Consider the following 115,343-nt stretch of genomic DNA (forward strand, 5'->3'; position numbering starts at 1 on the left):
AATTAATTTACATGTAATTCGAAAACTTTACCCATTTTCATATCTGATCTATCATTCACATAGACTCAGAAAAGGACAAAAAATGAAATTAAAAAAAATCGCTATAGTCGCGGCCATGGAACAGGAAGCTCAAGCTATTTGCCCTGCACCGCAACATGAAAACCTTGGAAAATTTCCTATTCTCGCTGGAACCCTAAAAAGTACCACCAGCTATCGCTGCATTGTTTCCGGCATCGGGATTGCCCGTGCTACCGAGGCTGTAGAACTGCTTTGCACTGAAAAACCGGATTTAATCCTAAGTATCGGTGTTTCCGGAGGATTGGCTGCCGGACTCGAAGCTGGAACACTTGTAACGGCTACAAGCATTCACTCCGATATTGCAGAACTTGATTCATGGTTTGAGAGCGACGAGGATGCAAAACTACGCAGTGAATTGATTCCCAGCTGTGGGGAGACTCAATGTGGAAAGCTGATTACTGCCAAGGAAGCGGTGCTCACCCCGCAAGACAAATTGTTCATGCATGAGCGAACCGGAGCATTAGCCGTGGATATGGAATCCATAGCAGTAGCGCAGACTGCAAAAAAGAACGGAATCCCCTTCGGTTGCATCCGTGCCATCAGCGATGACTCAAAGAGGGGTATTCCGCAGGAGTCCCTTACCGGAGTGGATGAAACAGGCAAGACCCAACTCGGCCCGATCCTCAAGGCCATCATGAAACGCCCCGGCTTGATTTGCGAGCTGATCCCCATGGGCAGGGATTATTCAAAGGCCTTGAAGGGGCTGGGAAAAATTTTCAAATAAAAAAGGCCCGTTGAAGAAAACTTCAACGGGCCTTTTTTGATTGTTCTAAACTATTTTACACTTACACCTTTCAGGGCAAGCATAGCTCCTTTAATAGGACGCCTTACGGAATCAGCAACCGCTGTGGGTTCAAAACCGCAGTGAACCATGCAGTTTGCGCAGCGGGGATCGTTGCCCACGCCGAACTTATCCCAATCGGTCTGTTCCATAAGTTCCTTATAGGAAGAAACAAACCCGTCTTCGAGCAGGTAGCAGGGACGCTGCCAGCCATGCACTGAACGACAGGGGTTACCCCACGGAGAGCACTTATAGTCCGGCTGGTTACCGGCGAGAAAGTCGAGATAAAAGCTGCTGTGGCTGAAATCCCAATTCTTATTCTTACCGATGGTGAAAATTTCACGGAAAAGCTTTTCACTCTGCGGGCGAGTCAGGAAAGCATCCTGATCTTCTGCTGCCTCGTAGCTGAAGGCAGAGGAAAGGGTCATGCCGTCCACGTTAAGGTCCATGAGAAAATCAAAGAACTCAGCAGCCTTTTCAGCAGTCTGCCCACCGAAAAGAGTGGTGTTTGTGTTTACCCGGAAGCCCTTGGATTTAAGCAATTTGATGGCACGTACTGCAGAATCAAAAACCCCCTGCTTGCAAACGACCTTGTCGTGAACTTCAGCAGGACCGTCCAAATGGAGGTTGAAGGTCAGGTACGGGCTGGGCTTGAACTCGTGGATGCGCTCAGGCATGAGGATACCGTTAGTGCAGAGGTATACGAATTTCTTACGCTTAATCAGCTCACTGACGATAGTCGGAATCTCAGGGTGCAGCAACGGCTCACCACCGGGAATGGAAACAATGGGTGCACCGCACTCTTCAACAGCATCAATGCATTCCTGAACGGAAAGACGCTTGTTGAGAATTTCCGGCGGCTGGTTAACCTTACCGCAACCTTTACAGCGCAGGTTGCACTGAAAGAGGGGTTCGAGCATGAGCACCAGCGGGTAATGCTTGTTGCCTTTAAGAGTCTGAGTGAGAATGTATTTACCGAGTCTTGCTACTTGAATTGCAGGAATTGCCAAGGTCTTAACCTCATTTCCGCCGCATGGGGGCGGGTTGTATTATTCAGCTGTCTTTTGGCCCTCACAGACTTTGACCAGCTTTTTACAGGAATCAACTTTTAATAATTTTGCATCAAAGCATTTGCTTTGCAGGGCCTTGTCATAATGAACGCAGGCTTCCTCAACTTCGTCGTCTTCCAGCAACGCAGTTGCAAGGCCAAGACGATTCATGGCGAAGTCCGGCGCGACATTAACGGCCTTTTCGTAATATTCTAAGGCATTGTCCATATCACCGATGCTGATGGGCGCGGACGGAGCTTTCAAGTAAAGCTCGCCCAGAAAACGATCCGGGCCTCCGTGATCAACTTCCGGAGAAAGCTTGGACGCTGCGATTGCTTCTTGCTCCATACGGGGCACAAGGTCAAGGCCCTTCATGGGAGCAAGCTGAGCCTCTTTAGCAATTAAATAAGCCAAAAGATAGTGCCCCAGACCGGATTGAGTATTTTTAGCCAGATATTTTTCCAATTTTGCCTGTGATGATTTCGCATAATCGGCACTTTTAACCGCTCCGCTTTCCAGCAACCATGCAGAACAGGCCGCTCCCTGCAGGATATCTTTATCCTTGAGGGAATTAGACAGCACTTCCGCCTGCGCCCGCGAACATGGTTTCCAAAGCACCACCCCGTCAGCTTCATATTCAAAAAGAGGCAGGTCATACTTCGCGGAACAACCGCAAATAAACATCACCAACAATAGAGGAAAAAGATGCAGCCCTTTCATTATTCCAAATCCTTGTCAGCAGGATTGAAACCGGAAGTCTGCAGCAGCTTGAGCAGATCCTTTGCAACCGGGTCCTTGTCCATATCGAAAAGTGTTGCCTGCAAACGGAAAGCGTCATCAGTGGTCTTGCCGAACCAGACTACCGGACTGTTGGGCAATTCCGGGGAAGTATAAATAACCTTAGTCCCGGAATAGCGGTCTGAATCCTTGATCACAGAATACTGCACCGCATCAAGCACCACGCCGGATATTTTCCCTTTATTAACCTTACGGAGCATGCGCAAGGCCTTGTGCGTACCTTCCACGGTAAATTCTCCACCCTTTTTCCCGCCGAAGAGAACTTCAAGTGACTTTGGAGTATAAAGCATGGAGCCGTAAACGGTGCCCTGAACTGCTTCCGGGGAATCAGATCCATTGGCAGGAACGATCAAACGCCAGATATCCTTCGCCATCCCCTGCGGCAGTGTCGATGCTACAGGGGTCATGGAAAATTTCGCTGAATAAGTTTTAAAGAAAGTCAGCCCGCAGATGGACCAAGCCGGCTTATTCTTGCCGAGGTAATCAAGGGCCGCGTTCAGGTCGTTGTAATAAACACCCTTCACTTTCTCACCCAATTTTGCGGAAAGGTATTTAGCCAGTTCATCCATAACCGGCTGCGCTTCGGCAGTGGTTCCCGGCTGACCGGGCTGAATAATAGCGAAATCAAATCTTCCAGCAAAAGCAACAGAACTCAGCCCAAGACCCAGAACAAATACAAGTATGATAATTCGTCTGAACATAGAATTACTTTCCTTTAATCCTTTCAATCAGTCTGAACACGGCAGGTAAGACCACCATGCAACCAACAAGACAGGTAGCGGAACCGGTAACCATGATCCCGCCCAGCGAAGCAAGGCCGCGGTGGTGGGCCAGAAGCAGCCCCCCGAACCCGATCATGGTTGTACAAAAACTAAGTCCCACCGCCACCGGAGTACTGGTGTGGTATAAGCGTTCTCCTTTGGAAAGCTCCTTCCAGCGGGCCAGAAAATGAACCCCGCCGTCAACACCGATGGCGATAAGTACAGGAATAGCAAAGAAATTGGCTAAATTAAAGCTCAGTCCGGTCATTCCCATGATCTCCAGTAGCCAGAAAATGCCGGCAAAAAGCGGGACAAGGGTCAGCAATACGTAACTGATGCTGAAAGAACTGAGGAACAGGATAACTGAAACCAGAATAATGGTCAGTCCGGCAGCCTCAAGGAATGTCTCCCGCATGAGCAAGGATGATTCAAGAACCACCACCGGAACCCCGGTAACTTCAGGGTCGATCTTACGCAGGTCAGCTACGAATCCGGTCAGCTTATCGAAATCCCAAACATTCTCCACCGGAGAAATCTTGACCATGAAACTGCCGTCCTTACCCACGTAGAGGGACCGCAAATGCTCGGGTAAATCATCTGGGGTAACGGACTGCACTTCCAGAATTTCCTTGAGCCAAGCAAAAGAGCTGGAAAGTTCACTGACCAAGCGGGCCTGCAGCGGAGTCAGATTAACCGCATCCGCGGGGTTCTTCTGCAGGATTTCAAGGCAGGAATCTGCCCGGTCAATGATTTCACCAACCTTATCCAACTCATCCTTTGCACCGGCAGAAAAAAGTTTTTCCTCCAGCCCTTCAAGGGATTCAATCAGATTTTCAAGAGAGGTTACAACCTCTGAAGGCACAAGATGCGAGTTACGGGCATCAAGATTGATTCCCTGCAAGACTTCGGCTTCACCGCGCAGGATATCTGCTTTTTCTTTTTGCCCTTCAGGCAGGAAATCCAGAATGGATTCAATACGTCCTACGGAAGAGACCTGCTTAAGTTCCCCAATCAATGATTTGACAGATTCAAGGTCCGGGCGGGTCATTACTGCGAACCATGTGGATTCATCGGAATCGTCGATCAACACGTGTTCATATTCAACGGACTCCAGCCCCTTGGCCTGCAACTCCAACAGGTTGTAATTGAATCCGGCCTTCTGAAAACCGGGGAAAGCCAGCGCGGTAAGCAGGCCGAAAACGAGCAGTACTGTTACCGGGCGGGAAATGACCTTTTCCATGAACGGCAAGGTAGCCATACGCGGACGGGAGGACGGAAACCAGTTGCGCCTGCCCGCGATGAGCATTGCAGACGGCAGCACGGTAAGCATGGCGATCAGACAGAATATGATCCCCGTTCCACCCACAAGGCCCAGTTCGGCAAGGCCGACAAATTCCTGGCCCAGCACGGCATAAAAAGCACAGACCGAAGTCAAGCCGCCCAGCAAAACTCCGGGGCCGGTATGGACAAGAGCTTCTTCCACCGCCTCATCCGGGGACATGCCGGAATCGGAGGCCTCTACATAGCGCATGACAATGTGGATACCGAAATCCACCCCGATACCGACCAGCACAAGAGCAAAGACAATGGATAACAGGTTCAGGCTGCCCAAGGTGACCAGCGTAAAACCAAAAGTCCAAGCCATAGCGCAGAACAGCGACCCCATAACCAGCATGGGCCGCAACCAGCCATGGAGAATAAACATAAAAAGCAGGCCGACCACAATTACCGAGATGATGGCCGCAATGGTCATATCCTGATCCGTGGTGTGCATTTCGTCAGCAGAAAGCACAGGACGTCCGGTCAACCCGGCTTCAACTTCCGGATATTCTGCACGCACTGTCTCCAGCGAAGAACGCACGAAATGCAAGGAAGGCCCGATCACATCCATGACCCGGAAATCCTTCTTGGGCAGAATGCGCATTATCAGCAGCTTATCGTTGCGAGTAAAGAAATACTGGATTCCAGCCTTATCCAGATCAAAGACCGGAGCATTCATAGTTTCAAGAGTAGGCCCGGAAACAAGGGAGGACTGCATCTCACCCACAAGGTTATCCAGAGCACCGATGAACGGACCAAACATTTCCGGATTGGCACTACCGCCCTTTTCGCCCCCCTTCTCTCCATCAAGCAGCCCTGCGGTCATATCCAGAAAACGGGAAAGCCCCGGAGCTTCTAACCATTCCTTACCGAGCGGACCAAAATCACGTGCAAGGCTCACAAACTGGCGCAACTCGTCCGGGGAAGCAAACATGAGCACTCCCGGCCCCATGTCACGGGCGGACATGGCATAATGCACTTCCTTAACCAGATCGGGACGTTTCTTAAGCTTTGTAGCAAGGGTCGAGGCGAACTGCGCGGCTTTAGTTTTACCAGCTTCAGTTCCCCCTGTCTTAATGACCACGAACATATATTCCTGATCACCGAAATTCCTGATCTGCTCAAGATTGCGTTTTTGAAAGGGAAGTTCGTGGGAAATGAGGTTATCCTGGTCGCTGTCCAGCTTGAGCCAGAGAGCGGAAGAACCAGCACAGACCGCAGCCAGCAAAACAGCACAGATTACAATGGCAACGGGTGCCTTGCGGACCAGCTTCCAGATGGAGCGGATCAATTTCTCTAAGAAATTATAAAAAATATTCATTAAATTGTGCCCGCTGCGGATGGACCAACAGGGGTCTTTTTTTAGGCGTGGCAGATAATTAAAGGAGGCAAATCATCGTACATTGTACAATTTGCCTCCCATAATATCCACGAATTTCGGTTTTCCGTATAGAAATGGTAAGTCTAATTACGAAGTTTTAGCAGTACGGATACCGAGATCCTTAACGGTTTTCCATGCAGAGCCGGTAATTTTGTGCGCTTCCTTAAGCACATCATCCATGGCAGCGAGGAATTTATCAACATCCTCATCGTTAATCATCAGCGGAGGCAGGATCTTAACGGTATCAAGACCATGCCCGGCAACCTGACTAAGAATGTTATGTTTTTCGAGCAGCGGCATGGTGATCATCTGGCAGAAAAGATCATCATTCATTTTGTGCAGCAGCTTCCAGCTGGCTTTGAGGGCCATAGATTTCGGCTCACCGAACTGCATGCCGACCATGAGTCCTTTGGCACGGACTTCTGTCAGCATCTCGTACTTATCGGCAAGTTTCTGCAAACCTTCTTCAATGCGTGCCCCCATCTTGGCAGCATTTTCCACCAGATTTTCCTTTTCAAGAATCTCAAAGGTTGCCAGCCCTGCAGCCATGGCCAGATCGTTCTGCCCGAAGGTATTGGAGTGGGCAAAGCAACGCTCCATGGAATCAAAAATCTTACCGTGAATCTCACGGGTGGTGAGAATAGCGCCAACGGGGATGTAGCCCCCGGAAAGAGCCTTGGAAATAACCAAGATATCCGGCTGCACGCCCCAATGGTCTACTGCGAACATCTTCCCGGTACGGCCCATGCCGCACTGAACTTCATCGGCGATCATGTAAGTACCATACTTGTCGCAAAGTTCGCGTATACCCTCAAGGTAGCCGTCTTCAGGTACGAAGACGCCCTTACCCTGCACGGTTTCAAAAATAAATGCGCCCACATCACCGCCTTTGAGCGCTTCTTCCAAAGCCTCAAGGTCGTTAAACGGCACAGGCACACAATCAGGCAGGAGCGGCTCATTACGGTCGCGGAATTCGCGGTTGGCGTTCACAGAAAGTGATCCGAGAGTCAACCCATGGAATGCGTGATGACAGTGGACCAACTTGTGTTTACCGCTGGCCTGACGTGCGAATTTAAGCGCCCCTTCAACCCCTTCAGTACCGGAATTGGTAAAAAAGACGGCTTCAAGGTCACCGGGAGCAAGCTCAGCCAGTTTTTCAGCCAGCATGCCGGACATGACCCCGAGGTCCATCTGCACGATGCTGGCGGTTTTCTCATCCATAACTTCCTTAAGGACGTCGGCAACATAAGGATGGTTACGCCCGATGTTGTAGACACCGAACCCGGACAGGAAATCAAGAACCTTAACGCCCTTTGCATCGGTCAGGTACGCGCCCTCGGAAGAAACGTAATTGCGGTCATAACCGATAACTTCCAGAACCCGCACAAACTGGGGGTTTACATATTTGCGGTGCAGCTCGTAAGCTTCCGCCATTCTTTCTCTATATTTATTAACTATCTCAGAACTCATTTTATCAGGCTCCAATTTATTCCAAATATTAACTGCAGAATTATTTTGGGGGAAAATACTCCCCTTCACCCTTGTGGTCAATGGGTTATCCCTAGGTTAAGACCAAAACAAGCTTATTGCCAAACGAAACGATGAAATGTAATATAAATAAGTTAAACCGAAAACAAAACGGCGACACTTGCCGTGAATTATATGGAGGCCGAAATGGTTGAAGTTATCAGGGCTAAAACAGCCGGATTCTGCATGGGCGTTGACCTCGCCCTCAATAAACTTGATTCGCTCATTGAAAAAGACGAAGACAGGAAAATATATATTTTAGGGCCGATTATCCACAACCCTCAGGTTCTTGAAGATTACGAGAAGCAAGGCGTTGTTACCGCCAAGACCCCGGAAGAAGTACCTGACGGTGCCTACGTGGTAATCCGTGCCCACGGCATTCCCAAAGCAGTGGAAGAAGACCTGCGCAAACGCGGAGTGAACGTTATTGACGCCACCTGCCCAAAAGTAAAAAAAGCACAGCTGCTCATCCAGCGCAACACCGAGGACGACCGCGTACTGCTCCTCTACGGCGAAGACAGCCACCCGGAAGTAAAAGGCCTGCTCAGCTACGGCCCTGCTGGCCCACATCTTTTTGATTCCCTTGAAGAGCTTCAGGCCATTAATCTGGACCCGAATCAAAAATACTGCCTCGCAGCCCAAACAACTCAGGACCGCGCGGTTTACGAAGACTGCATCAACTACCTTGAAAGCAAAGGTATTGATTTCGTGACCCTGAAAACCATCTGTGACGCCACCCGCCAGCGTCAGGATGAAGCCATCAAACTTTCCGGCGAAGTAGACCACATGATCGTTGTGGGCGGCCGTATTTCCGGCAACACCCGTCGCCTTGTGCAGGTTGTTGAGACCGCAGGCACCAAATGTACCCACGTTGAAATTGCTGACGAACTTCCCCTTGAAGGCCTCAGGGATATGAAAAAAATCGGCCTCACCGCCGGGGCTTCCACTCCTAAGCGTCTGGTGGACTCCATCCAGCAGATTCTGGAAGACCTGTAAGATTATTAAAGAGCACAAAAAAGGCCCGCAGTTCATTGAGAACTGCGGGCCTTTTTCTTTTTATTACATTTTATATATCACTACCCTGCTCAACCACAGCCTGATTCCATTCATATTTCTTAAAACTCTGTTTAAAGAAGAGTGAATAGAGTACCGGGCATAGGATCAGGGTCAGCACAGTGGCAAACATCAGTCCGGACATAATGCAGTTGGCCATTGGCCTCCACATCTCCCCACCCTGCAATGAGAGCGGCACCATACCGATGATTGTAGTGGTGGCGGTCATGATGATCGGTCTTGCGCGTTCAAGGGAGGCCAGCACAATGGAGTTATCCAGAGTCAGCCCCCGTCCGCGCAGAATTTCAATACGGTCAATGAGCATAATCGCGTTGTTGACGATAATACCCAGGAGACTGATCATTCCCAGCATGGGCATGAATCCGAAGGGCGAGTTGGTCAAAATCATCCCCGGAGTAATACCGCACATCATGGGCGGCAGGGTCAGTAGAATGATTAGCGGACGGCGGAAGGAGTTGAACTGGAAGATCAGCACCAGTACCAGAAGCCCCATTGCAAGGGGCATATTGGCATTGATTGCTTCCTGACTTTCCTGACTCTTCTCAAACTCACCGCCGTAGGCCACGGAATATCCAACAGGCCAATTTTCGGACTGCATCATCTTTTCAATTTGAGGACGCACAGCATTAAGGGTCAACATGGCAAAATAACCATCATAGAGGTCGGCCTTAACGGTCATGGTCCTTGTCTGATCTCTGCGGCGAATGTCCGAGGGCTGCCAGACCAGTTCCGATGATGCGATCTGGCTCAGCGGTACATTCTTCTGATCCTGATAGGAATAAACATTCAGACTTTCCAGTTTATCCAGACGGTCACGAAAATCACCCTCGCTACGCAGCATAATGGGGATATTGGTGTCCCCGTCGCGGTAGGTTGAAGCCTGATAACCGCTCATGCTGGATTGCAGGCTGAGTGCCACGTCAGAACTGGTCAGGCCTGCCTGACGGGCCTTATCCTGATCCACATTCACTTCCATTTTCTTGGTCCACTGGCCCCAGTCGTCCCAGACACGGGCTACGCCGGGAGTCTTCTCCACAATAGCGGCAATCTTGTCCCGCAGATGGTAAAGGGTTTTCTGGTCCGGCCCGGAAATACGAATCTGCACCGGAGCCCCTACCGGGGGACCGTTCATCAGTTTCTTGAGACTGAAATCAGCATCAGGAAACTCAGATTTAAGTTCCTTACGGGTTCGTTCAATAACCTCATCAGTAGCCTCAACGCTCTTGGTATTGACCACGAATGTAGCGAGGTTGTCGTTGCGCTGTTCAAGGTTGAGCGGCAGGTACCAGCGCGGTCCGCCGTGCCCGATAAATGTTCCAACACTATCAACTCCCTTGTCAGCAAGCAGGAACTGCTCCAGCCTGCCGACCTCATCCGCTGTAGCGGTAATGTCAGTTCCGAAAGGCTGCCAGAAATCAATAGTAAACTGAGCGCGTTCGTTTGGCGGAAAGAACATCTTGGGTACAAACTGGAATCCCCAGAATGCGGCCATGCAACCGATAAGAACCACAGCGAGAAAGCTGGGACGGTGTCTGAGGCAGAATAGCAGCATGGATCGGTAGATACGATACATACGGCTGGAAAATGTCTGGATGACCACTTTGGGTTTAAGCACGTAGTAGCAAAGCATGGGCACCATGGACATGGACAGCCCCCATGAACAAAGCAAAGTCAGGCTGACCACGATAAACAGAGAAAAGCAGTATTCCCCAGTGGTGTTTTCGGCCAGCGGAATGGGCAGGAAGGCAAAAACAGTGGTCAGGGAAGCAGCCAGAAGTGGCATCCACAACTCGGAAACAGCACCAACCACGGCCTTCAACCGTTCTTCCCCGGCAGCTAAACGTACTAGAATAGCCTCGGAAACAACAACCCCGTTATCAACCAGAATACCAAGGGCGATAATCAGCGAAGCAATGGAGATTCGCTGCAAGCCCACATCGAAAATAGGCATAAGCGAAAGACAACCGAGCATAGCCATGGGTACAAGCGACCCGGCAACAAGTCCGGTGCGGAACCCGGCGAAAACAAGAATGACGATAACAACGAATACAAATGATTCAAGAAGGTTGATCATGAAGTCGGTAACAGCCGTATCAACATAATCCGGCTGGTAAACGACTACATTGTATTCCATACCGTGGTAAAGTTCCTTGGAAAGCTTTTCCAGCTTGGCGGTAACCAGTTCCCCTACTTCCATGATGTTGTTGCCGTCAGCCATGGAGATAGCCAGCATGATGCACGGTTCTCCGTCATAACGGGCCATAACCCCTGGGGGATCGGCAAAACCACGGGTAATCTCGGTCACATCGGAAAGCTTGAGCGAGGACTTCATACCCTCAACACGCAGGGACATGTTCCTGATGTCGTCAACAGACTTAAATTCCCCGGTAGGCTCAATATAAATACGCTCCGGTCCGACTTTAGCCGAACCACTGGGGCGGATCATATTCTGCTGACTGAGCATCTGGGCCAAGGCAAAAGGCGTGATTCCAGCTGCAGCCATGCGGGAGTTGGAAAAATCAACAAAGACACGCTCATCCTGCAATCCCCAACGGTCAACCTTCCCGACACTTGGAATGGAAAGCAATTCATCGCGGGTGTAGTCGGCAACGTCTTTGAGTTCACGGTAGGTAAAGCCGTCCCCGGTCAGGGCAACCACAATACCGAAAACATCACCGAACTCATCGTTGACTACCGGCTCATAAGCCTCCGCAGGCAGTGTCTTCTTGGCATCAAGAACCTTGTTACGCAGACGCTGCCAGATTGGGGTCATATTTTTCTGGTTATCCTGAAACTCGACCTCAATAATGGAAAGTCCGGTCATGGATTGGGACTTAACGTTCTTGATAACATCAATTTCCCTGATCTTTTCTTCAAGTTTATCCGTGACCAGTTCTTCCACCCTCTGCGGGGAAGCACCGGGAAAAACAGTACTGATAACAGCTGTACGGATGGTAAAATCAGGGTCTTCGGATTTCGGGATACTGAAAAATGTAGAAACACCGGCAAACGCGATCAACACAAACAGGGCAATGGAAGTCCTGTTGTTTTCAATGCACCATCTGGCAAGATTCACGACAGCCCCCCGACATTGCGCACCTTCAGACCATCCTTAAGTGAGTGCACACCACGGGTAACCACAGTTTCCCCAGACTTGAGACCATTCTTGATCAGCACGCCCTTGGAAGAAATATTTCCGATTTCAACGTCACGACGCTTGACCACAGAACCGTTCTCCACAACCCAGACATGCTTGCTGCCGTCAGGATTACCAACAATGGCTGAGGGAGCCACGAAAACATTGGAATTTACAGAACGGCCTGCAAAGCGGACATTACCGGACATGCCGCTGCGCACCAGCTGCTTGGAATTATCAAGATAGACTTTGACCGGGAAGGATGCACCTTCATTGGTTCCAATCCCCACTTCCATGATCACACCCTGCATGACCTTACCGGGCAGAGCGTCGAAGGTAACCTGTACTTTCTCACCTTCGTTCACGGTTGCAATCAGGGTATCAGGCAGGGAAATGGACATCTTCATCTGCTTACCGGCATTGAAGCCGACCACTTTCTGACCGGACTGCACGTTCTGATGAACATTAACAGCAACAGCACCGACCCAGCCGTCAAAAGGAGCCTTAAGCACGGTGTAGCGAAGACGTTTGCGGGCAATATCAAGCTGCTTGGCAGAAGCATTCAACTGGGCCTGATAAGACTTGAAATCCGCTTCAGCCTGATCAAGCTCGGACTTGGAAACAACTTTACGCTTATAAAGCTGCTCAATACGATCAACATCGGCCTTGGCACGAACGTAGTTAGCACGGACCTGCTCAAGATTGGATTCCGCCTGACGAACCTCAAGCTCGTAATCGGCAGGATCTAGGCGGGCAATAACTTCACCCGACCGAAACTTGCGTCCAATCTGGTCACCGGGGAAGGAAGTAATCTTTCCGCCAACACGGAAGGAGAGGTCGGACTGCAAGGCATCCTCGGCAGTACCGGAAAATACCCACTGCCTGCCGGAAGCACCTTCGCCAACCTGCATGGTTTTTACCGGGCGCAGCACTTCCTGCACCGGAGACGGCTTTTCCTTACAACCCGTCAAGGCAAAACCAAGAACCAATATTGAAACAACTATTAATCTTCTCATTTTAACATCCTCCTAGCAGCAGATAAAAGCCACTACTCTTCTGGACAGGATTTCTATAAGTTCTTCAATTCGTTCCGGAGTCATTTCAGCCCAGCCCACACGGTCAGTGAAAGCCTTGGACTTAACAAACTTGAGCACGATACCAATCAACGCAGTACTCACTGCCATAATCTCAGTATTTGAAGAGTCGTCAGGCATGGCAACCTGAATCACTGCATTCATGGATTGAATAGAAGGCTCAAAAAACTCTTCATCCAACAAAGGGTAAACTTCGCTTGGAGCGGCCATTTCCCGGTTAATCAACATGATGCCCCAGATAGTAATCGGGTCGCTGAGCACTCCCAACATCTGGGAACGGAAAAACCAGGCAACCAGTTCTTCCTTGGAAATTTCATTGGATTTGAAACGGTCAATCTGCTCCTGAACAACACTAAGGCTGGGCATGATCTCTTCACGAAAGCGGATAATTTCACGGATGACCGCTTCATACAGTCCCTGTTTGCCGCCAAAATGGTAACCTACTGTAGCCAGATTGACTTCAGCCTCGGAAGCAAGACTGCGCATGCTCACACCGTTGAAACCATTCATGGCAAACAGCTTTAAGCCCACTTCAAGAAGTTTTTGGCGAGTCTCTTCGCCACGAGCCTTATTTGTTTTTCCTTTGGGATGTTGCGTCATAATATTTGAGCCTCTCTACAGAGTTTTAATTCTTTACGAAGACAAAAATAATCATCAATCGACACAAAGTCAAACGTTTGTTTAAATAATTTGTTTAAAAAAAACGTTTAAAACTTTTGTTTATTAACTTTGCAATTAATTAGAAGAACTTAAACAGCCAATTAGTATCAAGGCTTTCCATTCATCTAAAAATAACCTAGAAATCTGACAATTAAAGCCTCAAACGACCCAACAGACAGGAAATCAGCATGAAAGCACTACTGGTAATAGATATGCAGAGAGCGTTGTTTGCTGCGGGAAACCGTCATGATGCAGCTGGAGTAATCGGCAGAATCAACTCACTTATAGCGAAAGCGCGGGAGAGATCCCTCTCGGTAATATTTATTCGTCATAACAGCGAAGAAGATGGATTGAAGCTCAACTCCGAAGGCTGGCAGATTCTGAACGAACTTGATTTCCGACCCACGGATACAACCGTTGAAAAGACCAACTGTGACTCTTTCTGCAATACTGAACTTGAAAAAAAACTAACCCGAATTAATGCGGATGAACTGATCATAACCGGATGCTGCACAGACTTCTGCATCGACACCACTGTCCGACAAGCCGCAAGCATGGGCTATAAAACAATTGTCGCCTCAGACGCGCACACCACAGCGGACAAACCCTATCTTGATGCTGAAACAATCATAAAGCACCACAACTTTGTCTGGTCGGGACTATACGCGCCCATATTGGTAAAAGTTGAAGCAACAGGCACAATCCTTGACGAGCTATAAATAAAAAAATCCCGCCAAAACAAGTTCAGCGGGACTTAATATTTGTTAAAATAAATCAGGTTAGCTAAGTCTAGTAGCCTCCAAAACATGCTCAATAGTCTTGAGCTTGTTCAGGGAACGGTGCAGGTGACCGAGGTCGGTGACTTCCACGGTAAACTCCAGAACGGAACTGCCGTCTAGATCGGACTTAAATTCACCGGAATCAATGTTCACGTCCATCTCAGTAAGCACGGTACATATTTTCGCCAGCATTCCCTTGTGGTTGCGGCACCGGATACGAATCTGGGCCGGATGCTGGGACTCTTCCTGCCCTCCGGTCCAAGACACGTTAAGCAGGCGCTCTTCTTCGAGATTTTTGATGTTCGGGCAGGTTGCTGAATGGATGACCACCCCACGTCCACGGCTGATATAACCGATGATCGGTTCGCCCGGAAGAGGTGTACAGCAACCAGCAAAGCGAATCAGAACGTTATCCACACCTTCAATATCAATGGAGCTGGCCGCACTCTTGGCCTTATCCTCTTCAGTTTCAGGCTGGTGCTGCTCCTGCTTGGGTGCTTCTTCCTCAACACCCTCAATTTCATTCATAACCGCATGCAGACGGCCCAGTACCTTGCGTGGGGTTATCCGCGAGTATCCGATATTTGAAAGCAGGTCGTCAACATGGCCGAAATTGAATTCATCAGCCAGCATGACGAAATAACCGTCTTTCATGGCTTTGGCCACATTGATATTCATGCGCCGGCCTTCCTTCTCAAGCAGCTCCTTAGCGAGGATGATGGAACGAGTCCGCTCCTCGGTGCGGATGTAATGCTTGATACGGGTCCGGGCCTTGGCTGTTTTTACAAACTTGAGCCAGTCTCGGCTGGGCTTGCGCTTCTTATCGGTAAAAACCTCAATGGTATCCCCGTTCTTAAGCACAGAGTTGAGCGGAACCATGCGCCCGTTGACCTTGGCTCCGGTACAATGGTTTCCGACCTCGGTATGAATTGAATAAGCAAAATCGACCGGAGTTGCGCCGTCGGGAAGTTCTTTGATCTCCCCTGCCGGGGTGAAAACATAAACCTCATCGTTAAAAAGATCGAAACGCAGTGAAGCCATGAACTCGCGGGGGTCTTCAAGCTCCCGCTGCCAGTCCATGATCTGACGCAGCCATGAGAATCTTTCAGCATCACGGTTCTGCTTGGAATCGCTTCTGCCGGACTCCTTATACTGCCAGTGCGCGGCAACACCGTACTCAGCCACCTGCTGCATCTCTTCGGTCCTGATCTGGATCTCGATGCGCTCACCTTCCGGCCCGATAACCGTGGTGTGCAGGGACTGATACATGTTGGCCTTGGGGATAGAAATATAATCCTTGAACTTGCCGGAAACGGGCTTCCAGATGGAGTGAACCAGACCGAGCACGGAATAACAGTCTTTTACTGACTCAACGATTACCCGGAAAGCAATGATGTCATGGACCTGATCAAGGCTCAGGTTCTGACGCTGCATCTTCTTATGGATGCTGTATTTATGCTTGGTCCGCCCGTAAATTGTTCCCTCAATTTTGTTGTCGTCAAGAATGCCGGTCAGCAGACCGATTACATTATCAACATACTCCTTACCGATTGTATGCTGACGCTCCAGACCATCGGTAATGTCCTGATATACATCAGGCTTGAGGTAAAAAAGGCAGAGGTCTTCGAGATCGCGCTTGACCATATACAGCCCGAGCCTGTTGGCAAGGGGGGAATAAATATCCATGGTTTCCTGCGCGATGAGCAGCTGCTTGTAATTCTTCTGAAAATCAAGGGTGCGCATGTTATGCAAACGGTCGGCCAGCTTCACCATGAGCACGCGGATATCCTCCGCCATGGCCAAAATCATCTTACGGATGTTTTCTGCTTTAGCGATAGCCTTGGATTCAAAATCCATCATGCTGATCTTGGTCACACCGTCAACAATATCCGCCACTTCCTCACCGAAGAGATCAGCAATCTCATCAATGGTGGTATCGGTATCTTCAACAGTATCGTGCAACAAGCCAGCAGCTACAGTAGGTTCATCAAGACGCATGTCCGCCAGAATCTTGGCAACATGCAGCGGATGGGCAAGATAAGGTTCACCGGAAAGACGTACCTGCCCTTCATGGGCACGGGCGGAAAAGACATAAGCCCTCTGGATCAGGTCCAGATCAGGATCATCAATATAGGAACTGACAACGTCAGTGATTTCGTTAATGCGTATCATAATTACTGCTGTAAACTCGGTTTCTTCTGTAACGGTGCGGGAATCCACCACTCATTGGCATTATAGTCCAATCCTGCGGGTTCCACCTTCAATCCCTTGATCCTGCTGCTGAAAATGGGCAGAGCCATGGGAACATAAAGAAAGCAGTATGGCTGCTCTTCATGCATTATTTCCTGAATGCGGTCATAAATGACCTTGCGCTCGGACTGATCAAGTGTGGACCGTCCACGATCCAGCAATTCATCGAGCTCACTATTTTTATATTTGGTAAAATTCAGTCCGCCGGGAACGGCCTTGGATGAATGCCATACAGAATAAATATCCGGGTCCTGTAAAATGTTCCACCCTAAGATAGTGGCATCAAAACGGCCTTTGTCAATAAATTCCTTGATAAATGCCGCCCATTCAACAGTCCTGATCTTAACATCGATCCCGATCCCCTTTAGACGGTTCTGAATAATTGTTGCGGACTTAATACGCAAGGAATTTCCCTGATTAGTGATAAGAGTGAAGGAAAACGGCTTACCCTCACGGTCAAGGATGCCGTCACCATCAGTATCAAGCCAACCTGCTTCCTTAAGCAATTCCTTGGCCTTTTCCGGCTTGTATCCATAAGGCTTGAGCTTATCATTATACACCCATGTTCCCGGCTTGTACGGTCCCATGGCCGGGTAGCCCTGCCCCAGCAGAACGCCTTTAACGATTTCTTCTTTATCTATAGCGTAGTTGATGGCTCTGCGGACCCGCACATCATTGAAAAAAGGGCTTTCCATGTTGAACCCCATATAAGCGTAGGAAAAAGAAAGATATTTGAATTTCTGAAAATCTCTTTCCCAATTTCCACCCTTGGTCTGAAACAGGTACTGCTGCGGGGTCAAGCTCATATCATCAAGGCTGCCACTCTTTAGCTCCATGAATTGGGTGGAAAGATCGGGAATGATCCGATAAACTCTTTCGTCAATGTAAGGACGGCCTTCGAAATAATCATCATTGGCCTCCAGCACCAGCCTGCGTCCGGGAATCCATTCCTTAAGTTTGTATGGTCCCGAGCCAACAGGATTGCGCCTGTATTTGGTAGTATTCAAATTTTCATTCTCAAGTATGTGCTTGGGCAAAATGGAAAGAGCCCAAGTAATCAAAGAACGGGCGAAAACTTTATCGTAACGGACCTCAAAGGTATATTTGTCAATCAACTTGAATTCTTTGACATTCAAAAAATCCCCCGCATAAGCGGTCGGGGTCTTTGGATCAATCATCATCTTGTAGGTAAACTCAACATCTTCAGCAGTAAGCGGCACTCCGTCAGTCCAGCGAATGTCTTTGCGAAGCTTGAAGCGAAGCAATTTACCTTCTTCCAGAACTTCGTATGACTCTGCGGCTTCCGGAACCAGTTCAATATCCTTATTGTACTTTAAAGGAGAGACATAGAGCTTTGCCTGAATAGCAGAACTTGCTGAATCGGAAGAGAGTAACGGAATAAGGCACATGGGTTCGGCCAATGTCGGCTCGCGGAACCTACCGCCACGGACCGGATTCGAAACGTCAATATTTTCAACAGCCGAGACAGACGCATCCTGCTTCGGCGCTTTATCATTCCCATCCTGACCACAGGCAGGAAATAGAGCCAGACAAGCCATTATCATCATGGCGAAAATCAATTTGTTCATGTTAACCTTATTTTTTAGAATAAAAATCTTCCATTAAGCCAACTACATTGATAATATATTCAGTATGGACTATTGTGGAATAAAAGCCAAGTAACCGACCGTTACAGATTGACCTGAACCGCTTTTTACTTTACGCATTCAGCGAAAGCGAACTTAATGCAATTATTTTGTATAACATTACTTTTATTCCATATAAGATATAATTAACTAAGGAAAGTTACAGTTCTGGGGAAAACGTAATCATGTCTCAAAATGAAGAAGCTGTAGTAAAATCAATTCTCAAATCATTCGTCTCAGACACCGTCCCGGAGTATATTCTGGACGGGGCGCGCACTATCGTGAATTCTGATGGGGTCCAGAAGCTCGACCTGAAAAAGCGCGAAAGGTACTGGGATATTGACGCAACTATCCAAGGCGACGATTTTCAAAACTACTCACCTGAGTTAGGTCTCAACCTTGCAGAGGAAAGCATCAACCATTATTGCAACTGCCCGGAATCCTTTTCCGGCGTATGTAAACATGTTGCTGCTGCCGCACTTAAACTGCTCCTCTCTATTGATTCAGAAGAAGAGGAAGCCGAAAGCAAAAAACAAACCGACTGGCGCCAGAATTTCCGTTCATTCTTTGCAACCGAACTGGAACCGGAAGCGGGCAAGCATTACATCATCTACCGCATGTATCCTGAACCGGAAAGATTGCAGGTGGCCTTTTTCCGTGCCCGCCAGAACAAATCCGGCCTTTCTCAGGTACAGAACGAAATTGAACTACAAAATGTAATTGAAAAGCCTGAGTGGAGCGAAACTTCACCAAGCCTTCCACATGTTGCAGAACAGATAGGCCACTACCTTGATTACCGCGGACACCGCGTAGAAATCCCCGCCGGGTTGCACGCATGGTTCTTCACCGCCATCAAGGACGAATATTACATGTTCCTGCGCGATACTGATATTCCCATCCGTATTGAAAGCAGAACCATGCAGCTCAAACTTTCCCCGGAACTTTCCGAGGAAGGCCTATCTTTCGACATCCTGCTCTCGGATGAAGGCAAACCGCCCTTCTCCATCATGGATGACGATGAAGTATTTTTCTACGGAAGATTACCCCTTTGGGTATACTGGAAACAGGGGTTCTACCCGGTCCAGACCACTCTTGCGCCTAAACTGGTGCAGGAAATGCGCATCCAGAATCCGGTTATCCCTCCCGGGGATATTCCGGAATTCCTTGACCGCGTATGGACCCAGATTCCGGTTTCCGACCTGCACGACCATGAGGAATTCCTCGAGAAAATGCAGCCGTTCTTTGTACCGGCTACCTTCAACCCCAAGCTTTACCTCAATGAGGAAGGTTCACTGCTGACCATCAGGGTCGACAATACCTACGATACCGAGCACGGGGAAATCTCCATGGGCGAGCCCAACCCGGATCTGCAGACCGGAAGTTACAAGGACGGAGAAAAATCCTACCTTGTACGCCGTGCGCAGGACGAAGAGGCTCAGCTTTTCGCGGAACTTCGCGACATGGGTTTCCAGCCGCGTAACAACTCCATCTGGTTCATGGAACAGGAAGCTGCCATCACCTTCCTGCTGGACCACTATCCGCAGCTGGTTGAAGCCTACCGTATCTACGGTGAAAAGAACCTGACCCGTTACAAGGTAAGGCTCACCTCACCGCAGATTGTTGCCGAAGTTGAAACCGACGAAGACAACAAGTGGTTCAATCTCGACATCAATGTCGAATACGATGACCAGCGCGTGCCCATTGATAAAATCTGGGAAGCGTGGAGTCAGGGTAAACGTTACGTTCAGCTCAAGGACGGCTCTTATACCAGCCTGCCCGAATCATGGCTCAAGAAGCTCAGCCACAAGCTCAAGGCTCTTGGCTACGATCCGGAACAACCTCCGCGCCAGCAGTTTGAACAGTATGAAACTCCCGTGCTGGATAAGATCATTGAGGACCTTCCCGACGCCAAGACTGACGAACATTTCGTGAAGCTGCGCGAGAAGATCCACAATTTCGACGAAATCAAGATGATCAATCAGCCCAAGGCGCTGAATGCAACCCTGCGCCCATATCAGGTACAGGGTCTCAGCTACCTGAACTTCCTGCGCGACTACAAGTTCGGCGGTATCCTTGCAGATGAAATGGGTCTCGGTAAAACCATTCAGACCCTGTCCTTCATCCTTTCCCTGCACGAGCGGGGCATTACCGGACCGAACCTGATTATCGTGCCGACTTCAGTTATGCCTAACTGGGAACGTGAAGCGCAGAAATTCTGCCCGCACCTTCCCCTGCTGACCATTTACGGCTCAAGACGTGAGGACCTATTCAAGAAAATCCCGGACTCCACAATCGTAATCACCACTTACGCATTGCTCCGTCGAGACCTTGAAGAGCTACTCAAACACGAATATACATCCGTGATTCTTGACGAAGCCCAGAACATCAAGAACCCGAACACTATCACCGCCAAGTCGGTACGTAAGCTCAAGAGTGACATGCGCCTCTGCCTTTCCGGTACGCCCATTGAGAACAACCTCTTTGAACTTTGGTCCCTGTTTGAGTTCCTTATGCCCGGCTTTCTCAGCTCACAGCATTCTTTCCAGAGAGGTATCGTCAAACCCATCAAAGATGGTGATGAGGACACTCTTAATTACCTGCGCACAAGGGTGAAACCGTTTATCCTGCGCCGAACAAAGTCCGAAGTGGCCAAAGACCTGCCGCCCAAGATCGAGACCGTCCATTACTGCGATCTCATCGAAGAACAGCGCGAGCTATACAACGCCCTTGCCAAGCGCCTCAAAGATCAGGTGCTCAAGGATGTGGACGAGAAAGGCATGGCCAAGAGCCAGATGTCCATTCTCGACGCATTGCTCAAGCTGCGCCAGATCTGCTGCCACCCGCGTCTGCTCAAGCTGGATATGCCTGGACTGTCCACCAACCTTCCTTCCGGTAAATTCGATGCCTTCAAAGACCTCATCTTTGATATTGTCGAAGGCGGACACAAAGTGCTGGTATTCTCCCAGTTCGTACAGATGCTGCATGTGATCCGTTCATGGCTGACCATTAAGGATATCCCCTTCGCCTATCTCGACGGCTCCAGTAAAGACCGTTTCGAGCAGGTGGACCGCTTTAACGACAGTCCGGATATCCCCATCTTCCTGATTTCCCTGAAAGCGGGTGGTACCGGTCTTAACCTGACCTCCGCCGACTACGTTATCCATTACGACCCGTGGTGGAACCCGGCAGTGGAAAATCAGGCAACTGACCGAACCCACCGTATCGGCCAGAAGCGTCAGGTATTTGCCTATAAGATGATCTGCCAGAACACCGTTGAAGAAAAGATTCTCGGCCTGCAGGAAATGAAGAAGAGCGTAGCGGATGCCATTATTCCGGGCCAGTCCGCACTCAAGTCGCTTACCCGTGACGACCTTGAAATGTTGTTCGAAATTTAATGCAGCTGTAACAATCAAATAAATTCTCATGATTAAGTAAGCCCGGAATCAGTCATTGGTTTCGGGCTTTCATATTCAGGAGTAAAACAAATGAACAACGCTGAAAAAATGAATCTCATAGCATTCACGGACACTTCGTTGCCCTACCGAAATTTCCAATTACACTCTAAAATTGAAATCAAATTCTGCTCTGATTTAGATGTTTTTTTCCACGAAGCACTAAGCAATGAATTTTCCGGAATGATTCTTGAGATGAAAAAAGTCATGAGCACCCCGGTCAGCGACCGCGATAAAATCTTCACCCTAGCTGCCAATCAACCGCTCATGCGTGCCCGAATTCATAAAAATATTGCGATATTTGTGGATGACCCGGATCGATTTCTTACAGATTGCGTTCAAAAAAATGAGGCCCTAATCCGCCACCATGAACGCGTTGATGTAAACCTTGAAGCCAGAATCAGCCGTGAAGACGACTACGCCATGGCATCGGAATTCAGTGCAAAAATCATCAACATCTCTGAAACAGGCTGCTACCTAATAACCAGCACGGACTTTTCTGAGAGCCATCTCATCAATATAAAATTAAATATACTGAGCAACAAACTTCCTATTTGCGGTGGACTGCGGTGGAAAACCATTCCTAAAAGTGATGTTTACGGCTACGGCATCCAGTTTATGAAAATCCAACCAGACCAAAGTGTTGAGCTTTTAAATCGCGTTATTACCCCGAAATTAAGCAAAAAAAAGGCAACGGAAGTTAATAGTATTTAGTTTTAAAACATAAAAAAGATACCGCACTTTCTCTTGCAAAATATTCATCTTTGATGTTGACAAAACTTCATTCTACGTTTTAATTGAAAATGAATCTCAACTTCATGAATTAAATTTAAGCGGAGGGCAAAATGTTCATTCCCGATTCAATGTGCGGTTGTGGAACAGAGATCAAACTCAATAATCGTGATGCGATCAAGATTTCCCTGTTTGACGTACAATTTACCCAAAAAGCAATGATCCTGATCGGTATGGGAATCAAGAAGCTGGCTGCAAAGCATGGTCTCCCCGAAGGTATCATCAAAGAACACATGAAGGGCAACCTGTTCATTGCTCCACCGTCAGAGAATCTTTACTTCCTCTTCCATGTACCGGAAATTGATGCGGACATGCATATAACAATTCCACCATGCCATTTTAAATTTATAGGTTAAATCCGGCGATCACAATTTTCGCGGGAGGGAATCTGGCCAGACTTTCCATCTGATCGTGTAAGGAAAGTCCGTCTCCGGCACCTGCTCCGGCCTGCAGGTGAACAGATTCCTCCCGTGATTATATTTACTACTGACAAGCGAGCTTCTGAGGGGGGGCTTCCAAATGCCAGAACAGACTAATTCGGTAATTATCTATACGGATAATCCCGAAAAATATACGCAATCAAACCTTTCAGCTTACGTAAAGATGGAATTCTGCTCCTGCCCGGATAAATTCTGCAAATCACTTATTGAGAAGCAATATTCCGGGATGATTCTCAACGTAAACAAGGTAATGAGCACTCCATGCTGCGATAGGAACAAAATATTATCTCTATCTTCCGGTGTTCCTACTATACGAAGCCTTGAAAAGGGGAGTAATCCTTTATTTATCGATGATCATGAAAATTTCATTTGTGACTGCCTGACCCGAAAATGCAATGAATCAGGTTGTTCCTGCCCGGTAAATGTCCAGATTCCGATTGAGATAAGCCTCGAGAATGATCCGGCAATGGCACAAAGTGTAATAGGGACTATCCACTATATTTCGGAAACCGGTTGCACATTTCACACTCAAGTAGACCTTACAGATAATTTATACCTGCACCTGAAAATTTCATCACTGAGCAATAAACTTCCAATCCTGACCGGGATTTCTCAAAACCAAAAAACTAAAGACTGCTGCTGCGGCTATGAAGTTAAATTCCTCGACATCAAGGATGACCAGCAGCAGGAAATAAAGGCTTGGTATGAAAACAATATAATTTAAGTGTAGATCGGAACAGTCAAAAATAGACAGACAGCAGCAGGCTGTGCGATAGTTCTATTTATGATAAATAACCTCGGGCATAAAATATCCAGCCTGACCACTATTATGTTTTTCGCAGGACTTATGGCTGCAACGGGCTGTTCTTTCTTTTACAAACCCATTGAGCAGGCCAAACACTATGCCCTGCAACAACAGTATGATGCCGCGGTGGATGAACTGAGTGATCTTATTGATTCCGGCGCACCGGAAGAAGAAAAGGCACAGGCCTTTATGCTTCGTGGCAAGGCATATACATCACTTAAAGAATATCGCTACGCCTACCGCGATCTGCAGGTAGCATGGAAACTGTCCTGCCATATTTATCAAAACTCCCCCGCTACACAGCCGTCAGATATAGATACACAAAAAGAACCGGCCACAGAAAATGCTACCCAAGAAGCAGCTCCAGCACAATTCAGCCCGGCCTTAGCCTGTATTGAACAGCTCCCGCAGCTTATCGACGCCCTCAAACCATTCACCAGTGAATTCGGAGCCATTATGGCCACACAGGAAGCATCTGCCATTGTAAAGCAAATGTTTCCTGAAATACCGAGATAAAAATTTTCCGTTCTCAAAAAGATTGGCGGACCGGGTACCCGGTCCGCCAATCTTAATTTATCTGAGATTTAACTTAGCTTCCTACTTTAATTTCTTCCCATCGTGCCAGGCGCGCCCCACACAATCGCCAACATCCCAATAACGGTTGTCAGGCATGGTCAAAGTGAAAGGATTGACCTTTTTAATATCTGGAACATCATCGGTAAGCACTTCTTCGTCACACCAAGTGGCGACAACCTCACCAACAAAAAGCGTGTCATTGGGCAGTTCCATGGAATCGTATACCTTGCACTCAATAGCCACCGGACATTTGCTGATTACCGGAGCATTCTCCAAAACACCAGGCTCAACGTCGAAAAGTCCGGACTTATCAAGTTTTGAACCAGAAACAAGGCCTACAAAATCAGTAACTTCAACCATATCCACAGACGGAATATTCACGCTGAATTCACCACTGGACTTGATAGCCAGATTTGAAAAATGACGCTTGCCCACGGAAATCATCATCAGGGAGGGGTTGTAATTAACCCGTGAAACCCATGCCAGTGCCATGAAATTGTTACGCCCTTCATACCTTGAGCCCAGAATTGTCTGGGGCATAGGCAGAGTGAAACCCTGAATTCCTATATCTTTCTTAGCCATTTGAACTCCTCTGTAAAAAATCAGCAGGGCCTAACAATTCCATAAATATTAATCGAATGCCACTGTAATTTACAAAAATAACAACAAGGACAAAGCCATCACCGCCATACCGGCGACCAGCCCGTAGATAGACAAATGATGCTCACCGTATTCTTCTGCTGCAGGCAACAGCTCATCCAACGAGATAAAAACCATAATCCCGGCAACTCCGGCAAAAATTATCCCGAATACGGTCTCGGACATAAATGGCATAAGCAGCAGGTAGCCGACCAACGCACCGATAGGTTCTGCCAATCCGGACAGAAAGGAATAAATAAAAGCTTTCTTCTTGTCGCCTGTAGCATAGTAAATAGGTACGGAAACCGCGATGCCCTCAGGAATGTTATGAATCGCAATGGCTACGGCAATGGCGATACCAAGGCTGGGATCACTGAGCGCGGCAGTAAATGTTGCCAACCCTTCGGGAAAGTTATGAATACCGATTGCCAGAGCAGCCATGGTCCCCATGCGGAACAATTTGCGTTTGCCCTCGGCGCTTTCAAGCCCGTTTGATCGTTCACCTGTTCCAGCCTGCGCAAGGCTCTCCGGATTCATTTCCTCGATACGATGCATCTCATGCGGGTTCTCGTAGGACGGAACCAGCTTATCAATCAGGGCAATAAGCGCGATACCACCGAAAAAGGCGACCACTGCGGCCCATGTTCCCGCAACCTCACCCATGTCAGCCTGTAAGGCTTCCTTAGCCTTGACCATAATTTCCATAAAGGAAACGTAGATCATTACCCCGGCGGAGAACCCCAGAGATACTGACAAAAACTTAGGGTTGGTCCGTTTAGCAAAGAAAGCCAGAGCGGAACCGATCCCGGTCGAGAGTCCGGCAAAAGCTGTCAGCCCAAAAGCGAATAAAACATTTTCTGCGAACATATCCTGCCTCTACTTTTTCAGGTTGAAACGACAGAGCAAAGGAGCCTCAATTATCAAAATTTTGCGCGGTCCCAACTTGGAGTCTGGATTAGCTTTAATGATTGGATCAAGGTTGGCCTGATTGGAAATATCCACCTTATTGACCCCACTGTTCCTTGTCGCATGACAAAGCCAGACATGCCCTTTGTCATCAGGAACGATCAGCCCGACGTGATAATGAAGAAGCTTATAGTTCTTAAATTTTATGGGCTTATTCATGGAGAAAAGATAAACATGGCCCGGGGTCATCTGCTTGATGACATCGGCCCACGCCGCACGGTCACTGAGTTCAAAACCGCGTAGACTCATGCCGTTGTTCTCTTCAATTACCGCAGTCTGGCCGAAAGGAAGCATGGGCCTGCGCTTCAAGCCCTCAGTCAGGTTAAGGATAAGATCGTAGCCGAAATCCCAGTCCTCACCGTAAGGAGAGTCAGGCCCACTGTCCGCAAAGCGGTCAACGGTCGTATCGGCAAGGTTGAAGTTGCGGGCTAAATAGTAACGCGTAGCTGCCACAGTAAACCCACTGCAATTAAGCCCCGGTTCCTTAAGGTATACTCCCGGCTCAGCAAAAAAAGTAAAGTCGCCAAAACGGTTGATGGCGGCATCTCCCCGGTAAGGAATACCCTCAAAATACCCAAGCACATCAACCGGACTTGAACACTTCACGGGAGCAGGCCCCAGACCGCGAGGATCGGGAATACTGGTCTTGGCACACCCGGATACAAACGAAACAAGTAAAATAAGCAACGATATATAAACTTTCCTACAAGACATTTAGACCTCTTTCTCTAGCTCTTCCGGTTCCGAAGCAAGACACCTGAACCGCTCAATATTTTTACGTCCGCCAAGCACACCGACAATGTCCCCTTGCTCAAACTGAAAGGAACCGTCCGGATTCTGGATAAAATGATCATTACGCAGCACTCCGGCCACAGAAACCCCGGTCACTGTTCGGATTTTACTGCCCGCTAGGGATCTACCGGCAATTTCGGCTTCTTCATCTATCTCAACCCAACTCAAATTGAGAGACTCAGCTGCCTTGCTCAGGCGTGAAAGCTGGGCAGACTTGGGGTAATTCTGTTCTACATCAGTGGTATACCTCTCCCGGCGCATGGAATCCATTACATTCTGAATCTCCACCGCAGGAAGACAGAAATTGAACAGGGTCTGGCGAACCATCTCCAATCCAGTCTCAAACTCAGGCATGATGATATGGTGCACGCCCAATTCATTAAGTATGTCCAAATGCTCAGGGTTGCGGGACAAAGCCACAATCGGACATTGAGGCGCCAAGTGATGCACCTTCTCCAACACGGAAGCGGACCCTCGCACCGAAGGTATAGTCATGAGGACCATCCGGGCATGGGAAACCCGGGCCGCCTCAAGCACGACTTCCTGTCCGGCGTCACCGTAAATAACCGCCCTTCCGGCATCAGCAGCCAGTTCGACCTTATTGGCGTTAAGTTCCACTACCACATGTGGAATATCAATTTCGCGCAAAGACTCCGCTACATATGAGCCAAAACGCCCGTAACCGAGAATAACCACATGGCCGTCCAGTTCACTTTCCGGCAGGTTGACGGTCTGTAATGGGTCAGTCTTGCGACGACTCTGGAGCATGGAATAAAGCGGACCGGTGCACGATGCCATAATCGGAGTGAGCAGCATGGTCACAATCCCTACACCCATAAAAAGCGGGAAATACTCTCTGGGAAAGGAACCGGACTCGGTCCCCTGCTGCAAAAGTAGAAAAGAAAGCTCACCAACCTGAAACATCCCAAAACCTAACGCTATTGGGATCACGTTACGGTAATTAAAAACACGGGCCACGGCACCAAAGATAAACCCTTTACCAGCAAGTATGGCAAGGGCGAGAATCAAAATAGTCCCGATATGTTCCCAAAGATAAAATGGATCAATGAGCATGCCCACGGAAGCGAAAAAGATAAGACTAAAAATATCGCGCAAAGGCAATATGTCGCTCAAAGCCTGATAGGCATAGCGGGATTCACTAAGCACCATCCCGGCCACAAAAGCGCCAAAGGCAAAGGACAAGCCGAGCGTATGGGTAGCGTAACCGATACCCAATCCGATGGCACTGCAGGAAAGCATGAACATTTCCCGGGAATTCCATCCGGCAACAATCCGCATAAACCTCGGAATAATCCTCGTCCCGAGCACAAACATGGACACAAGGAAAAGCACAGTCTTGATCCCGGCAAACCCTAAGGCCTGTAAGCCAAAAGATTCCGAACCAAGCTGGGGCATGATAATCAGCATGGGCACAATGGCTATATCCTGCACCACCAACATTCCGAGCATAACCCTGCTGGAAAGGGTTCCAACCAGTCCTTTGCTTTCAAGGGTCTTGAGCACAACCATGGTACTGGAAAGGGCAATAAAGGCCCCGAACCAAATGGAAAGGTGTGAATCCCAGCCCATAAGTTGTCCGGTTCCCCAACCGAAAGCCATGGTCAGGATTATCTGTAGCGGCGTACCGATCAAAGCTACATGGCGTACCGGTTTGAGCTCCTTAATGGAAAACTCGATACCCAAGGTGAACAAAAGCAGGGCAACCCCGATTTCAGCCAGCAATTCAATCTCGTGCACGCCGGAAACAGTAATTCCGCCAGTATGCGGACCGACCAGTACCCCGGCAACAATATAGCCCAGCAAAAGGGGCTGACGGAGCATGCGGGCCACAAAACCGCCCAACATACCCGCTACAATGAGAATGACCAAATCAGAAGCAATTCCCACAGCTACTCCTCAAGATGTTCTGCGCAGTACACGCAATACCTGCTTTCCGGCAGAGCCAGTAACCTGGCGAGGGGGATATCCTCGCCGCACTCTTCACATTCACCAAAGAATGAATCCTTTTCCAGACGATTCAGCGCATCTTCAAGATTCAAAATGCGCTGCCGGGACTGGCTGATAGATGACTTGTTAATGCCTTGATTAAGCATGGTATCAAGGCGGGAAAGCCTGCCTATTGCCGCATCCGGCTTAACCGGGTCCACGGTTTCTTCAAGCTCTTTTACCTGCTTGGTCAGGTTTTCAATTTCAGTTTGAATTTTATTTTTAAGTTCTTCTTTTTGTTTATCATTCATATTTATCTCCATTAAGCTTCCAATCTTAACCGCGCCCAGAGCAGCTTGCAAGATGTATCAAGCAAAAAAGAAGCCCCCTTTGTTATTACAAAGAGGGCTTCCGGGTTTTATGACTGCTTATTTACTTGTCAGGCTGGATGTCCTCAATAACTCTATTCAGCTCAGAAGCCATTCCGGAAACTTCCTGAACAGCTTTGGCGGACTCACTCATAACCTGCGAGGTCTCAAGGGAAATCCTGCTGATATCTTCAGTAGCCCTGTTGATTTCCTCACTGGTGGCGGACTGCTGTTCCGCAGCAGTAGCAATGGCCCGGACCTGATCCGAGGCATTGACGACAAGCTTAACGATTTCAGCCAGAGTCAGTCCGGATTCATTAGCAAGTTCACTGCTCCGCTGTGCTGAATCCGCAGCATCCTCGGTGGCAGAGATATTCTTTTTAGTCATATTCTGAATCTTGGAGATGGCATTGCCGACTTCGCCGGTAGCGGACATGGTATTTTCAGCCAGCTTGCGGACTTCGTCAGCAACAACCGCAAATCCGCGTCCGGCCTCTCCGGCCCGCGCAGCCTCAATAGCGGCATTCAAGGCCAGCAGGTTTGTCTGATCCGCTATATCATTGATCACGCCAAGAACATTACCAATTTCCTTGGCTTCAACCCCGAGCTGCTCCATGGATTCTTTCAATGAATCAGCTTGAGAACGAACACCATCCGCAGATTCTATCATCTGCTGCACCAGCTGCGAACCGTTCTGAGCCTTGTCACGGGCAGTATCTGCATCTTCAGCGGCAAGCCCTGCATTCTGGGCAACCTCAAGCACGGTGGCATTCATTTCTTCCATAGCGGTGGAGGTTTCAGCCACCCGGTCACGCTGCTCCTGAGCACCCCGGTTGGACTGCTCGATCTGGGCGGAAAGCTCTTCAGCCGCACTGGAAAGTGACTGCGAAATCTGCTCCGCATCAGCAGCGGCAACGGTGATACGCTCGTTCTGCTTCTCAATTTCAAGGGCCTGCTGCCTGATTTCAGTCATATCAACAATTACAGTCAACGCCCCGAGCATGTTTCCATCCATGTCATGGAAAGGAGTGGCAGAAGCGAATAAATGTCTGCCATTACCCTTATGAGTGGTGAATTCAAATTCCTTTTCAATTTTGCTGTTTGTTGCAATCGCTTCGTGGGACATGGTCTTTCTGGAGGAATCATTAAAGAAAAAATCTCCAGCTTCAATACCCTTCACTGCATCAGGAGAACGGTCACTTTCAATTAGAGTGCAAATTTCCTGATTAACCCAGAGCATCTTGTTCTCAGGATCGACAATGGCGCATGGAACGGTCAACCCGTTTAGAACACCTTCAGAAAAACCGAGCTTATTCTTGAGTTCGGCAACCATGGTATTAATCTTATCGGCGAGATTTTCGAATTCATACCGATAAGTTCCCTTCAACTCAGCCCTAAGGTTGCCTTCTGCAATTTCAGTTGAGAATGCAAGGATACTGTCAACAGGCTTGATGACAAGCGTTTTGAGAATAAAGACCATGATTCCGCTAAGCAACAGAATGACGACAAGCCCACCTTCAAGCAGAACAGTACGCTGGTGATTGGCAGCCGCAGTCAGATCATCCTCGTAGGCACTAACCACGATGGACCAACCTGTTCCGGGCATGGTTTTAAAAACCATGTACTTTTGACGTCCTTCCCAATCATAGGCCACTCCACCATTCTTTTCCGAAAGAACAGTCCGAACAAAATCATATTTGGAAAGATCTTTAAGGTACAAGTCCTTATTCATGGCATGGGCAATGATACGCCCCTTGTTATCCAGCATAAAACTGTAGCCATCCTGACCAATTCGGAACGGATCAATGAAGCTGCTGGTATATCTTTCCCATTTAGGGAAAACACCGATACCGCCGACAACTTTGCCGGAATTATCGCGCACAGCATGGGCAATAGCGAAAATTAAAATTCCACCGCCACTTTTGGAAACAAGGATATTATCCTGAATGTAGAATTCAGTACCGGAAAGAATCTTTTTAACGTATCCGCGGGAAGAACGGTCCGCACCGGCCATATTTTTTCCCTTGGCATTATACCCGGCAACAACCTTACCGTTTCTATCAAAGAGAAAGGCAGCCCAATAGTCACTGGAGGAATTAATCAACGATTTAAGCAACCCGTCGATGGGACCGGTATCGCCAAGTTCAAGGGCTTCTTTGGCAGGTTCCCCCTTAGCCATGATCCTGACTACATCGGAAGTCTGGCCCATATAAAGATCGAGGGCTTTTGCTGACTGATTAACCATGGTCTGCATGGCATTCTTCTGTTCTTTAAATACAGCTTGATACGTGCTGCCTGAAACCCACCAGACCCCGATGGAGATGGTTAATGCAATAAGGACAAAAACAATGACAGCGACAACGGAATTAATACTCTTAACCTTCATAAGCAGTCTTCCCATTTAAATCGTTACTGAACCCACCACCTACACCGACAAAAAAGTTACACAAACATTAACACATATGTGACAAATTAGACAATCGGGAATCGATTAGAAAATTGTTACATATAAGCTATCGGCAAGTTTTGCAGAAAAGTTAACAGTCGCACTCCACCATTGCCTGAGAGCGTTTTTTCTGCCACAAGTGGAAAGCGCAAAAGCAAATAGCAACCAAAGAGGTAATAAAAATGAGCAACGAACCTGATAAGATCATATATTCCATGGTCCGGGTAAGTAAGTATTACGACAAGAAACCCATTCTTAAAGATATCTCCCTTTCATATTTCTATGGGGCAAAAATTGGTGTTCTGGGCCTTAACGGTTCCGGTAAAAGTTCGCTCCTGAAAATTCTGGCCGGAGTTGATGACAGCTTTGAAGGTGAAACCCATATTTCCCCCGGCTTCACCATCGGTTACCTTGAGCAGGAACCGCTGGTAGATGAAACCCGCACTGTTCGTGAAGTTGTTGAAGAAGGCGCTGCGGACGTAGTGGCCCTCGTAAATGAATTCAACGAGATCAACGCCCAGTTTGCTGAACCCATGGAGCCGGAAGAAATGGACGCCCTGCTTGAGCGTCAGGCCAAGGTTCAGGAACAGATGGACAACTGCGGAGCGTGGGACCTCGACTCCCGCCTTGAGATGGCAATGGATGCCCTGCGCTGCCCCCCCGGAGACACTCCGGTTTCCGTAATCTCCGGTGGTGAAAAACGCCGCGTGGCCCTTTGCCGCCTGCTTCTTCAGGAACCGGACATCCTGCTGCTTGACGAACCTACCAACCACCTTGACGCAGAATCCGTTGCATGGCTGGAAAGACACCTCCAGAATTACGCCGGAACCATTATCGCCGTAACCCACGACCGTTACTTTCTCGACAATGTCGCCGGATGGATTCTGGAACTGGACCGCGGCCGGGGTATCCCTTGGAAAGGCAACTACTCTTCCTGGCTGGAGCAAAAGGAAAAACGTCTGGCTAACGAAGCCAAGTCCGACGAGAAGCGCCGCAAGACCCTCGCCCGCGAGCTGGAATGGATCCGCATGTCCCCCAAGGGCAGACGTTCCAAGAGTAAGGCCCGTATCAGCGCGTACGAATCCCTTGCCAACCAGCAGAGCGACGAATACTCACGCGACCTGGAACTCTACATCCCGCCGGGACCGCGCCTCGGTAAGCAGGTTATCGAACTTAAAGGTGTGCGCAAGCAGGCCGGAGAGAAGCTGCTCCTCGAAGATACCAGTTTCATGATCCCTGCCGGTGCCATCGTCGGTATCATCGGCCCCAACGGCGCCGGTAAAACCACCATGTTCAAAATGATCAGCGGACAAGAGCAGCCTGATGAAGGTGAAGTTGTCATCGGTGAAACCGTACAGGTCACCCACGTTGACCAGCACCGCGACGCCCTTGATCCTGAGAAATCCGTCTACGACGTAATCTCCGGCGGAAACGAATTCGTCAAACTCGGCGACCGGGAAATCAATGCCCGTGCCTATGTTGGTAAGTTCAACCTCACCGGCTCCGAACAGCAGAAAAAATGCAAAGTTCTTTCCGGTGGTGAACGTAACCGCGTCCACCTTGCACTCATGCTTCAGGAAGGCGGCAACGTACTTCTTCTTGACGAACCGACCAACGACCTTGATGTAAACACCATGCGTGCGCTGGAAGAAGGTCTGAACAACTTCGGTGGCTGCGTGCTGGTTATTTCTCACGACCGCTGGTTCCTTGACCGCATCGCCACCCACATCCTCGCCTTTGAAGGAGATTCTTCCGTATACTACTACGAAGGATCATACTCCGAATACGAAGAAGACCGCAAAAAAAGATTGGGCAAAGACGCTGACCAGCCTCACCGCATCAAATACAGAAAACTTACCAGATAAAATAAAAAGGGGAAGAGCACCGCTCTTCCCCTTTCTTCATTGTCATAAACTCAACCTATTTGCGTCTGTTTAACAATCTTGAACCTCGCCGGAGAGACCAGATCCCGCCCACACTTCTTGGCCCGGTATAGCTGTTCATCTGCTTCTTGAATCAAATTTTTAAAATCTTCATGACCGCGTAGCTCCGCCACCCCGATACTGACTGACACGGCTAAATAGGCTTCACCAACCTGAAACATCTGCTCACGGATACTGGAACGAAGCCTCTCGGCCACCTTTATCCCGTCATGCACTCCTGAATGAGGAAGAATTACCAAAAACTCTTCTCCCCCAAGACGACCGAAATGATCTACTTCCCGAAGGACTTCGCTGCAGCGCTTAGCTGTTTCCTTGAGAACCTCATCACCTACATAGTGCCCGTACTCGTCGTTGACCCTCTTGAAATGGTCAATATCCATCATCAGCACTGACAACTTATTATCAAAACGGCGTGCAGACTTAAAAAGACAATCCCCGGCCTCAAGAACCTTGCGGCGACTGTATACTCCAGTAAGCTCATCGACAGCTACCAGCTTTTTCAAGTCTTCCATCGCTGCATACTCCCGGCGCGAAGACCTGCCGAAAGAGTAAAGAAAAAAAGCACCGAAGGCATTGGCTAAAAACAGGTAAATTGTAGAATTTACAAAAGTTCCTGAATGAACAGGAAGAACAACTGATAAAGCAGTCAGATAAATCACAGATCCGCAAACAGCCGCAATGAATGGTGGAATGATGCGTAACGGCAAAAGGATATAGTAAGCCAAAACAATAAAAACAGTTACGGGCACACTAAGCGAACCGATATCTGTAAATTTAACCATCAATTCCAATGATTCAGCTGCCAGAAGTGAAAACATACACAAAGCCATGAAAAGGTATTGCACCTTTAGTCGGGCTTTGTCGGTTAAAAGCAGGATAAATGCTAATACGCCCAAAAGACATGCGCACACTCTCCCCACCAAAATAGTATGAAATTCAGACCCAAAACCAAGATCAGCGTAATCGCTATAACCACCCGCAAGGTATGTAACTATAGTAACGAAATACAAAAAAAGAAATCTGAACCTGACTGAAGTCCACTTCTCATTTTGAAACGATTCTTCAAGGGCGGAATCTTTAAATTCGCCCATAAAATTTATTTTATTCACATCCTCCCCTCAAGCTAAAAAAGAGGGCAAGATGTAACTGCGTGCTAAGCTTAAGTCAAGTTTGGTTCTATCTCCCTACACAGGAGACAACAAAGGAAGTATTGATACAATATGTACAATCTTTTTTACAGTATACGTTAGCCTGACAATACAACAAATCAATATTTCAATGCAGAGATCAGTCCGTTTTTTATAACAAAAAGAAGCATCACCTCATGACCAACTGCATCTGTAACACACGTAGACCATTCCTCAAGGAGTTCATTTTCATTAATTTCATAGCGGGCATTCTCCCACTGATAGCGGGAAACTGTTTTCATTTTATTGAAATATTTACCCAGAGACGGATCACAGCCATTCGGCAAGCCGCAACAAGCCCGCCACAAGGAAAGACTCCCGGCAACAATGTTCCAATCCAATCCGGGAGGAAGTTCCGCAACCTGTGCGGCAGCCTGCATTGGAATATTGACTTTCCCTGCATCTGAAAACACATGCCTTATTTCTGGCTTCCCTTCCAGAATGAACTGAATACTACCCAGCTTAAACGGAGAGACATGGCCGAAATAAACAGCGCGAAAACTTCCGCCTTCAAGTTCAAAATCCAACTCCAGCTGAGGGATTTGCCCCCGCTCCTGCAAAAGGTCCATGCCTTTAAACTTGAGCAACCCGAAATCAGACGGAACCGTCAGATCCGAGACATCATTCTGTGTGCCAAGCAACAAAGATAAAAGGTGAAGTGCGGGTTTCTCAAAACTAAAGGAAGAAATTTCATTTACTGACATCAGGATACCTTTAATCGTGTTGTTCGCATACACCTGTAATACCGATTTTACTCAAGCCCTCATTCAAAATACGGGAATAGAAGCGCCCCTGCTCATCTTTTCGGAATGCTACAAACAACTCATTCACACCAAAGGCTCTGGGTTCTATCTGGACAGTATCACTAAGCTTTCCAACTTCGTTATCAGTTACAGCCAAATAACTGTAGACCAAAGGATCGACCACGGCACAATCGACCCTGCCCTTGATGACTTTCATTATGTTATTTTTATCAGAAGGGGCAAAATCTGCATTGATAGTACCGTTGGCAACAGCCTCATCCAATTCAGGAGTATTTACGTACCCGGCCACAAACCCCACCCGAAGTCCGGCCAGATCATCAACCGTTCCCCAGCGAATCGGTTTACTTTTACGTTCCAGGAGGCTTATTGGACTACAGCCGTAACTTTTTGAAAAAATATATTTTTCGGCCCTTTCATTGGAATAGTATTCCGGGAAGTAGCCCACTACCCGAAAATCAGCTTCCACCATACGCATTGATCTTTTCCAAGGCAGGAACAGAATCTTTAATTCGTACCCCATAGCCTCAAAGGCTTTCCGAATAATTCTGGCACTGGTTCCGTTTTCAGGAAGACGCTGCCCAACATATGGAGGCCACTCAAGAGAACTGAGATAGACAACGTTATCGGCACTGGCGCTACCAACACTGAGACCCAGCAGGAGCATTGTTATGGCAATTAAAATTTTGAAACGGCCGACAAACATATATGAACTCCAGATTTGATTTAGATAAATATGTACCTTTTCAGTTAGTTGGGCAAGGACAAATAGTAAAAAAGAAATGCGGCACAAGGTGCCGCATTTCAATCTAACCACAACCGGATATTTATGTGAACAGGAGGAGATTGCCAGTCACTTTCCACATCACGAAAGAACTACTGCTTCAGTCCATTGTTTGAACCGGACACATACCGGAAAATCAACAGCAGACTCTACACTCCAAAGTACTACAGCCAGAGTGGACAACCTGATATATGCGACTGTCGACATCAGTGTCTTTGCAGCCGCCTTCCCGCAAATCGGAAAACAGGATTGTGACCATTCGGGCCTCTCAAAAGAAGCCCCGTTACCTCCTCCCGGTTAACTCATCGAAAATGATGTCTTATTATAAGATAAGTCTTTTTTACTGTTTGTCAGCCTCACATGCGCTCGAAACCATCACCGGGCTCCAATGCCGGAATATTAGTATCATCTCTCCGTAAAACAGGTGAGAAGTGAGAGCCATCGTCAGGGACAATAAAGAATTGCATTGTATCCTGAAGCTTTACCGCCTGCGCAGATAACTCTTCCGATGTAGAAGACAGCTCTTCCGCAAAAGCAGCATTACGCTGAATGACCTCGTCGAGCTGAGTAATAGCCTTTGAAATCTGCTGACCACCCTCATATTGCTCACGGCTGGCCGCAGCAACTTCACCGACAAGCTCCTCGTTGCGGTTGATGTCCGTAATCATAGAATCCAATACCTGTTTAGCGCGTTCAGCAACCTGCAGACTCGATCCAGTCAACTCCCGAATCTCCCCGGCAGCTACGCCGCTTCTTTCCGCAAGCTTGCGTACTTCTGAAGCGACCACGGCAAATCCTTTGCCGTGCTCCCCCGCTCTGGCGGCCTCAATAGCGGCATTCAGGGCCAGAAGGTTGGTCTGGCGAGCGATTTCCTCAATTATGGAAGTTTTCTCGGCAATATCCTGCATTGCAACCACAGTCTGAGAAACAGCCTGCCCGCCATTCACAGCTTCACGGGCAGTTTTAACTGCTATTTCCCGGGTCTCTTCGGCGAGTTCTGTATTCTTTGAAATATTGCCGGTCATCTGGGCGATGGAAGCAGATACTTCCTCCACCGAAGCAGCCTGTTCAGTAGCCCCCGCGGAAAGGTGCTGGGCGGAAGCGGAAACCTCCTCACTGCCTGCGGCAACCTGCTCCGCAGCAGATTTCACACCGACAACAACTCCGCGCAAGGATGAGATCATACTTCCCAGTGAACGCATCAGCTTACCAATCTCATTGGGTGAATCACTTGTAACGGAATCAGTAAGATCTCCCGAAGCCATCTTCCCGGCCACATGCATTCCGCCGCTGACAGGAGTAATGACCAGCCTGCGCACCGAGAAATACACAATGCCGCACACGACCAGAATAATCATTCCCCCTACAGCAATCAGAACATTACGTTGCATGACGGCTGCTGAAGCCAGATCACTCTCATAGGCTGTGAGCATTACCAGCCAACCTGTCTTGGGATCAGTCTTGAAAATCATGGCCTTACTGCGGCCCTGCCAATCATAAAACTCTTTCCCATTTTGCGCAGAAAGGGCCCTCTTCATAAAATCGTACTTACTCAAATCTTTCATAATCAATTTAGGCACAGGATGATAAAGAACCTGCCCTCTGGCATCAGTAACCACACCGTACCCTTCAGTGCCAACAACAACAGGACGTACAAAACGATCGGTAAATTTCAGCCAGTCACCAAAAACCGCAATACCACCCAGAACGCGCCCTTGAGCATCCTTAACTGCTGAGCTGGCTCCGAAAAGCAAACTCTTGTCAGTTTTGGACCTAAAAACAGACTCGGTTATATAGGTGTCTTCACCTTTCAATATGGCTTTTACGTAATCACGCGAACTGATATCAAGTCCGTCAAGAAAACTACCCTTACTATCTATTCCCGATAAAACTTTACCATTGCGATCAAAGGCCAATACAGCCCAGATCACTTCATTGTTGCGCATGGTCTCCTTAAACAACTTTCCAACATCAGAAGATTTATTCTCCAACAAATCCTTTACTGCCTCCTGTTCGGCAAGGCTTTTAACCACCGCCACAGTATCAGTAACAAACAGATCAAGGGAGGAAGCTATAATGGCCGCCTGACTGCTGGCTGACTCCATCGAGTTATCAAGAACCATTTTGTAGGAAGAATTCTGAACATAAAAAACAAGACCACCAATTCCAGCCAAAATTGGTATGATAATTGGTAACAGGATCACTCTTAATAAACTTTTTGATACCCAGCTCATGCTAATGCTCTCCATTTAAAATCACAGAAATGACATAACTACTCACTGTGAGTTCAAAAATAACTCCAGCCAACTCTATCCTAACTGCGAGTTCCAGTCCAACACAAAAACAGACACCACTGAATCTATAGATAATAATCCACCAAATTTTGACGCCAAAAAAGCCCGCAAGCTCAAAAGCTTACGGGCTGGAAATACAATTTTCACCTAACTAAGCATCAACCATCATTTCAGCGCATTTCATAGCTGCCTTGAAACTATCGAGAGATGCTTTGCCTGTTCCGGTTATGTCATAGCCTGTGCCATGGTCCGGCGAGGTGCGCGGAAACGGCAACCCGAGAGTGATGTTTACCGCTTCGCTGAAGTGCAGCAGTTTAAGCGGTGCCAAGCCCTGATCATGGTACATAGCCAGCACTGCGCTATAGTCACCCTGAGCTGCAAAATAAAAAACAGTATCACCCGGAAACGGTCCTTCCACATCAAACCCCTTAGCCCGTGCTTCGGCAATGGCAGGTTCGATGACCGTGATCTCTTCATCACCGATACGCCCGGATTCCCCGGCATGGGGATTCAGCCCGCAAACAGCTATTGGCTTAGTAAGTCCCAATGATTTAACCAGACCGTCGGTGAGTTCGATACAACGTAGAATACGCTCCTTGGTGACCAGTCCTTCAATATCCACAAAACGGGGATGGGTGGTAACAAGGCTGACCTTAAGCTTCGGGCCGCCCAGATGCATGCAGACATTCTCCCGCCCTACGCCGGAACGGGTTGCCAAGAATTCAGTATGACCCGGAAAATCAAACCCGGCCAGTTGCAGCATGGCCTTATTCAAAGGACAGGTAACCAACCCGGACAGCACTTTCCTGTTCAGCAAGTCCATGGCTGTTTCCATGGCTTCCCCGGCGCAACGGCCACCCTCAGGATCGGCCTGACCGACTTTCAGTTCAAAATCGTCCAATACTTTCGGGCAGTACAGGTAGTAGCCCGGTTCTGCATCAATAATCTGTTCCGGATCATCCAGCACAGTATAAAATTTTTCCAGTCCCAACCTTTCCAAATGATAAACCAGACCGTTCTCCGGTCCAATCATCAAATAAGCACGGTCAGCCGGACGCTCAGCTAGCAGACGGCAAGCCAGTTCAGGTCCCAATCCATTAGGATCACCAAGAGTAATACATATATTTTTTTTCATAATAATTTGCCTCCGGCGGCTGGGGAAGGGAAACTTTTGGGAAAAGTTTTCCTTCCCCAGACCCCATCCCTTCAAAACTTTTCAGTTTGCTTCGCATATAGCTCACAGACCGACTTTCAAAAAAAACAACCGCAATATCTTGATACATATTGCGGCCTTGTATTTAGCAACAATTCACGCGCGAAGCGACGAAGCCCCGACAAAAAATTTTGGGATTCTTAAACCTTTTTTTCAATAGGGTTTAAGGCCCCGGCAGGGCCGCCGGAGGCAAACTACTCCTGCTTTGGTCTTAAAGCAATAGCTCCGAGGGGCGGCAGAGTCAGTTCCAGATAATATGGGAAAGCGCCCAGATCTCCGGCCTTGCGGGCCTCAACCTTGCCGACATTGCCCACGTTGGAACCGCCATAAATTTCAGCATCGGAATTGAAAATTTCCTCCCAGTTTCCATCCTGCGGACAACCGAGACAATAATTGGAACGCACCACCGGGGTAAAATTGAACACCCAGAGCACGGGACTCTCCCCTTCACTCTTGCGCAGAAAACTTATGGTCGAGGACTTGTAATCGTTGAAATCCACCCACTCGAAACCGGCCCAATCAGTGTCGTGCTTGTACATGGCCGGATTCTCGTGCATAACCCGGTTCAAGTCGATAACTGTGTTGCGCAATCCCTGATGGGACGGGAAACCGAGCAAAGTCCAATCAAGCTCCTTACGGCAATTCCATTCATTCCACTGCCCGAACTCACAGCCCATAAAGAGCAGATTCTTGCCCGGATGCGCCCATTGATAACTGAAAAGCAGCCTCAGATTGGCCATCTGCTGCCACATGTCGCCGGGCATTTTGGAAAGTAGTGCACCTTTGCCATGCACCACCTCGTCGTGTGAGAGGGGCAGGAAAAAGTTCTCGCTGAAAGCATAGATCATGGAAAAGGTCAGATTGTTGTGATGATACGAACGGTGGATGGGACTCTTTTCCATATAATCAAGGGTGTCGTTCATCCACCCCATATTCCACTTGAAAGTGAAACCGAGGCCGCCGGTGTAAACCGGACGGGACACACCGGGCCATGAGGTTGATTCCTCGGCAATCATCATGGCACCGGGGAATTGCTCGTGAACTACAGCATTTAACTTCTTCAGCAGCTCAATGGCCTCGATATTCTCATTGCCGCCATGCTCGTTGGGAATCCACTCCCCATCACGCCGGGAATAATCTAGGTAAAGCATGGAGGCCACGGCATCTATGCGCAGCCCGTCAATATGAAATTCCTTGAGCCAATAGAGAGCATTGGCCAGCAGAAAGTTGCAGACCTCATGACGACCAAAATTAAAAATGTATGTTCCCCAGTCCGGATGTTCCCCCTTGCGGGCGTCAGCATGCTCGTACAAGGCAGTTCCATCAAAGCGGCCCAGTCCCCAGTCATCCTTGGGGAAATGCCCCGGAACCCAATCAAGGATTACTCCCAATCCGGCCTGATGGCACTGGTCTATAAAATAACGCAGGTCATCCGGGGTTCCGTGCCGCGATGTAGGCGAATAGTAATGAGTGGTCTGGTATCCCCACGACTCATCAAGGGGATGCTCGGCAATGGGCATCAGTTCGATATGGGTGAAGCCCATATCCTTGGCGTAGGGAATCAACTCATCTGTAAGCTGGCGGTAGGAACGGTAATCCCAGCCTTCCCTGCGCCACGATCCAAGATGGACTTCGTAAACAGATATAGGCTGGTCCAATGGCAGACCTGTCTGGCGCCGATCTGACATCCAATTTTCATCCTGCCATTCGTAATTATCAAGCCCCCAGGTAACAGCCGCATGGCCGGGACGCATTTCAGTGCGAAAAGCAAGCGGGTCAGTCTTGGTCACCTCATGACCATCACTCTGGATCACATGATATTTATACATCTGACCGGGCTTCACACCGGGAATGAATCCGGCCCAGATACCGGAAACGCCCACAGGCATGAGCTTGTTGACCCGGTTGTCCCAGCCGTTAAAATCACCGGTAACAAAAATTTCACGGGCATTAGGTGCCCAGACCGCAAAACGGTACCCTTCCTGACCTTCCTGCAGGTCAAAATGCGCTCCGAGTATACGGTATAAATCCCAGTGTTCCCCTTTACCGAACAGGAAAAGATCAAAAGGGGCTATGTAGACAGGTAAAGTTTCTGGCATCAGGGCTCAATCCTCTGGTTTGCAGCAGTTATCCGTAAATTCAACAGCCGGTATAAATTTTTGAATCCGTGGGGTATGGCCTTACAATCTGGCTCCCAGCTCGCGATATAATTTTATATATTCACCTGCAGAGCGATCCCATGTGAACTCCTTGAGCATGGCCCGCTTCACCATTTTCTGCCACTCTTTACGGTCATGCCAGGCTTCCACGGCCTGCATAACCGCTTCATAAAACTGGTCTGCATCCGGTTTCTCAAAGGTAAATCCAGTGGCATCAGTCGCCGGATACGGAGTAATGGTATCACGCAATCCGCCCACGGCTGTGGCAACTGGGGGAGTGCCGAAACGCAGGGCATAAATCTGGGTCAGGCCGCAGGGTTCATAGCGTGAAGGCATGAGAAAAATATCAGACCCGGCTTGAATTCCGTGGGCAAGATCTTCGGTATAGCCCACCTGCACGCAAAACTGCCCGTGATATTCCTCCATAAATTCCAGCAACTGCGCTTCATACCCAAGATCTCCCTCACCGAGAACAATCACACCTACATCCTTCTCCATCAGCCTAGGCAGGATGTCAATAAGCAGATCAATGCCCTTCTGCCCCCGTAAACGGCCGATAAAACCAAGGACTGGCTTATCTTCCAACTGATCGGACATGTAAAAATCACGCAGCATACTTCTCTTACATTCCTGCTTACCGCGGATATCTTCTGCGCTGTAACAACAGGGCAGGAACTTATCGTTGCCGGGGTCCCATATGGAATAGTCAGCCCCGTTGAGAATACCGTGCAGCTTGTGGGATTGGTTATTCAGAAACCCTTCCAGACCGCAACCGAATTCAGGGCCCAAAATTTCATTTGCATAAGAAGGGCTGACTGTAGTCACCGCATCGCTGTAGGCAATACTCGCTTTGAGCATGTTCAAGTCACCGTAAAACTCGGCACCGTGCATGGTCCATGCTTCGGCAGGAAGGTCGGACTCATGAAAAAGCCTCTCGGAAAAACGGCCCTGAAAGGCAAGGTTGTGGATGGTAGTCACAGTCTTTGTGTTCTTCCAGAAAGAATCCGTTAACCGCTCAAAATACAAATAGGGCGGCACCAATGCGGACTGCCAGTCATGTGAGTGAATTACCGCCGGGGGCGACGGAAGCAAGCGTGCCCACTTGAGCACGGCTTTACAGAAAAATATAAACCGTTCGCAATTGTCGAAGTAATCGCCGTAATGGGTGTTGTAATAGTGACGGCGATCAAAAAATTCACCACGGGAAACAAAGTATACGGAAATACCATCGTAATCAGTCTGGTAAATCTCCGCAGTGGTGTCCGGCCAAGGGTAGCCAACATGCAGATCGGAATAGACCAACCGCAACTTATGGCCGTCTAAATTCATGCGCCCGTAAAAGGGGGTGATTACAGCGGTTTTGGCCCCTTTGGCATGGATTGCCGGGGGCAAAGCGCCCATAACATCTCCCAGCCCCCCGGTCTTTGAAAAGGGATACATTTCAGATGTAACATAAAGAACGTCGTGCACTGGTCAGACTCCCTTCATTTTCAGCTTATTATTTTTTATTGCCCACAGCAGCATGATCCTGCAAACGGATCAGCTTGGAAGAAAAATCACTAAGGATATCGAGATGGTCGAAAACAAGATCCGGCAAATTGTCCAGCTTGAAAAAGCCCGCCCCTCCGGCATCGTCCCCGGCCTGCAAAGCCGAAGCATCGCTTGTCACCGCGCTATAGGTAACGCTGATGGTGTGCTGGCGATCGTCACGGCAGGGCATGGAATAGACCCCAACCACCCCGGTCAGAACCACCTCCAGTCCGGTCTCTTCCTTTGCCTCGCGTACGGCGGCATGTTCAAGAGTTTCCCCGTAATCAACGAATCCTCCGGGTAAAGCCCAGCCCAGAGGAGGATTGTTACGCTCAATAAGCACAACTCCGAGGATAGGATCATAAATTACAACATCAACAGTGGGGACAGGATTACGGTAAAGTACAACATCTTTTCCGCAATGGGGACACGGTTTTGATCCGAGCATTAAAAACAGCCTTTCTTTAATCTACTACAAATATATTAACTTTTATACATAAGAAACAAATGACTATCAGTTCCTATAAATACCCCGAATGGAATTTCATTACAAGAGAATCCACATTTTTTTCTTAAAGTCCACCTTTGTAACATCACCCGTTCGGTTCAAAATATTTTACCTACCCACTTCAACTGCGCCAACCGCAGTAAAACAGCGTTTCAGAACCGTATCGGCGCTCAAGAGGACTCTTAGAGACCAAGACAATATTAATAGCCATCTCCCGTAACAATGAAAAAGGCCCCGTTGGTAAAATCCAACGAGGCCCGTTTCAGCATTTTCTCAGCAAAAGAATGAAGGTAATATCTATACAGCAACGGGCGTGCCAAAATTCAAAACAGACCACACTTCCAACTTAAGTATTCGAAATAAATGAACAAGACCACAAAAACCACATAACCGACCAACCCACCAAACAGTACAAAAACTTTTACCCATCTACAAAACAACACTCGAATCCGGGATCGGGGGTAAAATATTTTTTACCGCCTTTTCATTTTCAAATCTCGATTGTTTGCGCCTGAACAGCTGCCGTGATAATCAACAGTATCCCTACTGAAGCAAATCCCTGTAACAGGGTATCCTTCCAACTATCTAAACAGAGGACAAAACAATGCGCACACGAGCTATTATTCTTGCTGTGACCATGCTTCTAGTTGCTGCGGTTCCGGCTATAGCCTCCAACCAGTGGCCTGATGACCTGCCCTCCCAAATAGGTAAATGTCAAAAACTGCCTCCTTCAGCGGTCATCGGAGGCCTTCCGCGCCTGCTTGCCTACTTCACGCCACAAGGCATGACATACGGAATCAAAACTGATGACGGCAAAACTTTCAATCTGTACTCCCAACCACTCGGCAGTAAAGCTTCCGTGCCAATACAATCAGGAATATCCCTTAATCAGGTGAAAAGAATTCTGGAAACAAAATGTTCAGAATAACCACACAACACTTCTCAAAGCTATCCAGCAAAATGAAAAAGGCCCCGTCGGAAGTTCCGTCGGGGCCAATTTCAGCATTTTGTTCAGCAAAAGTTTGAAGGTAATATTTATCTAGCAACCGCCGTGCCAAAGCTTTTAACAACCACACAAACTCAAACAAGACACTGAAATACAATACTTAAATCAAAAAGCACTACAAATCGAAGACACTCCATATTGGTACAAGTTTTTTTACCTGACAGAAAGCTAAGCCTAAAATTGGAGATCGGGGGTAAAATATTTTTTACCGGACTTAATCCCCATAACGAACAGTCCAAATAAATATTCCCATCTGCCCAATATCAAAAGGGGCAGTGCATAAAATTTCATTACCCACCAATTTCACCCTGAAATGAAAAAGGCCCCGTCGGTCAATTCCGACGAGGCCTATTTCAGCATTTTGTTCAGCAAAAGTTTGAAGGTAATATTTATCTAGCAACCGCCGTGCCAAAGCTTTAAACAGCCTCACAAACTCAAACAAGACACTGAAATACAATACTTAAATCAAAAAATACTACAAATCGAAGACACTCCATATTGGTACAAGTTTTTTTACCTGACAAAAAGCTAAGCCTAAAATTGGAGATCGGGGGTAAAATATTTTTTACCGGACTTAATCCCCGTAACGAACAGTGCAAATAAATATTCCCATCTGCCCAATATCAAAAGGGGCAGTGCATAAAATTTCATTACCCACCAATTTCACCCTGAAATGAAAAAGGCCCCGTCGGTCAATTCCGACGAGGCCTATTTCAGCATTATGTTCAGCAAAAGTTTGAAGGTAATATTTATCTAGCAACCGCCGTGCCAAAACTTTAAACAGCCACACAAACTCAAGTAACACACTGAAATACAATACTTAAATCAAAAAGAACTACAAATCGAAGACACCCCATATTGGTACAAGTTTTTTTACCTGACAGAAAGCTAAGCCTAAAATTGGGGATCGGGGGTAAAATATTTTTTACCACTCAAATAAAAAAAGACCTGTCCTTAAAAAAGAACAGGCCTACAAAAATCTATTTAAAATAAAATCTAATCCACAATCACAAATCCGGCACTTGTCAGCTGGTCACGCGTGACCACGCCATAGCGGAACACTTTAATTTTATTGTCTGCAAGGGGTTCCACAACAGTTGAGGGTTCGCCGCCTTTAGGACCGGGTTCAGGGGTATATACACCCTCCACCATAATGGTCAGCTCTTCATCCAACTCTTCAGCAACACCGGTCCCGGGCTTACCACTCATGTTCGCACTAGTCGCAATTAGCGGAGTACGGGCTTTAAGGCACAGCTCTGCTGCACGGGGGTGCTCGGTCCAACGCACAGAAGTATATCCCCGGGAATCCTTAACTGCTGAAGGAAGCTCTTCCCGGGCCTTGACCAAAATTGAAAGCGGGCCGGGCCAGAATTGTCTGGTCAGCTTGAGCAATTCGAAGGAAACAGATTCAGTGACAAGATCAAGCTGATCAATACTGCCGATAATCAAAGGTAACGGCTTGGACACCGGACGCCCCTTAATACGGGCGACACGATTCGCAGCCCTTTCATCCATGGCATCCGCGCCAATGGCAAAAAGGGTTTCCGTAGGATAAACCAGTACCCCACCGGTTCTGATAATATTTACAGCTTCCTGCTCACTCATACCTGTTTTACTCCAAAAAAACGCATTACAGCACACGGAGCGATTATTAATACCAACTTTGTGCCTTATGTCCAGTATCTTTTACAGTGCCAAGAATATCATTATTGATAAACTACACTAGAGACAGCAGAAGCTGCATGACTTTATCATCCGTTTGGCATAATACAAGAACCTGTCAGTATATGAATAAATGGAGATGACAAATGGTTGCTGCTACTCACAATTTAGAAGCTGAAAAGGTTGAATCCTTTCTTTCTGCAGTCAGGAATTCAGTCCCCCTCTGGGTCATGGGAACTGAAGAATTTTCCCACCAAAACGGATTAATCAACGTTTTTCAACACCTTTCATCCGGCAATCCCATGTTTGCGAACGTTAGCGCCGGACTTTCCCTGCTGGCATGGCAACAAAACCCGCTTGACCGCTCTGCTGCAGTGAAGTGCATGGGTTTAAACGACACTTCATGCTCCGTTGGGCTGATAAAAATATTACAGATACTGATAAACACCCCGGTATCAGAAATCCCCCTCCAAGACCTCGACAATCTCCTACAAGCCGGGGACCATGCCCTGATCATCCGCCACCTTTTCCCACTGCTGCGGGGACAGGACGGCTTAAGCTGGTTGACTCACTCCTGGGACACCCTCCTGCGCATGGGCAATGCGGAACTCCCGCGCACAGCTCTTGAGCTGGTCAACTGGAGCGAAGACTTAATCCAACTTAAACAGAGACTTAAAGCACAGTATAATTTTTTATACAGCTCAACAGAAGAGACTTTGCGGAATCTGGAGGAACTGGACCACGACATCTGGTCCCTGTGGCTTGATTATATGCGCAGTGAACTGCTGCTCCGAGCCGGACAGACAGATGAAGGCACAGCAATGCTGGCAGAACTCTGGAAAAGCAATATCTGGAACTTAAACTGGGGGCAAAAACTCCATAGCTTGCTCAACCCGGTCGACACCTCAGACGCCCTTGTGAACTCAGAGGAAGTCGCAATCCTGCTCTATTCATGGAACAACGGGCAGTTGATTGAAAACACACTGAAGAATGTAGCAGCATCAAAGATCGGCAATGCTCGGGTATTCGCCTTGAATAACGGTTCTGACGACAGCACCGGACAGGTGGTCAATGACTCGCAATACCTTTTCCGCAAGGATTGCTACAAGCCGATCCATCTACAGGTAAATGTAGGTGCTCCGGCAGCACGAAACTGGCTTCTGGCAGAACCGAAAGTACGCAAGGCCAAATGGGCCGTGTTTCTGGATGATGATGTGGAACTGGAACCTAACTGGTTGGAAGAACTACTGGCAACCGCACAAAATTACGGCAATCCCGGAGCTGTGGGCTGCAGAATAACGTCCACCGGAACACCAAGATCATTACAGTCGGCGGACTACCATCTCTTTCCCCCGGGAAACGGGACTTCACAAATTGAAGGGCTGACCGAACGAATCATGGTCTTTGACAGCTGCCGAAACGGTTTTGATTACGGGCAGTTTTCATACACCCGTCCGGCAATGCACGTCTCCGGCTGCTGCCACATGTTGAATATGGAAGCGATCCACCAGTGCGGTGATTTCGATGTACGTTTCAACCCGACTCAATTCGATGACCTCGAACGGGACCTGCGTGCAGCCCTTAGCGGCTATGAGCATATTTATGCCGGCCAACTGCGCATCGGCCATATCCAGCACTCAAGCCTTGCCAAGGCAAGTAATGTACGTTCCATGGCTCAGGTCTTCGGAAACAAGATAAAACTGGAAAGCAAATACAGCGAGCATGACCTGAACGTCCTCTTTGGAAAGGATCTGGCCATGCTCTGGCAGGATGCTGAACGCAAATGGACGGAGCTGGCAGAACACCTTAGCATCAAATAGCTGAAAAGGTGCTTTATCAGCTATCTAGCAAGCCATTCGGCAGTAAGCTTTTCCATCTCTTCTGGTGAAAAAGAAGGATTGTCGTACATGCCTTTGGCAAAACGCTGAGAAAATCCATGATAAAGAATCAGTGCTGCGGCAACGGAGACGTTGAAGCTCTGGATCATGCCCTGCATGGGAATGTAGACTTCATCGGGTACCAGTTCCGCAAGTTCCGGGGCAGTTCCGCTGTGTTCATTGCTCAGGATCACAGCAGAAGGCTTGCTGAAGTCAAAATCCATAAGCGGCTTTGCGGTTTCGGAAAATCCGGTCCTAACTACCTGATATCCCTGTTCACGCAATCCACCGACCATCTTTACCGGATCAGTATGCTTGGTGCGTTCAACCCATTTCTTGCCGGATGCGGAAGATTTTTTTGCAAGTTCGGGCCACTGTGATACAGTATAGTATAAATGTATGCCGTAAATGCCGAAGGCGTCACAGCTCCTGAGGATGGCCGAAACATTGTGGGGATCCCAGACATTATCGATAATGAGGGTAAAATCCTTCTGGCGTTTTGCCAGGACTTCCCTGACCCTTGCTTCTCTTTGAGGTGTTCTCTGTCTTTCCATGGCGTACTGGGTACCCAACCTTTTGCAAGTTTGCAAGGGCTGGACCTGAAGCAAGTTTAAGCGCAACAAAAAGCAGAATATTAACAAGTACATTTGATTGATTTAAAAAAAATGATATGTAATGATTTCAGAGGATATTTATTTTCACGGAGGCTTTAATGCGTGCGCTGATTGCAGAGGATGAATTTGTAGGGCGAAAACTGCTCTCGACCTTTCTGGCCCCACTTTTCGTGATTGATGTCGCGGTAAATGGTCAGGAGGCGGTTGAAGCATACAAACTGGCCTATGAAGAAGGAGATCCATACAGTTTAATACTTATGGATATCATGATGCCAAAACAGGACGGACTTTCCGCCCTTGAGGAAATAAGAAGCTTTGAAAAAGAAAAGGGGATAACCCGGTACTGCAAAGTCGTCATGACTACGGCACTGGACGATCCCAAAACAGTAATCCGATCTTTCCACGATGTTGAGGCCTCCGCATTCATCGTCAAACCAGTGGAAAGGGAAAAGCTCTATGAAGAGCTTAAAAAAATCGGGCTGATGAATAAATAGATATTTCCGGCAGATGGAGCACAACTGATGAGTGAAGACGATTCTCTTATTGAAGAATTCTTTTCCGAAGTAAATGACAAGTACTATCCACAAGTACTTGAAGGAATCGACCTCCTTGATGAACAACGCATTGAGGAAGGCATCGAGGTGCTCTCACGCCCGTTGCATACGATCAAAGGTGTCACCGGATTCATGTCCGGTTTCGAACCGGCATCCACTTTTACCCACAAGGTTGAAGATTACCTGAAAAAAATGCAGGCCGGAGAAGTTGAGCATGATCTCATGCAGATTGCGCTCGCCATTGAATCCGTCAATACAATCTTCATGCTTATCGAACAGCTGCGTGAATCCGGCAGTTTTGACCAAGCTCTCACCGATGATATTGAAACCCGACTATCCGGAGAGGGGCAGAAAGCAGGAGCAGCAGACGAATCAGGCATCAATCCCATTGAGGTGGAGAAACTTCCCGATGCATCGATATTTAACCTCAAAGTCACCAGAATATACAGCTCCGAACAATTGAAAATGGTAGAAGAAAGCATGCAATCAATTGACGGCGAAAACAGGGTTCTTTTCGATTTCGGAATCACCATGTCCGTCGGCTCAGCATTTTTCGAATTGATAGCCTCATATTCCGAAAGTTGTGATATAGGCATTACCGGCATGAACAGCCACTGCACGAGTACTTTTTATTCATGGGGCTTCCAGCGCTACCTCACGGTATTTGAAAGCAGGGAAAGCTTCTTGGATAACACTGGAGTTTGAGGAAAATGAAGGACAGTATTTCCAGTTGCATTAGCCAGCTTCAAGAATCAATCATCAGCCTTGAACACGGTTCCGGTGATATTAATGATATTTTGCAGGCACTGGGGCTTGATAATGCCCAGATGAGGTCGGCTCAGATTATCGCCCTGATGGATATGCTGAGTGACGGCATAACTCCTATCACTCCGGACCTGATTACCTCCCTGCTTGATATTGCCGAAGCACAAAAAAAATTCTTCTACTGCATAGGCGGCCTGCTCGATCAGGGCGGCGCTCCGATTGAATCGAAGAAAGAAACAGAACCAGCTTGTGACATTACGTCCACCGAAGCGCTCGCCAGTGCTCCCGACAAGTATGAAGAAGAAATGATGGCCGAGATGCTGGCCATGACCGGAGAAACTCCCGCCGAAGACGAAGGCTGGGAGAAAATTGACGGTCAGACAGAATCTCCACCTGTTGAAGCAGAAGCGAAACAACCGGAACTGCCAACCGAACAGGATAAAACAATTGAACCAGAGCCGGTTGCCGCAGCCGCAAAACAAATTACAGAGGAAGAGCAAAGCACCAAAGTTCCAGCCCCACCTGCAAAGAAAAAAGACGCGCAAGCTATTTCATCCATCCGAGTATCCACCCAGCAGCTGGATTCATTGATTGAACTGGTGGGCAAACTAATGGTTACCTACGCTGTCATCGCCCAAACCAAGACAGACAACATTTCTAAAATATCATCCAGTCTTTCCGAACTGGATAAAGTCATCCGCAACCTGCAATCGGAAGTAGATGAAATCAGGCTGGTGCCTCTGAAACAAATTTTCATGCCCATGCACAGGCTGGTTAAATCAACATCCCAGAAGCTCGACAAACGCATCAAATTCACCATTACCGGTGAAGAGCTGGCCCTTGATAAAACTATTGTGGAATGCCTTAACGAACCACTGGTCCACCTGCTGCGTAACGCCCTTGACCATGGCGTTGAATCCACCGAAGACCGTCAGATGTGCGGCAAGGACGAAATGGGTAATGTCCACCTGAACGCTTACCGCAAAGGCGAATTCGCTTACATTGAAATTTCCGATGACGGTAAGGGTCTGGATGCCGATATTTTACTCAGCAAAGCCCTTGAACGCGGCATAGCCGATCCTGATAAGGAATACGCCAAGGAAGAAATTTACGAATTCATCCTCCAGTCCGGATTCTCCACTGCCAGTGCAGTCACAGATATTTCCGGGCGCGGTGTAGGCATGGACGCGGTGGTTACTGCCATCCAAAACACCTTGGACGGCAAGATATCCATCACCAGTGAACTGGGCGAAGGCTCTACCTTTACCATCGCAATTCCCTTAAGCCGCTCAGTGAATGAAGGCATTGTGGATGCCCTTGTAACCACTGTAGGACCGGAAACATTCATCTTTCCCAGCCGGGAAGTACTTGAAGTTTACGAGCCGGTGGAAAACGAATTCACCGACCTGCCTGACGGCCGTGAGACCGTTTCCGTGCGAGGCAAAGTCCGTCCTCTGATCCGCATGTACAAGGTTTTTGACCTCCCAGCGCCAACCGATGATGTTATCCCAAAGGTTATTTTGGTAAAACTGGGCGATACTGTTGCCGCAATTATGGTTGATGAAGTCCTGCGGCAGCAAAAAGCCGTGGTTACCGGATTCACCCTGCCCGTGAATTCCATCTATAAACTCCCCATTCTCGGCTTCGGCATGATGGGTGAACACGATGCCCTTGTGGTGGATACGGAAACCCTAATTGCTTCACACATGGACACCTCAGATTAGCAACAAACCACAAAGCACAATTTTCCAAGCCCACAGGAAAAACTTTTCTCTGTGGGCTTTGTCTGCTATGCATGCGAGTTCACGAGAAAGACAACTTACAGCGCAGGAATTTACCAGATGAAAAAAGCCATCCTTTTTGCAGCACACGGATCAAAAAACAGAGCCGCCAGTTCAGCTATGGGCAATATTTTGAAGATGGCTAAAGAGGCCCATCCGGACATCCCTGTTTACAGTGCTTTCACTTCAGGGCATGTGCTCAAAAAGCTTCGCGAAAAGGGCCAGAAACTGCCTACAGTGAAGCAGAATTTGGAAAATTTATCAGTTGAAGGATTTACCCATGTTGTAGTCCAGTCCCTGCATGTCATTCCCGGCACTGAATTCACCAACATCACCAGATTACTGGGCAGGGTCGAAAAAGGCGAAATTGAATTTGAAAAAGCAGTAGTGGGCGAACCGCTGCTGACCAATGATCAGGAAATCGATGAAATATCCGACATCATCCTCAACCTGCTGGAAGAGCGTGATCCGCAAAATGAAGCTTTGATACTCGTTGCCCATGGTTCCAAATATTCCGACAGCGGAAACTCCCTCTACGATAAATTCAAGGAAGTGCTGGAAGCAAAAGATGAGAACGCCTACCTCGGCAAACTAAATGCTGAAGGCGGCATCGAAGAAATCAGTGATCGCATCAAAGAATCCGGGATAAAAAAAGCTTACTTGCTGCCCCTGCTCTTCGGAGCCGGGAACCATGTAAAAAAAGATATGGCCGGAGAACAGAAAGACTCATGGATGAACATCGTCGCTTCCCGCGGTATTGAAACTGTACCAGTGGCAAAAGGAATAGGTGAATTTGATGTTTTCGCCCAGCGATGGATGGATAAACTCGAGAAGGCCATCAAACAACTGGAAGAATAATCAACACACTAAAAAATTTGCTGCTTGATTGTCCCCCGCACCGCATATACATTATGCTGGTGCGGTTAATTTTTTTAAAGACTGAAAACAATGGATAAAAAACTCATTGTGCACAAGCATGACGGCAAAGTCATGGAGCTTGCACCCGCAGCAGGGCTGAACATGGCCCAAAACCTTTTCCTGAACGGAGCCTTCCAAGGAGTGCCCCTCTGTTCGGGCATGGGACGTTGCGGCCTGTGTAAAGTGCGCTATGAATCCGAACCGCCTGAGCCACGCAAGGAAGAACAGCAAAAACTTTCTAGCGCAGAGATAAAATCCGGCTGGCGGCTTTCCTGCCTGCATCCGGCGAACGCAGCAACAATTTTCCTGCCCGAACCTGAGCGGGTAGTCCCGCGAGTCTCAGACAAATTTACCAACGAACTTCCAGAGAATCTGGGATTAGCCGTTGACCTCGGCACAACCGGGATGCACTGGGCTTTCACCATTGATGGCGAAACCGTAAAGTCGGGACAGGAACTGAATCCGCAAATCGGTCTTGGCAGCGAAGTCATGTCCCGGCTGGCTTTTGCAGCAAAACCGGAGCAACGCAAAACTCTGTCCAAGCTTGTCACCGAACGGCTGCAGACAATCATTGCCGAGACAGTCCCGATAGAAAAGCTGGTGGTTTCCGGCAACCCGTCCATGACCTCCATCCTCGCCCAGGATGAGGTAGAAGGCTTAAGCCGTGCGCCCTACTCCCTGCCGGACAAGGGCGGTAAACGGGTAAAGCTTGACGCAAAGCTTCCTGAAGCGTACATCCCGCCACATCTGGCTCCATTTGTTGGAGCGGATATAACTGCCGGGATTGTGGCCCTGAATTTTACCGATGCAAAAGCGCAGCCGCCATATCTCTTCGCTGATCTCGGCACCAACGGCGAATTCGTGCTCTGCCTTTCCGAGGACGAATACATTGTCTGCTCCGTTCCCATGGGTCCGGCCCTTGAAGGTGTGGGCATAAGCAACGGACGCACAGCAGGTCCGGGAGCGGTAAACGCTTTCAATATGACCCCGCTGGGACTCACACCGGCAGTCATCACAGCAGACAAACCGGAACAAGACCAAAAACCGGGTATCACCGGAACAGGCTACCTCTCGCTCTGTTCCCAACTGCTCAAATCCGGTGTGCTGACCCGTGAAGGACAATTCGGCCCGGGCAACACTCCCTTTGCCGCAAAACTGGCAGGCAAATTAACAGAAATAAACGGGACTCCGGTCCTTGATCTGGGATACGAAGGACTGACCCTTCCAGCCCCGGATGTGGAAGAAATTTTAAAAGTAAAAGCGGCCTTCAATCTCGCCATGTCCGCCCTGCTGAAAGAAGCCGGGCTGGCACCTTCCGATCTAAAAGAACTGATCCTCGGCGGGGCCATGGGCCAGCATGTAAATATAAATGATCTGGTGGCAACCGGATTCATCCCTGCTGAAAGCGCGACAATTACCCGCGCTGCAGGAAACACCTCCCTCAAGGGAGCAATAATTTTAACACACAATCAAGAAGCAAGGGATTTCGCCTCCAGCCTGCCCGCACGCTCCAAAGTTCTGGAGCTCGCCGGAAGCAGCGATTTCGGCCAGAAATACCTTGAGAGGATGATTTTCAAATATGTCTATTAAAGTAAGTTCACTTTTCCCCCTGCCGACCAAGGATGTATCCAAGGAATTGGATAAATACATAAAGATTTTACAAAAAACAGTCCCCCTTAAAGCCAAACACAGCAAGGAACTTAAATACGCTATCCGCGATCTTTCCCGCGACCTGACCGGGGAACGTTCCAACCTGTCCAACGACTACATGGGGGATCCGCGCAGCCTGAACGCCTACCTGCGTTACTTCCTTCCGTGGAACCTGTACCGCTTGGCAAGGCTGTTTCAGGGACTGGATATAAAACTGCCCGACAACGGCGTAGTCGTTGACCTCGGAGCCGGACCGCTTACCGTTGCTCAGGCCCTGTGGATTGCAAGGCCCGACCTGCGCGAAAAGAAGCTGACCTTCATTAACGTGGACCGCACTCCCAAGCCCATGCGCGAAGGCAACCGCCTCTTCGAAGCCATGACTGACGGGAAATCCCCGTGGCGCATGGTTAACGTCAAAGGTGGTTCCACTTCCAAAATTCGCGAAAAAGCGCACCTGCTGGTTACTGCTAACATGGTTAACGAAGCTTCTGCGGGCACCCGCATACCGCTTCCTGTCTGGGCAGAAAAATTCTGCCTGTCCATGGTTCACAAGCTGGCCCCGGAAGGACGCATCCTGATAATCGAACCGGGTATCCGCCGTTCCGGCCGTGTGCTCTCCGTTATCCGCGAAGAGTTCGTGAACGCAGGCTTCCCCATTCTCGGCCCCTGTACCCATACCGAAGAATGTCCCATGAACGGTGAACATGGTAAGGCATGGTGTCATTTCAACTACGATTCCGAGCACGCTCCCTCATGGTTGCAGAAACTTTCAGCGGAGTGCCGTCTTGAAAAGGATAACGTCAGCCTGAGCTTCCTCTACGTGGGACTGCATAAGGAAGAAGTGGAAACCCCGCGCGAAGGCGAAATGCTCATCCGCGCAATTTCCGAATCCTTCAGGCTTGATGAAGGCGGTTTCGGCCAGTATGGCTGTGCTGCTCAGGGGCAGATTCTGCTTTCCGCACAGGGCGGAGCAAAAACCTTGTATCCCGGTGGACTTATCGGTATGCCCATTCCTGAAGAGGAAAAACGGGACGAAAAATCCGGTGCACTCATCGTGCCCCTGCCCATGCGCGAAAGCGACAGACGCAAGCGCGAAGAGAGAGCTGAAAAGCCGCAACCGAAAAAGGATTTTCGCAAAGACAGAAGATAAAGAAATGCCTCCGGCGGCTTAAACCCTTTTTGAAAAAAGAGTTTAAGCATCCCAAAAACTTTCATTTGGGCTTCGCCATTATTAACGCAAAATATAGCGATATATAACCTCATGGAATTTATTGATCTTGGATTAATCCCCCACGGGGAAGCTGAAAGAATTCAACTGGAACGTTTGAAACAGGTGATGGAAGAAACTGCTGAAGATGCTCTATATTTGTTGGAGCATCCTCCAGTGGTTACTTTGGGCCGTCAGGGCGGACTGGAAAACCTGCTCATTAGTGAGGAAGCCCTCAAGCAAATGGGAGCAGAGGTAGTCCAAACTGCGCGGGGCGGTAACATTACCTGCCACTATCCCGGACAAATGGTTGTCTACCCGGTCATGCGCATTGAAAAACGGCGTGGCGGCATCAAGAAATTCTTCCATGACATGGAAGAGACTGCCATCCGCACCGCAGCTCGATTCGGTGTGGAAGCGGCAAGGAGCGAAGGCAGACCTGGAGTCTGGGTCGGTCCCGGCAAGCTCTGTTCCATCGGCATCGGTGTAAAAAAATGGATCACCTACCACGGACTATCTTTCAATGTTTCCAGTGACATGAAACTTTTCGACGCCATCACCCTCTGCGGGCTGCACGGCGCACACCCCACTTCCCTTTCAAGAGAAGCGGGCAAAGAAATTTCTACCGAGGAAGTAAAAAATGTCTTCAGAGAAGAATTCGGAAAAGTATTTACGGATACCGCCGTGGCTGCGGGTTAAGCTGCCCACCGGAAGGACTTTTAACGACACCAGCAAGATGCTGGAGGACCTGAACCTGAACACGGTCTGCCAGTCCGCAAAATGCCCCAACTGCTGGGAATGCTTTTCGCGCAAGGTGGCAACCTTCCTGATCATGGGCAACAACTGTACCCGTGACTGTGCCTTCTGTAACATCTGTCCCGGTCAGATCGAACCGCTTGATGCGGACGAACCACGCCGCGTGGCAGAGGCTGTTACGCGTCTGGGCCTAAAATACGCAGTCATCACTTCTGTGACCCGCGATGATCTTGATGACGGTGGTGCAGCCCACTTTGCGGAAACCATTGAACGCATCCGCGCCGAGCATCCCGAATGTAAGGTTGAAGTACTCATCCCGGATTTTCAGGGCAACCTTGATGCGCTCAAAGCAGTCATCGCCGCCAAGCCGGATGTCATCAACCACAACGTGGAGACCCCGCCCGGGCTCTACGATGCAATCCGCCCGCAGGCCGATTACCAGCAGAGCCTTGAGCTTATCAAACGGGTCAAACAACTCAGCGACATCCACGCCAAATCCGGTCTCATGGTCGGCCTCGGTGAAACTGACGAGCAGGTCTATAAAGTCATCGACGACCTCGCAGCCATCAATTGTGACATAATCACTATCGGCCAGTACATGCGCCCTTCAAAAGCGCATCCGGCTGTAAAACGATACGTGGAACCGTCAGTGTTCGATGAGTACGCCGAATACGGCAAGAAGCTCGGTGTGCCGCACATGTTCTGTGCACCCCTTGTCCGCAGTTCGTTCAACGCTGCTGAGGCTTTTGACAAGCTATAAAACAAATTATTTCATACTATTAACCATTACGGAACTTTCGTTACGGAAGTTCCGTATTTTTTTGGGCTCATTCACTCCAAAATCAATCTCAAAAATAACACAATCTATTATTCCTACTCCTACCCACAACAAAATAAGCACCATCCACCACTTTATACAGCTTAAATATACCAATCAAAACAACACCTTTCCATCCTCATCTTGCCGTATTATAAATGTCTGCAACCCCCAAATAGATATTGTTATTTTCTTTACAAAAAAAACAAAAACACGATATCCATAAGACAAAGACCAGATATACTTAAATAAACAAAACAAGGTGCAATATGATCCCGAAAATTCTCTTTGTCGACGATGATAGGAATATTCTGGACAGCTTCAGAGCTACAATGCACGGCCTACGCAGGGAATGGAAAAGTCGCTTTGCCTCCACCGGACAGGAAGCACTGGAACAGCTCAGTAAGGCTGAATTTGATATTGTCATTACCGACATGAAAATGCCGGACATGGACGGTTGCAAACTGCTACGCAACGTTGCCGACATGCAGCCGGACACCATCCGCATAACGCTTTCCGGACACTCGGATATGCAGTCATTGCTGAAATCAGCAAAGCACACCCATCAATTCCTGAGCAAACCCTGCAACACCGACGTTCTGATCGGAACCATCCGCAGAATGATGGACCTGCGTCCGGTGCTCACTGATCACAAGGTCAGGGGAATTGTCACCGGACTTGATACCCTGCCAGTATTGCCTGATTTATATATTGAGATAACCCATGAATTGAATAAGCCGGAACCGAATCTGCAAAAACTCGGCGAACTTGTAAAAAAAGATCCGGGCATATCCACAACACTCCTTAAGGTGGTCAACTCCTCTTTCTTCGGCTTTTACGGTTCTGTTTCCTGCCCTGCCCGGGCCACCATACTGCTTGGCACTGACGTTCTTAAGGGATTGATCTTAGGGGTTAATTTTCTTCAGGAGCTGAATACTGATATTCTCGGACCATACTCCATAGAAAAACTCTGGGAGCACTGCCTGCAGACAGGTTACCTTGCCAAGGAAATATGCTCCTTGATGGATAAAGACGAAAAAACCGTTACCGACTGCTTCGTGGGAGGATTACTCCATGACATAGGAAAGTTCGTCTTCATAACTGAGATGAATAAAAAATATCAGGAAGTGCTGGAACATGTCCGCGAATTCGGCGGTCCGGTAATTGATGTGGAAAAAAAGATTCTTGGAGTCAGCCATGCGGAAGTTGGTGCATATCTGCTGGGATTGTGGGGATTCAACGAGGAAATCGTAAAGATGGTTTACTACCACCATTCACTGGATAATTGCGCTGAGACCTTCACTCCTACCCATGCAATTCACGCCGCTGACGTACTGCAACACGAACTTATCCCCCACACTAAGGGCTATGTTTTTTCAGAATTTAATGCAGATAAGCTGGCATCGGCAGGACTTTTAAAGCATATTAACGACTGGCGCGCTGCATGCAACAACCTGCTGGAGATCAACGATGAAGAAAAATAGAATACTCTTTGTAGATGATGAGCAGAATATATTGGATACATATCGAGCACTGCTACGCAAACGGTTCAAGGTAGACGTTGCACTGGGGCCGGAAGAAGGGATTGAAAAAGTAAAGTCCTCCGGGCCTTATGCAATTGTTATTTCCGACCTGAAAATGCCAAAAATGGACGGAATCACCTTTCTTACAAAAGTAAAGCAGCTTTCCCCAGATACTGTCCGGGTAATGCTCACCGGCCATGCAGACCTTGAAGCAGCCATTTCAGCTGTCAACGAAGGCTCGGTATTTCGTTTCCTGACCAAACCGAGCTCCATTGACGAAATGATCCGTACACTGGAAGCAGCCATGAAACAGTACTCGTTGGTCATGGCTGAACGGGAACTTTTGCGCGGCACACTACGGGGAAGCATCAAAGTCCTCACCGACATTCTGGCACTGGTCAACCCGGAAGCCTTCGGACGCAGCGAAAGAGTCCGCCGCCTTGCCGGATATGTAGGGCAAAACCTGAACTTAAAACAAACTCTATACCTCGATCTGGCAGCAATGCTCGGGCAGTTGGGATGCGTGACCCTGCCGGACACTATTCTCCAAAAAGTTTTTACAGGTGAAGAACTGACCGCCGAGGAAAAACAAGGCTATGACATGCATCCGGCAGTTACCGCGGGCATGCTTTCTCAAATTCCACGCATGGAAACAGTCTCCGAAATCATCCAGCACCAAAATGACAGGTTGGATGAGAATCCAACCATGCCTATTGAATCAAGAGTCTTGAAGGCCTGCCTTGATTACGATTCCCTGATCCAGCAAAAAATCGACAAGATGGATGTAATCGGAATTCTGCGCGGCATGGACGGAATATACGATGCCAAAGTTCTGGATGTCCTTGAGAAAGGAACAGCCGGGGAAGACGGCTATGTGCGCCGTGAAATTGAGCTTGAAGAGCTCAAGGCGGGCATGATTCTGGATGAAGGACTATGGAGCGAAGATGAAGTGCATCTTGTGGCCGAAGGTACCGAGATGACGGAAACAGCAATCATCAGGATCAATAACTTCAGCAGGGCCAAGAAACTCCCCCCCAGAATACGGGTACTGGTTCCGCTCAAGTATATTGACTAGGTTGAACATTAACCACCCTAACCGATCCACCCGACAAAAGGAGGGAAAATGAGCTTACGAAAATCCAGTTCCATTTTCTTTGCAGCCATCTCCCTACTTGCAATGTGCATGTTTTCCGGCACGGCATCAGCTTCAGATCTTGATCAGATAAAACAAAGAGGAGTCCTTCGCCATCTGGGTATCCCCTACGCAAATTTTGTAACCGGACATGGAACAGGGTTAAGTGTGGAGGTAATAAAACTCTTTGCCGCACATCTGGGGGTCAAATATGAATTTGTAGCATCTGACTGGTCCACTCTTTTTGGTGACCTGACCGGAACAATGGTCAAGCCTAAGGGAAACGATGTTGAGTTTCTGCATAAAACGCCCATCAAGGGAGATATCATTTCCAACGGACTGACCAAACTCGAATGGCGTGAAAAAGTCATTAACTATTCAGATCCGACCTTCCCTACGCAAGTCTGGTGCGTAGCCAGAGGAGATTCACCCTTAAAACCCATCAAACCCAGCGGTGACGTTGGTCAGGATATCCGGGCAGTCAAAAAATTACTTCAGGGTAAAAGAATTATGGGCAAAGAAGGGACCTGCCTTGCTCCGGGACTTTACGGCATAGATTCCAATGCTGCCACTATCATTAATTTTCCGGGCAGTCTCAACGATATTGCCCCGGCGATTATCAAGGGAGATGCGGAAATTGCTCTGCTTGATGTTCCTGATTCGCTGGTGGCATTGAACAAATGGCCTGGAAAAATCAAAGTAATCGGCCCTGTTTCCCATCAGCAAACAATGGGAACGGGTTTTCGTAAAGACTCACCGGAACTACTTAAGGCTTTTAATGAATTTTACGCAAAGCTCAGGGAAAGCGGAGAATACAACAAACTTGTTATGGAGTACTATCCGGCAGTTTTCAGTTACTATAAGGATTTTTTTAAAAAATAATCCTGTTCAGCCTAGAGGAGATTCTTTTGTTCAAAAGTAACAAAGCGATGCTGGCCGCTCTCGCCCTGATGTCAATTTTCGTCATATCCATCATTTGGACAAACTACAGATCACAGGTGGATTTGCGGAAAGCCTCTTTGCAACAATTCAAGGAGTATTCTCAAAGAGAAGCAGATGCATTCAGCCACTTATTTTCTGAAAGGCGGAATGATCTCATTGACCTCTCAACCAGCAGGGAACTTTCAAGCTACTTTGATAACAAAGCTCTGGGAATGTCACCGGAATACGGCCTGCATGCCAGCCTTATACAAATATCCGAATTACTGACCAGAATAATCAAGATAAAACAGATTAATGGAGTACCAATATATACCCGGCTCCTCTTTGTAGACGAAACCGGAAAAATCCTTGCCGACAATGAACATGCCAGAACAATGAATAAGCAATGCAAGGCTCCCATCCCTCCGGACCTTAGCCCCCAAGAAGTTCGTATTGTTTTCAAGAAGAGTAAGGATAAAACCTGTTTTATACTCATGCTCCCCTACATATTCAGGGACGAAAAAGTGGGAACCATTCTGGCATGGTTAAACGCCAAGGAAATCCTGCCCTTCCGTTCCGGTTCTTCGCCTGATTCGGAACCACGCAGCATGAACTATCTGGTTTACAACAAAACCCTCTACTCCCCGCTTAATGATATTCCCCAGCAATTAACCGATAAAATTTCCAGCGGCTGGGAACTTCCCGCAGGCAGGGTAAATGAACTCACCCTGAACCTTGACCAGCAAGGCAAATCGCTGGAAACCCTGATTGTCCGTTCTATGATAAAAGGGACCCCTTTTTCATTGCTTAGTATTGTTCCTGAAAAAGAGCTCATCGGCTCAATTTCACCACAGAATCTACTTATTTATACGCTTCTACTAGCAACACTTCTTTTGGGAGGCGGATTTTTCATCATCAGGATCAATGCTCATAACCTTGCCCTTAACATCCGGGTGGAAGAAGCAGCTAAGCAAGCAAAACAAATCGAGCAGAAAAACAAGCAATTAATTAGTGAAATAGAAGCACGCAGCCGTGCAGAAAAAGCGCTGCGAGAAATTAATGATGAACTTGAAACCCGCGTGCAAAAACGAACAGCAGATTTAAAGAAACGCACTGAGGACCTGACCCGCGAAGTTCTGGAACGGCATGAAGCTGAAGAAGCCATGCGGTTGATATTCAACAACACCCATGATTCAATTTTTATTCATGACGCAGAAGGGCAAATTCTGGACGTGAATGACACTATGCTTGAAACCTATCAGGTAGACATGGGCACAGCACTACAAATGTCCATCAAAAATGATTTTTCTGCTCCGGAAATGGATATGGATATTCTGGATGAAAATTGGCAGAAAGCTGTTGACGGAGAAGAAATAGTCTTTGAATGGACAGCCAAGTGCCCCGGTGACGGCAGGCTATTTGAAGTGGAAGTAGCCTTGAACCGTATCGAAATCGCAGGAAAACTGGTTATTCTAGCTAATGTGCATGACATTTCAGAACAGAAAAAAGCACTAATCCAGCAGGCAGAACATCAGGAATTTCTGGGTACCATTTTCGAAGGTATCGGCGCAGCAGTTTTCGTCTTTGATCCCACAAAAGGAATGATGGTGGATTGCAACAGTGTGGGAGAAAAACTACTCAACATGAGCCGCAGCTCGATCCTTAATGCCGCATGTCAGACCGAATTCACCTTCACTTCGGATACAAAAAAAGATTTACTCTGCCCCAACTGGCATGAGCAGGGGTCATACGAAGAGGGAATTCTGTCTCTACAGGACTCTACCCCACTGCCTGTTTCACGCCACCTTTTTGAAATCCACATCGGCGGCATGACCCATCTTGTTCAGGTTGTATTTGACATCACCGACCGCAAATACCTTGAAAGGAAACTGAACATTGCCCAAAAGCTCGAATCCATTGGGCTGCTGGCCTCAGGGATTGCGCATGAAATTAATACCCCCATTCAGTATGTGGGGGATAGCATTCGCTTTATTAAGGAAGCATATACCGATACCAACGAACTGATCGACCTTTACGAAAAAGTCCTGACAGCGGAACCCGCTGATCGCGAAAATATCCTTGAAGAAATTGAAGAGCACAAAGATGACATTGATCTTGAATTCATAAGCAGCGAATCCATCAAAGCCTGTAACCGGGCACTTGAGGGAGTTGAACGGGTAGCCACAATTGTTTTAGCCATGAAAAATTTTTCCCACTCAGGTGAAGAAAAAATCAAAGCTGTTGATATCAATAAGGCCATCCAGAATACCATAATAGTTTCCCGCAACGAGTGGAAATATGTTGCTGAGCTTGATACTGATCTTGAGCCGGACCTGCCCCGCGTCCAGTGCCTGCCCGGTGCAATCAATCAGGTTCTGCTGAATGTAATTGTAAACGCTGCTCACGCTATCGCCGAAAGCCGTCAGGATGAAGAGAAGGGCACAATCGCTGTTGCCACAAAATTTGAACCGCCAAACGCAACAATAATCATCAAAGATACGGGCTGCGGAATCTCAAAAGAAAATATGCATAAAATTTTCGACCCGTTTTTCACCACTAAAGAAGTAGGCAAAGGCACTGGTCAGGGGCTGGCCATTGTCCACGACATCATCATCGATAAACATGGCGGGGCCATAGACATTGAATCAGAGGAAGGCAAAGGCACTGCCTTCATTATCAAACTGCCAATTGAGAGCAGCGAGGACACTGACGCATAAATAAAAAAAACTCCCCCGAACCAAGTCCGGGGGAGGAAATCAATCAAGCTACTTCCGGTCAATTAGACCAGCTACTTCGTAGTTCTGAAACTCAGAGAAAATGCGTACCAGACACGACGGGTATCATCGAGACGCTTTTCGTACTTACCAATAATAACCTGACGGCCCTTAGGACCGATTTTTACATTGATGGGCTTGGAGTTTTTAAGATTCACCAGTTCGGGATGTTCAATGTTGCGGTCAGAGGTGGTGGAAATACGTGCACCTGCAGCAGGCATGGGCTTGCCTTCGTAGTACATCATGACCGGAAGTACATCACCTTCTTTCAGCTTGGTAGGATCCTTGAGAGGAACGATTTCAGCACGCTGTCCGATAGGTTTGTCCATGCTGTCCATCCATTTGAGGATTGTCTTTGAAAGCTTGTAGGAACGGCCTTCATCGACGATCTTACCGCAAACCTGTCTGGGAAGATCAAAGTTCTCCCAGCCGGCTTCTTCGGTATGATACCAATACTTGTTGTCAAACTCGACAGTAAGCATGGAATATTCGTCATCAAGCCATGCATAAGCTTCACCCTTGCTGTACACCGGCTCAAGAGCGGTTTTCCAATTATTCTCATTGATACCGGTCAGAGCCGTAATACGGCTGATGGGATACGGATCGGTAGATCCGGGATGACCGTACATCAAGTGAGCCTTACGCCCTTTTTTCTCCAGCCACATATCATGAGCGGAGCAGATAGAAGTAAAGGCCAAAACAAAGGCCATCGCCAAAATAATTTTCTTCATCATCAAATTTCTCCTTAATCGATTGTGAAAATGAATCTCATTCCCATTAGGGAGTAGAGATACAAATACAAAAATCAAATGTCAACAACAATCGCACTTAAAACAGGTTCCTTGACCTTTACGGTTAATTGTTGCACTCCATTGATGCGGTCGGGGTGCTAACTTGGGGGCTTTACTATTCTACAATAATAATCAACCCGAATCCGTCTCTGCACGTGATTCTGCGCCCAACCAGAGGATAATTATGCGCCACGCTCTACCAGCAATTATACTGCTGACAGCTATTATATTTAGTGCCTGCCCTGCAAAAGCTGATGAAAAAAACACCGATAATATCATCGCAGGCTACATCGAAAACGTGTCCATCAAAATTTGGGATCGCGAAGCACCGATTATCATGGAAGCTAAATTGGACACCGGTGCGGACAGCTCTTCGCTGCATGCTACAGACATTGTAATAAACAACAACAATAAGCATGTTTCATTCACTATCACCGACCAGCATGGGAAAAAACAGCGAATCACCTGCCCTTATGCCCGGATAGTACGTATCAAAAAACGCCCTTCCGGCTATCAGCGCAGGCCGGTCATTCCGGTGCAGCTAAAAATCGGACCCAAAACATTTGATGCTTTCGTCAACCTGACCGACCGCAGCAACTTTTCATACAAAATGCTCATCGGCAGGAAAGAACTGCGTCACGGCATCCTTATTGATTCATCACGCCACCACCGACTCAGTAAATCCGCTAAGTAAAAATTCGCATTCAAACCGTGAAATAAAACGGAAAGGTCAGCTATGAATTCTATTCAGCTTAAAATACTTGTTGCCTTGCTTCTTACTGTGGGGCTGGGCATGTTCAGCTACAAAGCCTTTGTACTCGGATTCCCCCTGACTCCGGAAGAACAGACCGAGATTTGGAATGTGGAAGCCCATGTTTCCTTTGAAGCCGAAGGCAGTCCGGTTAAAGCCACATTGCAAACCTTGAACAGGTTGCCCCAATATACCGTTACTGACGAATATTATATTGGCGATGACTACGGTCTGCTGCACGCCTTGCAATCCGCAGATGGAACCCCGCAGCATAGCCGCACCCCTGACAACGTCGTCGCGATCTGGTCCAGACGCTCTGCAAAAGGCAAGCAGGACCTGTTCTACTCTGCCCGTTTAAGACCCAAATACAGCAATGTTGAAGAAAGCTGGGTCCACCCCACTGAAATTCCCAAACTGAGCGATCCGCATTTCACAGAAGCGGAACAAGTAGCCGCAAACTCCCTGATAACCGAGGTGGGAAGTGAATCCGCTGATATAGAGACCTTCGTGCCCCAGTTAATGAAGCGACTCATGGAACCGGACAGCAATCCCGATGCAGCTTATCTGCTCCGCGACACTAAAAATACACTTGGCGCGGTGAATATGGCTGTACGCTTGCTGCATTTTTCCGGTATCCCGGCCCAGTCCGTACACGGAATAACCCTGTCCACCTCCAAGGACGCAGGCCTGAAGCACTGGCTGGAACTCTACCACAACGAAAAATGGCACATGTTTGATGTGGCCCAGGGAACCTTCGGGACTCCGGTTAATTTCGTAACATGGTGGCGAGGTAATGCTCCGCTGGCTACGGTCAGTGGCGGAAGCAACCTCAGCGTTACTCTTTCCGTTGTCCCGGCAACAGTGAGCACCCTTGGCAATGTTGTAGACCGGCTGGCAATCACCGCGCCGACCATACTTGAATTCTCCCTGTTCAACCTTCCGGTACAAGCGCAGGCCACCTACCGGATTATCCTGCTCATCCCAATAGGGGTTCTCCTGCTGGTATTTTTGCGTAACGTCATCGGCATTACCACCTTCGGTACATTCATGCCTGTACTGATCGCACTATCTTTCCGCGAAACACAGCTGCTCTGGGGACTGTGCCTGTTCTCCATAGTCATAATTCTAGGACTGGCAGTACGCCTTTATCTGGAACACCTCAAACTTCTGCTGGTGCCCCGTCTGGCCTGCGTGCTCATTGTAGTTGTGCTGCTCATGGCCGGAATCAGTATTATCAGCTTCAAGCTGGGCTTCCCGCGCGGGGTATCTGTCAGCCTGTTCCCCATGGTTATCCTAAGCATGACTATTGAACGCATATCCGTGATGTGGGATGAACTAGGTGCCGGAAAGGCCATCCAGCAAATCATCGGCTCCATGGCCGTAGCTGTGCTGGCCTATATTGCCATGAGCAACCTGTTTATTGAGCACCTTATTTTCGTATTCCCGGAACTCTTTCTGGTACTGCTGGGACTGACCCTCATGATCGGCCGCTACACCGGATTCAGGCTGCTGGATCTGATCCGTTTCCGCGCATTCCTCAAGGAAGGTTAATATGGGCTGGTTCGGCAAACTGAAAAAAATCGGAGTAGTGGGGCTCAACGGGCGCAACGGCGCATATGTGCTGCCCAACAACCCGCGTAAACTTTACCCGCTGGTTGATGACAAGATCACCACCAAGGAACTTACTCAGTCAGCGGGGCTCAACGTCCCGGAACTTTACGGAGTATTTCAGGCCCAGCACGAACTAAAACGGCTCCCGCAACTGCTGCAAACCCACGATTCATTTGTGGTTAAGCCTGCTCGGGGAGCCGGGGGAAACGGTATTCTGGTCATTACCGGAAAGCTCGGCCCACGTTTCCGCAAACCGGATGATTCGCTGGTTGCCGAGGATGCCATTTCTTTCCATATTTCAAATATCCTCAGCGGGATGTACAGCCTTGGCGGAATGCCGGACAAGGCTATGGTTGAATACTGCGTCCAGTTTGCTCCGGTATTCAAAAACATCGCTTATCAGGGAGTTCCGGACATAAGGATCATTGTCTATAAAGGCATCCCGGTTATGGCCATGCTCCGCCTGCCTACCAGGGAATCGGACGGCAAAGCGAACCTGCATCAGGGGGCTATGGGCTGTGGAATAGACATGTGCTCCGGTATGACCACCAGTGCGGTATGGAAGAACGATAACTGCACCCATCACCCTGATACCCTGCATCCCATTGCCGGAGTTGCAATCCCGGACTGGCCGGAACTGCTCAAGCAGGCCGCATTGGGTTACAGCGTGACAGGGCTGGGCTACCTCGGCGTAGACATCGTGCTGGATAAAAATCTGGGACCGCTGATTCTTGAACTTAACGCACGTCCCGGTCTGGCAATTCAGGTTGCCAATAAATGCGGCCTGCAACACAGATTGGACGAAGTCGATAGAGTCCATCAGGACCTGCACACCGAAACAGAACGGATTCAATATGCCATGGATAATTTCGGATCATAAGATGCAAAGAACAGTCTCAGCCTTTATCATCTGCTTAAGCTTCTGCCTACTCGCAGGATGTAAGCAGCAGCCGAAGATCATCGTACCTCCGGTGCCCCCTCTTCCAATTGAAATTGCCAAGGAGAAAGCACCGCTGGGCAAAAGGGAAGTAAGGCTGAATATAAGTCTGACCAGACAACCGGACAAATGCAAACTGCGCAAGGTCCGTTCTCAGAGCATGCCCACCGGGACCCGGATTTCCTATCCGGCCGGAGCGGATATCCTTCGTTTCCTGCAATATGATGAGGAAATCATCACCCTGCCCAAAATGCAGGCCACCCGTGATTTCAAAATTATATTGCTGACAAGGGATCAGAATCCTCCCCTGACCATAAACGGATATTCCAACGTAACTTATGAAATTTTGGAATCATCCCAACCCGGAGGAGTTGTCCTGCTGGATTCATTTTTCGGAACGCTGAATGAAGACGGGACCCTTTCCCCGACTATGTTCGTCCCCACGGACAGGAAGAATGTTTTCAGGAAAGTACAGGCAGAAATAACCCCGAAAAAACTGCGCTTCAAAAAAGTGATCAGAACCAACGTTCTACCAGATTCAGAACACCATTATGTGATCAGATTTGTAGGCAAAAAAGGTATGACCATCCTCTTTGAAATCCGCCATCTGGAAGGCGGCAGCCGCCCCAAGGTGGTCAACCGCCAGACCATGGAAATTCCACTGGGAACCCCGCTGATCGAAATCAACGGCCACAGGTTTAAAGTCCATACCGCGACTACAGAATTTATAGATATCGAAAGGTTGAGCTAAAAAAAAGCCTAGGCGAAGCCTTAATAGAAGGTTTAAGCCGCCGAAGGCGAAATCAAATCGACAACGCGCGCCAACGCATCAGCTCACTTCTTCATTCTTCGAGTGTAATCCTTAATAGTAAGTTCAATAGTAGGGATTCCGTTGAACTTGTCGATCTTGGGCGAGAAAGCGAAACGCATGGTAGAACCGATCAGTTCTGAGCCGAGTTCTTCGGCCATGCGCCAAGCCTTGGCGGGCATCTTGCGGCTCTTTTCCAGATCGGTGACGGTAAGCTTGACGTGAGCTTTACCCATGGGCCTGCGCTCCAAGACCTCCACCGGAGGTGTGGTAAAGACAGGTTCCGGATTGCCCATGCCGAAAGGCTGCATAAGTTCCAGTTCCTTGAGCAGCACGTAATCGATATTTTCCAGCGGCAATTCCCGGTCCACCTTTAGTGAAGCCTTTAACGGCTTGGAACCGATCTTGTCGATAACAGACTGATCAAAACGCTCGCGGAATTCGGAAAGCAAGTCCGCTTTGAAGGACATACCCGCAGCCAGCTTGTGCCCTCCGAAATTCAGGAAAAGCTCGGACATGGTGGTCAGACCTTCGTGAATATGGAATTCCTTGATGGAACGGGCTGATCCCTTGACGACTCCGTCCTCTTCACAAAGCATAACCGTGGGACGATAAAATTTTTCTACTACGCGCGAGGCCACAATACCGATGATGCCCGGATGCCAATTCTTGGAATACAAAACCAGTCCGGCCCGGCTATCCCTCTTGATATGCTCTTCGGCCTGCGCAAGGGCTTCCTGTAGAATGCGATCTTCCTCAGCACGGCGCTCAGTATTCAGCTCATCCAGAACCTTAGCAATGGGCCGTGCGGTCTCCATATCTTCAGCCATGAGCAGTTGGAGCGCCCGCCCCGGATCACCCATGCGGCCCGAAGCGTTAATACGCGGGGCCAGACCGAAACCGACCTGTCCGGCTCCAATAGCGGCAAACATGTCATAACCGCTGACCACCTTCAGCGCGGCCAAACCGGGACGCTTGGCTTCCTTGAGCAGAAGCAGACCATTCTTGACCAGAATACGGTTCTGTCCTTGAAGCTCAACCACATCGGCAATAGTTCCGAGGGCAACAAAATCCAGATAAGCGCGCACGTCAGCAGGATCACCGGGCAGCAGCCTGTTCAGCTGGGCCATGAGCATAAAGGCCACGCCCACCCCGGCCAAAGTGGCGCAAGGGCAATCTTCAAAGGTCTGTCCGTTGTATTCTGTGAGGCGGGGGTTGCAGATAGCTGCTGCGGGAGGAAGCTCATCGCCGGGAAGGTGATGGTCGGAAATGACCACGGTCATGCCCAGCTCATTGGCAGCTGCTATTTCTGTATTGTTGGTGATGCCGCAGTCCACGGTCAGCAGCAGGCCTATGCCCTGCTCGTGAAGCTTTTTGATTCCGTCCACGTTCAGGCCGTAGCCTTCCTCCAGACGGTTGGGCAGATAATGGTCGCATTCATAACCGCGGTCAGCCAGAAAAGTCTTAACCACAGCAGTGGAGGTTACCCCATCCACATCATAGTCACCCCAGACAGCCATTTTCTTACCTGCTGCAAGGCCTTCTGCCAAAACCTGTGCCGCAAGCTCCAGCCCGGGAATTTCCTTGGGCTGGCAGAGATTGCGCAGTCCGGGAGAAAGGAAAAGATCTATTTCTTCACGGCTCTGAAAACCACGATTCCAAAGGATTTCCGCAAGCAGTTCGGTAATACCGAGTTCATCAGCAATAGCAGATATGGAGGAAGGCAATTCCTCCTCGCTTCTAAGCTTCCAGATTTTAGGCAATTGGTGGCTCCGTGGATTTTCAGGCTAGAAATCTATCTCAAGATCTATGATGGGACCGTCTTTATCTTGTTTCTTCTTAAAAGCATCCATATCAATCTTCAGGTCATCTTCGTCGTCGGAAATATACCCGATCCCTTTGAGATAGGACCAGAACATGATCCCTTCTTCCAATTCAGGATTTAACTGCAAAGACTTCTTGATATAGTTGATGCAATTATCAAATTCGCCCTTTTCATAATAAGCACGGGCGATATTCAGGCAAAGGTTTTCATCATGCTTACTGATTTCCTCGGCCTTGTGATAATATTCAAGGGCCTGCTCGATCATCCCGTTGCGGCGCAAATTGATGCCGAAGTCGTTGAACAGGTGCTTGTGCTGCGGCTCATAAATAGCTCCGATGCCCACAAGCCGCCGGAAGACATCCTCGGCACGGGAAGTTTCCCCGCGCTCAAGGTAAGTCAAACCGAGGCCAAAATTGGCCCGCACATTTTCCTCGTCCACATCAATGGCATGCCCGAATTCGTACTCTGCGCTATAGCTTTCGCCATTAACGCGATGCCCTTCTCCACGTTGAATGGACCCATTCAGGGCATCCATACTCGGGCGCACAACTTCAGCATAATATTCCGGCTCCGGATGGTAGTGATCGAGAAACTTCTCCCGCTCAACGGTCATCTTCGGTCCGGAAGGGACGTTGTTGCTGTTAAGTGGCTGCACATCCAAGGCACCGGTATTCTGCTCTTCCACAAACCAGTAGGTCTTCTGCACTGACTGGCGGGTGGTGGTTCCAGTACCGACAGTTGATTCGGTTCGGGACGAGAATACTCCGGAAATTCGGTTGGCAGCCATAAACAACCCTCTCTTAGGAATTCATTTCCGCAACAATCCTGCGTGCAGCTTCAGCCGGATCATCCGCGCCGGTAATAGGCCTTCCGACAACGAGGAAATTGGAACCGCGTTCCACTGCCTGAGCCGGAGTAACAACCCTGCGCTGGTCATCGGAAACAGAAGCAGGACGGATGCCCGGAGTCAGGGCCAGAAAATCCTTACCGCATTTTTCCTTGATGGCTTCCACTTCCAGCCCGGAGCAGACCACACCGTCCAGCCCGGCCTGAGATGAGACAAGGGCCAGATCAAGCACAGCAGAGCCGAGTCCATCAGGAACCGGGAAGGGAATGTCATCTTCGTCCATGCTGGTCAGGATGGTGATAGCCATGAGCAACGGGCCTGCTTCTCCACCTGCACCTTCAGCACGGCCTTCGCGGGCTGCAATTGCCATACGTTCGCCGCCAAGGGCGTGCAGGCTGAGCATATCGGCTCCGGCACGAGTTGCGGAACGAACCGCACCTTTAACGGTATTGGGAATGTCAAAAAATTTCAGGTCCACAAAAACATTGAAGCCCATTTCTTTAAAACGGGTAATAATCTCAGGTCCTTCAGCGCAAAAAAGTTCAAGACCGACTTTGACCCAAGGGGCTACGCCGCGTACTTTTTCTGCCATTTCAATGGCACTCCGCGCATCTTTAAAATCAAGGGCGACTACTAATTCAGACATATTACTCCCAAGTGCTTAAAATACTTTCAAGAAGTCCCGGATTGCTGCAGGGACGGTTTTTTCCGGCAAGATAGATGGCCTTAAGTTCCGCGTAAGCTTTATCCAGATCGTCGTTGACGATCCAATACTCAAATTTCGGTGCGGAAGCCATTTCCTTCATAGCATTCATCATGCGGCGGTTGATGACCGGCTCGGTGTCGGTGTTACGTCCTTCAAGACGCTTACGCAATTCACCGTAGGACGGGGGCATCAGGAAAACGAACATTCCATCAGGCATAGATTCCATCAACTGCATGCAGCCCTGAAAATCAATGTCGAAAAGGATATCCATCCCCTTGAAGAGCATCTTCTCAACGGGCTTTTTCGGAGTGCCGTAGAAATTACCATGAACCTCGGCCCATTCTGCGAATTCCCCGGCTTCCAGTTTTTCGTTGAACTCATCAACACTCAGAAAGAAATAATCCTTACCATCCTCTTCACCTTCACGCGGATCACGAGTGGTGCAGGAAATTGAAAAGCCGATCTGCGGAAACTCTTCACGCAGCTTTTTCACCAGCGTACTTTTCCCGGTGCCGGACGGAGCACAGAGGACCAGCACCTGTCCTTTCTTTTCCGGGATAAGTCTATCAGTCATTTTCAACCTCCTCGGAAGTGTAACGGTGTCCGATGGTTTCCGCCTGAATTGCCGAAAGAATGACATGGTTGGAATCGGTAACAATAATGGAACGGGTCTTACGGCCCTGAGTGGCGTCCACCAACCGGCCTTCCTGTCTGGCATCCTCACGCAGTCTGCGCATGGGTGAAGAGGAAGGGTTAACGATGGTGATCACACGGCTTGAAACCACAAAGTTACCAAAACCGATATTTAATAAAGTCTGCTTCTGCATTTTACCGAATTACTCAATATTTTGGACCTGTTCACGACATTTTTCAAGTTCGGCCTTGAACTCAACCACAACTCTGCTCACTTCGGAATCCTGACACTTGTTACCACAGGTGTTGATTTCCCTGAAGGTTTCCTGCAACAGGAAATCAAGGCGTTTACCGGCGTCTTTGTTGCCACGCAGGACTTCAAAAATACGCTCAAGGTGAGCATCAAGTCTGGTGATCTCTTCGGAAACATCCAGCTTGTCGGTCAGGATGGATACTTCCTGTACCATGCGGTCTTCAATGTATTCCGCACCGAGAGTTTCCATGTTGCCTTTGACTCTTTCAATCAAGGCTTCGCGCTTGGTTTCGAGGATTTCAGGAACCTTAACCTTAACCTGCTCGGTGTATTCCTTGAGGAGGGTAAAGCGCTCTTCAAGATCACGGACGAGGTCTTCGCCTTCGTCTTTTCTGGATTCCTTCCAGTTAGCCAGAGCTTTTTCCAGACCTTCGCTGATGGATTTAGCCATCTGCGGATCAGGTTCGCTGGAAGCATCGCGCCAGAGGCCGGAAATATTGAACAGACGATTGTAATCCGGGGTAAATCCCACGCCGTCAGCAGCTGCCATATCTTTCAACTGGTCGACCATGGCTTTGGCCTGCAGCTGGTTCAGGCTAATGCCCAACAGCTCGGTGCTGAAGACTTCAAGGTTCAGGGAAAGGTCCACGCGACCGCGGGAGCCGTATCTACGGACAATCTTTTCCCAGCGGGATTCATATCCGCGCAGGGAATTGGGCAGACGCCATTTCAGGTCCAGAAAACGGGAATTCACACTACGGATTTCCCAAACATGGCTCCATTTGTCTTCGGTGGTCTCAGCGCGACCAAATCCGGTCATACTTACGGGCATTTATTGCTCCTAAATTTATTTTATTTTTACCAGCAGGCTGTCGTTGTCAGCACGTACGGGTTTTACTTCTACTAAATCACGGGGCACTTCGTTTTCGAATCCTTCTTCCAGAATACAGGTGGAATAGAATTCACAGATGCCCTTGTTTTTGTTTTGGAAAAGGACTTTCAGCGAGTCCATTTCTGAAATTTTTTGCAGGAATTCCTGCTTCTTTTCTTCCACCAGTCCACGCAGAATCCGGCCCCGTTCCTTTTTGGTCGGGCCGTCCATCTGTCCTTTCATGGAAGCTGCCGCGGTGCCCGGACGTATAGAGTACGGAAAAACGTGCGCATAAGATAGGGGCAGTTTACGGCAAAATTCAAGCGTATTTTGAAACTCTTCCTCGGTTTCACCGGGGAAACCAGTCAAAATATCCGCACCAAGGCCGAAAACGGGCCATATTTCCTTAAGCTTATCCAGAAAGACTAAAACATCTTCGGGCTTGTAGTGGCCCCGTCCCATACGTTTAAGCACCTGACGGTCACCGCTTTGCAGGGAAAGGTGCAGTTGCGGACAGATCAACTTGGACTTGGTAAAAATCTCCAGAGCGCGCTCCTTAAGCTGTCCCGGTTCAAGGGAGCTGATGCGCAGCCTTGCGAGTCCGGCCCACTCTGCTCCGAATTCATCTTCAATACGCTCCATGAGATCCCAAAAATCGATCTTCTCTTCGAACTCACGCCCGTAATGGCTTAAGTTAATACCGCTGATGATCATCTCCCGGAATCCGGCCTCAAGCAGTCTGGAAATTTCCTTGAGCACATCGTCAGCAGCACGGCTTACACTAGGCCCTCTGGTGATGGGTACGATACAGTAGGTACAACGGTGGGAACAGCCGTCCTGAACTTTGACTACCGCCCGAGAGCGTTCGTAGTCGTCGATTTCAAAAGGCTGAAAAATTGTGGAGCCGTCAGTCGCTTCGGGCTGTTCGTCAAGCTTAAGCAGTTCGAATTTACGTTCCTGAGGGATAACATCGGCAACACCGGGAAGCTCGGACAATTCATTGGCAAAGACCTGAGCCGCGCATCCGGCGATAATAATCTTCCCTTCAGGGTTGCGACGGTTGATACCACGCACGGTCTGGCGCAAATCGCGAAGAGCCGCCTGAGTCACAGCACAGGAATTGATGATGATTTCATGGGCCTCGGCATCACTTTCAGCCTGCTCATAGCCCATGCGCAACCAGCGTTCGCGTACTGATTCGCTTTCATATTGGTTGATCTTACAACCTAAGGTGGTGATCCAAAATTTTTTCATTACCGTATCCATGTTATCCGCTCCTTTTATCATGGAGCCTTAAGATATAAAACTATTACTTTTTATGTTGGGTATTGCGCTTTTTGCGGCCCTTTTTATCTGGAACGGGTGCAGAGAAATCAAGCTTGGGAGCATTGTAATTAAATGTATCCAGATAGAAGAGTTCCAATCCGTAACCGAGTCCTTCCTCAATCTCAGCGAGCCGCGCCTTATCTTCATCAGCGACAAAGGTATAGGCTGTGCCCTTGGCATCAGCCCGCCCGGTCCTGCCGGTGCGGTGGACAAAAATTTCTAAATTGTCCGGCATATCGTAGTTGATGACGTGTGAAATATTTGAGCAGTCAATGCCCCGTGCAGCGAGGTCAGTAGCCACCAGCACGGTAAAATCACCGAACTTGAAGCCGCTGAGGGTGCGGTTGCGCTTGCTCTGGGAAAGATCGCCATGCAGGTCCGCAGCAGCCAGACCGCCTTTGACCAAACGCTGGGCAAGCCGTCTGGCCCAACGCTTTGTACGCACAAAAACCAGTACCCGCTCAAATTCAATTTCCTTGAGCAAGACCTTAAGAAAACTCTGTTTCAAATGCAGAGGGACCGGACAACTAAACTGGCTGACCCCGTCCGCACTGACCGTCACCGCAACCCGTACCACTTCAGGATCGTGCAAAATATTTTTAGAAAGCTTGCTGATTTCATCGGGCATGGTGGCGGAGAACATCAGATTCTGACGCCTGGTAGGAAGCTTTGCGAGAACCTTTTCCACTTCATCCATGAAGCCCATATCAAGCATACGGTCCGCTTCATCCAGAACGAGGGTATCCACGCGGGAAAGGTCTATTTCCTCACGCTCCAGCAGATCAAGCAGCCTTCCGGGAGTGGCATTAACCACAGTGACTTTCTTGACTTCCTTGGCCTGCTTGCCGATCCCGGCACCGCCGTAAACAGCTGCACTGCGGATTCCGGTCTGCCGTCCCAGTTCAATAAAGCTCTCATGGGTTTGCAATGCCAATTCACGGGTGGGAGAAAGAACCAATACCCGCACCGGGCCGCGCTTTTCCGCTTCCGCATCCAGCAAGCGCTGCAAAACAGGAAGCACAAAGGCGGCAGTCTTGCCAGTCCCGGTCTGAGCAAGGCCCATGACATCACGTCCCTGAAGCACGGCAGGAATCGCCTTAATCTGCACAGGGGTCGGAACCTCATATCCGGCACTGCGAATGCCCGAAACAAGACGCATGTCAAATTTAAACTGGTCGAAACTCAAGCAAGACTCCATAGAATAAAACATTTTTGCCTTCGGCGACCCCGCCGGGGCCTTAACCCCTTTTCCAAAAGGGTTTAAGAATCCCAAAAAGTTTTAATAGGGCTTCGCCGCCTTTTGAGTCAAAGGCTGTCTTAATGCGCTATATGCGAAGCTTATTAAAAAGTTTTGAGGGGATGGGGTCTGGGGAAGGTCAACTTTTCCCAAAAGTTCCCCTTCCCCAGCAGCCGGAAGCATTCAAAATAAAAAAAGCGCGCCCCTTTCGAGGCGCGCGGATCATTATATATTTATGATGTCGTGTAAAGCGTTGAATCTACCACCTGCGCGGCAGCCTGCGCTGTGCCCACTCGGACAGATAGGGCAGCAATTCTTCGCCAAGCTGATGCAGGGGCACAATATTCCCTTCGATTATGATGCCTTGCGGAAACAGGTTCATATCATGATATTCTTTGGGTCCCTGAAAGGCGGTATTTTTTGCCAGCAGCACGGAAACATTCAAATCCTTGCAGAAAGCGATCAGTCCTTCGGGGAAGAAGGCGGCATCCTTAATATTTTTACCGAGCGTGCGGAACAGTGTCTTGCAAATGGAAACAAAATGTTCGCGACGCAGGGGCTGGTGCATAGCAGCCACGGTCTCGTTGGAGACAAAGGTAACCACCTTATTGGTCAGCGGAGCGTAATTCTTGGCATCACGTGCATCGCCGAGGATAATTTCGGCAATGCCCAGTTCCTTAAAAATCTTGTAGCTCTGCAAACCCACCATCTTATCATATTCAATGCCATAAAGGATGATGTTCTTGAAACCGTTGCGGCGGGCATGGATATGCTGAGCCAGAAGCAGGATTCCGGTTCCGGTTCCAATGTCCAAGCCGACGTATTCATCCTGTTCAAGGAGCTTGGGAGAAATATTCTGGGTGACGATAGAACGGATGATATGGCTGGTTTTGGTGATGTCCGCAAGCATACGCAAGGAGAAAGACCACTGACGCAGATAATTCATCAGCTCAATATCATCATCGGGTTCATTAAGGCTACGATGGCGACTGAACATTTCACACAGCTTGCTCACTTCCTCAAGGGATACGGGCTGATCAAAACCGCCCTTATGCACGTAGCAATAAAAAAATTTGAGAACCATTCCCATGATCATGGAATCGGAAATCCTGACCGAGGGATCGCTCATGCGGTCTACATCCTCCAGCAAAGGACTGTCAGAATATAGTGACGGATCAATGACCATCTCTTCCGGGCCCATGAACGCATGGTGAATCTTACCCATCTCAACTGTGCTTTGTTCCTGCATTTCAACACTCCTTGCGAACATCATATATTAAAAACATGGAGGCATGCTTTACCTACTGCACGGTGAAATGCACAGACCGTTCCCATTTGTTAAGAAGGACAGCCATTACGTATAAAAAAAGTCTAGACAAATTAACAACACACTGATTTAAAACACAAATTTTATTTCAAAAAACATTAAGAAAGGCCGCCTCCAAAATTGAAAACGGCCCTTGCAGGCAAAAAATTCCATTTCATGCGGGCGGCAAAAATGACACCAGCTTTTTTATAAATCAGAACCTTCGAAATGATCCTTCACCGGAATATTTAGCCCTGATTCCGTCTACAACTTCACGGTGAGCCTTAAAAGGGTTCAAGGGTTCGATCTTTTCGGCAATGGGTTCAAGTCCGTGCTGGGCAAATCTTTCAATGTGCAGATTGTAGCCCTTGATCATCAGGTTTTCCAGATTCACACTATCCAGCACGTTGTAAGCCAGCAGAGTTTCAAGGGCGCGTTCATCACCGTTCATCTCATATTCGTTCCAAAGCAGAACAGCGAAATAACCATCCAGCCCTTCAGCGTCACCGCGATCCATCCCGAAGTAACGCTCAATACCTTTCAGGCCTCCGGTAATTCCCAGAGAACGGAAAACAAAACGAAGGTCAATATGAGCAGCATCAACCTTGATACCGAAATATTTTTCAATAAACGGCACATCAAAACATTTACCGTTAAAACTTACGATCAAAGGATAGCGGGCAATCTCTTCCTCGAAATCGTACAGGTTTTTACCCTGAACATAGGTCTTGATCTCTTTACCGTTCCAAAGCGCGATGGTGGTAATATCGCAACTATGGGCATCAGTCCCGGTGGTCTCAATATCAATATAAGCCACATTATCACGGAAGTGGGAATACATCCGCCACTGGTCGGAAGCGGGAAGGCGATCAGCGAACCAGTTAGCATCATATTCTTCAAGCTTCTGCTTTGATTCTCCGCACCCTTTTTCCAATTCATTCATTTTTGCATCGGAAAGGGGCGTGGCAACTCCATCAAGGATGTCGTTCCAGCTGTTCGCGCCAGCCTGCCAGATTTTGGCTTCAGTAGTGCTTCCAATTCCCTTGAGATGACAAAAAGTTCTTTCGAGCATTTAAAAACAGCCCTGTTTTTCAAATAGTTAATCAATACGGACAAAGTGTCCTCTTATACGTATTTCCGGTAAAAAACCGAAATAATAACCCTACGTCAGGGAGAGGATTAGCCGTAATATTCCTCTTAGTCCAGCAATTACGTAACATTGACATTATTCTGCCACTGATCATACATATATAGATGGTAAAAATATTTTCACCATAATATTAGTCGCTATGGAAATTTTGACAATGGAAAAAATTAATTTTCAATACATCATCGATCTGATTCAGGCGGAAGTAGTTCGGCCTGTTGAAAAATTTCTCACCACCCTGCCGCAGGAAACCCTGTACCTTGTTCTTTCGGCAGCGGGTCTGCTGGCCCTGCTGGCAGCAATCTTCGCTTTCATGCTGCTGCGTCCCAAGCCGAAAAAGAGACATAAACCGCAAGGTCCAAGGGATTTTGTCCAGTTCTTCCAAAACAGCGGTACCATCATGGATATTGCCGCTGCCGGAGAACACGAAAACGTACTCGGCCGAGGAGTACTCACTGCGGTTAAACCTGACCATATGAGGGTCGAAATTATCGAGGAAAACGGAATTGCCCGCCTCAGTCCCACAGCAGAGTTAATCCTCATGTTTCCCCCTGAACAAAGTGCGGCCGGAAAAGTAAACTCCTTCAGATCGACTATAAATACCATTGAATGCGAAACCGGTGACTGCGGCAGGATGACCCTAACCCCGCCTGTCAAATTTTCACTGGTCAAAAGACGCCGCCACAAACGTAAACGCGTCATTGACCAGCAGTTCATCCGGGTCAAGCTCTGGCTGGGCAAGCCTGACAGCGACGACACTACATTCACTGACCGGATTCCCGATCTTGCAGTCAATTCATACGACCCACGCTCCAGCGGCCATGAGGACAATCAGGTTATCAACATCTCCAACGGAGGTATCGGGGTCGGCGCATCCCCAGTGCTGGTGGAGTCAAAATTTAATATTGATGATGATGTACTTATCAGTATCTTCATGTTCAATTTCCGGCAAAAGGTTTTCAAGCCATACTGGTATGCGGGCAAAATACGCTCCATGGAAAACATGAATGGACAAACCTGCCGGATGGGCGTGGAGTTCACCCGCAGCGGAAAGATGCGCGATGAGAATGAGCAGAATATTGACTGGGCAAAAATTTAACTACCAATAAAAATATGGACTTTAAAAAAGGTGCTTGGTTTGTTAGCCGAGCACCCTATTTTATACTTCGTTAAAGCTGCAATTCCCACATCTCCTCGGTTAGGTTCTGCCCCCATATCTCATGGGTTTTAGTATCGCTGACCTCAAAACCAAATCGACTGTATAATTTCCGGGCAACTTGAAGATTCGCAACAGTCCATAAGATTACTTTTTTATAATTCCTGCGCCTACAAAACCACACAGCCTCGTTAAGCAGTTTCTTGCCGAGACCATTACCCCTAAGATGCGGTTCCACCAGAAACCAGCGCAACTGGGCAACCTCATCATCAACATTTACAATAGCGATAAACGCTACTGGAGTTGACCCTTCTTCCACAACCCATAGATGCTCTTTTTCCGGATCATAGTTCAGGACAAACTCAGAAAGAGCTGAAGCGACATAGGCATCAAAAGTCACATCGAAACCATATCGTTCCGAATAGAATGCAGCATGTTTGTATGCGATAAGCCCGATATCACCTGGTTTATGGGAACGAATGACCAGAGTTTCCGTAGGAGATTTTCCGGAACTGAGAATTCGCTCAATATCCCCCATTGCAGCAACAAGCTGTTTTTGCTGCTCTGCATCGGTACGGCACAAGGAGTCCGCGATCTGAGAATTGGACATTTCCTGCAATCTGGAAAGTTCAGCCTCGCCTGCAGAAGTAAGGGAAAGATATTGGCTGCGCGAATCACCGGATGATTTCTTTTTAAGAATCAATCCCTTCTTCTCGAATCTGCTAAGCATCCTGCTGAGATAGGCCGGATCAAGTCGAAGAGCATTTGACAAATCCTTTGCAACCGACTTTTCAACCTGCCCAAGCTCAAACAAAACCCGTCCTTCTGCCAAAGAATACTCAGACTTAAGCAGCTTACTGTGCAGTAGCCCTAACACCTGAGTATAAAACCTGTTAAAACGCCGCACTCTATCAATATAGTCCTGATGAATTGTCATATTAGGCACCTGCTTATTTCGTATCATTCGCCTTGACTCTGCATAATATGTTTGACTGAGTCAATTAATTTAATTGACTCAGTCAAACATAAACGCCAAAAATCCCCCGCCGACTTAGTCAGCGGGGGATATTTGTACCGTGGTTACGCAGAAGGACAGTATTAAGTATCGTCCTGCGATCTATCCAACCTTGTTGATATAACGATTGGCAATCAAGGGGGTGCCGCGTGCGGCACTGCCGTACCCCTTGAAGCGGGTACTTTCCTTCTTAACCCGCCCTATATCCTGCCGCAGCGATTCATGGAGCTTCTTGGCCTCCGTAGTAAGCTGCCCTTGCAGGTTCTTGAGCTTGTTAAGCTTTTCCAGAATTTCATCCAGACTCACGCTCTCTTTTGTTTCCAGAGCCTTATCGGTGAGTACACCTCTTCTTTCTGCGGCATCAAAGGCATCGTCCACCTCGCCCGCCACAAGAAATCTCAACTCTTCGTATCCGATTTCAAGAGCCTGATCCAGAAGTTCCAAGGTTTCGGCCATAACAGTCTACCTCTTGGCTACCTCCCTGAGATCCTCGCGAATGATGGAGATAACATTCTTCCATTTTTCAACGGAAGGCAGGAATTCATATTCGAGCAAATCAGCCAACAGAATCCAGTCCTCGTTTTCAAGGACTTCGGTCATTTCAGTGAAAAGACCGGAAAAATCTTCCACAACTTTTTCGAAATCATCGTGCTGTTTAATGGAAAAATGATCACGCAGGTTACCGACCATGCCGAGGAAGTCTCTGATTACATCAAGAAGATCCTGATAAAGTTCAAGTGCTTCAGCATCGTCTGCCTGTCTGAAGAGTTCAGCTACCTGCTTGCCGCCGCCGGCCATGATATTCACGACCTTGTAGAGTTCAAGGGTGATGGCAGAAGCCATCTCAACTGCGGATGAGCTGATGATTTCGAGGCTGTCGATTTCGGAAGTTTCAATATCTTCCGACTGGTTGGGGTAAATTTCACTGAAAGGTTCGTTGTTAACCTTAACGTCGGTAACAATACGGTCATCAAGGTGTCCGTCTTCCATCACCTTGTCAAAAACCTGCTCAAGATTTTCAAAGCTTCTGATATCGAGATCAGTTTTGGTTCCATCGATAACGATCATAATGACTCTCCTCCTAAATTAGGTACGTAATTTTTTCCGGTTGGTCCGGTACGCCCTATTTCCTTCAAGAGTCATGCCAACATCACTCAACAGAAACGGATATAGCCCTGACCAAAACCATATAGCGATTTAACTGCTCCATGAGTCCATCCATGCTTTCATGGACTCTGGATTCGACCATCCACATGGAAGAAAGTACTGACAACTCAGGGCATGAAGACAATATATCCTGTATTTTTTGCAGGTTAGCCAAAAATTTCACTTTCATGGCTTCAATAGGGTCAGCCTGAAGAATCACAGCCTGCTTGCTAAGCAAAAAGAGGACATCCCGGCAACTGTTAAGCGCACTGAGCAGTCTGGCCCGCATGTCAGGGGAAAGCTCTATTTTAGGAAGCTCTGCTTCGACAAATTCATCGCCGTCAAGAAAACGACGGTAAAGTTCACGTTGCAAAATAATCCACTTATGGCGATCACTTTGCTCATGCCCGGAAAGAGAGCTCAAGGAAATCATCCCCCTCTCGTCACGCCCGGTAAGGTAGGCCCTAACACCTCTGTTTTCAATCAGCGGCCACCTTCCGCTATCAATAAAAGATGAAACAGCACCAAAAACGGCATCAGGTTCAACTTCCCGGCGGCAGAGATGGTCATAAACACACTCCTTCCCGAAAGGACAGGGGTGGCAATCAAGGTCAGGTTCAAAACAACACAGGTTAGCGGCAGCAGGGCCTGTATCCCAAGGCTGGGCTGTAGCTAGAAAAATAGCTGCCAGCGGGGTTCCGGCCCCGGCAGCAAGATGCATTGTCCCGGTATCATTGGTCACCAGCAAGTCAAGGCGACGCAGTACAGCAGCAAGTTCCGGCAACGATGTTCCACCCATAAGATTGACGGACGGGAATTCAGCTCCCTGCAGAATACGCTCGCCCAGTCCCTTCTCACTTTCAGTACCCAGCAAAACAGGAACCCTACGCTTCTCTTTCCATAATCTAAGTCCAAGTTTCCTGAAATATTCAACAGGCCAACGCCTGCGATCCTCACTGGCTCCGGGCTGGAAGCCCACAAAGCCCTCTGCTCCGGGCACTGGATTTTCCAGCAGCTTAAGGGCTGCAATTTTCATTTCCGGTGTTGAGTCAGCCAATTCAAATGGTGCCGGTTTATTAATGCCCGCCACTTTGCTGAACAGATCAACCACATTGAACGGGCTGGACCCGCGATTAGCGGATGCCATCTGCAGGAATCCGGCCCAGCGTGAGGTGTCGGCATTGAAGCCGAAATCGTCCATGGCAAAGCCACGCACTTCGCGGCCCTTGCCGAGCCTGAGGGAAATCAGCCGGGAGGAGACAGACGGAGTCAGGTTTATGACCAGTTCCGGATCAAAGGATTCTTCAATTTCAGCACAATATGATTCAAAGATATTGACGGCCACACGCCAGTCCCGATCAAGGGAAGCCAAGAGCGATGCTCCGGGCAGGGAAAAAGTCCGCGCAACATTACGCAACAACTGGGTTGTCCCGGCAAAATTTTTCAAACACATGACCCCGACTTCATAGCCCTGATCAGCAAGGGCAGTGATTACCGGCTGGGTCTGTAAGAGGTCCCCGAATCTGGTAAGATTAATGACTAGCGCTTTCATATATAGATGCCTCCGGCGGCCCTCCGGGAGCTTAAACCCTTTTTGTAAAAAGGGTTTAAGAATCCCAAAAACTTTTAATAGGGCTTCGCCGCTTTGGTTTAGTAATTTGCCATCTTTTTAAGGGTATACCTTAACTGGGCAGACAAAGCCACTCACAGCAAACGGTATCTTCGGCGGGTAAACGGCACGAACTTTCCGCCAAACGGTTTTTACTCCCGTTAAGTGATTTTCTTGCGCCGTTTATCGAAAAGCATGTGCATGCAAAGGGAAAAATGTATATAACTCTAAACATCCGGTAAAAATTTTCTGCTTACACATGCACTTAAAAAAAAGACCTCAGGAGGCCACCTAATGACTGAAGAACAAAAAATTGAAAGTCTCTCCAAAGAAAACAGGCTCTTTAATCCTCCTGCCGATTTCCCCGGCGCATGCGTGAAAAGCCTTGAAGAATACAAGGCCATCTATGACCGTTCCATTAACGATATGGAAGGGTTCTGGGCCGAACGCGCTGACGAACTGCTCACCTGGGATAAGAAGTGGGACAATGTTCTTGATTATGATTTCGACAAGCCGGAAATTAAATGGTTCGAAGGCGGCAAGCTCAACGCCTCCGCCAACTGCCTTGACCGCCACATTGAAAACGGACGCCGCAACAAGGCTGCACTCATCTGGCAGGGCGAAGAAGACCATGAAGTAAAAGTTTACACCTACGATATGCTTCACCGCGAAGTATGCCGTTTTGCCAACGTACTCAAGAAACTGGGCGTACAGAAAGGCGACCGTGTCTCCATCTATCTGCCCATGATCCCTGAGCTGGCTATCGCCATGCTGGCCTGTACCCGCATCGGCGCACCCCACTCCATCATTTTTGCAGGTTTCAGTTCCAACAGCCTGCGTGACCGCATCAATGACTGCGGCGCAAAAATTCACATCACCGGTGACGGCGTTCTGCGCGGCGGAAGAAAAATCCCGCTCAAGCCCAACACCGATGAAGCTCTCAAAGAATGTCCCTCTGTTGAGCAGTGCATTGTTGTTCCCAGAGCAAACAATGAAATTGAAATGGTCGAAGGCCGTGACCGCCTTTGGGGCGAACTCATGGAAGACCCGGATATTACCGACAACTGCCCCTACGAGCTGATGGATTCCGAAGACCCGCTCTTCATCCTCTATACCTCAGGCAGTACCGGCAAGCCCAAAGGCGTTTTCCACACCACCGGCGGCTACATGACCTACGCAGCACACACCTGCCAGTGGGTATTCGATCTCAAAGACAATGACGTACACTGGTGCACCGCCGACATCGGCTGGGTAACCGGACACTCATATATTGTTTATGGACCTCTGGCACTCGGTGCTACCAGCATCATGTTCGAATCCGTGCCCACTTACCCGGATCCGGCAAGATTCTGGCAGGTCTGCGAAAAGTTCAGGGTAAATATCTTCTACACCGCCCCCACCGCCATCCGCGCCCTCATGCGTGAAGGCGACCAGTGGACCAAGAAATACGATCTCTCCAGCCTGCGCATTCTCGGCACAGTTGGTGAGCCCATCAACCCCGAAGCATGGATGTGGTACCACGAGAACATCGGTGCTGAGAAACTGCCCATCGTTGATACCTGGTGGCAGACGGAAACAGGCGGACATGTCCTTTCTCCCCTGCCCTACGCCACCCCGCTCAAGCCCGGCTCGGCCACCCTCCCGCTGCCCGGTATTGATGCGGCAATTGTGGACCGCCACGGCGAAGAAGTCGGTCCCAACGAAGGCGGTTTCCTCGTTATCCGTAAACCGTGGCCCGGTATGCTCCGCGGTGTCTGGGGCAACAAGGAGCGATTCAAGCAGCAGTACTTTGAAGGCTTCCCCGGCGTATACGAATCCGGCGACGGAGCACGCAGGGATGAAGACGGATACTTCTGGATCATGGGCCGCGTAGATGACGTTATCAACGTTTCCGGCCACAGGCTCGGAACCGCTGAAATCGAATCCGCACTGGTTTCACACCCGGCAACATCCGAAGCGGCAGTTGTTGGTATGCCTCACGAGGTAAAAGGCCAGTCCATCTACGCCTACGTAACCCTCAAGGCTGAATACGACGAAGACGATGACCTGATCAAAGACCTGCGCATGCACGTCCGCAAGGAGATCGGCCCTCTGGCAGCACCGGAAGTGATCCAGTTCGCTCCCTCCCTGCCCAAGACCCGCAGCGGTAAGATCATGCGCCGTATCCTGCGCAAGATCGTAGAAGGCGATACTTCGAACCTCGGCGACACTTCGACACTGGCTGATCCTTCAGTAGTGACCGATCTCATCGAAGGTTATGAAGAAATAATGAATCCATAAGTATGGCAAAAGGTTGCCCGGAAGTTGCCCGGTTCAATTAAAGAACCGGGCAATAGTTCAGCAGCCTGCACTGTACCGGATGAGACCGGAATACACGAAAAGTGCTTCTATCTATTTTGGAAGGTGGCTATGGAAGCATCGTGTGTTCCGGTCTATTTTTTTGTCCTCGCTCTTGCAAATACACTCCATGCTGTTAACATGAAAAATAATAGTCTCAGTATACTTCATGCAGGAGAAAACAATGCAGCGCGAAATCAAACAGATTTTCTACGGCGAACCGGTTCATGAAGGTGCCGGGGTAAAACTGCACCGAGCCTTCGGTTATTTTGAAGCCTCCCTTTTCGACCCTTTCTTGATGCTCGATGACTTCCGGTCTGACGATCCCGAAGACTACCTGAAAGGCTTCCCGTGGCATCCGCACCGGGGCATTGAAACCATCACCTATTTATTAAAAGGAGATGTTGAACACGGTGACAGCCTCGGCAATAAAGCTGTAACCGGTGCCGGTAGCGTACAATGGATGACCGCAGGCAGCGGAATAATCCATCAGGAAATGCCCAAAGGGAACGAGAACGGCTCCATGCACGGCTTTCAGCTCTGGGCCAATTTAAGCTCCGAAAACAAAATGATCGATCCCGAATACCGGGAGATTCCAGCTAAAGACATTCCGGTTATTGAGCGTGCTGATGGCACAAGAATAAAGATCATTGCCGGAGAAGTGGACGAAACCAAAGGTCCGGCAAAAGGAATCGGTATTGATCCGGAATATCTGGATGTAACAGTCCCTGCAGGACTTGAATTCATCTATCCCACCAAGCGCGGTTACACCGCATTCATTTACGTTACCGCAGGCTCCGGAACAATTAACGGGCGGGAAGTGGAAAACCGTTCTCTTGTACTTTTCGATGATGGAGACGAACTGGCAGTCAATGCGGGCACCAGCCCACTCAGCTTTCTTTTACTCACCGGAAAACCCATCAATGAAATGATTTACTGGCGCGGCCCCATTGTCATGCATACTGCGGAAGAGTTGGAAAAAGCTTTTCAGGAATATGAAGAAGGAACTTTTATTAAACACCCTAAACCACAAGGATTGTGAAATGGAATTCCCTAAAATTCTGGAGAAAAGGAGAGCTGTAAATTACTTCGATCCAGCGCGTGATGTTGATCAAAACCTGCTGAAAAAAATCATCGAACAAGCTGGAAACGCACCATCAAGCTACAATTTGCAGCCGTGGAAACTAAAAGTCATCCGCGACATGAATCGTAAGAAGGCTCTACGTGCATTGGCCTTTGACCAGCCCAAAGTGACCGAGGCTCCGGTAATCCTCATAGTACTTGCTGACCGCGAAGGCTGGAAACTGGAGAAATCAACAGTTGAGAATGTTTTCAATGACTTCGTTAAAGCAGGAAAAATGCAGGCCGAACAAAAGGAATGGTTCGCAGGAGTAACCCAAGGTTTGTATGGGCGCGATGAAATAGCAGCGCAGGCCTTTGCCAACAAAAACACCGGATTGTTCGCCATGTCCCTGATGTACGCTGCCACTGCCAACGGTCTGGAATCCCATCCCATGGACGGTTTCGACCACGATGGAGTGCGCAAGGAATTCAACATACCGGAAAACTATTGGATTCCCATGCTCATAGCCATCGGCTACCTGAATCCCGGGACAGAAACACCACCAAAGAGCTGGCGGCAATCATATACGGACATGGTTATCGAGTAGCCCCCTGTTCCCGGTAAACACCCATAAACGGACTAATTCAAGGGGCGGACGGTAAATAAACAAAGCAGAAGCCGAAAAACGCAATTTAAATTCCCGTTCACCGAAAATAGAATGCATCAATTAAACAGCCGTGCTTTTATGGCATCACGGATAAGGAAAACAGCAGAAAACACCCGGATTGGAAAACACAGAAAAGAACAACTTCAACATCGGGGGACGAAATGAGTGAAGCAAAAGTGATGAACAGATGGTTTGCCGTAGTAGGAGCGGTGCTCATGCAATTGGCACTTGGCGCAATTTACGCGTGGTCGGTGTTTACACCGTCACTGATTGCGGCAGGATGGAGCAAATTCCAGACTCAGGTTGTATTTTCAATCGGACTGGTCAGCTTTGCCATCTCCATGGTCTGGGCCGGTAAAAAACTCGCTCAGTGGGGGCCTACTAAACTCTCTTTCCTCAGTGCCCTCGTACTGGGAGCGGGTTACGCCCTTGCAGGCCTCGTCGGCGGAACAAGCTTTACCGCCCTTTGCCTCTTCATCGGACTTATCGGTGGTGCCGGAATCGGCCTTGGTTACGTGGTACCCATTGCCGTGGGCATGCGCTGGTTTCCCGATAAAAAAGGATTCATCACCGGGCTGGCCGTAGCCGGATTCGGTTTCGGTGCCATGGCCTGGGTCAAGCTGGCCGGAGCATGGGGTAACCTAATCGCAAACATCGGCCTCTCCACCACTTTCTCACTCTACGGATTACTCTTCTGCCTGATGATCGCAGCAGGCGGCATCTTTATGCGCTTTCCCCCTGAAGGTTGGGCACCTGAAGGCTACCATCCCGAAACTAATGCAGATGCGGCAAACGATGCTGAAGAAGAAAACTTCAGCACCACTGAAATGCTCCGCACTCCGCAATTCTATCTCATTTTCGCAACTTTCACCTTCAGCGCAGCAGCAGGACTCATGTCCATCGGCTTAATGAAACTCTACCCCATGGAAGCATTGCAGGCAGCGGGCCACAGCGTTGCGGAAGCCAGTGCCATTGCAGGTACTGCCATGGCTGTCTTTTTCAGCCTCGCCAACGGACTGGGGCGCATCATCTGGGGAACCATGAGTGATAAACTGGGCCGCAAACGTTCTATCCTGCTCATGACCGCCATTCAGGGCGCGACCCTGCTGGCGTTCACAGCCATGGCCGGAAATGCATTCCTCCTCTACGTAGGCGCGACCATCATCGGTTTTAACTTCGGCGGCAACTTTGCCCTCTTCCCCACAATCACCGCAGACACCTTCGGCACCAAGAGCGTGGGCCAGAACTACCCGTACATATTCCTCGCCTACGGCGCAGGTGGTATCGGCGGTCCCTTGCTCGGCGGCGTACTTGGCGACATGGGCAACTTCCCGCTGGCATTCACCATCTGCGGAGTATGCTGCTTCATCGGAGCTGCAGCAATCGCCATGGTCAAGAAGCCTCACAGAAGTTTAAATGCCAGCCCGGAAACAACCGGATAACTACTTTTCATCAGGGTAATGGGTACAACTCATCTCTGAGGAAACTCCTTGCGGAAGTTCAGCTCATTTAACTTCCGTACCCCCATAAAACTCTCCGGTCGATGCATGGTGCATCGATACGGAGAGTTTTTAATTATTCCTCGCTTAGGATATTTAAATCAAAATATTCCAACAAATTTCGAGCATTCGTCCCTCTCAACTGCCATGACATGCACCGGACACCGCCTCCCATCAGGCATACCTCGCTTGAAAATACCGGAACGATTTCCTTGCAGCTGATTTCCTTGAAACACTTCCTCGCAATCTCATCTTCAGGAATACCGAATTGGGGCAGATAGATACGATCAGGAGTGACCAATGCATTGGTATACAATCCGCAAGCCGAACCAAACCGCTCATCATAAACAGAACTGTCATCGTATGGAGTCACAACTTTCGTGATTCTGACTCCGGGCAAACCGCGTTTCAGGTCTTCTACTAATTTTTGAGAATATTCATGATCATCATATGAATTTATAACCAGTGTATTCTCATCCACAAATGAAACAACACCATCAGCATGCTCAAGGCCGCCCTGCTCATCGGAATCAATGAAAGCCACATTCTTCAGATTCAGTCTCTCACGCAGAAGTTTACGGGCTGCAGATTCTGTCAGATTATTATCCCGCAAGAATTTATTGCTCAGAACCGCGTTGCCGGCGTAATCGTCTACCAAGTTTCCACCGTCATTTAACAAATCCAGCTTACGATACTGCACCCCGGCTTTGCTCAGAAGCTGAACCAAATCATGCTGAACAGCGTCTGCTTCCCGTTGTCCCTTGAGACCTCCGCCTTGAGCTGCAGCGGTATAACGAAATAAAACCGGGTTCGCTGCATTTGAAAGTCCGAAATCACGCATCCAGATGTCCGCCATTGGATAAATAGCCACGCTTTCACGGCCCAAGGCATTCACATACTTTTCATAATTTTCTTCATCTACCAAAATCAAAACAGAATCATTGTGCCTTTTAATCTGGCGGGCAAACTCAACATGAAAATTAAAAATTTTATCTGCCATATCAGCATAGTACGGATCACCAGACAGAGGGGCTGCCAGAACAATCAACTCACCTCTATAATTCCTACTATTCGCGTCGCCGTCACTAGCTGTGCCCAAAAACACTCCAAACAGCAGAAAAAACAGTACAGCTACTTTAAACATGATCCCTCCAAACAATTTCGCTACTTTCACCCCAATTAAGTAAAATGAACTAAATAATTAAAGCTTAATCAGGAAGCCTGACTTTTTTTATCAGTTTCTGTAAAAGAAGTTCAACTTGAAAAACAAACTTTATCTAACAAGGAGCCCTCCATGCCAAACCGCTGCCAATGGGCACAGCACGAACTTGAAATAGCCTATCATGACACAGAATGGGGAGTCCCCCTGCACGATGACCAGCCCCACTTTGAATTCCTCATCCTTGAGGGAGCACAGGCCGGACTTTCGTGGCTGACCGTTTTAAAGAAGCGCGATAACTACCGCCAAGCATTTGCTGATTTTGATCCCGAAATTGTTGCCCGCTTCACTGAAGACGACATTGAACGTCTCCGTCAGAACGAAGGAATTATCCGCAACAAGCTCAAAATAAATTCCGCTGTACGCAATGCCCAGGCATTTCTGGATATTCAAAAAGAATTCGGAAGCTTTAACACTTACATCTGGCAATTCACAAATGGGAAAACAATCCAGAACAACTGGAAAACAATGGAAGAAGTTCCCGCCAAGACCGCAGAAGCAGAAGCCATGAGTAAAGACTTGAAAAAGCGGGGATTTAATTTCGTTGGCCCGACGATCTGCTACGCCTACATGCAGGCTACCGGAATGGTTAACGATCATCTGGTAAGCTGTTTTCGTCACAAGGAACTGCTTGCTGCCGTATAGAATGCTCGAAAACAAGACTCCCCAATTTGCGCCTCCAATACGCCCTAAACCTTGACACACCGGACTTCAGGCACTAATTCTTACGAGTTGCCCAAAAGCGCAACCGCAAACCGGAACCGGATTTTATAAAAACCCGTCCGGTCTTTTTTTTCTAATGAAATTTTAACAGGCCTGACGCGCCCAATTTCGCGCAGCCTGACAAGGAGAATTAAAATGGCTTACGATGTAAAACTTTTCAAGCTCATCAACGGCGACATGGTTATTGGTAAATGGGACGAAGAAAACGACCAGATCAAAGATCCCGCAGTACTCCAGACCGTTCCCGCACAGCAGGGCGTGCAGATGATGATCCTGCCTTTCGGCTATCCTTTTGATAACGAAATCGAAGGCGAAATCGAAGGCCGTCACATTCTCTACACCTACAAGAACTGTCCTGAAGATGTTTCCACCAAATATCTCGAAGCTTCCAGCAACCTGACCCTCTCCACCGGTGGTCTCGGCGGCATGGGCGGCGGTAACGTTTCCGATATTTCCGAACTGCTGAAGAAATAATTTTAAAAGCCTCCGGCGGGTCTTCCTCCGGAGGCAAAATCTTTCCATAAATAGCGCATAGCGCATCAAATCAAATCCAAGGGTTGAACTTTTGAAAAAGCTGCTCCCTCTTCTGCCCCGCCCTACCCGTTACTTGGGTTCGGAATGGGGTTCCGTCCACAAGGACCCTGCTAAGGTCAAGGCTCATATCGCCGTTGGTTTCCCTGATCTTTACGAGATCGGCATGTCCTATCTCGGCCAGAAGATTCTCTATGAAATCGTCAACAAGCATGATGATTTCTACGCCGAGCGTGTCTACACACCCTGCGAAGAAACCGCTGAAATCATGCGCGAACACGGTGAACTGCTGGCCACCCTTGAAAGCGATACCCCGCTGAAAGATGTGGACGCGCTGGGCATCAGCCTGACCCATGAACTGTGCTATACCAACGTGCTCTTCATGCTCGACCTTGCCGACATCCCGCTTAAAGCGGCCGACCGTGACGATTCCTGTCCACTGATTATCGGCGGTGGCGGTGCCTGCTTTAATGCCGAGCCTGTGGCGGATTTCTTTGATGTAATCATGCTCGGTGACGGAGAAGAATCCATCATCAAAGTCATGGAAATCATTGCCGAGTGCAAGGAGCAGGGACTGGGTCGCAAGGCACGCCTTGAAAAACTTGCCGAACTGCCCGGCATCTACATTCCCGAATTTTTCGATCCCGAGAATCCCGGCGACTTCTTTGTGGAAAAAGCAGTGGTGGAAGATTTCGAACCCATCCCCTTTCCCAAAGAACAGATTCTGCCCTACGGTCAGGTCATCCATGACCGGCTGACCATGGAAATTGCCCGTGGCTGCACCCGTGGCTGCCGTTTCTGTCAGGCAGGGATCATCTACCGCCCGGTTCGTGAACGCACCCCGGAAACCCTGACCAAGACTCTCATGGAAGGTCTGGAAGAAACCGGATACGAGGAAACTTCTTTCCTCTCGCTGAGTACCGGGGACTACTCCGCACTGGATACCCTTTTCGCCCAATGCTTTGATAACTGTGCAGCCGAGCAGATTTCCATCTCACTGCCTTCTTTGCGTGTAGGTTCCCTTTCCGAACCGATCATGGAACGTATCGCCACCATCCGCCGCACCGGGGCCACTCTTGCTCCTGAAGCCGGAAGCCAGCGCATGCGTGACGTGATTAACAAAGGCATCACCGAAGAGGCTCTGCTGGATCACGCGCTCATGCTTTATGAAAACGGCTGGCAGAATATCAAACTCTATTTCATGATCGGCCTGCCCACCGAAACTTTCGAAGATCTCGATGCCATTGTCGACCTTTGCGTCAAAGTTCGCGACGTTGCAGGCAGGCACATCAAGAAGCTGAACATCACCGCTGCGGTATCGCCTTTCGTACCCAAACCACATACTCCCTTCCAGTGGGAACGCCAGATTTCCCTTGAAGAGATTGGCGAACGTTTGGATTACATGCGCGAAAGATTCAGCAAGCAGAAGCGCATTAATATGAAATCCCATATCCCGCGTATGACCTTCCTTGAAGGTATTTTCTCACGCGGTGACCGCAGACTCGGCCCGGTAATCGAGAAAGCCTATAAAAAAGGCGCGCTCTACTCCAGCTGGAAAGACCACCTCAAACTGGAACCTTACCTTGAGGCCATGAAAGAGGAAGGACTTGATCCTGAAGAGTTCACTGGAGCACGTGAGCACAATGCCCGCCTGCCTTGGGATCACCTTTCCGCAGGAGTAAGCAAACGGTTCCTGCTTGCGGAACTCAAACGCGGTATCTCCGAAAAAATTACTGGGGACTGCCGTTACGAAGAATGCCGCAACTGTGGGGTCTGCAACTTTGACGGCCGTAAATCCCTGCTCGAAAAGCAGGCAGAAACCATGGACCTGCGTCCCAAAATGGTTTTTGAAACCCGCGACCAGACCGGGGATGTCCCAGACTTCGTACAGGAAGAAAAACCGGACCTCGGCATCAAGGGCAGCCATTTCAGGCTCTGGTACACCAAGACCGGAACTTCGGCCTACCTGTCGCAGCTGGACCTGCAGCCCGTAATTGAAAGGGCCATGCGCCGCGCTGAACTGCCGCTGACCTTCTCGCAGGGGTACCACCCCATGCCGCGCATGTCCTTTGGACGAGCACTCCCTGTGGGCGTGGAAAGCTTGAAAGAATGGATGAACATCATGCTGCGCACCGATATCAGCGCACAGGATCTGGTGGACCGCCTTAACAAGCAGATGCCCATGGGCATGAAGATTGTGGGTGCTGATCCGCTGACTTTGTCCAAAAAGCAGAAGCAGCCAGAAGTGGAAGATTTCACCCTGATCTTCACCTGCTCTGACGAAGAAGCCAAAGAAAAAATGGACCGCCTGCGCGAGTACGCAGAGTCGGAAGAATACATTGTCTCCCATACCACCAAGAAAAAGGTGAAGGAGAAAAACATCCGTCCCATGCTGGTTAAATTCGATGAAATGAATGAGCGGACTTTAAAACTGACCTTCGACTGGACTTCCATGTATATGAGTCCGGTAAAGATGCTCGCCGCCATCTGTCCCGGCACAACCCTGCTGGACTTTGATCTGACCAAGACGGATCAACGGTTCGAATAAAAAGAAAAATCCCCGCAACCATAAGGCTACGGGGATTTTTTTGTACTTTAATAAAGACTTTCTGAGATCTAGAACGGCACTTCGTCCATTCCGCTTGCTTCGGAAGGGAATGCGGGACCGAGATCTTCATCTTCGGGAAAACCGCCGCCCTGCTGTTGCTGCTGAGGCTGCTGGTTGTTGTACTGTTGCTGCTGAGGCTGGCCCTGATAGCCGCCACCCTGCTGCTGATTGTTGTACTGTCCGCCGCCCTGCTGCTGGTATCCACCCTGCTGCTGGCCTTGGTAACCGCCTTCCTGTCTGCTGTCGAGGCCCTGAACATTGTTGGCTACGATTTCGGTTGTGTAGCGGTCCTGCCCGTTCTGGTCCTGCCATTTGCGGGTCTGAAGCTTGCCTTCAACCATTACCAGTCGGCCCTTGGAGAGATATTTGCCTACAAATTCAGCAGTGTGTCTCCAAGCGGTAACGCGGTGCCATTCGGTCTTATCAACCTTCTGTCCGGTATTACGATCTTTGTACCCTTCATCTGTGGCAACAGAAAAGTTGGCAAAGGCCTGACCGGAGGTTGTGTATGAAAGTTTCGGGTCCTGCCCGATACGTCCTATCAATATTACTTTGTTCATGCTTCCTGCCATCTAGGCCCCCATTTATCTGAATTTTCTTTTTGAAGCGATCTTTTCCGCAACACTCAGCTCGTCTTCAAGATCGTAGCTGATGGTATTGGCTTCCGAAGCTTTCCAGTCACCAAGCGCTTTTTCCATACGCAGTTTAAGATCATATGCCTTGCGGATGGATTCAGCCATGGCTTCGGCCTTTTCTTCCGGGATCATACCCAGCTCAAGGCGGTCCTTAAGATCCTCGACTAGTTCGACAACCCCACGCGAACGCCCCTCGGGCTGCGGTTCTTCCCAAGCGGTCTTAACCAGATAAGGCCAGTTTTTCTCAACTTCGGCTTCATCATATGTACGGGCCATAACCCTGATTTGGAGCACATTTCCCATGCGAAAAATCCTTTATTAATACGGAAAAAAAGAGTCCGTCAATGGCAACATTAATAAAGTGAAAAGCTCTTATTAATCAACCTCTTCCCATTCACTCTGAACGCGGTTGACAACTTCCTGAATCTGCTTGAGCTGGTCAGCAGGGCAAACACCGATCAACGGCTGGGCCGCATCAACGTTGTCACCGTTATGGAAGTATACAGAGTAAATGAGACCTTCGGGGCCGCTGTAGTTGAGCGGAGTTTCCCTTTTCATGCGGGAAACAATGAACAGATCCATCCCTTCGGTAACCTTAACGGAACGCTCGCCGGAGCCTTTGATCTTAGCGTCAACTTCAGGAGTGAAGTAGTACTTTGCTTTTTCCGGTGCATTAAACAGAAAAAGAGCTTTTTTGAGGATCAGCTGGATTACTTCTTCTTTAGAAAGGAAGTGACGGATCTTGATCAGAACTTCACCGGCTTCAACAAAACGGTCTTCCAGGTCCTGACGGATGGATACGATCTCACCTTTTTCAGGAGCGGTAATGTTCTTGGTATTGCGCTCACGGGTAAGTTTAGCCAGCACAGTACCGGGCTTTTCTTTCCACTCACCGGTGGGTCCTTTTACCTTGTCACCAACCTTAAGACCGGTAAACTCAACAGTTCCGGTATGGGGAACAGATATTTCAATTTCCTCGTAAGGAGAAGCCTTGATCTCTTCAAGCAGTTCCTTAATATTCAGCATTATATTAACCTCTGGATTATTTTTACTTATATCCCGCCACATTGGACGGAGGTCATTATTTTTACATTTAAAAACCGGAAGCCTTGAGCCCAGCATCCGGTCCGGGCAATTTGCAGACATTATCAGGCAAAGTCAACCTGCTGCGAAACTCCCTAACACAGAAAACACTTTACGATAAGTACCTACACAAACGAAGGTATAATTACCGATAATACAAATTCCGGCCGCCCATGGTCATGAGGGCCTGCCCGATATTCCGGCCCATTTCACGGCGATCCCAGATTCCCTGAATATGGCCGCGGGCAAGGGCATTCCATGCATTATGATAATCCGGCGGAATGGAAATCCCGGTAGTCTCAGTGATAACCCTTGGTCCGGCAAAACCGATCTTAGAAGAACGTATCCCGAACTGGTAAGGAGAACAGCCCAGAAAACTTGCCACGGACCCGCCATAGGAATTGGTATCGTAGATCACCAGATACAAGCCCCCGGCATCCACATAACGGCGCAGGGCCATGGTGCAGCGCGGCATCTGAAGCACACCGTTGGTTCCTTCCTGAATACGGATTCCGGCTGTACCGTGGGCATAGAAAATAAGCGGCAATTGCTTACGCTGGGCCCTTTCCGCAGCACGAATGATTTTCTCACCTTCAGCCGCGCCCACAGAACCGCCCCTGAACGGAGCAGCAAGGCAGATAACCACGGCATTAATTCCGTCCATGCGGGTTTCAAAGGTGATGCAGGAAGAACGCAACCCAGTTCTCTTGCGGGCTTCGTCCAGCTTGAGATCAAAACCTTCATAGCTCAGCGGGTTATCTGATTCTATGCCGGAATTGAATTCAAAACCTTCGGCATAGTTGAAAACATTGTATAAATACCATTGGTATTCCATAGGAAAATGATGGCCGCAATTACTGCACACCCCGGCAAAATCACCAAACAAATCAGGAGCCCAAAGATCAAGACAGCCTTCGGTAGCTGCATTGGGACAGGAAAAAGTACGATCATCCTTGCATTTGGGGCTACTGTATTTCCAACGTCCTTCTTCAAAACAGGGAGACTGGTCCGAGGTGGAAAGACAAAGCAATTTTTCACGAACATCACTAGAAATTGTAGTCACTGAACCATTGTCAGCCTTGCCCTTTTTCAACAACCGGGCAGTACGCTCCTTAACCAGATGGGCCTCGGCCTGAATCTCTTCCATACCCTGCTTGGCAGCACGCACAGTACGCCCCACAAGGTTATAGACAAAAAGTGACTTGGTAGACCATGCCACCCCCTGAACAGCCGCTCCCATCTTCAGAAATATAGAGCGCTGATCCATGTAGGCGGAAGTGGAAAGGTTGCGAAATTTATCATAGCGCTTCTCAACCAGCCTTGCCCGGGCACGGGAACTCAAGGCCCAGCGCATGAAGACATCCTCACCCTCTTCCGGTCCCTTCTGCTTGAGAGCCATGGCCCGGAAAAGCTTAAGTCCCTTTACGGAAATGCAGACTTCGTTGGTGGCCCTGATAACCTCTGAACGAAGAGTGCGGAAAAAGTCATAACTGGCAGGCTTGGCCCCAAGATGCGGTTCCTGCACTACGCGGTCAATATACCCCATCTTGAGGTTATCCTCGGCAGTGATACCGAGCTTGCGTGCACAATTACCGATCAATGAGTCATCTACCCGTTTGCCGTCACGAAGATTAGCCTCGATTGCAGCCGCCCCTTCCGGAGAAATAACAGAATAGTAACCATGAGAAAGCATGAGCCTGCGATCGGCAAGGCCGATTGCTTCAGCACCGCCGGACCCGCCTTCAGAAATTACTGAGATGATGGGCACATCAATCTTGCCCATCTCATAAATATTCTTGGCTATCTGCTGCGCCGCTCCGGGGTAATCTTCAATGGGATAAGAACCGGGAGTAAAAATATAGGTATGGATGGGAATCCCTTCAGCCTGCGCAACTTTCATGTAGTGCAGCGCCTTGGCATTCCCCCACGGCTTAACCGAGCCTCCATTGCGAAACTCCTGACCGTGTCCTTTCTCCTGACCAATAACCATAACCGGCTGATGGACAACCTTCAGCCCCACGCGACGGGTTATGTAAGCCTGAGCTATAAGCATGGAGGGGTCGATGCTGAACTCGCCCAGTCCGCCCAGTTCGGTGTAGTTATCGTAAACATTTTCCAGAATATCGGTCAGGCAGATACGCTGCGGATGGCGCACAATGCGCACCCGGTCCATTGGAGTCAGCTCTTTTTCCAGCTTGGATTCAAGAAAAGAAAACAGATCTTCAAGACGGGCAAGTCTGCTCAGGGAATCCTTGGTCGAAATAGTTCCACGCAAATCACGAAACTCATCCAACTCGGAACTGAGCATAGAAATATTGGCATTTTCGAGATTCCCGAAAATGTCCTTGATGTAGTTGAGTCGCTCCGCAAGGGCGTCGATGCGCTTATCAATATTCATACTAAAATTCCAGCAAAGCGGCTGTCTTATCAATCAGATAGGAAATATTGGACTCAAGTTTTCTACCAGTCCGATCCTGTCCCTGCAAAATCAGTCTGTTTAAAAATTCAACACCCCGCTGCTTGGCATGTTTCAGATTTTCGCCGCGTACAATTGCCAAAGCAAGGTTGGGATCGAATTCAGTAGGAATTTCATAGGGCCGGTCAGTGGGAACCTGCGTGTACACCTCAAGCCACTCCTCTTCCTGCCAGCCGAATTTATCGATGGTACCTACCCACGGGGCAAAATCATTATCCGGATTCTCGGCAATAATGCGATACTCAATTGCTGCTCCGGAAAGGTTCACATCATCCTGAGTGTACCCCATGGATTCACCCAATCCGAGCCGAACCTGCTCGCGCACGATATTAACGTTGCGCTCTCCCTTGATCACTGAAATAGCGGCGGAAACCCCGTTCTCAACCTGAATACGGGTATTAACCTCCATCAGGAAAGGCTCACCGCGCTGGGTAACAATCCATTCCCACGTGCCCACGTTATCGTAATTCACCGCTCTGGCCATGGACAAGGAGTGCTCGGTAATGCTTTTCAGCACCCCGGAAGCATTGAAAATATAATGAATTTCTTCAGGTGCAAATCCGGGCGCAACCTCAATCCGCTTCTGGTTACCGCTGCTCTGCACCGAGCAGTTACGGGTTCCGAAATGGACGTGCTTCTGACCGCTCCTTTCGCAAACGACCTGAACTTCAAGATGGTTGAATCCGTAGATACGCTGCTCAATAAGCACGCCTTCATCATTGAACTGACGCTTGGCGTAATTGCGAATACGGCGGTAAACGGAACGGAATTCATCGGGATCATTGACTTCCTCAATGCCCATGCCCCCGCCTCCGGCAGAAGCCTTAACCATAATGGCCGGGGCCTGAAACCCCTGTTCCCTCTGAAATGCGAAGAGGCTGTCGGCAAGCTCGACAGCCTCAAGTTCATCATAAATAGGACTGTCGGACCCCGGAACGGTTGGGACTCCCAGACTGCGCGCAAGACGTTTTGTATTAATCTTGTCGCCCAACTCCTGAATCACCCGCCACGAAGGCCCGATAAAAATAAGCGGTTTCTCTCTTTTCACCACCCGACGCGCAAACCTAAAATCTTCGGCAAAGAATCCGTATCCCGGATGAATGGCCGTAGCACCGCTACGATCCGCAACACTGAAAATTTCATTGGCATCACGGTAGGAGCTGATGCAAAAGAGGCTCTTCTCGCCACCATTCTCCCGTGCAAAACGCACATGACCACTTTCACTGTCCGCAGCTGTATAGATACAGACGAAATTCTGATTCAACTCCAGACAGGCCTTGGCTATCCTGATGGCAATCTCACCACGATTGGCGATGAGAACCTTATGTTCACCTTTATACACAGCAGAGCACCGACCGGAATCAGGACGCGCCTTTTTTCTTGCGCAGCATGATCATACGTTTCTGAACTTCAAGAACCAGCTTATCAAGACGTGCTTCCTGATACTTATCCAGATCAACGTAAATACAGCCCATCAGCCCTTTGCCGATGTCACGCACCACTTTGATGTCCAGACCGGTCAAAAGTTCTTTTTTCCCAAGGACGAAATCCACCTTGAGCTGCTGATCCACATCAAAACTGTCTTTACCTGCGGAAAAGGCCAGACCGTTAACACTGAAATCCTTCACACTATAGGGGGAAGGGTAACCTTCAATCCTGAGGGCCAGTCCGGGAAGGCTGGTCCGGAAAGCTCCTCTTGCCGAACTGCTATCGAATGAAATATCCATTCTTCTCTCCAATCACATTCAACAGGTTAGCACCGTTGATACAAAACAATAGTCCAAAATCTGTTCCTCAAAACAAAACCATGTTTATTTTGAGAGTGAAATCATAATTTTGTTAACCTTTAATAATCGCGAGCTTAAGGCCCGGTCATTATCTTATCCAAAACAAACTCAACCCGTCGGTTACGCTGACGGTTTCGCTTTGAGTTATTGGGAACAAGGGGATCCATTTCCCCAAGCCCGGTCGCGGTAAGCCTATTCGGCTTAATTCCTAATTTCATAAGGTAGCGTAACACATTTACCGCACGTAAAGATGAAATTTCCCAGTTATCTTTCAGCCTGCTCTTACTGCTGGGCTGAGTATCATCGGTATATCCTTTGATATTTATGTACTGGTCAGGGTGGCTGATAAAAAAGTTCTTCAAGGCTTTTACTGCGGCCCGCCCTTTCTTGCTCAGCTGAACTTGTCCGGGATTAAAAAGTACGTCAGAAGGCAGCTTAATGGTAATTTTGCCGTCCTCAAATTTAGCACTCATAATCCCTTCCACGCCCTTGGTGGTCTGAAGATATTTAACATCTTCAAAAACTTTGCGCTGGGCTTTGATGATCTGCCTGCGGGTGACAACCTGATTGAGAATTGCCCCGGCTTCCTCGCGAGAGACCTTACTGGTAGCAATCTTCTGCAATTTACCACTGATGGATTTGCTGACCGACTGGAAAGTCATGTCAAACTTTTTAGCATCAATCTCAGACATGGAATAAAGCAGGATAAAGAAAACCAGCAGGAGCATGGATAAATCCGCAAAGGTGGTTATCCACTCATTCGGCTCATCCTCGTCAGCATCATCTTCAATCAGTATAGAACCTTTCAGGAGTTCATCATCCATGGCTTAATCTCCGGTTCTATCCTTGGGAGCCTGAAATGAGGAAAGCTTCTCATAAACCAGACGGGGGTTGTTATTCTCAAGGATGGACTTGGCACCCTCAAAAATAATTTCAAGATGCAACTGTTCCTGAAGAGTTCTAGCCCTGAGCTTGGCCCCGATGGGAATGAAAAGCAGGGTAGCCAGCAGGGAACCGTAAAAAGTGGTCAGAATAGCCACCGCCATAGCCGGACCGATAGACGCCGGATCCTGCAGGTTGGACAACATCTGCACCAGACCGATCAGGGTACCAAGCATCCCGAAAGCAGGAGCCAGCCCGGCAAGACGTTTATATACGTCCTGCGCGATCTTATGACGCCTTTTCATGGCTGAAATTTCAATCTGCAAAGTAGCGCGAATAAGTTCAGGATCAGCGTTATCCGCGATCAACTGACATGATTTACGCAGAACAACGTTTTCCGTCTGGACATTCTCAAGGGCGATCAGACCTTCACGGCGGCTGATTTCAGCAACCTTGACCATGATGTTCACAACTTCATTAACTTTGACCTTTCTGGAAGAGAATGCCTTGAACCCTGCGAGCATGGCCTGCAGGACTTCTTCAAAAGGAAAGGCAACGCAGATGGAGGCCAAAGTTCCACCGATAACGATCATCATACCGGGAATGTTGACAAATACATCAACAGCCCCACCGATAAAAATCGCACCGACAACAAGGGAAAGCCCGACCAGCATCCCGATTAAAGTGGAAAAATCCATAGAATCCCGTTCTCTTTTAAGTTACTAGTTAAGACGGATGATAGAGGCATCACGGCGCATTTTTATGCACCATCCGTACATTAAACCCGAAACTACGAGTAAAATAACCTATGACCTCCCCGGAATCTATACATACTATTAGCAGGCATATACTAGAAAAGATAGATAATTTTCAAGCTAACGCCACCGGAATCATTCTCGGTTCCGGTCTCGGCGAAGCCATTACCCGGCTGGATTCAGCCATTGAAATCCGCTACTCGGAAATACCGGGCTTTCCGCAATCCACCGTCAAGGGCCATTCCGGCAGTCTTATCTACGGATTTATGGAAGGAAAACCAGTACTTGTATTCAGTGGACGGTTCCATATCTACGAAGGTTACACCGCTGCTGAAGCCTGCACCCCGGTAAGGGTTATGGGCGAGCTGGGCATAAAAAGAATTTTCATCACCAATGCTGCCGGAGCGCTCAATCCCCAATTTGATGCCGGTGACCTGATGCTGATCACCGACCAGATCAACTTCACAGGCCACTCCCCGCTCACCGGACACAACAATGATGATTGGGGAGTCCGCTTCCCGGACATGAGCAAAGTTTATTGCGATGAATTGCGCTCCATTGCCGTTTCCGCGGCTAAGGACAAGGGAATCCGCCTTGAACGCGGTGTTTACGTGCAGGTAACCGGACCGAACCTTGAAACTCCGGCCGAAACCCGCATGTTCAAACGTCTCGGAGCAGATGCAGTAGGTATGTCCACAGCTATTGAAGCCATTGCCGCAGTGCACATGGACATCAAGATCATGGGCATTGCCTGCCTGACCAACAAGAACCTGCCGGACTGCATGGCTGAAACCACCCATGAAGCTGTGATCGAACAGGCTGCTAAATCTTCAGCTGCCATGTCCGCCCTGATCAGAGAAATTATTTCCCGGCTGGATTAATCCTGACTGGTTATTGCCATTTTTTCGGCTTTATCTGCCCGATTTTGCCAGCGCAAATAAATATGCCACGGAGTCAAGAGGCTGTATAAGCGGTTCTTTTACTCCGTGGCATTTTCATTGCATCTAATTTAGCGTCAGCAAACCATTGCAATATTGCTCATATTTAAAAACAGGGAACTTTCATGAAAGGCAGAACAATCAGCTTGATAATGGCACTGGCCGCACTTCTGGCCCTCAGCGCATGTTCAGCGGGCTACAAGGAACGGACCTTGGATTACCTCGGTAAACGGCCCACCACCGGACCGTTTTTCAAGGAAGATAATACCCCCATGGTGGAATTAAACTACAAAGCCGGTGATCAAATTTCGAACCAGCTTGAGGAACGCCTGCCTCCGGGGTCGCCCATTACCGTAACCATGTTCCGCTTACGCGGCAGTACCCTGCAGACCGACTTTGCCAAAGTTCTCACAGAGCAGGTTGCTTCGCGTATTGCCCAGAAAGGATTTGCCATTGTTGCTGACAGCTCCCGCTTTCCCCTGACTGCCCTTGATGAAGACCTCGCCCCGCCGGAGAAGTGCGTTCTTGCCGGAGCATATTCCGTAGGCAAGGAACAAATTTTTGTCACCGCCGCAGTTTCAACAGTTGCTGACGGTGAAATTCTAGGAGCATGGGACTGGACCGTGCCGCTCAATTCCAAGACCAAATCCCTACTGCCCATAAAGGAAGATCCGGATATCTATCCCATGGTAAACACTTCCGGGCCGTATGAGAAACATGAGCCCGCACAAACTTCCACACAGCCGCACTATGTACCTGACCAGTTCAACAACCAGCCCGGTTTTGAGCAGGATATTATGAATTAATTGATGCGCTAACGCGCTTTTTACTAAAAAATTTCGCCTCCGGCGGCCAAAGAAACTTTTAATAAACTTCGCTACGTAAAAGTATAAATAACCATTCTTGAATAGAAACGGGGCCTCTCCGATCAACTCGGAGAGGCCCCGTTTCAGCTTATATAGTCAAAGGAGGTAGATGAATCCTTCTTTAGAGAATCTTAGAGCGGTACAGACTGATCAAGAGTCGTCTTGGCCTTGATTTCACCGGTACGCTTTACAATAATCTTTTCTGACGGAATATCCGCTCCGGCCTGCTTGAGAGCTGCAGCCACAATCCTGCTGAAGTTAGAACAGCAAGGGACTTCCATTTCCAGCACAGTGATGGATTTAATGCCACTCACGCTGAAAATTTCGGACAAACGCTGCACGTACATCTGTACATCATCAAACTTGGGACAGCCCATGAGCACCTTCTTACCGGGCAGATATCTTTCATGATAGCCCGGCATTGAGACCGCCACACAGTCCGCGGTCAGCAACAGGTCCGCCCCCTTGAGGAACGGAGCATCCGCAGGCACCAGACGGATCTGGATCGGCCAGTGGGTCAGTTGCGAAGGTCCTGCCTCAGCATCAGTAGGCACATTGGCCTGCTGACAAGGAGAAGCCGCCGGAGCAAAAGCTTCAATCTTTGATCCTGCACAGCCGCAACCGCCGGAAGCAGGTTTCGGGCTATCCAGATGCAGGCTCTTGGGATCAGGCATATGATCAGGAATCTCGCGACCCTGCTCGGTCAGCAATTCCTTAACCGCTTCAGGGTCAAAGTCGTCAGCTTCAACTTCAATGACCTTCAACGCACCGGTGGGACATTCGCCCAGACACGCGCCCAAGCCGTCACAGTATTTCTCAGCTACCAGCTTGGCCTTGCCGTCAATAATCTGCAACGCGCCTTCCTCACAGCCCGGTACACACTGGCCGCAACCGTCGCAAAGTTCCTCGTCTATAGAAATCATCTTACGTAATACTTTCATTTTAATATCCTCCTGTGCCGGGCCTTATCGGCCTTCGGCGGCCCTGCGGGGCTTAGGATTTGATGCGCTATCGCGCTTTTTTATAAAAGAAGCCTTCGGCGACCCTGCCGGGGGCCTTAAACCCTTTTTGAAAAAAGGGTTTAAGAATCCCAAAAACTTTTAGTAGTTTAAGGCTGTTGTTATCTTCTTTAATTGTGCCTCAGGAAATTAACCTGAACCTGAAGCGGAAATTTGTACTAAATCTTAAATGACGCACTGCCGGGTAAAAATAAATTTATGAATTAAGTAAGAATCTTCCGGAATACAGTGCGAAGCATAATAAAAGGTTCTGAAAGGGGTGGGGGCTGGGGAGGGGAAAACTCTTGCAAGAGTTTTCCCCTCCCCAGCCGCCGGAAGCATCCTCCTAACCGAGGATTGCCTTGAGATCTTCTTCAGGTGTGCTGATAGGCATAATGTTGAAGTTTTCAACGAGGAAGTTCAGCACGTTGGGGGTGATGAATGCGGGGAGACTGGGTCCGAGGCGCATGTCCTTGATGCCGAGGTGCAGCAGGGTCAGCAGGATACATACTGCCTTCTGCTCGTACCAGGAAAGGATCATGGACAGAGGCAGCTCGTTGACTTCGCATTCGAATGCGCCTGCGAGTGCTACTGCAATCTGAATTGCGGAGTAGGCATCGTTACACTGTCCGATATCCAGCAGACGGGGGATACCGCCGATGTCGCCGAGCTTCTTGTCGAAGAAACGGAACTTACCGCAGGCAAGAGTCAGGACAACGGTGTCGGCAGGAGTCTGCTCAACGAATTCAGTGTAGTAGTTACGTCCGGGCTTGGCGCCGTCGCAACCGCCGACGAGAAAGAAATGCTTGATGGCACCGGCCTTCACGCCTTCGATAACCTTGTCAGCTACGCCGAGTACGGAATTGCGACCAAAACCGCAAAGTACAGCACCGTTATCGGTATCAGCTGCGAAACCGGGCAGTTCCTTGGCTTTTGCGATAACTTCAGCAAAATCGCCGTTGGCAACGTGGGTAACTCCGGGCCAGCCCACGAGGCCGGTGGTGTAGATGTTGCCCTTGTAGCTTTCTACAGGCTTCTGGATGCAGTTGGTGGTCATCAGGATAGCACCGGGGAACTCAGCGAATTCCTTAGCCTGATTCTGCCATGCGGTACCGTAGTGACCGTAAAAGTGGTCAAACTTCTTCAGCTCGGGGTAACCGTGGCAGGGCAGCATTTCACCGTGGGTATAAATATTGATTCCGGTACCTTCGGTCTGCTCGAGGAGCTGGCGGAGATCCTTGAGATCGTGACCGGAGACGAGGATTGCCTTACCGGCCTTAGCGCCGAGGGGAACTTCGGTAGGCACGGGATGACCGTAAGAACCGGTGTTACCTGCATCGAGGAGTTCCATGGCTTTGAGGTTGATTTCACCGCACTTCATGGCCCAGCCAACCAGTTCTTCAAGACCGAGCTGCTGCGGAACTACGGAAAGTGCTTCGTGAATCTGGGCGTAAAGTTCATCGTCTTCCTGACCGAGGATAGCGGCATGGTCAGTGTAAGCAGCAACACCCTTGAGTCCGTAGACAAGGATCTGCTTCAGGGAGCGCAGGTCTTCGTTTTCATCAAAAGCAGTTACGGGGAATGCTTCGCCCTGCTTGCTCAGTTCAGCAGCAGTGGCAGCAACCTTGGTCAGCTTGCCACAGTCGGCGCTTACCTTGGCGGCAAGTTCGTCACGTGCAGCAGCAACATTCTTAATGACCGGAACAAATCTTTCATCGTCGAAATTGACGTTGGTCAGGGTAGAGAACACAGCTTCAACAGTGAGACGGTTAACATCATTGGAAACCGCGATACCTTCCTTGCGGGCTGCGGTAGCAACGGTACCGAGCTCTACACAAAGCTGAACAAGAAGGTCCTGAATGGCGGATACTTCATCAGTCTTACCACATACACCCTTAACGGTGCAGCCCTGTCCTTTCGCAGTCTGTTCACACTGGTTGCAAAACATTTTAAACTCCTTTTCAGGTAATTGGTTTTCTACTTCTTCATTACCGAATATCGAAGTAACCTTTTTAAGTATTTGATTCAGATCAAAAGCCATAAAATTTCTCCCTTCCCGTTAAATACTTTTTTAAATTAACCTGAGGCGGGTGCCACCCGCGGCCTCCCGCCTTCAGGGGTGATTTCTCATTCGTTGAGTCCAAATTAAGAAAACACCGGGTAAAAGTATTTGATTCAGGTCAAGGGAGACATTTTTTTATAACTTTTTAATCTTCCCAATGGATACAATTAGTCGGACACAGCTCCATTGCCGCTTCCACCTCAGCTTCATCAGCTCCTTCCGGATTTTGAACCTGAGCCAGATCACAAGCACCCATGACAAACATGCCGGGACAGACTTCAACACAAGCTTCACAACCGACGCATTCATCAACATCAACAACTACAGTACGAGTCATAGCATTCTCCTTTTCATTCCAAGCCCGACTTCGAGCCCTCTAAAGGTATCATAAAAGCAAATCCTTCAGAACATGTTTTGTATTATTTCTACTCAATTCTTTTAAGTAAAAACAATCATTACCATTAATGAAGTAAAGCTCTTTATACTTTATAATAGAATACTAAATCCTTGCTACCCCTAAGAAAAGGGCATGCAGGGACAGATTTAATATGAGAAACAACTTTCGGGCTTTACTGTAACCTAGGAGTGGAAATTTATATCCCAGACTCCCTGCCGAACAACTGGAAATACAATCTCCGCAAAGAGTACAGGAAATACCGGGCCGTCCAGCCTCAATATCTTCAGACTTAAGGGCATTATAACGGCAAGTTCTGCTGCACTTCATGCATTTGCAACACTCATCAGAAATCTTCATCCGCAACGGAGAAAGGCGCCCCAATAAATTGGAAACTATGCCCATAGGACAAAAGGCCGTGCAATGGACCATCATGCCCATGCACCGGGAGAACCAAAGCATAACCATTATGCCCAGCAGACCGAAGACCGCCGCACTCCATACTGCAATTAGAGCTGAAACACCGGCGAATCGCATGGACCATGCAACGCCTACCACCAGCACCAGCAGAACCAATCGCAGCCAAATCAAACGGGGATTGAATTTACTGGAAGGCTTGAACTTGCCAATTCGGCTGCACTGATCATCCCATGCGCCGATATAGCAGAGATGGCTGCACCATGCCGGACCTACCAACAGTACCGAAACAGTAAAAAGGATGGGCATGAAGAATCCGGACCCGCGATAGACAGGTCCTGCGGCAATCAGTGCGGGCACAGGCAGATGCAATTTCCCGGTCATCAGGAATTGTTCAACTCCGGCTAGCCCGAAAGCCAGCTGTCCGAAAAAGACTAACGAAAACAAAGCCCAAATACGGGGGCGCATGGCTTTGGCACCTTCAGGGCTGAACATCTTCCCGCCGAGCCATGAAGCATACAGGGCTAAAAGAAATATTTCCGCCCTGCCCCAGCCAGGAAAAAAGCGATCGGCAAGCAGGATGGGAAAAGAAACCTTGCTGCGGGCGATCTCCAACAACAGGGCGGTCAACAAAAAGATAGAGGCCCTGAACCAACCCTGTTCTTTGCTTCTGCTGAAACGTTCTCTTCCGGCATGAGAAAAGCAATGGGCAGAAGAAAAAAGAGTTAGAGCGAACAATGCCCCCATAATAAGGGCTAACCGAATCCAATCTTCACCTACGCCGATACGCAGGTTGATCAAACTGTCCCCTTTAACCAACCAAAGCAGTGAGCCACATCCAAGCAGGACCCCGGTAACATTTCCGGCCCAGCGTTGCCTGCTGAAAGCGAGTCCGGCAGAACCGATCATAAAGACAGCTAATCCGCCATCGCCGCCACGCAATCCATGAGCAGCCAAAAGCAGATAGGAAAGTGATATTATGAAAAGTCCTGCCATCATACCGCCTGAGAATTGGAACGGCTAAGATTCCAGCAAAATTTTATCATGACCGACCCGGTCCATGACCCAACCGAAACGCTTGCCGTCCACATAATTGTCCATCCAGAGCTTCAAGCATCTGGAAATCAGATCCAACACTTCTTCATCAGAATAGACTCCGGGGAGCTCCATACTAAGACGTGGGTGCCTGCCCAGCCTGCCTCCGACCAGAAAACGCCACCCGCTACGGGAACAAGAAATAACTTCCGTGGGACAGACTTTAGTGCAATAGCCGCAGACAAGACACTTCTCACGGGATATGACAACCTTACCGTCAACCATCTCCATAGCCTCATCAGGACAGTGCTGTACACATTCCTCACACCCGATACAGCCTTCATGATCAATGACCGGAACACAAGCCCTGATCAAACCGATATCCGCAATATGTGGGCGTGAACAGCCATTTGGACAGGCAGCAGCACTTACGCTAAGCAACTTATGTCTGTTGATTTTTTCTCCGAATCTCTGACGTAAAAATTCAGACCAGCCGCTTTCTTCAACCACCGTCTCAATGCGCTCTGCAAAATCCTCATCAATATATAATGCAAAACGGCATCCTCCGGCAGGTCCCCGACAGGCGTTAATTATAGCTGCTTTCTCCATATTGTTTCCTTTCTTCGTTTTATCAGTTAGTTAATCATACAGGATATAATTCTCACAAACCCTGACTTAAGTCATTTACCGGGCATCATTAATTATAAAAGAATACTGTAATGAAAAAGACACACGAGCTAAATAAAATCTCCCTATTTGCAGGCCTGAGCGTAGAACAGCAGGAAAAGCTGGAGCAGATCATCGTTCCCCGTGAATTGAAAAAAGGTGAACAAATTTTTACCGCCGGAAGTGATGCCACGGGATTTTATTCTGTGGAGTCAGGAAAGGTCAAAATCTACCGGGAATCTCTGGCCGGGAAAGAGCAAATTATCCATATATTCGGGGCCGGGGAAATTTTCGGGGAAGTTCCTGTCTTTCAGGGTGCATGCTATCCTGCAAGTGCGGTGACTCTGGCTAAATCCACCCTGCTCTATTTCCCTCGTGATCGCTTTGAAAAGGTAATCCGCGAAGACCCGGACCTTGCCATGTCCATGCTGGCCCTGCTTTCAGGAAGGCTTCGTCAATTGGTCAATCAGGTGGCAGCCCTGAGTCTGAGCGAAGTCCCGGCAAGGCTTGCCAGCTACCTGCTGCTGCTTAAATCCACCCAGAACTCCAATATACTGGAACTGGACCTTCCCAAGGGCTTGATCGCCTCTTATCTGGGAACCATTCAGGAAACCCTTTCCCGCGTTTTCAAGAAGATGAGCGAACAAGAACTTATTAAAGTTGAGCGGAAAACAATCGAAATTATTGATGAGGCTGCGCTGGAACTAATAGCCAGCGGAGAAGAGCAGCTTTAGCCTTTGCACTTATAAAGCTCATCAAGATCCACTCTGGCCTGCTTGACCAACGTAGCAATCTGAGGCTTGGAGTACTGACGGTTGGCCCCTACGGCATCCCCTTTATGCAGCAGTTCTTCTGTGATCAGTGACGAGAAAAGATAAACGGTCAGGTCACGCAGGTTGGGGTCTTTCTTGATTTTCTTGGTCAGGGCATGCCCGTCCATTCCCGGCATTTCAATATCAGAGACAACCAACTGGATAAACTCGGAGACATGCAATCCTGTCTTGCCCACTTTAGCAGAAATTTCCTCAAGAGCTTTCCAAATTTCAAGCCCGTTAGGATAGGCATCAACCTCAAATCCCCCGCGTTGCAGTGAGTTTTTCACCAGATTACGCATGGAACGTGAATCATCAGCGCATATAGCCTGATAAACACACTCCACAGATTCTTCCACTTCCGCAAGAGCGGCTCTATCACGCGCAGGATTGAGGTCTTCCATGGCCTGCTCAAGGTCAAGCACCTGCAGGATGCGGTCGGGATCAGTAAGCTTTACCGTTCCAATGATAGTCCCCTCGGCATACTTGGCCATATTACCCTGCAGGGATTCAAGCTCACTCCAGCTTACACGGTGGATTCTATTAACCCCGGAAACCAGAAAAGCACTGACAATTTCATTAAACTCAGTAACCAAAACCATACGCTGATCCTTGGAAACTGGCTCCATACGCAGCCAGCCGCTAAGATCAATGAGAGGTATAACCGAGCCCATAAACTCAAACATACCCAGCACCAATGGGTTCTGGGTATCAATGGATGATGAAACTCTGGAGATAGAGCCGTCTTGTTTACGGCCGGAAAAATTTTTGAGGTCTGCTTCCCTGACTATCTTCTTTACTTTGGCTACGTTGAGGCCGAAGGACCAGCGTTTGTACGTATCGCCGCTCCCTTCATCAAGATAAAGTTCCAGAAGCTCAACTTCGTTGGTCCCGGACTCAAGCAGAATTTTACTCCCCGTCATTACTGGCTAACCCCTCAATTCGCTTTAGAATCTTAATCTATTTTTTAACCCTGATTCATGAATTACCGTACCTGAGACTTTCAGTCCAGCACTCTCGCTAAAAAAGCACCGAATTGCCACATACTTAACTTTTCAGTTTCTGCTTCAGGGCAGCCAACATGCTGTTGAAAACAATACTCCAATCCCCCGGTTTCCTCTGACGAAAGAGTATCATGCTCGGATACCATGGAGAATCCTTGCGCTTGCGCATCCAACGCCAGTCCGGATTATAAGGTATCGCCACCCAGACCGGTATATTCAAAGCCCCGGCCAGATGGGCAACGGAAGTATCCACAGTGATAATCAGGTCCAACTGTCCCATAACCTTGGCCGTATCAGCAAAATCCTCACAACCGTTACCAAGGTCACGCACCAGCACTCCGCAGCTTAACTCCTCGCGCTGCTTTGACTCCGGCCCTTTTTGCAGTGAATATAAAGTTACACCGGGTATTTCAGCGAAAGGCAAAAAGTTTTCAATACTGACCGAACGGTTGTGATCGTTTTTATGTGTAGGCTTCCCGGCCCAGACAATCCCGACCTTAAATTTAGTACCTTCCGGAACATGAATGGGGAATCCGGCCTGTGCCGGGGCAGTAAGGTAGGGACAATCCCGGGGAATGGACTTGATGTCATGTTTTAAAATTCTCGGCAGGCTGATCAACGGGGTCTGCACATCAAATTCCGGCAACTTTTCCCCGCCACTGACAATCTCCTCAATTCCGTCCATTCCTTCCAGCAATGAAACCAACTCCGGCTGGCAATCGAAAATAACTTTACCTCCGGCCTCAGCCACAAGAGGAAGATAACGACAAAAATTTAAGGTATCGCCGAAGCCCTGCTCCGAATATATGAAAATCCTTTTCCCGTTCAGGGGAGAACCGTCCCAAAGGGGCTGGCGGAAATGGCGGGGTACCAGCTCTTCACGCTTCCAGCGGTACTCATAAAGCTCAAAGCCGTTTACGAAATCCCCTTTAGCCAATAAGGCCAAAGACTTATCCCAATTAATTCTGTCGTCATCAGGTTTAAATTTCAAACAATGGTTAAAAAGACGGATGGATTCGTCCAACTTGCCAATATCCTGCAAAACCAATCCAAGATTGTAATAGGCATCGATAAATTTACGGTCCAGCTCAATTGCCCTGCGGTGGCAGGCTACGGCTTCCTTTAGTTTTCCCATCCTGCGCAAAACATTACCCAGATTGCTCCATGAGCCGGGACTATCCGCTTTAACGGCCAGAGCCCTGCGATAACATGCCTCTGCGGCTTTGAACTTACCCTGCGCACGCAACGCCACCCCAAGGTTACCCAGAAGAACATTATCATCAGGCAGCAGATTCAGCGCCATGGAATAGAGAGCTATGGCCTCATCGTAATTACCGGCAGAATGCGCTTTTACCGCGCTAATAAAAATTCCCTTTACCTTGGGCGGAACAGTATCAATCCACTCCGGCTGCTTGCTTTCCTCTTTTGGGGATGCAGGAACTTTTCTGCTCATCGTTCCCTCATGGCGTAGCTCATGGACCCCATAAACGGCTCAAGAATATATTCCATCACAGAACGGGTTCCGATATGAATTCCGGCAATTACCCGGATACCGGGAAAAAGCTTATAGTAGTTTCCGTCGTGCTCAAAGAAATCCTTATCTGTCTCTATGCGCACCCTGTAAAAGGTCAATCCCCGCTCAGTAGAATCTGCATCAGGACTGATATTGACAACTTTACCGTCAATATTTCCAAAACGGGAGGCATCGCTTGAAGCCAGCTTGACCACCGCCTTCTGTCCATCCTTAACATACCCGATATCACTGATGGGCAAACGCGCTTCAATAACCAGCTTATCTCCGGCCGGGACAATATCCATGATGGTCAGTCCGGGACGCACTACCTCGCCCACGCTGACCACGTACAAGGTTTTGACAACCCCATCCACCGGAGAGCGGATGATGGTGCGCTTCAGATTATCCTCAAATTTCCTGAGCCGCTGGGAAAGCTCATCAAACTCACGACGTGCTTCCTGCAAATCCTCACGCACCGAAGCCAGATAGGAATTCCTGATCTCCCCGATATCGGCCTTGGCCTGCGCCAGAGCAGAACGGGCCTTGGCGAGCTTGGCTGAATCTTCCTCAATGGAACTCTTAAGCTTCGACTCTTCCTTAAGAAAACCGAGATGCTTATAGCGTGAGGTCAACCCGTCTTCCAGCAGTCCGGCGCTGATTTTAATCTGTTCACGCAAAAGTTTCAGACTGTTCCGGGAATTGCGCTGCCGGGAACTGATCTGCCTGATATCCTGCTCACGCTGTTTGATCTTTTCACGCTCGGAAAGGAGATCACTTTCAACACGGGCCTTGCGGGTCTGAAACAATTTCAAAGACCGCTCGATCAAAGCAGGAAATTGCTCGTAAATATCTTTCGGATAATCGGGAGCTTCAAGCCCCTTATCTTCAGCAGACAGACGGGCAATATTTACCCGCAGGGAAGTTACCCGAACCTCAAGCTCATCAACAGTTGAATCGCTGGCCGTCGCCTCAAGGACAATAAGTTCCTGCCCTTTGGACACCATTTCCCCCTCGCGGACATTAATTTTCATGATAATGCCGCCCTCAAGGTGCTGCACGGGCTTGACTCTTGAGCTGGGGATGACCTCCCCTTCAGCCTGACTGACAATATCCAGCTGGAAGTAACAGGCCCAGCCCAAAAAGGCGAGACACATGGCTATGCACAGGAAAAGAAAGAAATGGCTGGCGCCTTTTACTTCACCGGAATATTCCGGGTTCATGCTGGTCATTGTACACTCCCGCTCTTGGAGGACTCAGCTTCTTTTGCAGCTGCATCCCTTTTGGGAAAAAGCACGTTCGGTTTCGGCTTGTTTCCGAGGTCGATAATGATATCCGCACGCTGCATGAGCCGCATATCCTGCGAAACAATGATCATGGTTTTCTTTGCCTTAACCATACTCTGGATAATCATATCCATGGCCCGCAACCCTTCAATATCAAAACCCTCGGCAGGCTCATCAAGCACGGCCACAGCTCCCTGCACGGAAAGCGCACGAGCAAGAGCCAGCCTGCGCCGAATTCCCACAGCCAACTCCGCTCCACCATTCACTACTTGTGCTTCAAGTCCCTGAACACTGGTATCGAGATATTTCTTAAGCCCCGCGATTTCCACCACCCGGTTAAGACGTTCATCATCCATATCCGGATTGTTCAAGCAGATATTTTCCCTGATGGTAGCATTGAGGAAAGTCGGTTCCTGCGGCAGATACATAACCTGCTTACGCCACCATGGCGCGGAAAGCTGACGAACATCGACTCCGCCCACAAGAATCTGCCCCCGCCCGGGGTCAATAAGCCCCAGCAGCAAACGCACAAGGGAAGTTTTCCCGGCCCCGTTATGACCGGTAACAATTACGATATTGCCCGGTTCAATATTCACATCCAGCCCCTCAAACAAAGGACCGGTAGAACCGGGGTAGGCAAAGCCGAGGTCTTTGATTTCGATTTCGCCCCGGTAGTCCTTAAGCTCTGTTCCTGTTTCGGATTCAAGGGGCTGGCGGACGAATTCATGCAAAGATTGCATCATCTGCCCAGCCTGAGAAATCATGACTCGTGATTTCATGAAAGATGCAGACACAGCCAGCGCCTTGCCGGAAAGGATGGATGCCCCGATCAATCCACCGGTACTCATTGATCCGGCGACAACTTCACGTGCCCCAACAGCATAAACCATAACCCGCAACAACATAGCGATGCTCTGCAAGACAGCCTGGCTGCGGGTTCCGCTTTGGACCATATCCCGCTTGATCTGCTGTAACTTATCCATCTGGGTCTGAAATACTCCAGTCAAAAAGCCACGTCCGCCGAATGCTCGGACAGTGTCAGCCCCGCTGATGGCATTAGCAAGGTTACCGCGATGAACTACGGATTCATTACGCATGGTATCGTTCATCCGCTTGCCGCGACGCATATTCAGCCAGCCCGCAAGCATGGAGCAACCGATAGCCAGCATGGTAATCAGAGCCAGAGTCGGACTGAGAAAAAAGGTCGCCCCTACAAAAAGGA

97 protein-coding genes (1 of these 97 running past the window's edge) are annotated in these 115,343 nt (G+C 48.8%); 38 read left to right on the forward strand and 59 right to left on the reverse strand.

Annotated elements, in window-relative coordinates; all coding sequences use genetic code 11:
* Positions 1-82 precede the first annotated feature (82 nt).
* Complete coding sequence (locus ACO05Z_RS14115) at positions 83-802, forward strand: phosphorylase (RefSeq protein ID WP_421902810.1); 720 nt, start codon at positions 83-85, stop codon at positions 800-802.
* Between the two features lie 50 nt (positions 803-852).
* Here ACO05Z_RS14115 and hpnH read toward each other — a convergent pair whose 3' ends face one another.
* The 5 genes from hpnH to ACO05Z_RS14140 form a co-directional block, all read right to left on the reverse strand.
* Entirely contained in the window at positions 853-1,869 is a 1,017-nt protein-coding gene (gene hpnH, locus ACO05Z_RS14120; protein WP_421902811.1) for an adenosyl-hopene transferase HpnH, read from the reverse strand.
* Between the two features lie 39 nt (positions 1,870-1,908).
* Positions 1,909-2,628, reverse strand: a complete 720-nt coding sequence (locus ACO05Z_RS14125) for a hypothetical protein (protein ID WP_421902812.1) — start codon at positions 2,626-2,628, stop codon at positions 1,909-1,911.
* Positions 2,628-3,407: a phosphate/phosphite/phosphonate ABC transporter substrate-binding protein gene (locus tag ACO05Z_RS14130; protein ID WP_421902813.1), complete on the reverse strand. Its 780-nt coding sequence runs from the start codon at positions 3,405-3,407 to the stop codon at positions 2,628-2,630. Before ACO05Z_RS14130 ends, ACO05Z_RS14125 begins: the two co-directional genes overlap by 1 nt.
* Before the next feature lie 4 nt (positions 3,408-3,411).
* Positions 3,412-6,108, reverse strand: coding sequence for an MMPL family transporter (locus ACO05Z_RS14135; RefSeq protein WP_421902814.1), 2,697 nt, complete (start codon positions 6,106-6,108; stop codon positions 3,412-3,414).
* A gap of 147 nt (positions 6,109-6,255) precedes the next feature.
* On the reverse strand, positions 6,256-7,638 hold the full coding sequence (locus ACO05Z_RS14140; RefSeq protein ID WP_421902815.1) for an aspartate aminotransferase family protein: 1,383 nt from the start codon (positions 7,636-7,638) through the stop codon (positions 6,256-6,258).
* A gap of 204 nt (positions 7,639-7,842) precedes the next feature.
* Here ACO05Z_RS14140 and ispH point away from each other — a divergent pair, with 204 nt between their 5' ends.
* On the forward strand, positions 7,843-8,691 hold the full coding sequence (gene ispH, locus ACO05Z_RS14145; protein WP_421902816.1) for a 4-hydroxy-3-methylbut-2-enyl diphosphate reductase: 849 nt from the start codon (positions 7,843-7,845) through the stop codon (positions 8,689-8,691).
* Between the two features lie 70 nt (positions 8,692-8,761).
* Here the strand turns inward: ispH and ACO05Z_RS14150 are convergent, their stop codons facing one another.
* From ACO05Z_RS14150 to ACO05Z_RS14160, 3 genes are read right to left on the reverse strand one after another with little or no spacing between them, the layout of a single operon-like run.
* Entirely contained in the window at positions 8,762-11,845 is a 3,084-nt protein-coding gene (locus ACO05Z_RS14150) for an efflux RND transporter permease subunit (protein ID WP_421902817.1), read from the reverse strand.
* Positions 11,842-12,921, reverse strand: a complete 1,080-nt coding sequence (locus ACO05Z_RS14155) for an efflux RND transporter periplasmic adaptor subunit (protein ID WP_421902818.1) — start codon at positions 12,919-12,921, stop codon at positions 11,842-11,844. The genes ACO05Z_RS14150 and ACO05Z_RS14155 overlap by 4 nt, the downstream gene beginning before the upstream one ends.
* A gap of 12 nt (positions 12,922-12,933) precedes the next feature.
* Positions 12,934-13,599, reverse strand: a complete 666-nt coding sequence (locus tag ACO05Z_RS14160) for a CerR family C-terminal domain-containing protein (RefSeq protein WP_421902819.1) — start codon at positions 13,597-13,599, stop codon at positions 12,934-12,936.
* A 248-nt stretch (positions 13,600-13,847) separates the two neighbouring features.
* On the opposite strand from ACO05Z_RS14160, the gene ACO05Z_RS14165 reads away from it, so the two are divergent.
* A complete protein-coding gene (locus ACO05Z_RS14165; RefSeq protein ID WP_421902820.1) occupies positions 13,848-14,378 on the forward strand; it encodes a cysteine hydrolase family protein in 531 nt (176 codons plus the stop codon).
* Between the two features lie 60 nt (positions 14,379-14,438).
* On the opposite strand, the gene ACO05Z_RS14170 is transcribed toward ACO05Z_RS14165, so the two are convergent.
* Both ACO05Z_RS14170 and ACO05Z_RS14175 read right to left on the reverse strand, forming a co-directional pair.
* Positions 14,439-16,610, reverse strand: a complete 2,172-nt coding sequence (locus ACO05Z_RS14170) for a RelA/SpoT family protein (protein WP_421902821.1) — start codon at positions 16,608-16,610, stop codon at positions 14,439-14,441.
* Positions 16,611-16,612: 2 nt separating this feature from the next.
* A complete protein-coding gene (locus ACO05Z_RS14175; protein WP_421902822.1) occupies positions 16,613-18,277 on the reverse strand; it encodes a peptide-binding protein in 1,665 nt (554 codons plus the stop codon).
* 242 nt (positions 18,278-18,519) lie between these two features.
* Here ACO05Z_RS14175 and ACO05Z_RS14180 point away from each other — a divergent pair, with 242 nt between their 5' ends.
* The 5 genes from ACO05Z_RS14180 to ACO05Z_RS14200 all read left to right on the forward strand — a co-directional run bounded on the left by ACO05Z_RS14180 (position 18,520) and on the right by ACO05Z_RS14200 (position 24,339).
* Positions 18,520-21,729, forward strand: coding sequence for a DEAD/DEAH box helicase (locus ACO05Z_RS14180; protein WP_421902823.1), 3,210 nt, complete (start codon positions 18,520-18,522; stop codon positions 21,727-21,729).
* Positions 21,730-21,819: 90 nt separating this feature from the next.
* Positions 21,820-22,500, forward strand: a complete 681-nt coding sequence (locus tag ACO05Z_RS14185; protein ID WP_421902824.1) for a PilZ domain-containing protein — start codon at positions 21,820-21,822, stop codon at positions 22,498-22,500.
* 131 nt (positions 22,501-22,631) lie between these two features.
* Positions 22,632-22,934 (forward strand): hypothetical protein, encoded by a 303-nt coding sequence (locus ACO05Z_RS14190; RefSeq protein ID WP_421902825.1) that lies wholly within the window; start codon positions 22,632-22,634, stop codon positions 22,932-22,934.
* A gap of 163 nt (positions 22,935-23,097) precedes the next feature.
* On the forward strand, positions 23,098-23,742 hold the full coding sequence (locus tag ACO05Z_RS14195; RefSeq protein ID WP_421902826.1) for a PilZ domain-containing protein: 645 nt from the start codon (positions 23,098-23,100) through the stop codon (positions 23,740-23,742).
* Positions 23,743-23,802: 60 nt separating this feature from the next.
* On the forward strand, positions 23,803-24,339 hold the full coding sequence (locus ACO05Z_RS14200) for a hypothetical protein (protein ID WP_421902827.1): 537 nt from the start codon (positions 23,803-23,805) through the stop codon (positions 24,337-24,339).
* Positions 24,340-24,420: 81 nt separating this feature from the next.
* Here the strand turns inward: ACO05Z_RS14200 and ACO05Z_RS14205 are convergent, their stop codons facing one another.
* From ACO05Z_RS14205 to ACO05Z_RS14230, 6 genes are all read right to left on the reverse strand, one after another.
* Entirely contained in the window at positions 24,421-24,981 is a 561-nt protein-coding gene (locus tag ACO05Z_RS14205; RefSeq protein ID WP_421902828.1) for a flavin reductase family protein, read from the reverse strand.
* Between the two features lie 69 nt (positions 24,982-25,050).
* Positions 25,051-25,905, reverse strand: coding sequence for a zinc transporter ZupT (zupT, locus tag ACO05Z_RS14210; protein WP_421902829.1), 855 nt, complete (start codon positions 25,903-25,905; stop codon positions 25,051-25,053).
* Positions 25,906-25,914: 9 nt separating this feature from the next.
* Positions 25,915-26,718, reverse strand: a complete 804-nt coding sequence (locus tag ACO05Z_RS14215) for a hypothetical protein (protein WP_421902830.1) — start codon at positions 26,716-26,718, stop codon at positions 25,915-25,917.
* Positions 26,719-28,704, reverse strand: a complete 1,986-nt coding sequence (locus ACO05Z_RS14220) for a cation:proton antiporter (RefSeq protein ID WP_421902831.1) — start codon at positions 28,702-28,704, stop codon at positions 26,719-26,721. It abuts the gene before it with no gap.
* Between the two features lie 2 nt (positions 28,705-28,706).
* Positions 28,707-29,054: a TraR/DksA family transcriptional regulator gene (locus tag ACO05Z_RS14225; RefSeq protein ID WP_421902832.1), complete on the reverse strand. Its 348-nt coding sequence runs from the start codon at positions 29,052-29,054 to the stop codon at positions 28,707-28,709.
* Positions 29,055-29,175: 121 nt separating this feature from the next.
* Positions 29,176-31,497 carry a methyl-accepting chemotaxis protein gene (locus tag ACO05Z_RS14230; RefSeq protein ID WP_421902833.1) on the reverse strand — a complete coding sequence of 774 codons (2,322 nt, stop codon included), beginning with the start codon at positions 31,495-31,497 and terminating at the stop codon, positions 29,176-29,178.
* Between the two features lie 242 nt (positions 31,498-31,739).
* Here ACO05Z_RS14230 and ettA point away from each other — a divergent pair, with 242 nt between their 5' ends.
* The gene (ettA, locus tag ACO05Z_RS14235; RefSeq protein ID WP_421902834.1) at positions 31,740-33,422 is read left to right on the forward strand and encodes an energy-dependent translational throttle protein EttA; all 1,683 of its coding nucleotides are present in this window, start codon (positions 31,740-31,742) and stop codon (positions 33,420-33,422) included.
* A gap of 50 nt (positions 33,423-33,472) precedes the next feature.
* Here the strand turns inward: ettA and ACO05Z_RS14240 are convergent, their stop codons facing one another.
* The 8 genes from ACO05Z_RS14240 to ACO05Z_RS14275 all read right to left on the reverse strand — a co-directional run bounded on the left by ACO05Z_RS14240 (position 33,473) and on the right by ACO05Z_RS14275 (position 43,876).
* A complete protein-coding gene (locus ACO05Z_RS14240) occupies positions 33,473-34,609 on the reverse strand; it encodes a GGDEF domain-containing protein (RefSeq protein ID WP_421902835.1) in 1,137 nt (378 codons plus the stop codon).
* Between the two features lie 158 nt (positions 34,610-34,767).
* Positions 34,768-35,391: a hypothetical protein gene (locus ACO05Z_RS14245; RefSeq protein WP_421902836.1), complete on the reverse strand. Its 624-nt coding sequence runs from the start codon at positions 35,389-35,391 to the stop codon at positions 34,768-34,770.
* Positions 35,392-35,401: 10 nt separating this feature from the next.
* Positions 35,402-36,154 (reverse strand): substrate-binding periplasmic protein, encoded by a 753-nt coding sequence (locus ACO05Z_RS14250; protein ID WP_421902837.1) that lies wholly within the window; start codon positions 36,152-36,154, stop codon positions 35,402-35,404.
* Positions 36,155-36,588: 434 nt separating this feature from the next.
* Positions 36,589-38,466, reverse strand: a complete 1,878-nt coding sequence (locus ACO05Z_RS14255; RefSeq protein WP_421902838.1) for a methyl-accepting chemotaxis protein — start codon at positions 38,464-38,466, stop codon at positions 36,589-36,591.
* Between the two features lie 211 nt (positions 38,467-38,677).
* The gene (gene pdxA / locus ACO05Z_RS14260; RefSeq protein WP_421902839.1) at positions 38,678-39,661 is read right to left on the reverse strand and encodes a 4-hydroxythreonine-4-phosphate dehydrogenase PdxA; all 984 of its coding nucleotides are present in this window, start codon (positions 39,659-39,661) and stop codon (positions 38,678-38,680) included.
* 272 nt (positions 39,662-39,933) lie between these two features.
* Positions 39,934-41,838, reverse strand: a complete 1,905-nt coding sequence (glgB, locus tag ACO05Z_RS14265) for a 1,4-alpha-glucan branching protein GlgB (RefSeq protein WP_421902840.1) — start codon at positions 41,836-41,838, stop codon at positions 39,934-39,936.
* Between the two features lie 81 nt (positions 41,839-41,919).
* Positions 41,920-43,368, reverse strand: coding sequence for a glycogen synthase GlgA (gene glgA, locus ACO05Z_RS14270; protein ID WP_421902841.1), 1,449 nt, complete (start codon positions 43,366-43,368; stop codon positions 41,920-41,922).
* Between the two features lie 28 nt (positions 43,369-43,396).
* The gene (locus tag ACO05Z_RS14275) at positions 43,397-43,876 is read right to left on the reverse strand and encodes an NUDIX domain-containing protein (RefSeq protein WP_421902842.1); all 480 of its coding nucleotides are present in this window, start codon (positions 43,874-43,876) and stop codon (positions 43,397-43,399) included.
* Positions 43,877-44,540: 664 nt separating this feature from the next.
* Here ACO05Z_RS14275 and ACO05Z_RS14280 point away from each other — a divergent pair.
* The gene (locus tag ACO05Z_RS14280) at positions 44,541-44,864 is read left to right on the forward strand and encodes a hypothetical protein (protein WP_421902843.1); all 324 of its coding nucleotides are present in this window, start codon (positions 44,541-44,543) and stop codon (positions 44,862-44,864) included.
* 1,074 nt (positions 44,865-45,938) lie between these two features.
* Here ACO05Z_RS14280 and ACO05Z_RS14285 read toward each other — a convergent pair.
* Positions 45,939-46,547: an L-threonylcarbamoyladenylate synthase gene (locus ACO05Z_RS14285; RefSeq protein ID WP_421902844.1), complete on the reverse strand. Its 609-nt coding sequence runs from the start codon at positions 46,545-46,547 to the stop codon at positions 45,939-45,941.
* Positions 46,548-46,750: 203 nt separating this feature from the next.
* Between ACO05Z_RS14285 and ACO05Z_RS14290 the strand changes: the two genes are divergently transcribed.
* A complete protein-coding gene (locus tag ACO05Z_RS14290) occupies positions 46,751-48,424 on the forward strand; it encodes a glycosyltransferase family 2 protein (RefSeq protein ID WP_421902845.1) in 1,674 nt (557 codons plus the stop codon).
* 20 nt (positions 48,425-48,444) lie between these two features.
* Here ACO05Z_RS14290 and ACO05Z_RS14295 read toward each other — a convergent pair whose 3' ends face one another.
* Entirely contained in the window at positions 48,445-49,035 is a 591-nt protein-coding gene (locus ACO05Z_RS14295; protein ID WP_421902846.1) for a TrmH family RNA methyltransferase, read from the reverse strand.
* A gap of 158 nt (positions 49,036-49,193) precedes the next feature.
* Here ACO05Z_RS14295 and ACO05Z_RS14300 point away from each other — a divergent pair, with 158 nt between their 5' ends.
* From ACO05Z_RS14300 to ACO05Z_RS14355, 12 genes are all read left to right on the forward strand, one after another.
* Positions 49,194-49,589 (forward strand): response regulator, encoded by a 396-nt coding sequence (locus ACO05Z_RS14300; RefSeq protein WP_421902847.1) that lies wholly within the window; start codon positions 49,194-49,196, stop codon positions 49,587-49,589.
* Between the two features lie 27 nt (positions 49,590-49,616).
* Positions 49,617-50,354 (forward strand): histidine kinase, encoded by a 738-nt coding sequence (locus ACO05Z_RS14305; RefSeq protein ID WP_421902848.1) that lies wholly within the window; start codon positions 49,617-49,619, stop codon positions 50,352-50,354.
* 5 nt (positions 50,355-50,359) lie between these two features.
* Positions 50,360-52,138 carry a chemotaxis protein CheA gene (locus ACO05Z_RS14310; RefSeq protein WP_421902849.1) on the forward strand — a complete coding sequence of 593 codons (1,779 nt, stop codon included), beginning with the start codon at positions 50,360-50,362 and terminating at the stop codon, positions 52,136-52,138.
* A 117-nt stretch (positions 52,139-52,255) separates the two neighbouring features.
* A complete protein-coding gene (locus ACO05Z_RS14315) occupies positions 52,256-53,053 on the forward strand; it encodes a sirohydrochlorin cobaltochelatase (RefSeq protein WP_421902850.1) in 798 nt (265 codons plus the stop codon).
* Positions 53,054-53,143: 90 nt separating this feature from the next.
* Positions 53,144-54,703: an ASKHA domain-containing protein gene (locus tag ACO05Z_RS14320; protein ID WP_421902851.1), complete on the forward strand. Its 1,560-nt coding sequence runs from the start codon at positions 53,144-53,146 to the stop codon at positions 54,701-54,703.
* On the forward strand, positions 54,693-55,913 hold the full coding sequence (locus ACO05Z_RS14325) for a small ribosomal subunit Rsm22 family protein (protein ID WP_421902852.1): 1,221 nt from the start codon (positions 54,693-54,695) through the stop codon (positions 55,911-55,913). Before ACO05Z_RS14320 ends, ACO05Z_RS14325 begins: the two co-directional genes overlap by 11 nt.
* 111 nt (positions 55,914-56,024) lie before the next feature.
* Positions 56,025-56,669 carry a lipoyl(octanoyl) transferase LipB gene (gene lipB / locus ACO05Z_RS14330; RefSeq protein ID WP_421902853.1) on the forward strand — a complete coding sequence of 215 codons (645 nt, stop codon included), beginning with the start codon at positions 56,025-56,027 and terminating at the stop codon, positions 56,667-56,669.
* On the forward strand, positions 56,611-57,486 hold the full coding sequence (gene lipA, locus ACO05Z_RS14335) for a lipoyl synthase (protein WP_421902854.1): 876 nt from the start codon (positions 56,611-56,613) through the stop codon (positions 57,484-57,486). Before lipB ends, lipA begins: the two co-directional genes overlap by 59 nt.
* A 326-nt stretch (positions 57,487-57,812) precedes the next feature.
* Positions 57,813-59,027 (forward strand): response regulator, encoded by a 1,215-nt coding sequence (locus ACO05Z_RS14340; protein WP_421902855.1) that lies wholly within the window; start codon positions 57,813-57,815, stop codon positions 59,025-59,027.
* Entirely contained in the window at positions 59,014-60,141 is a 1,128-nt protein-coding gene (locus ACO05Z_RS14345) for an HD domain-containing phosphohydrolase (RefSeq protein WP_421902856.1), read from the forward strand. The genes ACO05Z_RS14340 and ACO05Z_RS14345 overlap by 14 nt, the downstream gene beginning before the upstream one ends.
* 48 nt (positions 60,142-60,189) lie before the next feature.
* Positions 60,190-61,080 (forward strand): transporter substrate-binding domain-containing protein, encoded by an 891-nt coding sequence (locus tag ACO05Z_RS14350; RefSeq protein WP_421902857.1) that lies wholly within the window; start codon positions 60,190-60,192, stop codon positions 61,078-61,080.
* A 26-nt stretch (positions 61,081-61,106) separates the two neighbouring features.
* Positions 61,107-63,836 carry an ATP-binding protein gene (locus tag ACO05Z_RS14355; protein WP_421902858.1) on the forward strand — a complete coding sequence of 910 codons (2,730 nt, stop codon included), beginning with the start codon at positions 61,107-61,109 and terminating at the stop codon, positions 63,834-63,836.
* 71 nt (positions 63,837-63,907) lie between these two features.
* Here the strand turns inward: ACO05Z_RS14355 and ACO05Z_RS14360 are convergent, their stop codons facing one another.
* A complete protein-coding gene (locus ACO05Z_RS14360; protein ID WP_421902859.1) occupies positions 63,908-64,627 on the reverse strand; it encodes a DUF4198 domain-containing protein in 720 nt (239 codons plus the stop codon).
* A 241-nt stretch (positions 64,628-64,868) separates the two neighbouring features.
* On the opposite strand from ACO05Z_RS14360, the gene ACO05Z_RS14365 reads away from it, so the two are divergent.
* The 4 genes from ACO05Z_RS14365 to ACO05Z_RS14380 are packed head-to-tail and all read left to right on the forward strand — an operon-like array spanning position 64,869 to position 68,734.
* Positions 64,869-65,378, forward strand: coding sequence for an ATP-dependent zinc protease (locus ACO05Z_RS14365; protein ID WP_421902860.1), 510 nt, complete (start codon positions 64,869-64,871; stop codon positions 65,376-65,378).
* Between the two features lie 42 nt (positions 65,379-65,420).
* Positions 65,421-66,986 (forward strand): inactive transglutaminase family protein, encoded by a 1,566-nt coding sequence (locus ACO05Z_RS14370; protein WP_421902861.1) that lies wholly within the window; start codon positions 65,421-65,423, stop codon positions 66,984-66,986.
* Position 66,987: 1 nt separating this feature from the next.
* On the forward strand, positions 66,988-67,926 hold the full coding sequence (locus tag ACO05Z_RS14375) for an alpha-L-glutamate ligase-like protein (RefSeq protein ID WP_421902862.1): 939 nt from the start codon (positions 66,988-66,990) through the stop codon (positions 67,924-67,926).
* 1 nt (position 67,927) lies between these two features.
* Positions 67,928-68,734 carry a hypothetical protein gene (locus ACO05Z_RS14380; protein ID WP_421902863.1) on the forward strand — a complete coding sequence of 269 codons (807 nt, stop codon included), beginning with the start codon at positions 67,928-67,930 and terminating at the stop codon, positions 68,732-68,734.
* Positions 68,735-68,817: 83 nt separating this feature from the next.
* Here ACO05Z_RS14380 and recJ read toward each other — a convergent pair whose 3' ends face one another.
* From recJ to ACO05Z_RS14430, 10 genes are all read right to left on the reverse strand, one after another.
* Positions 68,818-70,554 carry a single-stranded-DNA-specific exonuclease RecJ gene (gene recJ, locus ACO05Z_RS14385; RefSeq protein WP_421902864.1) on the reverse strand — a complete coding sequence of 579 codons (1,737 nt, stop codon included), beginning with the start codon at positions 70,552-70,554 and terminating at the stop codon, positions 68,818-68,820.
* 24 nt (positions 70,555-70,578) lie between these two features.
* A complete protein-coding gene (locus ACO05Z_RS14390) occupies positions 70,579-71,403 on the reverse strand; it encodes a tetratricopeptide repeat protein (protein ID WP_421902865.1) in 825 nt (274 codons plus the stop codon).
* Between the two features lie 13 nt (positions 71,404-71,416).
* Entirely contained in the window at positions 71,417-72,109 is a 693-nt protein-coding gene (pyrF, locus tag ACO05Z_RS14395) for an orotidine-5'-phosphate decarboxylase (RefSeq protein ID WP_421902866.1), read from the reverse strand.
* A 1-nt stretch (position 72,110) separates the two neighbouring features.
* On the reverse strand, positions 72,111-72,743 hold the full coding sequence (gene gmk, locus ACO05Z_RS14400; protein WP_421902867.1) for a guanylate kinase: 633 nt from the start codon (positions 72,741-72,743) through the stop codon (positions 72,111-72,113).
* Complete coding sequence (locus ACO05Z_RS14405; protein ID WP_015852687.1) at positions 72,736-72,996, reverse strand: DUF370 domain-containing protein; 261 nt, start codon at positions 72,994-72,996, stop codon at positions 72,736-72,738. Before ACO05Z_RS14405 ends, gmk begins: the two co-directional genes overlap by 8 nt.
* A gap of 9 nt (positions 72,997-73,005) precedes the next feature.
* The gene (locus tag ACO05Z_RS14410; protein ID WP_421902868.1) at positions 73,006-73,887 is read right to left on the reverse strand and encodes a YicC/YloC family endoribonuclease; all 882 of its coding nucleotides are present in this window, start codon (positions 73,885-73,887) and stop codon (positions 73,006-73,008) included.
* Between the two features lie 15 nt (positions 73,888-73,902).
* Positions 73,903-75,180 carry a tRNA (N(6)-L-threonylcarbamoyladenosine(37)-C(2))-methylthiotransferase MtaB gene (gene mtaB, locus ACO05Z_RS14415; protein WP_421902869.1) on the reverse strand — a complete coding sequence of 426 codons (1,278 nt, stop codon included), beginning with the start codon at positions 75,178-75,180 and terminating at the stop codon, positions 73,903-73,905.
* A 55-nt stretch (positions 75,181-75,235) separates the two neighbouring features.
* Positions 75,236-76,438, reverse strand: coding sequence for a DEAD/DEAH box helicase (locus ACO05Z_RS14420; protein WP_421902870.1), 1,203 nt, complete (start codon positions 76,436-76,438; stop codon positions 75,236-75,238).
* A 310-nt stretch (positions 76,439-76,748) separates the two neighbouring features.
* Positions 76,749-77,738 carry a class I SAM-dependent methyltransferase gene (locus tag ACO05Z_RS14425; protein WP_421902871.1) on the reverse strand — a complete coding sequence of 330 codons (990 nt, stop codon included), beginning with the start codon at positions 77,736-77,738 and terminating at the stop codon, positions 76,749-76,751.
* 271 nt (positions 77,739-78,009) lie between these two features.
* The gene (locus ACO05Z_RS14430) at positions 78,010-78,867 is read right to left on the reverse strand and encodes a ribonuclease H-like domain-containing protein (protein WP_421902872.1); all 858 of its coding nucleotides are present in this window, start codon (positions 78,865-78,867) and stop codon (positions 78,010-78,012) included.
* 232 nt (positions 78,868-79,099) lie between these two features.
* Here ACO05Z_RS14430 and ACO05Z_RS14435 point away from each other — a divergent pair, with 232 nt between their 5' ends.
* Positions 79,100-80,041 carry a PilZ domain-containing protein gene (locus ACO05Z_RS14435; protein ID WP_421902874.1) on the forward strand — a complete coding sequence of 314 codons (942 nt, stop codon included), beginning with the start codon at positions 79,100-79,102 and terminating at the stop codon, positions 80,039-80,041.
* Positions 80,042-80,111: 70 nt separating this feature from the next.
* Here the strand turns inward: ACO05Z_RS14435 and ACO05Z_RS14440 are convergent, their stop codons facing one another.
* The 4 genes from ACO05Z_RS14440 to ACO05Z_RS14455 all read right to left on the reverse strand — a co-directional run bounded on the left by ACO05Z_RS14440 (position 80,112) and on the right by ACO05Z_RS14455 (position 83,811).
* Entirely contained in the window at positions 80,112-81,035 is a 924-nt protein-coding gene (locus ACO05Z_RS14440; RefSeq protein WP_421902875.1) for a bifunctional helix-turn-helix transcriptional regulator/GNAT family N-acetyltransferase, read from the reverse strand.
* A 180-nt stretch (positions 81,036-81,215) separates the two neighbouring features.
* Positions 81,216-81,569 (reverse strand): hypothetical protein, encoded by a 354-nt coding sequence (locus tag ACO05Z_RS14445; protein WP_421902877.1) that lies wholly within the window; start codon positions 81,567-81,569, stop codon positions 81,216-81,218.
* Positions 81,570-81,575: 6 nt separating this feature from the next.
* The gene (locus ACO05Z_RS14450; RefSeq protein WP_421902878.1) at positions 81,576-82,181 is read right to left on the reverse strand and encodes a hypothetical protein; all 606 of its coding nucleotides are present in this window, start codon (positions 82,179-82,181) and stop codon (positions 81,576-81,578) included.
* Positions 82,182-82,263: 82 nt separating this feature from the next.
* Positions 82,264-83,811: a glycosyltransferase family 9 protein gene (locus ACO05Z_RS14455; RefSeq protein ID WP_421902879.1), complete on the reverse strand. Its 1,548-nt coding sequence runs from the start codon at positions 83,809-83,811 to the stop codon at positions 82,264-82,266.
* Between the two features lie 351 nt (positions 83,812-84,162).
* On the opposite strand from ACO05Z_RS14455, the gene acs reads away from it, so the two are divergent.
* The 4 genes from acs to ACO05Z_RS14475 all read left to right on the forward strand — a co-directional run bounded on the left by acs (position 84,163) and on the right by ACO05Z_RS14475 (position 89,377).
* Positions 84,163-86,148 (forward strand): acetate--CoA ligase, encoded by a 1,986-nt coding sequence (acs, locus tag ACO05Z_RS14460; protein ID WP_421902880.1) that lies wholly within the window; start codon positions 84,163-84,165, stop codon positions 86,146-86,148.
* 241 nt (positions 86,149-86,389) lie between these two features.
* Complete coding sequence (locus ACO05Z_RS14465; RefSeq protein WP_421902882.1) at positions 86,390-87,247, forward strand: pirin family protein; 858 nt, start codon at positions 86,390-86,392, stop codon at positions 87,245-87,247.
* A gap of 1 nt (position 87,248) precedes the next feature.
* Positions 87,249-87,875, forward strand: a complete 627-nt coding sequence (locus tag ACO05Z_RS14470; RefSeq protein WP_421902883.1) for a nitroreductase family protein — start codon at positions 87,249-87,251, stop codon at positions 87,873-87,875.
* A 221-nt stretch (positions 87,876-88,096) separates the two neighbouring features.
* A complete protein-coding gene (locus tag ACO05Z_RS14475; protein ID WP_421902884.1) occupies positions 88,097-89,377 on the forward strand; it encodes an L-lactate MFS transporter in 1,281 nt (426 codons plus the stop codon).
* A gap of 133 nt (positions 89,378-89,510) precedes the next feature.
* Here the strand turns inward: ACO05Z_RS14475 and ACO05Z_RS14480 are convergent, their stop codons facing one another.
* Entirely contained in the window at positions 89,511-90,578 is a 1,068-nt protein-coding gene (locus ACO05Z_RS14480) for an agmatine deiminase family protein (protein ID WP_421902885.1), read from the reverse strand.
* 150 nt (positions 90,579-90,728) lie between these two features.
* Between ACO05Z_RS14480 and ACO05Z_RS14485 the strand changes: the two genes are divergently transcribed.
* The 3 genes from ACO05Z_RS14485 (at position 90,729) to ACO05Z_RS14495 (ending at position 94,455) form a co-directional block, all read left to right on the forward strand.
* Entirely contained in the window at positions 90,729-91,298 is a 570-nt protein-coding gene (locus ACO05Z_RS14485; RefSeq protein WP_421902886.1) for a DNA-3-methyladenine glycosylase I, read from the forward strand.
* A 213-nt stretch (positions 91,299-91,511) separates the two neighbouring features.
* Positions 91,512-91,850, forward strand: a complete 339-nt coding sequence (locus ACO05Z_RS14490; protein WP_421902887.1) for a hypothetical protein — start codon at positions 91,512-91,514, stop codon at positions 91,848-91,850.
* A gap of 91 nt (positions 91,851-91,941) precedes the next feature.
* On the forward strand, positions 91,942-94,455 hold the full coding sequence (locus ACO05Z_RS14495; protein WP_421902888.1) for a TIGR03960 family B12-binding radical SAM protein: 2,514 nt from the start codon (positions 91,942-91,944) through the stop codon (positions 94,453-94,455).
* A 68-nt stretch (positions 94,456-94,523) separates the two neighbouring features.
* On the opposite strand, the gene ACO05Z_RS14500 is transcribed toward ACO05Z_RS14495, so the two are convergent.
* The 8 genes from ACO05Z_RS14500 to ACO05Z_RS14535 form a co-directional block, all read right to left on the reverse strand.
* Entirely contained in the window at positions 94,524-95,087 is a 564-nt protein-coding gene (locus ACO05Z_RS14500) for a single-stranded DNA-binding protein (RefSeq protein WP_421902890.1), read from the reverse strand.
* 12 nt (positions 95,088-95,099) lie between these two features.
* Complete coding sequence (locus ACO05Z_RS14505; RefSeq protein ID WP_421902892.1) at positions 95,100-95,453, reverse strand: hypothetical protein; 354 nt, start codon at positions 95,451-95,453, stop codon at positions 95,100-95,102.
* A 72-nt stretch (positions 95,454-95,525) separates the two neighbouring features.
* On the reverse strand, positions 95,526-96,176 hold the full coding sequence (locus ACO05Z_RS14510; RefSeq protein WP_421902893.1) for a biotin attachment protein: 651 nt from the start codon (positions 96,174-96,176) through the stop codon (positions 95,526-95,528).
* 202 nt (positions 96,177-96,378) lie between these two features.
* Positions 96,379-98,631 (reverse strand): carboxyl transferase domain-containing protein, encoded by a 2,253-nt coding sequence (locus tag ACO05Z_RS14515; RefSeq protein WP_421902894.1) that lies wholly within the window; start codon positions 98,629-98,631, stop codon positions 96,379-96,381.
* Position 98,632: 1 nt separating this feature from the next.
* Entirely contained in the window at positions 98,633-100,051 is a 1,419-nt protein-coding gene (locus ACO05Z_RS14520) for a biotin carboxylase N-terminal domain-containing protein (RefSeq protein WP_421902896.1), read from the reverse strand.
* Between the two features lie 19 nt (positions 100,052-100,070).
* Positions 100,071-100,436, reverse strand: a complete 366-nt coding sequence (locus tag ACO05Z_RS14525; protein ID WP_421902897.1) for a PilZ domain-containing protein — start codon at positions 100,434-100,436, stop codon at positions 100,071-100,073.
* Positions 100,437-100,570: 134 nt separating this feature from the next.
* Positions 100,571-101,320 carry an OmpA/MotB family protein gene (locus ACO05Z_RS14530; RefSeq protein WP_421902899.1) on the reverse strand — a complete coding sequence of 250 codons (750 nt, stop codon included), beginning with the start codon at positions 101,318-101,320 and terminating at the stop codon, positions 100,571-100,573.
* Between the two features lie 3 nt (positions 101,321-101,323).
* On the reverse strand, positions 101,324-102,076 hold the full coding sequence (locus ACO05Z_RS14535; protein ID WP_421902900.1) for a motility protein A: 753 nt from the start codon (positions 102,074-102,076) through the stop codon (positions 101,324-101,326).
* A 110-nt stretch (positions 102,077-102,186) separates the two neighbouring features.
* On the opposite strand from ACO05Z_RS14535, the gene ACO05Z_RS14540 reads away from it, so the two are divergent.
* Both ACO05Z_RS14540 and ACO05Z_RS14545 read left to right on the forward strand, forming a co-directional pair.
* Positions 102,187-103,014, forward strand: a complete 828-nt coding sequence (locus ACO05Z_RS14540; protein WP_421902902.1) for a purine-nucleoside phosphorylase — start codon at positions 102,187-102,189, stop codon at positions 103,012-103,014.
* A gap of 182 nt (positions 103,015-103,196) precedes the next feature.
* Complete coding sequence (locus ACO05Z_RS14545; protein WP_421902903.1) at positions 103,197-103,877, forward strand: hypothetical protein; 681 nt, start codon at positions 103,197-103,199, stop codon at positions 103,875-103,877.
* Between the two features lie 191 nt (positions 103,878-104,068).
* On the opposite strand, the gene ACO05Z_RS14550 is transcribed toward ACO05Z_RS14545, so the two are convergent.
* The 5 genes from ACO05Z_RS14550 to ACO05Z_RS14570 all read right to left on the reverse strand — a co-directional run bounded on the left by ACO05Z_RS14550 (position 104,069) and on the right by ACO05Z_RS14570 (position 109,452).
* Positions 104,069-104,878: an ATP-binding protein gene (locus tag ACO05Z_RS14550; protein ID WP_421902905.1), complete on the reverse strand. Its 810-nt coding sequence runs from the start codon at positions 104,876-104,878 to the stop codon at positions 104,069-104,071.
* Between the two features lie 403 nt (positions 104,879-105,281).
* Positions 105,282-106,883 (reverse strand): hydroxylamine reductase, encoded by a 1,602-nt coding sequence (gene hcp, locus ACO05Z_RS14555; protein WP_421904188.1) that lies wholly within the window; start codon positions 106,881-106,883, stop codon positions 105,282-105,284.
* A gap of 259 nt (positions 106,884-107,142) precedes the next feature.
* Positions 107,143-107,334: a ferredoxin gene (locus ACO05Z_RS14560; RefSeq protein WP_421902907.1), complete on the reverse strand. Its 192-nt coding sequence runs from the start codon at positions 107,332-107,334 to the stop codon at positions 107,143-107,145.
* Positions 107,335-107,496: 162 nt separating this feature from the next.
* Positions 107,497-108,804 (reverse strand): 4Fe-4S binding protein, encoded by a 1,308-nt coding sequence (locus tag ACO05Z_RS14565; protein ID WP_421902908.1) that lies wholly within the window; start codon positions 108,802-108,804, stop codon positions 107,497-107,499.
* Positions 108,805-108,828: 24 nt separating this feature from the next.
* The gene (locus ACO05Z_RS14570; protein ID WP_421902909.1) at positions 108,829-109,452 is read right to left on the reverse strand and encodes a 4Fe-4S binding protein; all 624 of its coding nucleotides are present in this window, start codon (positions 109,450-109,452) and stop codon (positions 108,829-108,831) included.
* Positions 109,453-109,562: 110 nt separating this feature from the next.
* On the opposite strand from ACO05Z_RS14570, the gene ACO05Z_RS14575 reads away from it, so the two are divergent.
* Entirely contained in the window at positions 109,563-110,243 is a 681-nt protein-coding gene (locus ACO05Z_RS14575) for a Crp/Fnr family transcriptional regulator (protein WP_421902910.1), read from the forward strand.
* On the opposite strand, the gene ACO05Z_RS14580 is transcribed toward ACO05Z_RS14575, so the two are convergent.
* The 4 genes from ACO05Z_RS14580 to ACO05Z_RS14595 all read right to left on the reverse strand — a co-directional run.
* Positions 110,240-111,244: a chemotaxis protein gene (locus ACO05Z_RS14580; RefSeq protein WP_421902911.1), complete on the reverse strand. Its 1,005-nt coding sequence runs from the start codon at positions 111,242-111,244 to the stop codon at positions 110,240-110,242. The two genes, ACO05Z_RS14575 and ACO05Z_RS14580, sit on opposite strands and share 4 nt — an antisense overlap.
* A gap of 124 nt (positions 111,245-111,368) precedes the next feature.
* Positions 111,369-112,778, reverse strand: a complete 1,410-nt coding sequence (locus ACO05Z_RS14585) for a tetratricopeptide repeat protein (protein ID WP_421902912.1) — start codon at positions 112,776-112,778, stop codon at positions 111,369-111,371.
* Positions 112,775-114,067 carry an HlyD family type I secretion periplasmic adaptor subunit gene (locus ACO05Z_RS14590; protein WP_421902913.1) on the reverse strand — a complete coding sequence of 431 codons (1,293 nt, stop codon included), beginning with the start codon at positions 114,065-114,067 and terminating at the stop codon, positions 112,775-112,777. Before ACO05Z_RS14590 ends, ACO05Z_RS14585 begins: the two co-directional genes overlap by 4 nt.
* Positions 114,064-115,343, reverse strand: partial view of an ATP-binding cassette domain-containing protein gene (locus ACO05Z_RS14595; protein ID WP_421902914.1) — the 3' portion only. The gene runs 421 nt beyond the window's last position; 1,280 of the gene's 1,701 nt are visible here — the last part of the coding sequence; its start codon lies off the right edge, out of view; it ends in the stop codon at positions 114,064-114,066. Before ACO05Z_RS14595 ends, ACO05Z_RS14590 begins: the two co-directional genes overlap by 4 nt.

Source organism: Maridesulfovibrio sp., from assembly GCF_965230075.1.
GTDB lineage: Bacteria > Desulfobacterota > Desulfovibrionia > Desulfovibrionales > Desulfovibrionaceae > Maridesulfovibrio.

What these genes read in the sequence shown, in the direction of transcription:
- ACO05Z_RS14115 (WP_421902810.1), top strand. Translation starts at nt 83, where the DNA reads ATGAAATTAAAAAAAATCGCTATAGTCGCGGCCATGGAACAGGAAGCT.
- ACO05Z_RS14125 (WP_421902812.1), bottom strand. Translation starts at nt 2,628, where the DNA reads ATGAAAGGGCTGCATCTTTTTCCTCTATTGTTGGTGATGTTTATTTGC.
- ACO05Z_RS14130 (WP_421902813.1), bottom strand. Translation starts at nt 3,407, where the DNA reads ATGTTCAGACGAATTATCATACTTGTATTTGTTCTGGGTCTTGGGCTG.
- ACO05Z_RS14135 (WP_421902814.1), bottom strand. Translation starts at nt 6,108, where the DNA reads ATGAATATTTTTTATAATTTCTTAGAGAAATTGATCCGCTCCATCTGG.
- ACO05Z_RS14140 (WP_421902815.1), bottom strand. Translation starts at nt 7,638, where the DNA reads ATGAGTTCTGAGATAGTTAATAAATATAGAGAAAGAATGGCGGAAGCT.
- ispH (WP_421902816.1), top strand. Translation starts at nt 7,843, where the DNA reads ATGGTTGAAGTTATCAGGGCTAAAACAGCCGGATTCTGCATGGGCGTT.
- ACO05Z_RS14155 (WP_421902818.1), bottom strand. Translation starts at nt 12,921, where the DNA reads ATGAGAAGATTAATAGTTGTTTCAATATTGGTTCTTGGTTTTGCCTTG.
- ACO05Z_RS14160 (WP_421902819.1), bottom strand. Translation starts at nt 13,599, where the DNA reads ATGACGCAACATCCCAAAGGAAAAACAAATAAGGCTCGTGGCGAAGAG.
- ACO05Z_RS14165 (WP_421902820.1), top strand. Translation starts at nt 13,848, where the DNA reads ATGAAAGCACTACTGGTAATAGATATGCAGAGAGCGTTGTTTGCTGCG.
- ACO05Z_RS14170 (WP_421902821.1), bottom strand. Translation starts at nt 16,610, where the DNA reads ATGATACGCATTAACGAAATCACTGACGTTGTCAGTTCCTATATTGAT.
- ACO05Z_RS14175 (WP_421902822.1), bottom strand. Translation starts at nt 18,277, where the DNA reads ATGAACAAATTGATTTTCGCCATGATGATAATGGCTTGTCTGGCTCTA.
- ACO05Z_RS14180 (WP_421902823.1), top strand. Translation starts at nt 18,520, where the DNA reads ATGTCTCAAAATGAAGAAGCTGTAGTAAAATCAATTCTCAAATCATTC.
- ACO05Z_RS14185 (WP_421902824.1), top strand. Translation starts at nt 21,820, where the DNA reads ATGAACAACGCTGAAAAAATGAATCTCATAGCATTCACGGACACTTCG.
- ACO05Z_RS14190 (WP_421902825.1), top strand. Translation starts at nt 22,632, where the DNA reads ATGTTCATTCCCGATTCAATGTGCGGTTGTGGAACAGAGATCAAACTC.
- ACO05Z_RS14195 (WP_421902826.1), top strand. Translation starts at nt 23,098, where the DNA reads ATGCCAGAACAGACTAATTCGGTAATTATCTATACGGATAATCCCGAA.
- ACO05Z_RS14200 (WP_421902827.1), top strand. Translation starts at nt 23,803, where the DNA reads ATGATAAATAACCTCGGGCATAAAATATCCAGCCTGACCACTATTATG.
- ACO05Z_RS14205 (WP_421902828.1), bottom strand. Translation starts at nt 24,981, where the DNA reads ATGGCTAAGAAAGATATAGGAATTCAGGGTTTCACTCTGCCTATGCCC.
- zupT (WP_421902829.1), bottom strand. Translation starts at nt 25,905, where the DNA reads ATGTTCGCAGAAAATGTTTTATTCGCTTTTGGGCTGACAGCTTTTGCC.
- ACO05Z_RS14215 (WP_421902830.1), bottom strand. Translation starts at nt 26,718, where the DNA reads ATGTCTTGTAGGAAAGTTTATATATCGTTGCTTATTTTACTTGTTTCG.
- ACO05Z_RS14225 (WP_421902832.1), bottom strand. Translation starts at nt 29,054, where the DNA reads ATGAATGATAAACAAAAAGAAGAACTTAAAAATAAAATTCAAACTGAA.
- ACO05Z_RS14230 (WP_421902833.1), bottom strand. Translation starts at nt 31,497, where the DNA reads ATGAAGGTTAAGAGTATTAATTCCGTTGTCGCTGTCATTGTTTTTGTC.
- ettA (WP_421902834.1), top strand. Translation starts at nt 31,740, where the DNA reads ATGAGCAACGAACCTGATAAGATCATATATTCCATGGTCCGGGTAAGT.
- ACO05Z_RS14245 (WP_421902836.1), bottom strand. Translation starts at nt 35,391, where the DNA reads ATGTCAGTAAATGAAATTTCTTCCTTTAGTTTTGAGAAACCCGCACTT.
- ACO05Z_RS14250 (WP_421902837.1), bottom strand. Translation starts at nt 36,154, where the DNA reads ATGTTTGTCGGCCGTTTCAAAATTTTAATTGCCATAACAATGCTCCTG.
- ACO05Z_RS14255 (WP_421902838.1), bottom strand. Translation starts at nt 38,466, where the DNA reads ATGAGCTGGGTATCAAAAAGTTTATTAAGAGTGATCCTGTTACCAATT.
- pdxA (WP_421902839.1), bottom strand. Translation starts at nt 39,661, where the DNA reads ATGAAAAAAAATATATGTATTACTCTTGGTGATCCTAATGGATTGGGA.
- glgB (WP_421902840.1), bottom strand. Translation starts at nt 41,838, where the DNA reads ATGCCAGAAACTTTACCTGTCTACATAGCCCCTTTTGATCTTTTCCTG.
- ACO05Z_RS14275 (WP_421902842.1), bottom strand. Translation starts at nt 43,876, where the DNA reads ATGCTCGGATCAAAACCGTGTCCCCATTGCGGAAAAGATGTTGTACTT.
- ACO05Z_RS14280 (WP_421902843.1), top strand. Translation starts at nt 44,541, where the DNA reads ATGCGCACACGAGCTATTATTCTTGCTGTGACCATGCTTCTAGTTGCT.
- ACO05Z_RS14285 (WP_421902844.1), bottom strand. Translation starts at nt 46,547, where the DNA reads ATGAGTGAGCAGGAAGCTGTAAATATTATCAGAACCGGTGGGGTACTG.
- ACO05Z_RS14290 (WP_421902845.1), top strand. Translation starts at nt 46,751, where the DNA reads ATGGTTGCTGCTACTCACAATTTAGAAGCTGAAAAGGTTGAATCCTTT.
- ACO05Z_RS14295 (WP_421902846.1), bottom strand. Translation starts at nt 49,035, where the DNA reads ATGGAAAGACAGAGAACACCTCAAAGAGAAGCAAGGGTCAGGGAAGTC.
- ACO05Z_RS14300 (WP_421902847.1), top strand. Translation starts at nt 49,194, where the DNA reads ATGCGTGCGCTGATTGCAGAGGATGAATTTGTAGGGCGAAAACTGCTC.
- ACO05Z_RS14305 (WP_421902848.1), top strand. Translation starts at nt 49,617, where the DNA reads ATGAGTGAAGACGATTCTCTTATTGAAGAATTCTTTTCCGAAGTAAAT.
- ACO05Z_RS14310 (WP_421902849.1), top strand. Translation starts at nt 50,360, where the DNA reads ATGAAGGACAGTATTTCCAGTTGCATTAGCCAGCTTCAAGAATCAATC.
- ACO05Z_RS14315 (WP_421902850.1), top strand. Translation starts at nt 52,256, where the DNA reads ATGAAAAAAGCCATCCTTTTTGCAGCACACGGATCAAAAAACAGAGCC.
- ACO05Z_RS14320 (WP_421902851.1), top strand. Translation starts at nt 53,144, where the DNA reads ATGGATAAAAAACTCATTGTGCACAAGCATGACGGCAAAGTCATGGAG.
- ACO05Z_RS14325 (WP_421902852.1), top strand. Translation starts at nt 54,693, where the DNA reads ATGTCTATTAAAGTAAGTTCACTTTTCCCCCTGCCGACCAAGGATGTA.
- lipB (WP_421902853.1), top strand. Translation starts at nt 56,025, where the DNA reads ATGGAATTTATTGATCTTGGATTAATCCCCCACGGGGAAGCTGAAAGA.
- lipA (WP_421902854.1), top strand. Translation starts at nt 56,611, where the DNA reads ATGTCTTCAGAGAAGAATTCGGAAAAGTATTTACGGATACCGCCGTGG.
- ACO05Z_RS14340 (WP_421902855.1), top strand. Translation starts at nt 57,813, where the DNA reads ATGATCCCGAAAATTCTCTTTGTCGACGATGATAGGAATATTCTGGAC.
- ACO05Z_RS14345 (WP_421902856.1), top strand. Translation starts at nt 59,014, where the DNA reads ATGAAGAAAAATAGAATACTCTTTGTAGATGATGAGCAGAATATATTG.
- ACO05Z_RS14350 (WP_421902857.1), top strand. Translation starts at nt 60,190, where the DNA reads ATGAGCTTACGAAAATCCAGTTCCATTTTCTTTGCAGCCATCTCCCTA.
- ACO05Z_RS14360 (WP_421902859.1), bottom strand. Translation starts at nt 64,627, where the DNA reads ATGATGAAGAAAATTATTTTGGCGATGGCCTTTGTTTTGGCCTTTACT.
- ACO05Z_RS14365 (WP_421902860.1), top strand. Translation starts at nt 64,869, where the DNA reads ATGCGCCACGCTCTACCAGCAATTATACTGCTGACAGCTATTATATTT.
- ACO05Z_RS14370 (WP_421902861.1), top strand. Translation starts at nt 65,421, where the DNA reads ATGAATTCTATTCAGCTTAAAATACTTGTTGCCTTGCTTCTTACTGTG.
- ACO05Z_RS14375 (WP_421902862.1), top strand. Translation starts at nt 66,988, where the DNA reads ATGGGCTGGTTCGGCAAACTGAAAAAAATCGGAGTAGTGGGGCTCAAC.
- ACO05Z_RS14380 (WP_421902863.1), top strand. Translation starts at nt 67,928, where the DNA reads ATGCAAAGAACAGTCTCAGCCTTTATCATCTGCTTAAGCTTCTGCCTA.
- ACO05Z_RS14390 (WP_421902865.1), bottom strand. Translation starts at nt 71,403, where the DNA reads ATGGCTGCCAACCGAATTTCCGGAGTATTCTCGTCCCGAACCGAATCA.
- pyrF (WP_421902866.1), bottom strand. Translation starts at nt 72,109, where the DNA reads ATGTCTGAATTAGTAGTCGCCCTTGATTTTAAAGATGCGCGGAGTGCC.
- gmk (WP_421902867.1), bottom strand. Translation starts at nt 72,743, where the DNA reads ATGACTGATAGACTTATCCCGGAAAAGAAAGGACAGGTGCTGGTCCTC.
- ACO05Z_RS14405 (WP_015852687.1), bottom strand. Translation starts at nt 72,996, where the DNA reads ATGCAGAAGCAGACTTTATTAAATATCGGTTTTGGTAACTTTGTGGTT.
- ACO05Z_RS14410 (WP_421902868.1), bottom strand. Translation starts at nt 73,887, where the DNA reads ATGCCCGTAAGTATGACCGGATTTGGTCGCGCTGAGACCACCGAAGAC.
- mtaB (WP_421902869.1), bottom strand. Translation starts at nt 75,180, where the DNA reads ATGAAAAAATTTTGGATCACCACCTTAGGTTGTAAGATCAACCAATAT.
- ACO05Z_RS14425 (WP_421902871.1), bottom strand. Translation starts at nt 77,738, where the DNA reads ATGCAGGAACAAAGCACAGTTGAGATGGGTAAGATTCACCATGCGTTC.
- ACO05Z_RS14430 (WP_421902872.1), bottom strand. Translation starts at nt 78,867, where the DNA reads ATGCTCGAAAGAACTTTTTGTCATCTCAAGGGAATTGGAAGCACTACT.
- ACO05Z_RS14435 (WP_421902874.1), top strand. Translation starts at nt 79,100, where the DNA reads ATGGAAAAAATTAATTTTCAATACATCATCGATCTGATTCAGGCGGAA.
- ACO05Z_RS14440 (WP_421902875.1), bottom strand. Translation starts at nt 81,035, where the DNA reads ATGACAATTCATCAGGACTATATTGATAGAGTGCGGCGTTTTAACAGG.
- ACO05Z_RS14445 (WP_421902877.1), bottom strand. Translation starts at nt 81,569, where the DNA reads ATGGCCGAAACCTTGGAACTTCTGGATCAGGCTCTTGAAATCGGATAC.
- ACO05Z_RS14450 (WP_421902878.1), bottom strand. Translation starts at nt 82,181, where the DNA reads ATGATCGTTATCGATGGAACCAAAACTGATCTCGATATCAGAAGCTTT.
- ACO05Z_RS14455 (WP_421902879.1), bottom strand. Translation starts at nt 83,811, where the DNA reads ATGAAAGCGCTAGTCATTAATCTTACCAGATTCGGGGACCTCTTACAG.
- acs (WP_421902880.1), top strand. Translation starts at nt 84,163, where the DNA reads ATGACTGAAGAACAAAAAATTGAAAGTCTCTCCAAAGAAAACAGGCTC.
- ACO05Z_RS14465 (WP_421902882.1), top strand. Translation starts at nt 86,390, where the DNA reads ATGCAGCGCGAAATCAAACAGATTTTCTACGGCGAACCGGTTCATGAA.
- ACO05Z_RS14470 (WP_421902883.1), top strand. Translation starts at nt 87,249, where the DNA reads ATGGAATTCCCTAAAATTCTGGAGAAAAGGAGAGCTGTAAATTACTTC.
- ACO05Z_RS14475 (WP_421902884.1), top strand. Translation starts at nt 88,097, where the DNA reads ATGAGTGAAGCAAAAGTGATGAACAGATGGTTTGCCGTAGTAGGAGCG.
- ACO05Z_RS14480 (WP_421902885.1), bottom strand. Translation starts at nt 90,578, where the DNA reads ATGTTTAAAGTAGCTGTACTGTTTTTTCTGCTGTTTGGAGTGTTTTTG.
- ACO05Z_RS14485 (WP_421902886.1), top strand. Translation starts at nt 90,729, where the DNA reads ATGCCAAACCGCTGCCAATGGGCACAGCACGAACTTGAAATAGCCTAT.
- ACO05Z_RS14490 (WP_421902887.1), top strand. Translation starts at nt 91,512, where the DNA reads ATGGCTTACGATGTAAAACTTTTCAAGCTCATCAACGGCGACATGGTT.
- ACO05Z_RS14500 (WP_421902890.1), bottom strand. Translation starts at nt 95,087, where the DNA reads ATGGCAGGAAGCATGAACAAAGTAATATTGATAGGACGTATCGGGCAG.
- ACO05Z_RS14505 (WP_421902892.1), bottom strand. Translation starts at nt 95,453, where the DNA reads ATGGGAAATGTGCTCCAAATCAGGGTTATGGCCCGTACATATGATGAA.
- ACO05Z_RS14510 (WP_421902893.1), bottom strand. Translation starts at nt 96,176, where the DNA reads ATGCTGAATATTAAGGAACTGCTTGAAGAGATCAAGGCTTCTCCTTAC.
- ACO05Z_RS14515 (WP_421902894.1), bottom strand. Translation starts at nt 98,631, where the DNA reads ATGAATATTGATAAGCGCATCGACGCCCTTGCGGAGCGACTCAACTAC.
- ACO05Z_RS14525 (WP_421902897.1), bottom strand. Translation starts at nt 100,436, where the DNA reads ATGGATATTTCATTCGATAGCAGTTCGGCAAGAGGAGCTTTCCGGACC.
- ACO05Z_RS14530 (WP_421902899.1), bottom strand. Translation starts at nt 101,320, where the DNA reads ATGGATGATGAACTCCTGAAAGGTTCTATACTGATTGAAGATGATGCT.
- ACO05Z_RS14535 (WP_421902900.1), bottom strand. Translation starts at nt 102,076, where the DNA reads ATGGATTTTTCCACTTTAATCGGGATGCTGGTCGGGCTTTCCCTTGTT.
- ACO05Z_RS14540 (WP_421902902.1), top strand. Translation starts at nt 102,187, where the DNA reads ATGACCTCCCCGGAATCTATACATACTATTAGCAGGCATATACTAGAA.
- ACO05Z_RS14545 (WP_421902903.1), top strand. Translation starts at nt 103,197, where the DNA reads ATGAAAGGCAGAACAATCAGCTTGATAATGGCACTGGCCGCACTTCTG.
- ACO05Z_RS14550 (WP_421902905.1), bottom strand. Translation starts at nt 104,878, where the DNA reads ATGAAAGTATTACGTAAGATGATTTCTATAGACGAGGAACTTTGCGAC.
- hcp (WP_421904188.1), bottom strand. Translation starts at nt 106,883, where the DNA reads ATGTTTTGCAACCAGTGTGAACAGACTGCGAAAGGACAGGGCTGCACC.
- ACO05Z_RS14560 (WP_421902907.1), bottom strand. Translation starts at nt 107,334, where the DNA reads ATGACTCGTACTGTAGTTGTTGATGTTGATGAATGCGTCGGTTGTGAA.
- ACO05Z_RS14565 (WP_421902908.1), bottom strand. Translation starts at nt 108,804, where the DNA reads ATGGCAGGACTTTTCATAATATCACTTTCCTATCTGCTTTTGGCTGCT.
- ACO05Z_RS14570 (WP_421902909.1), bottom strand. Translation starts at nt 109,452, where the DNA reads ATGGAGAAAGCAGCTATAATTAACGCCTGTCGGGGACCTGCCGGAGGA.
- ACO05Z_RS14575 (WP_421902910.1), top strand. Translation starts at nt 109,563, where the DNA reads ATGAAAAAGACACACGAGCTAAATAAAATCTCCCTATTTGCAGGCCTG.
- ACO05Z_RS14580 (WP_421902911.1), bottom strand. Translation starts at nt 111,244, where the DNA reads ATGACGGGGAGTAAAATTCTGCTTGAGTCCGGGACCAACGAAGTTGAG.
- ACO05Z_RS14585 (WP_421902912.1), bottom strand. Translation starts at nt 112,778, where the DNA reads ATGAGCAGAAAAGTTCCTGCATCCCCAAAAGAGGAAAGCAAGCAGCCG.
- ACO05Z_RS14590 (WP_421902913.1), bottom strand. Translation starts at nt 114,067, where the DNA reads ATGACCAGCATGAACCCGGAATATTCCGGTGAAGTAAAAGGCGCCAGC.